The organism is Gordonia spumicola, assembly GCF_009932475.1.
In the GTDB taxonomy this organism is placed as follows: Bacteria; Actinomycetota; Actinomycetes; order Mycobacteriales; family Mycobacteriaceae; genus Gordonia; species Gordonia spumicola.
The window spans coordinates 737,725-853,067 of record NZ_BJOV01000002.1; the positions used below are offsets into that span (position 1 = coordinate 737,725).

At 67.2% G+C, this 115,343-nt stretch carries 107 protein-coding genes and 1 pseudogene (1 of these 108 running past the window's edge); 47 read left to right on the forward strand and 61 right to left on the reverse strand.

Annotation, left to right across the window (positions count from 1 at the left end; genetic code table 11):
- Positions 1-498 carry the 5' portion of an alpha/beta fold hydrolase gene (locus tag GYB83_RS05560; RefSeq protein ID WP_161894523.1) on the reverse strand. The gene continues 366 nt to the left of window position 1, outside the view, so only the first 498 of its 864 coding nucleotides appear in the window; the start codon lies at positions 496-498; its stop codon lies beyond the left edge, outside the window.
- A gap of 65 nt (positions 499-563) precedes the next feature.
- Between GYB83_RS05560 and GYB83_RS05565 the strand changes: the two genes are divergently transcribed.
- Positions 564-1,169: a TetR/AcrR family transcriptional regulator gene (locus GYB83_RS05565; protein ID WP_228461185.1), complete on the forward strand. Its 606-nt coding sequence runs from the start codon at positions 564-566 to the stop codon at positions 1,167-1,169.
- A gap of 28 nt (positions 1,170-1,197) precedes the next feature.
- Here the strand turns inward: GYB83_RS05565 and GYB83_RS05570 are convergent, their stop codons facing one another.
- The 4 genes from GYB83_RS05570 to GYB83_RS05585 all read right to left on the reverse strand — a co-directional run bounded on the left by GYB83_RS05570 (position 1,198) and on the right by GYB83_RS05585 (position 5,355).
- Complete coding sequence (locus GYB83_RS05570; protein ID WP_161894524.1) at positions 1,198-1,875, reverse strand: SDR family oxidoreductase; 678 nt, start codon at positions 1,873-1,875, stop codon at positions 1,198-1,200.
- 29 nt (positions 1,876-1,904) lie between these two features.
- Positions 1,905-3,143: an MFS transporter gene (locus tag GYB83_RS05575; RefSeq protein ID WP_161894525.1), complete on the reverse strand. Its 1,239-nt coding sequence runs from the start codon at positions 3,141-3,143 to the stop codon at positions 1,905-1,907.
- On the reverse strand, positions 3,133-3,579 hold the full coding sequence (locus tag GYB83_RS05580) for a MarR family winged helix-turn-helix transcriptional regulator (protein WP_161894526.1): 447 nt from the start codon (positions 3,577-3,579) through the stop codon (positions 3,133-3,135). The genes GYB83_RS05575 and GYB83_RS05580 overlap by 11 nt, the downstream gene beginning before the upstream one ends.
- Before the next feature lie 78 nt (positions 3,580-3,657).
- The gene (locus GYB83_RS05585; protein WP_161894527.1) at positions 3,658-5,355 is read right to left on the reverse strand and encodes a TPM domain-containing protein; all 1,698 of its coding nucleotides are present in this window, start codon (positions 5,353-5,355) and stop codon (positions 3,658-3,660) included.
- Between the two features lie 66 nt (positions 5,356-5,421).
- Here GYB83_RS05585 and GYB83_RS05590 point away from each other — a divergent pair, with 66 nt between their 5' ends.
- Complete coding sequence (locus GYB83_RS05590; RefSeq protein ID WP_308469443.1) at positions 5,422-6,825, forward strand: phytoene desaturase family protein; 1,404 nt, start codon at positions 5,422-5,424, stop codon at positions 6,823-6,825.
- 3 nt (positions 6,826-6,828) lie between these two features.
- Here the strand turns inward: GYB83_RS05590 and GYB83_RS05595 are convergent, their stop codons facing one another.
- From GYB83_RS05595 to GYB83_RS05620, 6 genes are read right to left on the reverse strand one after another with little or no spacing between them, the layout of a single operon-like run.
- Entirely contained in the window at positions 6,829-7,392 is a 564-nt protein-coding gene (locus tag GYB83_RS05595) for an Asp23/Gls24 family envelope stress response protein (protein WP_161894529.1), read from the reverse strand.
- Entirely contained in the window at positions 7,389-7,970 is a 582-nt protein-coding gene (locus GYB83_RS05600; protein WP_161894530.1) for a DUF6286 domain-containing protein, read from the reverse strand. Before GYB83_RS05600 ends, GYB83_RS05595 begins: the two co-directional genes overlap by 4 nt.
- The gene (locus GYB83_RS05605) at positions 7,967-8,428 is read right to left on the reverse strand and encodes an Asp23/Gls24 family envelope stress response protein (RefSeq protein ID WP_161894531.1); all 462 of its coding nucleotides are present in this window, start codon (positions 8,426-8,428) and stop codon (positions 7,967-7,969) included. The genes GYB83_RS05600 and GYB83_RS05605 overlap by 4 nt, the downstream gene beginning before the upstream one ends.
- Complete coding sequence (locus tag GYB83_RS05610; protein ID WP_161894670.1) at positions 8,421-8,603, reverse strand: DUF2273 domain-containing protein; 183 nt, start codon at positions 8,601-8,603, stop codon at positions 8,421-8,423. Before GYB83_RS05610 ends, GYB83_RS05605 begins: the two co-directional genes overlap by 8 nt.
- Positions 8,600-8,905, reverse strand: a complete 306-nt coding sequence (locus GYB83_RS05615; protein ID WP_161894532.1) for a hypothetical protein — start codon at positions 8,903-8,905, stop codon at positions 8,600-8,602. Before GYB83_RS05615 ends, GYB83_RS05610 begins: the two co-directional genes overlap by 4 nt.
- Positions 8,905-9,405: an Asp23/Gls24 family envelope stress response protein gene (locus GYB83_RS05620; protein ID WP_161894533.1), complete on the reverse strand. Its 501-nt coding sequence runs from the start codon at positions 9,403-9,405 to the stop codon at positions 8,905-8,907. Before GYB83_RS05620 ends, GYB83_RS05615 begins: the two co-directional genes overlap by 1 nt.
- 155 nt (positions 9,406-9,560) lie before the next feature.
- Between GYB83_RS05620 and GYB83_RS05625 the strand changes: the two genes are divergently transcribed.
- Positions 9,561-10,178, forward strand: coding sequence for an RNA polymerase sigma factor (locus GYB83_RS05625; protein ID WP_228461186.1), 618 nt, complete (start codon positions 9,561-9,563; stop codon positions 10,176-10,178).
- A gap of 5 nt (positions 10,179-10,183) precedes the next feature.
- Entirely contained in the window at positions 10,184-10,642 is a 459-nt protein-coding gene (locus GYB83_RS05630; protein ID WP_186349727.1) for a hypothetical protein, read from the forward strand.
- 16 nt (positions 10,643-10,658) lie between these two features.
- On the opposite strand, the gene GYB83_RS05635 is transcribed toward GYB83_RS05630, so the two are convergent.
- A complete protein-coding gene (locus tag GYB83_RS05635) occupies positions 10,659-11,453 on the reverse strand; it encodes an LLM class F420-dependent oxidoreductase (RefSeq protein WP_161894536.1) in 795 nt (264 codons plus the stop codon).
- A gap of 72 nt (positions 11,454-11,525) precedes the next feature.
- On the opposite strand from GYB83_RS05635, the gene GYB83_RS05640 reads away from it, so the two are divergent.
- Complete coding sequence (locus tag GYB83_RS05640; protein ID WP_161894537.1) at positions 11,526-12,155, forward strand: class I SAM-dependent methyltransferase; 630 nt, start codon at positions 11,526-11,528, stop codon at positions 12,153-12,155.
- Positions 12,156-12,275: 120 nt separating this feature from the next.
- Positions 12,276-13,487, forward strand: coding sequence for a DNA polymerase IV (dinB, locus tag GYB83_RS05645; protein ID WP_161894538.1), 1,212 nt, complete (start codon positions 12,276-12,278; stop codon positions 13,485-13,487).
- Between the two features lie 21 nt (positions 13,488-13,508).
- On the opposite strand, the gene GYB83_RS05650 is transcribed toward dinB, so the two are convergent.
- Together GYB83_RS05650 and GYB83_RS05655 are read right to left on the reverse strand one after the other, a co-directional pair.
- Positions 13,509-15,065, reverse strand: a complete 1,557-nt coding sequence (locus tag GYB83_RS05650) for a glycerol-3-phosphate dehydrogenase/oxidase (protein ID WP_161894539.1) — start codon at positions 15,063-15,065, stop codon at positions 13,509-13,511.
- On the reverse strand, positions 15,062-15,718 hold the full coding sequence (locus GYB83_RS05655; RefSeq protein ID WP_161894540.1) for a TetR/AcrR family transcriptional regulator: 657 nt from the start codon (positions 15,716-15,718) through the stop codon (positions 15,062-15,064). Before GYB83_RS05655 ends, GYB83_RS05650 begins: the two co-directional genes overlap by 4 nt.
- Positions 15,719-15,758: 40 nt before the next feature.
- Here GYB83_RS05655 and GYB83_RS05660 point away from each other — a divergent pair, with 40 nt between their 5' ends.
- Complete coding sequence (locus GYB83_RS05660) at positions 15,759-17,354, forward strand: FAD-binding oxidoreductase (RefSeq protein ID WP_161894541.1); 1,596 nt, start codon at positions 15,759-15,761, stop codon at positions 17,352-17,354.
- Positions 17,351-18,235 carry a diacylglycerol/lipid kinase family protein gene (locus GYB83_RS05665; RefSeq protein WP_161894542.1) on the forward strand — a complete coding sequence of 295 codons (885 nt, stop codon included), beginning with the start codon at positions 17,351-17,353 and terminating at the stop codon, positions 18,233-18,235. The genes GYB83_RS05660 and GYB83_RS05665 overlap by 4 nt, the downstream gene beginning before the upstream one ends.
- A 125-nt stretch (positions 18,236-18,360) precedes the next feature.
- Here the strand turns inward: GYB83_RS05665 and GYB83_RS05670 are convergent, their stop codons facing one another.
- Positions 18,361-19,266 (reverse strand): quinone oxidoreductase family protein, encoded by a 906-nt coding sequence (locus tag GYB83_RS05670; protein WP_161894543.1) that lies wholly within the window; start codon positions 19,264-19,266, stop codon positions 18,361-18,363.
- A gap of 37 nt (positions 19,267-19,303) precedes the next feature.
- Here GYB83_RS05670 and GYB83_RS05675 point away from each other — a divergent pair, with 37 nt between their 5' ends.
- The gene (locus GYB83_RS05675; protein ID WP_161894544.1) at positions 19,304-20,605 is read left to right on the forward strand and encodes a TrpB-like pyridoxal phosphate-dependent enzyme; all 1,302 of its coding nucleotides are present in this window, start codon (positions 19,304-19,306) and stop codon (positions 20,603-20,605) included.
- Positions 20,606-20,627: 22 nt separating this feature from the next.
- Here the strand turns inward: GYB83_RS05675 and GYB83_RS05680 are convergent, their stop codons facing one another.
- On the reverse strand, positions 20,628-21,443 hold the full coding sequence (locus tag GYB83_RS05680) for a PDDEXK family nuclease (RefSeq protein ID WP_308469445.1): 816 nt from the start codon (positions 21,441-21,443) through the stop codon (positions 20,628-20,630).
- A 178-nt stretch (positions 21,444-21,621) separates the two neighbouring features.
- Between GYB83_RS05680 and argG the strand changes: the two genes are divergently transcribed.
- A complete protein-coding gene (argG, locus tag GYB83_RS05685) occupies positions 21,622-23,037 on the forward strand; it encodes an argininosuccinate synthase (protein WP_161894546.1) in 1,416 nt (471 codons plus the stop codon).
- Between the two features lie 222 nt (positions 23,038-23,259).
- Here the strand turns inward: argG and GYB83_RS05690 are convergent, their stop codons facing one another.
- The 20 genes from GYB83_RS05690 to GYB83_RS05785 all read right to left on the reverse strand — a co-directional run bounded on the left by GYB83_RS05690 (position 23,260) and on the right by GYB83_RS05785 (position 52,092).
- Positions 23,260-23,832: a GNAT family N-acetyltransferase gene (locus GYB83_RS05690; protein ID WP_161894547.1), complete on the reverse strand. Its 573-nt coding sequence runs from the start codon at positions 23,830-23,832 to the stop codon at positions 23,260-23,262.
- 2 nt (positions 23,833-23,834) lie between these two features.
- A complete protein-coding gene (locus GYB83_RS05695) occupies positions 23,835-24,410 on the reverse strand; it encodes a TerD family protein (protein ID WP_161894548.1) in 576 nt (191 codons plus the stop codon).
- 100 nt (positions 24,411-24,510) lie between these two features.
- Positions 24,511-25,005, reverse strand: a complete 495-nt coding sequence (locus GYB83_RS05700; RefSeq protein ID WP_161894549.1) for a TerD family protein — start codon at positions 25,003-25,005, stop codon at positions 24,511-24,513.
- The gene (locus tag GYB83_RS05705; RefSeq protein ID WP_161894550.1) at positions 25,002-26,183 is read right to left on the reverse strand and encodes a hypothetical protein; all 1,182 of its coding nucleotides are present in this window, start codon (positions 26,181-26,183) and stop codon (positions 25,002-25,004) included. The genes GYB83_RS05700 and GYB83_RS05705 overlap by 4 nt, the downstream gene beginning before the upstream one ends.
- A complete protein-coding gene (locus tag GYB83_RS05710) occupies positions 26,180-27,169 on the reverse strand; it encodes a hypothetical protein (protein WP_161894551.1) in 990 nt (329 codons plus the stop codon). Before GYB83_RS05710 ends, GYB83_RS05705 begins: the two co-directional genes overlap by 4 nt.
- A gap of 14 nt (positions 27,170-27,183) precedes the next feature.
- Entirely contained in the window at positions 27,184-29,772 is a 2,589-nt protein-coding gene (locus tag GYB83_RS05715; protein ID WP_161894552.1) for a GAP1-N2 domain-containing protein, read from the reverse strand.
- A complete protein-coding gene (locus GYB83_RS05720; RefSeq protein WP_161894553.1) occupies positions 29,769-32,174 on the reverse strand; it encodes a SaeA-related protein in 2,406 nt (801 codons plus the stop codon). The genes GYB83_RS05715 and GYB83_RS05720 overlap by 4 nt, the downstream gene beginning before the upstream one ends.
- The gene (locus GYB83_RS05725; RefSeq protein WP_161894554.1) at positions 32,174-34,855 is read right to left on the reverse strand and encodes a hypothetical protein; all 2,682 of its coding nucleotides are present in this window, start codon (positions 34,853-34,855) and stop codon (positions 32,174-32,176) included. The genes GYB83_RS05720 and GYB83_RS05725 overlap by 1 nt, the downstream gene beginning before the upstream one ends.
- The gene (locus GYB83_RS05730; protein ID WP_161894555.1) at positions 34,852-38,457 is read right to left on the reverse strand and encodes a tubulin-like doman-containing protein; all 3,606 of its coding nucleotides are present in this window, start codon (positions 38,455-38,457) and stop codon (positions 34,852-34,854) included. The genes GYB83_RS05725 and GYB83_RS05730 overlap by 4 nt, the downstream gene beginning before the upstream one ends.
- Positions 38,458-38,495: 38 nt before the next feature.
- A complete protein-coding gene (locus tag GYB83_RS05735) occupies positions 38,496-41,159 on the reverse strand; it encodes a VWA domain-containing protein (protein ID WP_161894556.1) in 2,664 nt (887 codons plus the stop codon).
- Positions 41,159-41,680, reverse strand: a complete 522-nt coding sequence (locus GYB83_RS05740) for a hypothetical protein (RefSeq protein WP_161894557.1) — start codon at positions 41,678-41,680, stop codon at positions 41,159-41,161. The genes GYB83_RS05735 and GYB83_RS05740 overlap by 1 nt, the downstream gene beginning before the upstream one ends.
- A 246-nt stretch (positions 41,681-41,926) precedes the next feature.
- A complete protein-coding gene (locus tag GYB83_RS05745; protein WP_161894558.1) occupies positions 41,927-42,484 on the reverse strand; it encodes a permease in 558 nt (185 codons plus the stop codon).
- Between the two features lie 52 nt (positions 42,485-42,536).
- Positions 42,537-43,892 (reverse strand): TerD family protein, encoded by a 1,356-nt coding sequence (locus GYB83_RS05750; RefSeq protein ID WP_161894559.1) that lies wholly within the window; start codon positions 43,890-43,892, stop codon positions 42,537-42,539.
- 8 nt (positions 43,893-43,900) lie between these two features.
- Positions 43,901-44,857 carry an HAD family hydrolase gene (locus GYB83_RS05755; RefSeq protein WP_161894560.1) on the reverse strand — a complete coding sequence of 319 codons (957 nt, stop codon included), beginning with the start codon at positions 44,855-44,857 and terminating at the stop codon, positions 43,901-43,903.
- Complete coding sequence (locus tag GYB83_RS05760; RefSeq protein WP_161894561.1) at positions 44,854-47,223, reverse strand: phosphoribosyltransferase; 2,370 nt, start codon at positions 47,221-47,223, stop codon at positions 44,854-44,856. The genes GYB83_RS05755 and GYB83_RS05760 overlap by 4 nt, the downstream gene beginning before the upstream one ends.
- The gene (locus tag GYB83_RS05765) at positions 47,220-48,410 is read right to left on the reverse strand and encodes an HpcH/HpaI aldolase/citrate lyase family protein (RefSeq protein WP_186349719.1); all 1,191 of its coding nucleotides are present in this window, start codon (positions 48,408-48,410) and stop codon (positions 47,220-47,222) included. Before GYB83_RS05765 ends, GYB83_RS05760 begins: the two co-directional genes overlap by 4 nt.
- A gap of 29 nt (positions 48,411-48,439) precedes the next feature.
- The gene (locus tag GYB83_RS05770) at positions 48,440-49,627 is read right to left on the reverse strand and encodes a hypothetical protein (RefSeq protein ID WP_161894562.1); all 1,188 of its coding nucleotides are present in this window, start codon (positions 49,625-49,627) and stop codon (positions 48,440-48,442) included.
- 64 nt (positions 49,628-49,691) lie between these two features.
- Positions 49,692-50,297 carry a TerD family protein gene (locus GYB83_RS05775; protein ID WP_161894563.1) on the reverse strand — a complete coding sequence of 202 codons (606 nt, stop codon included), beginning with the start codon at positions 50,295-50,297 and terminating at the stop codon, positions 49,692-49,694.
- A 4-nt stretch (positions 50,298-50,301) separates the two neighbouring features.
- Complete coding sequence (locus GYB83_RS05780; protein ID WP_161894564.1) at positions 50,302-51,420, reverse strand: DUF475 domain-containing protein; 1,119 nt, start codon at positions 51,418-51,420, stop codon at positions 50,302-50,304.
- Positions 51,421-51,516: 96 nt separating this feature from the next.
- Positions 51,517-52,092 (reverse strand): TerD family protein, encoded by a 576-nt coding sequence (locus GYB83_RS05785; protein ID WP_161894565.1) that lies wholly within the window; start codon positions 52,090-52,092, stop codon positions 51,517-51,519.
- Positions 52,093-52,457: 365 nt separating this feature from the next.
- Between GYB83_RS05785 and GYB83_RS05790 the strand changes: the two genes are divergently transcribed.
- The 8 genes from GYB83_RS05790 (at position 52,458) to GYB83_RS05825 (ending at position 58,818) form a co-directional block, all read left to right on the forward strand.
- Positions 52,458-52,664, forward strand: a complete 207-nt coding sequence (locus GYB83_RS05790) for a hypothetical protein (RefSeq protein WP_161894566.1) — start codon at positions 52,458-52,460, stop codon at positions 52,662-52,664.
- A 136-nt stretch (positions 52,665-52,800) separates the two neighbouring features.
- Positions 52,801-53,571 carry a hypothetical protein gene (locus tag GYB83_RS05795; protein WP_161894567.1) on the forward strand — a complete coding sequence of 257 codons (771 nt, stop codon included), beginning with the start codon at positions 52,801-52,803 and terminating at the stop codon, positions 53,569-53,571.
- A complete protein-coding gene (locus tag GYB83_RS05800; protein ID WP_161894568.1) occupies positions 53,568-54,161 on the forward strand; it encodes a hypothetical protein in 594 nt (197 codons plus the stop codon). The genes GYB83_RS05795 and GYB83_RS05800 overlap by 4 nt, the downstream gene beginning before the upstream one ends.
- A 9-nt stretch (positions 54,162-54,170) precedes the next feature.
- Positions 54,171-55,103, forward strand: a complete 933-nt coding sequence (locus GYB83_RS05805; RefSeq protein WP_161894569.1) for a BadF/BadG/BcrA/BcrD ATPase family protein — start codon at positions 54,171-54,173, stop codon at positions 55,101-55,103.
- 101 nt (positions 55,104-55,204) lie between these two features.
- A complete protein-coding gene (locus tag GYB83_RS05810) occupies positions 55,205-55,852 on the forward strand; it encodes a DNA-binding response regulator (protein ID WP_161894570.1) in 648 nt (215 codons plus the stop codon).
- A complete protein-coding gene (locus GYB83_RS05815; RefSeq protein WP_161894571.1) occupies positions 55,852-57,033 on the forward strand; it encodes a sensor histidine kinase in 1,182 nt (393 codons plus the stop codon). The genes GYB83_RS05810 and GYB83_RS05815 overlap by 1 nt, the downstream gene beginning before the upstream one ends.
- On the forward strand, positions 57,026-58,051 hold the full coding sequence (locus GYB83_RS05820) for a DUF8320 family protein (protein ID WP_161894572.1): 1,026 nt from the start codon (positions 57,026-57,028) through the stop codon (positions 58,049-58,051). Before GYB83_RS05815 ends, GYB83_RS05820 begins: the two co-directional genes overlap by 8 nt.
- 119 nt (positions 58,052-58,170) lie before the next feature.
- Positions 58,171-58,818, forward strand: coding sequence for a helix-turn-helix transcriptional regulator (locus GYB83_RS05825; protein WP_228461188.1), 648 nt, complete (start codon positions 58,171-58,173; stop codon positions 58,816-58,818).
- A 1-nt stretch (position 58,819) separates the two neighbouring features.
- Here the strand turns inward: GYB83_RS05825 and GYB83_RS23350 are convergent, their stop codons facing one another.
- The 3 genes from GYB83_RS23350 to GYB83_RS05835 form a co-directional block, all read right to left on the reverse strand.
- Positions 58,820-59,407: a virulence RhuM family protein gene (locus GYB83_RS23350; RefSeq protein ID WP_186349720.1), complete on the reverse strand. Its 588-nt coding sequence runs from the start codon at positions 59,405-59,407 to the stop codon at positions 58,820-58,822.
- Between the two features lie 117 nt (positions 59,408-59,524).
- Positions 59,525-60,619 carry an inositol-3-phosphate synthase gene (locus GYB83_RS05830; protein ID WP_161894573.1) on the reverse strand — a complete coding sequence of 365 codons (1,095 nt, stop codon included), beginning with the start codon at positions 60,617-60,619 and terminating at the stop codon, positions 59,525-59,527.
- Positions 60,612-61,259: a PadR family transcriptional regulator gene (locus tag GYB83_RS05835; protein ID WP_161894574.1), complete on the reverse strand. Its 648-nt coding sequence runs from the start codon at positions 61,257-61,259 to the stop codon at positions 60,612-60,614. Before GYB83_RS05835 ends, GYB83_RS05830 begins: the two co-directional genes overlap by 8 nt.
- Before the next feature lie 150 nt (positions 61,260-61,409).
- On the opposite strand from GYB83_RS05835, the gene GYB83_RS05840 reads away from it, so the two are divergent.
- The 3 genes from GYB83_RS05840 to GYB83_RS05850 all read left to right on the forward strand — a co-directional run bounded on the left by GYB83_RS05840 (position 61,410) and on the right by GYB83_RS05850 (position 65,713).
- Positions 61,410-61,799, forward strand: coding sequence for a DUF5318 family protein (locus GYB83_RS05840; RefSeq protein ID WP_161894575.1), 390 nt, complete (start codon positions 61,410-61,412; stop codon positions 61,797-61,799).
- A 116-nt stretch (positions 61,800-61,915) separates the two neighbouring features.
- Positions 61,916-64,186 carry a transglycosylase domain-containing protein gene (locus tag GYB83_RS05845; protein WP_161894576.1) on the forward strand — a complete coding sequence of 757 codons (2,271 nt, stop codon included), beginning with the start codon at positions 61,916-61,918 and terminating at the stop codon, positions 64,184-64,186.
- Positions 64,187-65,713, forward strand: coding sequence for a glycosyltransferase family 87 protein (locus tag GYB83_RS05850; protein ID WP_161894577.1), 1,527 nt, complete (start codon positions 64,187-64,189; stop codon positions 65,711-65,713). It abuts the gene before it with no gap.
- Positions 65,714-65,859: 146 nt separating this feature from the next.
- Here the strand turns inward: GYB83_RS05850 and GYB83_RS05855 are convergent, their stop codons facing one another.
- On the reverse strand, positions 65,860-67,866 hold the full coding sequence (locus GYB83_RS05855) for a GNAT family N-acetyltransferase (RefSeq protein WP_161894578.1): 2,007 nt from the start codon (positions 67,864-67,866) through the stop codon (positions 65,860-65,862).
- 139 nt (positions 67,867-68,005) lie between these two features.
- On the opposite strand from GYB83_RS05855, the gene rpsF reads away from it, so the two are divergent.
- The 5 genes from rpsF to GYB83_RS05880 all read left to right on the forward strand — a co-directional run bounded on the left by rpsF (position 68,006) and on the right by GYB83_RS05880 (position 71,677).
- A complete protein-coding gene (gene rpsF / locus GYB83_RS05860; RefSeq protein ID WP_008379334.1) occupies positions 68,006-68,287 on the forward strand; it encodes a 30S ribosomal protein S6 in 282 nt (93 codons plus the stop codon).
- Positions 68,288-68,421: 134 nt separating this feature from the next.
- A complete protein-coding gene (locus GYB83_RS05865; protein WP_161894579.1) occupies positions 68,422-69,021 on the forward strand; it encodes a single-stranded DNA-binding protein in 600 nt (199 codons plus the stop codon).
- Between the two features lie 42 nt (positions 69,022-69,063).
- Entirely contained in the window at positions 69,064-69,321 is a 258-nt protein-coding gene (rpsR, locus tag GYB83_RS05870) for a 30S ribosomal protein S18 (protein WP_161894580.1), read from the forward strand.
- A gap of 17 nt (positions 69,322-69,338) precedes the next feature.
- Positions 69,339-69,788 (forward strand): 50S ribosomal protein L9, encoded by a 450-nt coding sequence (gene rplI, locus GYB83_RS05875; protein ID WP_161894581.1) that lies wholly within the window; start codon positions 69,339-69,341, stop codon positions 69,786-69,788.
- A gap of 104 nt (positions 69,789-69,892) precedes the next feature.
- Positions 69,893-71,677, forward strand: a complete 1,785-nt coding sequence (locus GYB83_RS05880; protein WP_228461190.1) for an ATP-binding protein — start codon at positions 69,893-69,895, stop codon at positions 71,675-71,677.
- Positions 71,678-71,681: 4 nt separating this feature from the next.
- On the opposite strand, the gene GYB83_RS05885 is transcribed toward GYB83_RS05880, so the two are convergent.
- Positions 71,682-72,866 carry an acyl-CoA dehydrogenase family protein gene (locus GYB83_RS05885; RefSeq protein WP_161894582.1) on the reverse strand — a complete coding sequence of 395 codons (1,185 nt, stop codon included), beginning with the start codon at positions 72,864-72,866 and terminating at the stop codon, positions 71,682-71,684.
- Positions 72,867-72,942: 76 nt separating this feature from the next.
- Here GYB83_RS05885 and GYB83_RS05890 point away from each other — a divergent pair, with 76 nt between their 5' ends.
- A complete protein-coding gene (locus tag GYB83_RS05890; RefSeq protein ID WP_161894583.1) occupies positions 72,943-74,166 on the forward strand; it encodes an acetyl-CoA C-acetyltransferase in 1,224 nt (407 codons plus the stop codon).
- Here GYB83_RS05890 and GYB83_RS05895 read toward each other — a convergent pair.
- From GYB83_RS05895 to GYB83_RS05905, 3 genes are read right to left on the reverse strand one after another with little or no spacing between them, the layout of a single operon-like run.
- On the reverse strand, positions 74,155-75,360 hold the full coding sequence (locus GYB83_RS05895) for a low temperature requirement protein A (RefSeq protein WP_161894584.1): 1,206 nt from the start codon (positions 75,358-75,360) through the stop codon (positions 74,155-74,157). The genes GYB83_RS05890 and GYB83_RS05895 overlap by 12 nt on opposite strands.
- Positions 75,361-75,405: 45 nt before the next feature.
- The gene (locus GYB83_RS05900) at positions 75,406-75,957 is read right to left on the reverse strand and encodes a hypothetical protein (protein ID WP_161894585.1); all 552 of its coding nucleotides are present in this window, start codon (positions 75,955-75,957) and stop codon (positions 75,406-75,408) included.
- A gap of 39 nt (positions 75,958-75,996) precedes the next feature.
- Positions 75,997-76,980, reverse strand: a complete 984-nt coding sequence (locus tag GYB83_RS05905) for an NAD(P)H-dependent flavin oxidoreductase (protein WP_161894586.1) — start codon at positions 76,978-76,980, stop codon at positions 75,997-75,999.
- 46 nt (positions 76,981-77,026) lie between these two features.
- Here GYB83_RS05905 and GYB83_RS05910 point away from each other — a divergent pair, with 46 nt between their 5' ends.
- The 3 genes from GYB83_RS05910 (at position 77,027) to dnaB (ending at position 80,725) form a co-directional block, all read left to right on the forward strand.
- A complete protein-coding gene (locus GYB83_RS05910; protein ID WP_161894587.1) occupies positions 77,027-77,638 on the forward strand; it encodes a TetR/AcrR family transcriptional regulator in 612 nt (203 codons plus the stop codon).
- Entirely contained in the window at positions 77,635-78,111 is a 477-nt protein-coding gene (locus tag GYB83_RS05915; protein ID WP_161894588.1) for a nuclear transport factor 2 family protein, read from the forward strand. The genes GYB83_RS05910 and GYB83_RS05915 overlap by 4 nt, the downstream gene beginning before the upstream one ends.
- A gap of 400 nt (positions 78,112-78,511) precedes the next feature.
- Positions 78,512-80,725, forward strand: a complete 2,214-nt coding sequence (gene dnaB / locus GYB83_RS05920; protein ID WP_161894589.1) for a replicative DNA helicase — start codon at positions 78,512-78,514, stop codon at positions 80,723-80,725.
- Between the two features lie 1,345 nt (positions 80,726-82,070).
- On the opposite strand, the gene GYB83_RS05925 is transcribed toward dnaB, so the two are convergent.
- The 3 genes from GYB83_RS05925 to GYB83_RS05935 form a co-directional block, all read right to left on the reverse strand.
- Positions 82,071-82,745 carry a hypothetical protein gene (locus GYB83_RS05925; protein ID WP_161894590.1) on the reverse strand — a complete coding sequence of 225 codons (675 nt, stop codon included), beginning with the start codon at positions 82,743-82,745 and terminating at the stop codon, positions 82,071-82,073.
- Between the two features lie 1,265 nt (positions 82,746-84,010).
- Positions 84,011-85,354, reverse strand: coding sequence for a flavin monoamine oxidase family protein (locus tag GYB83_RS05930; protein ID WP_161894591.1), 1,344 nt, complete (start codon positions 85,352-85,354; stop codon positions 84,011-84,013).
- 108 nt (positions 85,355-85,462) lie between these two features.
- Positions 85,463-86,719, reverse strand: a complete 1,257-nt coding sequence (locus GYB83_RS05935) for a PucR family transcriptional regulator (protein WP_161894592.1) — start codon at positions 86,717-86,719, stop codon at positions 85,463-85,465.
- A 194-nt stretch (positions 86,720-86,913) separates the two neighbouring features.
- On the opposite strand from GYB83_RS05935, the gene GYB83_RS05940 reads away from it, so the two are divergent.
- The 4 genes from GYB83_RS05940 to GYB83_RS05955 are packed head-to-tail and all read left to right on the forward strand — an operon-like array spanning position 86,914 to position 88,885.
- Positions 86,914-87,708, forward strand: coding sequence for an acetoacetate decarboxylase family protein (locus GYB83_RS05940; RefSeq protein WP_161894593.1), 795 nt, complete (start codon positions 86,914-86,916; stop codon positions 87,706-87,708).
- On the forward strand, positions 87,705-88,172 hold the full coding sequence (locus GYB83_RS23810) for an SDR family oxidoreductase (RefSeq protein WP_161894594.1): 468 nt from the start codon (positions 87,705-87,707) through the stop codon (positions 88,170-88,172). Before GYB83_RS05940 ends, GYB83_RS23810 begins: the two co-directional genes overlap by 4 nt.
- Positions 88,165-88,446, forward strand: a complete 282-nt coding sequence (locus tag GYB83_RS23815) for an SDR family oxidoreductase (RefSeq protein WP_161894595.1) — start codon at positions 88,165-88,167, stop codon at positions 88,444-88,446. The genes GYB83_RS23810 and GYB83_RS23815 overlap by 8 nt, the downstream gene beginning before the upstream one ends.
- Before the next feature lie 40 nt (positions 88,447-88,486).
- On the forward strand, positions 88,487-88,885 hold the full coding sequence (locus GYB83_RS05955) for a cupin domain-containing protein (protein WP_161894596.1): 399 nt from the start codon (positions 88,487-88,489) through the stop codon (positions 88,883-88,885).
- 180 nt (positions 88,886-89,065) lie between these two features.
- Here the strand turns inward: GYB83_RS05955 and GYB83_RS05960 are convergent, their stop codons facing one another.
- Both GYB83_RS05960 and GYB83_RS05965 read right to left on the reverse strand, forming a co-directional pair.
- Complete coding sequence (locus GYB83_RS05960; protein WP_371865004.1) at positions 89,066-89,380, reverse strand: family 1 glycosylhydrolase; 315 nt, start codon at positions 89,378-89,380, stop codon at positions 89,066-89,068.
- A 43-nt stretch (positions 89,381-89,423) separates the two neighbouring features.
- Positions 89,424-90,419 (reverse strand): AraC family transcriptional regulator, encoded by a 996-nt coding sequence (locus GYB83_RS05965; RefSeq protein ID WP_161894597.1) that lies wholly within the window; start codon positions 90,417-90,419, stop codon positions 89,424-89,426.
- A 102-nt stretch (positions 90,420-90,521) separates the two neighbouring features.
- Between GYB83_RS05965 and GYB83_RS05970 the strand changes: the two genes are divergently transcribed.
- Both GYB83_RS05970 and GYB83_RS05975 read left to right on the forward strand, forming a co-directional pair.
- The gene (locus tag GYB83_RS05970) at positions 90,522-91,766 is read left to right on the forward strand and encodes an NADH:flavin oxidoreductase (protein WP_161894598.1); all 1,245 of its coding nucleotides are present in this window, start codon (positions 90,522-90,524) and stop codon (positions 91,764-91,766) included.
- On the forward strand, positions 91,763-93,034 hold the full coding sequence (locus GYB83_RS05975; protein WP_161894599.1) for an NADH:flavin oxidoreductase: 1,272 nt from the start codon (positions 91,763-91,765) through the stop codon (positions 93,032-93,034). The genes GYB83_RS05970 and GYB83_RS05975 overlap by 4 nt, the downstream gene beginning before the upstream one ends.
- Positions 93,035-93,092: 58 nt before the next feature.
- On the opposite strand, the gene GYB83_RS05980 is transcribed toward GYB83_RS05975, so the two are convergent.
- From GYB83_RS05980 to GYB83_RS06005, 6 genes are all read right to left on the reverse strand, one after another.
- Positions 93,093-94,025 carry an alpha/beta hydrolase family protein gene (locus tag GYB83_RS05980; RefSeq protein ID WP_161894600.1) on the reverse strand — a complete coding sequence of 311 codons (933 nt, stop codon included), beginning with the start codon at positions 94,023-94,025 and terminating at the stop codon, positions 93,093-93,095.
- A 680-nt stretch (positions 94,026-94,705) separates the two neighbouring features.
- Entirely contained in the window at positions 94,706-96,010 is a 1,305-nt protein-coding gene (locus tag GYB83_RS05985) for a family 1 glycosylhydrolase (protein ID WP_161894601.1), read from the reverse strand.
- A gap of 107 nt (positions 96,011-96,117) precedes the next feature.
- Positions 96,118-96,588: a MaoC/PaaZ C-terminal domain-containing protein gene (locus tag GYB83_RS05990; protein WP_161894602.1), complete on the reverse strand. Its 471-nt coding sequence runs from the start codon at positions 96,586-96,588 to the stop codon at positions 96,118-96,120.
- A 1-nt stretch (position 96,589) separates the two neighbouring features.
- Positions 96,590-97,621: an amidohydrolase family protein gene (locus GYB83_RS05995; protein ID WP_161894603.1), complete on the reverse strand. Its 1,032-nt coding sequence runs from the start codon at positions 97,619-97,621 to the stop codon at positions 96,590-96,592.
- A gap of 14 nt (positions 97,622-97,635) precedes the next feature.
- Entirely contained in the window at positions 97,636-98,403 is a 768-nt protein-coding gene (locus GYB83_RS06000) for a 1-acyl-sn-glycerol-3-phosphate acyltransferase (protein WP_161894604.1), read from the reverse strand.
- 144 nt (positions 98,404-98,547) lie between these two features.
- Entirely contained in the window at positions 98,548-98,820 is a 273-nt protein-coding gene (locus GYB83_RS06005) for a hypothetical protein (RefSeq protein ID WP_161894605.1), read from the reverse strand.
- A gap of 267 nt (positions 98,821-99,087) precedes the next feature.
- On the opposite strand from GYB83_RS06005, the gene GYB83_RS06010 reads away from it, so the two are divergent.
- The 5 genes from GYB83_RS06010 (at position 99,088) to GYB83_RS06030 (ending at position 103,876) form a co-directional block, all read left to right on the forward strand.
- The gene (locus GYB83_RS06010; protein ID WP_161894606.1) at positions 99,088-99,333 is read left to right on the forward strand and encodes a hypothetical protein; all 246 of its coding nucleotides are present in this window, start codon (positions 99,088-99,090) and stop codon (positions 99,331-99,333) included.
- Positions 99,334-99,347: 14 nt separating this feature from the next.
- Positions 99,348-100,379: an amidohydrolase family protein gene (locus tag GYB83_RS06015; RefSeq protein WP_161894603.1), complete on the forward strand. Its 1,032-nt coding sequence runs from the start codon at positions 99,348-99,350 to the stop codon at positions 100,377-100,379.
- Between the two features lies 1 nt (position 100,380).
- Entirely contained in the window at positions 100,381-100,851 is a 471-nt protein-coding gene (locus tag GYB83_RS06020; RefSeq protein ID WP_161894602.1) for a MaoC/PaaZ C-terminal domain-containing protein, read from the forward strand.
- A gap of 107 nt (positions 100,852-100,958) precedes the next feature.
- Positions 100,959-102,263 (forward strand): family 1 glycosylhydrolase, encoded by a 1,305-nt coding sequence (locus GYB83_RS06025; RefSeq protein ID WP_161894601.1) that lies wholly within the window; start codon positions 100,959-100,961, stop codon positions 102,261-102,263.
- A 680-nt stretch (positions 102,264-102,943) separates the two neighbouring features.
- Positions 102,944-103,876: an alpha/beta hydrolase family protein gene (locus tag GYB83_RS06030; RefSeq protein WP_161894600.1), complete on the forward strand. Its 933-nt coding sequence runs from the start codon at positions 102,944-102,946 to the stop codon at positions 103,874-103,876.
- A gap of 58 nt (positions 103,877-103,934) precedes the next feature.
- Here the strand turns inward: GYB83_RS06030 and GYB83_RS06035 are convergent, their stop codons facing one another.
- A complete protein-coding gene (locus GYB83_RS06035) occupies positions 103,935-105,206 on the reverse strand; it encodes an NADH:flavin oxidoreductase (RefSeq protein ID WP_161894599.1) in 1,272 nt (423 codons plus the stop codon).
- Entirely contained in the window at positions 105,203-106,447 is a 1,245-nt protein-coding gene (locus tag GYB83_RS06040) for an NADH:flavin oxidoreductase (RefSeq protein ID WP_161894598.1), read from the reverse strand. Before GYB83_RS06040 ends, GYB83_RS06035 begins: the two co-directional genes overlap by 4 nt.
- A 102-nt stretch (positions 106,448-106,549) precedes the next feature.
- Between GYB83_RS06040 and GYB83_RS06045 the strand changes: the two genes are divergently transcribed.
- The gene (locus GYB83_RS06045) at positions 106,550-107,545 is read left to right on the forward strand and encodes an AraC family transcriptional regulator (protein ID WP_161894607.1); all 996 of its coding nucleotides are present in this window, start codon (positions 106,550-106,552) and stop codon (positions 107,543-107,545) included.
- Positions 107,546-107,588: 43 nt separating this feature from the next.
- A complete protein-coding gene (locus tag GYB83_RS06050; protein WP_371865004.1) occupies positions 107,589-107,903 on the forward strand; it encodes a family 1 glycosylhydrolase in 315 nt (104 codons plus the stop codon).
- A gap of 179 nt (positions 107,904-108,082) precedes the next feature.
- Here GYB83_RS06050 and GYB83_RS06055 read toward each other — a convergent pair whose 3' ends face one another.
- The 4 genes from GYB83_RS06055 to GYB83_RS06070 are packed head-to-tail and all read right to left on the reverse strand — an operon-like array spanning position 108,083 to position 109,979.
- Complete coding sequence (locus tag GYB83_RS06055) at positions 108,083-108,481, reverse strand: cupin domain-containing protein (RefSeq protein WP_161894596.1); 399 nt, start codon at positions 108,479-108,481, stop codon at positions 108,083-108,085.
- Between the two features lie 40 nt (positions 108,482-108,521).
- Entirely contained in the window at positions 108,522-108,803 is a 282-nt protein-coding gene (locus GYB83_RS23820; protein ID WP_161894595.1) for an SDR family oxidoreductase, read from the reverse strand.
- Positions 108,796-109,263, reverse strand: a complete 468-nt coding sequence (locus GYB83_RS23825) for an SDR family oxidoreductase (RefSeq protein ID WP_161894594.1) — start codon at positions 109,261-109,263, stop codon at positions 108,796-108,798. Before GYB83_RS23825 ends, GYB83_RS23820 begins: the two co-directional genes overlap by 8 nt.
- Positions 109,260-109,979, reverse strand: coding sequence for an acetoacetate decarboxylase family protein (locus GYB83_RS06070; protein ID WP_228461192.1), 720 nt, complete (start codon positions 109,977-109,979; stop codon positions 109,260-109,262). The genes GYB83_RS23825 and GYB83_RS06070 overlap by 4 nt, the downstream gene beginning before the upstream one ends.
- Before the next feature lie 270 nt (positions 109,980-110,249).
- Here GYB83_RS06070 and GYB83_RS06075 point away from each other — a divergent pair, with 270 nt between their 5' ends.
- The 4 genes and pseudogenes from GYB83_RS06075 to GYB83_RS06085 all read left to right on the forward strand — a co-directional run bounded on the left by GYB83_RS06075 (position 110,250) and on the right by GYB83_RS06085 (position 114,899).
- Positions 110,250-111,506, forward strand: coding sequence for a PucR family transcriptional regulator (locus GYB83_RS06075; protein ID WP_161894592.1), 1,257 nt, complete (start codon positions 110,250-110,252; stop codon positions 111,504-111,506).
- A 108-nt stretch (positions 111,507-111,614) separates the two neighbouring features.
- A pseudogene (locus GYB83_RS06080) lies at positions 111,615-112,625 on the forward strand (flavin monoamine oxidase family protein); the annotation flags it as partial.
- A gap of 76 nt (positions 112,626-112,701) precedes the next feature.
- Positions 112,702-112,959 (forward strand): FAD-dependent oxidoreductase, encoded by a 258-nt coding sequence (locus GYB83_RS24060; RefSeq protein WP_371865007.1) that lies wholly within the window; start codon positions 112,702-112,704, stop codon positions 112,957-112,959.
- Positions 112,960-114,224: 1,265 nt separating this feature from the next.
- On the forward strand, positions 114,225-114,899 hold the full coding sequence (locus GYB83_RS06085; protein WP_161894590.1) for a hypothetical protein: 675 nt from the start codon (positions 114,225-114,227) through the stop codon (positions 114,897-114,899).
- Positions 114,900-115,343: the final 444 nt, after the last annotated feature.

Here is a 115,343-nt window from a genome sequence, read left to right on the forward strand (position 1 = left end):
CTTCTCGACGAGGAAGTTGTGTTCGACGATCCTGCGCTGCATCGTCGTGGTCCCCATCGCCGCGCTGAAGAGTCGATTGGGCAGGGCGGTGATCGGCCAGAACGCGGTGTTGGTCAAGACCGCGCCCCGCAACCTGTCGCCGCGACCGGTCGACGCCCCGAGGCCGATCGGTCCGCCCCAGTCGTGCCCGACGATGACGTAGTCGTCGAGGTCGAGATGATCGATCACCTCGCCGAGCACGGCGATGTGCTCACGGACCGTGTAGCCGAAGTCGTCGGGGCGTTCGGACAGGCCGAACCCCAGGTGGTCGACGGCGATGCATCGATAGTCGTCGCGGAGCGATGCGACGACCTTGCGGAACAGGAAGCTCCACGTGGGCGAGCCGTGACAGAACAGCAGTGCCGGTCCGCTCCCCTCGTCGATGTAGTGGATGCGGCCCTCCGGTGCGGCGAACCACCGGGAACGGAACGGGAACAACGTGCGGTCGATCTGGATCATGACGGCCCCTCGATCTCACTACAGGTGTAGCGTTAACATCGACGCTACACCTGTAGTGTTGACCCGTGTCAACCTCACAGATCCCGCGGTCCGATCGACGTCGTCGTCTCGCGGACGCCGCGATCCGCATCGTGGCGCGCAGTGGCGTCAGGTCGCTCACCCACCGTGCGGTCGACCGTGCGGCAGGACTGCCGGACGGCACGACGTCGTACCACGCGAAGACCCGCGCGGCGTTGTTGGAACTCGTCGTCGGTGAACTCGAAGCCCGAACCACTCGGAACGCGGAATCGGTCGCGACACGGCTCGGCGGACTCGCGGGAGTCCGCGACACGATCACCGTCGACGCCCTGGCACAGGAGCTCGACGGGCTGGTCGATGATCTGTCGGCTCGTCGCGACGACATGGCCGCGCGCTACGCACTGATTCTCGAGCTCGACGACCAGCCCGAACTGCGGCAACGCCTGCGAGCCGGTGGAGTCCACGAGGAGTCGTACCGGATCGCCGTCGACGCGTTCTCATCGGCGGGCCTCGCGACCGACGGTGAGAACGTCGACGATCTGATCACACTGATCGACGCACTCGTTCTCGAGCGCACGGTCATCGGGGCCACCGAGAACCGTTCCGGTCGCATCATCCGCGCCTACCTGAACGGGATCACCGAGCGTGAGTGAGACAGCGGAATCAACGTGTCGAGCGCGGTCAGCGACCCGTCGGGCGCAGAACGACGTCCGTGGGGTGTGCATCGGGCGGCGTGGCGATCGCCTGGGCGACGGCGGCGGCGACGGTTTCGGGTTTCAGGAACTTCGACGGGTCGTAGGCTCCACCCTCGATGGCGACGATGTCGCGCTGCATGTCGGTGTCGACACGACCGGGGAAGACCGACGTCACACGCAGCGACGGCTCCTCCAGTCGGAGCCCGTCCGCCAGGGCCTTCAGTCCGAACTTGCTGGCGGCGTACGGCGTCCACCCGGGATTGACGCGGATCCCGGCGCCCGAGTTCAGGAACACGACGTGGCCCGCGGCCGCACGCAGCGCGGGGAGCAGGAGACGCGTCAACTCGGCGGCCGCCACCAGATTGACCTCGAGGATGTACCGCCACTCGTCGGCGGGAGTGTCGGCGACGGCCTCCAGGCTGCTCGCCACACCCGCGCTGTGCACCAGGACGTCGAGCGAACCGATCGCCTCCGTCGCGGCTTCCAACGACTCGTGATCCGTGAGGTCGACGGGGAACGTCGACGCCCCGTCGAGTTCGGTCGCCAGGGCGTCGAGTTCCGCGCTTCCCCTCCCGCCGAGCAGCAGATCGTGAGTGGGGGCCAGCGCCCGCGCGATCTGTGCGCCGACTCCGCGGCTGGCTCCGGTGATCAATGCTGTCGGCATGGCTCGACTGTACTTCCGGTCGGGAGCGGTCAGAACTCCTCGGCGCCGACGAGGACTGCGTCGTCGGGGACGGAGTGCTCGACGGGGCGGGAGGTGTTGGCGGCGAGGAGCGCGGCCACGGCGACGCCGCAGTAGCCCGCCGCGAACCAGAACGGAGCCGCGCCGCCGAACCATTCGGCGAGGTAGGCGACGAGGATCGCCGACACCGCGGCGCCCATCCAGCGGAGGAAGCTGTAACCCGCCGATGCGACCGACCGCGGTGTGCTCGCGTCCGTCGCCGACATCGCGACACCGGTGAACAGCGTGTTCAGGACACCGGACGGGATGCCGGACACGACGACGGCGAAGCCGATCAGCCCCACCTGATGGCTCATCACGCCGATCGCGGCCAGGGCCATGACCATAGCGTATCCGCTGATCGCGCCGATCACGCCCGCGCGGTCGCCGAACCGGCGGGCCAATCCGGGTGCGACGAACACGCCGGAGAGCGCGGTCAACAGGCCCCAGCCGAAGAAGATCATGCCCGCGTAGATCGGGCGAAGGCCCATGGCGATCGGCGCCCATGCGATGACGGTGAACAGCGCGCCCGTGTAGAACGCGGAACCGATCGAGTTGATGAGCAGGACACGGTTGCGCAGTGCGCGGATCGGGTCGAGGACGCTCACCGGTTGACGCTCGGTCGACGGACCGTCGGACGGGAGCAGGACGGCGCAGAGGACTGCTCCGACCAGCATCAGGATCGCGGTGCCCGCGAACGGCGCCCGCCAACTCCACTCCCCGAGGACGGCTCCGAGCAGCGGTCCCACGGCGAGTCCGGCGCCGAGTGCGGCCTCGTACAGCAGGATCGCTCCGTGTTGTCCGCCTCGGGCCTGACCCACGATGAATGCGAGAGCGGTGGCGATGAAGAGGGCGTTGCCGAGACCCCAGATGACGCGGAGCGCGATCAGCTGATCGATGTCGCTCGCCATCGCCGATACGCCCGCGGCGACGACGATGCAGATCAGACCCGCGCTGAGCACCCTCTTCGGGCCGAACTTGTACGCGGCCCAGCCGGTCAGCAGCATCGCGAGCACCTGGACGCCCATGTAGACGCCGAACAACAGGGTCAGTTTCTGCTCGGGTGCGTCGAGGGCTATCCGGATCTCGTTGAGGATCGGATCGACGAGGCCGATGCCCATGAACGCGATCACGGCGGCGAACGCGGTCACCCAGACGGTCCGAGGCTGGCCCGTGAAGGCCTCGGTGAGCGAATGATTCTCAGCTGTCATGATTCTCCAATCGTGCGCGCAGGGCCCGAAGGGCCGGGGCGGCCGCGGACAGGGCGGCCAGGTGTTCGTCGGACAGGTTCTCCAGTGCGGTCGTCACGACATCGTCGCGTCGCCCCCTGACCTCGTCGATCACGGTTCGGCCGTGATCGGTGATCGCGATGACGACGGCGCGCCGATCGTCCGGGTCGGGCGCCCGCGAAGCCAGGTCGGAGCGGATCAGACCGTCGACGAGGCTGGTGGCGGTCGGCATCCGGATCGACTCGCGGTCGGCGAGTGCGCCCATGCGCATCGGACCGTGGTCGTGGAGCGTCGCGAGGGCCGATGATTGGGCCGCACTGAGTTCCTCGATGGGGCTGTTCCGGCGGAGTGCGAGGTAGAGACGCGTCACCGAATGACGCAGATCGCTTGCGAGTTCCGAGGGAAAGTCGTCAGCCACACTTAGGGAGTCTAATACTTCGAGAACCTAACTAAAAGTGGCGCGCGGTGTGACATGGCAGACACACGGGGTGTCGGATCAGATGCGTCCGCCGACGCCGATGCGACCGGAACTCGACGACCCGCCGTACGACGCGGGACTCCGACCGTCGTGGCTGTAGCCGCCCGCGTGGACGTCGTCGTTCCACACGGTGTCGACGAGGATGCCGGTCAGGACGGGCGCGAGATCCCCGTACCCGTCCGCGGGATCCGCGCGTTGCGAAGAGAACCACTCGGCGACGTCGTACTGCGCCTGCGCGAGGGCCTGATCAGCGAGAACGGATGCGCGGGCGGCGGTTTCGGCACTGCCGGGCGTATTGGACTCGAGCAGGTCGGCTGCGGTGTCCGCGAGACGACGCGCCTCCGACAACCGGGTACGCGCGACCGCGCCGACCACTCCCCGGCGAGTCGCGACGTAGTCGGAGACGGCCTGCACTCGATCGATCACCGCGGGCAGCGCGACGTCGTCGGTGCTGCTCGGATCGGCGTCGTCGACGGCGTCGAGGAGCTTCGCCGCCTGTTCCAGAGCGCCCTCCGCGGACCGGATGGCCCCGACGACGGATCCGCGTCCCTGCGCTCCGGCGGCCGCGGCGTCGCGCCCCTGGGCCGTCGCGTCCTCGGCGAACTGGATCTGTTCGGCGGCCAGCGACACGTTGTCGACGATGGACGCGGCGTCGTCGCCGTGCTCGGCGATCAGCTCGTCGAGTCGCGCCCGGGTGCGAGGGACGCGCGCGGTGAGCTCGGTGATCCTGGCGGTGAGCGCGTCGAGACGGGCTCCGGGGTCGGCCAGCAGGTTGCGCAGCCCGTCGAAGCCGGTCACCTGGCCGTCGAGCGAGGTGTCGGCGCGCGAACACGTGGTGATGATCTGTACGAGAAGCCTCCGCTGCTCGTCCGGGTCGGCGACGAGCCCGTCGTCGATCCGCTGGCGTGCGGTGAACGCCTCGGCGAGGGCGGCGCGGGCGTCGAGGACGGCGTCGGTGAACGGCTGGGCGACCGATGCGCCGAGCTCGTCGACGGCCAGCGCCAATTCGTCGGCACTCGTCGCGATCGCGCGATCGGTGCCGGTCAAGACCTCGCGCGACCACGCGTCGAGTTCGTCGAGCGGCTGCCTGCCGAGTTCGTCGAGGGAGAGCGACTCGTCGACCTCGGCGTCGGCGCGACGCTTGCGGATGTACAGCGCGACGCCCGCGAGAGCGAGGACGCCGACGATCACCACCGTCGCGATCAGGCCCGTCCGGGACGACGAGTCGTCGTCGGCCGCGGACTCCAGGGCGGAGCCGACCGAGAGCGCGGCCTGCGCGAACTGTCCCTTCTGGACCGCGGGGGCCAGATCGTCCGCGGTGATCGCGGCGATCTCCGAATCGGTGAGGCCGTCCACCTCGAGCGGAGCCTGCAGGAAGGACGTCTTCTCGTCGGTGGCGATGGCGAGCACCACGTCGCGTGTCCCGAAATCACTCTGCGCGACCGTCTGCGAGGTCCATTCCTGCGGCGAGAGTCCGCCGAAGCTCTTGACGAAGACCACCCAGTACGCGATCTCCTGGTCGGCTTCGAGATCGCTGACCGTCTTAGCCACTTCGATGCGCTGAGCGTCGTCGAGGACGCCTGCCGGGTCGACGACCTGCGTGGGAAGGTGGAACGGGGCCTCCGCATGGGCGGTGCCGGCCGTCAGCGAACCGAGAAGCAGGACGGCCAGCGCCGACACGAATGCCAGCAACCGCCGGGTAGAAGCGGACGTCATGCGTTCAATCTATCGTCTGGTCACGACAGTGTGAGTGGACTGTTGAAGGAGTGAATAGTGCGTGACGTGTTCGATGCAGTGATCGTCGGATCCGGACCGAACGGACTCACCGCCGCCGCGACCCTGGCCGTCGCCGGGCGCAGGGTGCTGGTTCTTGAGGCGGCCGATGCCGTCGGCGGGGGCGCACGCACCGACGACGCGTTCGGGTCGGGCATCGCGCGCGACGTCTGCTCCGCGGTCCACCCGACGGGCTTCGTCTCCCCCGCCTTCGCCGATCTGCGGCTGACCGAGCACGGTCTGCGGTGGCTGACGCCCGACGTGTCGCTCGCGCACGTCGCCGACTCGGACGTGATCGCGCTCCGACGCGGAAATCGCTGTCTCGCAGAAGAACTCGGCGTCGACGCGCGGCGCTGGGAGCGCATCGTGTGCTCACCGGACCCCGCCGGACTCGCCGCGGACGTCCTGGCGATGCCCGGCGTGCCGCGTCGACTCCTGGACATGGCCCGGTTCGGGCCCGCCGCGCTGTCTCCCGTGGACGTGCTCGCTCGCGCGTTCCGGACCGACCGGGCGGCCACCGCCTTCGCCGGCATCGCGGCACATGCGGGACGACCGTTGTCGGCCGCCGGATCGTCGGCGGCCGGACTCCTGCTCGGCATGCTCACCACGTCGGGATGGCCCGTCGCGGAGGGCGGGTCGCAGGCGATCGCCGACGCGCTCGTCTCCGTGATCCGCGGTCACGGAGGCGTCGTCGAGACGGGGGTGGAGGTGACCGATCGCGCGCAGTTGCCGTCCGGCTGCGACGTCTTCCTGGACACGTCGCCGAGCCTCCTGCGACGACTGTTCGGCGATCAGCTCGGCCGCAGGTACGGGCGTGCGCTGCGCCGATTCGACTACGGATCGGGAGTCTGCAAGGTGGACTACCTGCTGTCCGAGCCGATTCCGTGGGCGCACAGGCCCGACGTCCTGGCCGACACCGCGACGTTCCACCTCGCCGAGGGCGTCGAGATGATCCGCGCGACGGAGAACGACGTGGCGGCGGGTCGTGTGCCGCGTCGGCCGTGGATCCTCGGCGGCGAGCCGACGCGCGTCGATCCCGGTCGGGCGCCCGCAGGCGTCCACCTGGCGTGGGCCTACTGCCACGTCCCCGCGGGCTGCGATGTGGACATGTCCGAGGCGATCACCGCGGAGGTGGAGCGGGCGGCTCCGGGCTTCCGCGACACCGTCCGCGGGACGATCGTGACGACCGCGACCGATCTCGCGCGGCACAACGCGAACTACGTCGCGGGCGACATCAACTGTGGAGCCGCCAGCCTCCGCCAACTCCTCGCGCGGCCGATCCTCGCCCGAACACCGCAGGTCACCGGAGTGCCGGGCGTGTACCTGTGCTCGTCGGCGACCGCGCCGGGCGGCGGGGTGCACGGCATGGCCGGTCACCGCGCCGCCCGTGCCGCGCTGTCGGCCCGCCGCTGACCGTCACCGGGCCGAGGTCGGCTTCTCCAGGTGGATGAAGGCCTGCACGTGGACGTCGGCCCCGGCCACGGCCTCGCGGATCTGGTCGGTCGCGCGTCCCACCCGATCGACGATCTCGGCGTAGCTGCGGTCGGGTCGCGCGGTCACCTCGAGTCGAATGATCTTGCGCGACCGGTCGTCGAGTGCGCGGGCGGACACCTTCTGGAACATGGTGTCGCCGGAGAGTTCGTCGGCGACGGCGGTCGCGATCAGTTTGGGCGCGATCACGAGTTCGCCGCTCTGGTCCGACCCGTCGAGTTCCAGGTCGTCGACGGCCCGCGGCCGCAGTGTCGACCCGATGAGGGACAGTCCCCAGATCAGCGAGAGCACGACGACGCCGCCGAGCGCGGCCGCCCACCATCCGCTGTCGGCGAACCGGCCGATCGATGAGGCGTCGAACCGATCGACCCACTCGGAGATCGGGCGCACGCCCAGGCGCGAGGCGAGTGCGGCGCCGCCGAGGGCGAGCAGGACCAGCGCGATCAATGCGGTGGACAGTCGATGCAGTGAGGCGGGCGCACGGTTCATCGCCGACTCCCGTCTCGTCGAACGAATCGGACCCTCACGCGTGGGGACGAGTCGAGTTCCGCCACGACGGCGTCGACTGCCGCGCGGACGGCGGCCTCGTCGACCGTGTCGCGGCCGTAGACGGTGGACGTGACCCGCCTGCGGGTGACGACGGTCGTCGCCCTGTCGACGCCTGCGACGTCGTCGGCCGCGGCGCTGCAGCGGCGTGCGACGTCCACTCGCCTCGTCCACACCACCTCGTGTCCCGCGAGGCGCAGATGAGTGGGTTTGCGCGGCTTCGCGGACAGGCCGAGCAGTGTCGCGCCCACCACGAGCAGCGCGATCACCGCGGGCCACGTCCAGCTGTCCCACGATGCGTTCGACGCGCGGTGTGCGAGGTCGCCGAGCCACGGGTCGCCCCCCGCCCACCCGGCTCGCACCACCAGATCGCGGACGGCGACGCCGCAGAGGACCAGGAGCGCGGCGCCGAGCACGGCGCCGAACACCGCGGCTCCGGGGAGTCCGGACGGCGTGAACACTCGGCGCGGCGAGGTGTCGGCCGTGCTGGACGCCGCGACCGTCGGGTCTGTCGAAGTCATGAGCTCTCCTCCTCCGATCGATGTGTCTCGGCGCGTGAGTCGGCGTCCTCAAGCGGAGGGAGATCGATGTAACCGCTCTTCCGCCTGGACACCTCGCCCCGCGGAACCAATTGGCGCACAGTCACATCCACTCGCACTGGCCGGTCCCCCGTGAACTCGAGCAGATCGTCGGCCACGCGGGCACGGATCTCCTGGGCCACACGGGTCACGGCGCACGGCCACGCGAGCGCGACCGTCAACGACAGTCTGCGCGCCCGGCCGGACGAGTCGACGGCCGCCCGCGGAAGGTCCGAGCCGATGCCGAGCCGATCCCCCGTCGCACCCAGCAGCGACCCGACGGCGCCGGAATGTCGGACCACTCCGGCGACGTCGAGCGCGGCGCGGGCCGCGATCTTCTCGATCACCCGGTCGGCGATGACCAGATCGCCCGCGGGATCGGCGAGCGGCCCGTCAGCCACGGCCCCTGCTCCGCACGATGGCGCCCAGGTCGATGACGCCGTCGCGGTGCAGGCCGACGATCACGCCGATCCCGCCGAGGACGATCGCGACGACGAGACCCCAGAACCCGCCGGTGGTTGCGGCGATCGCGAGCAGCAGTCCCGCGAACAGTCCGATCACGGCGTTGTTCATCAGCCGACCCTCCGATCCGATTCGACGTCTTCGACGACGACCGTGAACGGTCGGCCCGTCGCCTCCTCGGCGATCTCGCGGACCCGCGTCGCCACGCTCTGCAGGTCGTGGGCGAGATCGACGATCAGGTGGATCTCACCGTCGTCGTCGCGGATGGCGACGCCGGGCACTCGGCGTCCGGGCAGGTACGTCGCGACCTCACCGAACAGACCGCTGTGCAGTGCGACGACGCCGGGGACCGCGAGCACGGCGTCGGCGAGTTCCTCCGCGGGCGCCCTCGTCCCCTCACCGGGGTCGCCGGTCATCACTCGACCCTCCGCGACGATCCCGACTGCTCCGCCTCGTCACCGAAGTTCACATCGTGGACGGTCACGTTGACCTCGGTGACCTCCAGGCCCGTCATCTGCTCGATGGCGCTGATCACGTTGCGACGGATGGCCGCGGCGAGCTGGTGGATGGCGACGCCGTACTCGGCGACGATCGACACGTCGACCGCGGCCTGACGCTCGCCGACCTCGACGTTGATGCCCTGCGTCGCGCTGACCGTGGTGCCGGGCAGGACCTCCCGGACCTTGCCGACCACTCGTTCGGTGGTGCCGCCGACGTCGTGCACGCCGTCGATCTCGCGTGCCGCGATGCCCGCGATCTTCGCGACGACGATGTCGGCGATCGACGTCCGGCCGCGGTCGCCGCCGGTGTCGCGCCGCGCCAACTCCCGTCCGGCGGACGGTGTCGAACCCGTCGACGCGGTGGGATCCGCGTCGTTCGTGGCGTCGGGTGCGGTGGTGGTTGCGTTCTCAGACACGCGAACTCCTTCGTCCATGCCGGCCGAGCCGACTTCTCATGTGTGCACGGATCACGACCCCTCGTCCGACGGCGTCGGATCGCGCGATCCGTGTGTAGGGTCAGTCGCAGTGGACCAGGGGAGTTGCACGCATGATGTCACGTGATGCTCGTCACATGGGTGGACTCGAGCTCGTCGACCTCAGCGACGACGAGCTCGCGGCGGCTGCGGCCGTCGGGGACGCCGAGGCGTTCGCCGTGTTGATCCGCCGGATGTCGCCGGTCCTGTTGCGGTACATGAGGCGAATGGTGAGCGACCGTCAGGTGGCCGAGGATCTCGCTCAAGAGACTCTTCTCGACACGTGGAAAGCGTTGCCCGACTTCGGTTTCCGGAGTTCTTTCCGCACCTGGATGTTCGCCGTGGCGCACCGCAAGACCGTCGACCACCACCGCCGTCGCCGTGACCTCCCAGTGTCGGACGAACGTTTCGCCGAGCTGTCGGCGAACGGACCGGAACCGGCGGATTCGGCGGAGCACTCGGCGCTGATGGACGCGCTGCGGGCCGAACTGGAGAACTTGCCCTACACGTCGCGGGCCGCGTGGTGGCTCAAGGAGGTGGAGGGCCTCACCATCGACGAGGTCGCCCAGGTGCTTCGGGTCAGCAACGGTTCGGTCAGGGGGCATCTCCAACGAAGTCGGAAGTTCCTGGTGGTCAGACTCGCCCCGTGGCAGCCTGGTGCACAACCGTCCGACGACGAGAGATCGAGTGACCGTGGGAGAGGAGACCGGTCGTGAACGACATGAACCATGATGATCCGACCGCAGACCTCACCGACAGATGGCTGGTGGAGGCGGTCCGGGACGACGTCGAACCCGACAGCGACGTGGAGCGACTGATCTCGTCGATCTCGTCCGGCCTGGCGGCGGTGCGACGACCGGCCCGCAGGCTCGCCGCCGACGCGCCCGGCGTCTGGGTGAGCGACCGGGTGGTGAAACAACTCATCGCCGTGAGCGTGCGTCGAAGCATCGGGCGTCTCGTCGTCTTCGCGTCCGTCGACGGAGCCGAGGATCATGTCGACGCCGTGCGGATGGGGCTGGTCGCTCGCTACGCCGACGACCTCGTCGACCTGTCCGAGAGGGTGCGGGACGTCGTTGACGAGGTGCTGACCTCGACGATCGGCCCGGACGTGAGCGGCCCGGCGCGATCGGAGATCTCCGTGCGGTGGCAGGACCTGTACACCAGGGAATGGCTCGACTGACGTCGGCCGTGACCGATCAGCCCCCGCGCTGATCCCGCCATGCGACCAGCTGTTCGACGACGGAGAGGTCGTAGTCGGGACCGTTCACGGCCAGTGTCAGCAGGGTGACGCCCTCGGCCGTGATCGCGTCGCCGAACCGTTTCAACTCGTCGATGCCGCCGTCGGCCTTCAGCTCCGCCGACCGCTCGATGCTCGACGGATCTCGTCCCACGGCGGCGCAGTGCTCGGCGAGTATCGCGGACTTGCGACGGTACGTCTCGACGTCGACGAACGAATGCCAGATGTCGGCGTGCGAGGCCACATGCCGCAGGGTCTTGCGTTCGCCTCCGCCGCCGATCAGCACCGGGATCCTCCGCACGGGCTGGGGATTGAGCAGGGCCATCCGGGACTCGATGCGCGGCAGGGCCTCGCCGAGGGCGTCGAGGCGCGAGCCCGCCGTCGCGAAGTCGTAGCCGTACTCGTCGTAGTCGCGCCGGAACCAGCCGCTTCCGATCCCGAGGATCAGGCGGCCGCCCGAGATGCGGTCGACGGTGCGCGCCATGTCGGCGAGGAGTTCCGGATTGCGGTAGCTGTTGCACGAGACCAGCGGGCCGAACTCGATGCGTTCGGTCTGTTCGGCCAATGCGCCGAGCATCGTCCAGCACTCGAAATGCGCGCCGTCGGGATCACCGGAGAGCGGGAAGAAGTGATCCCAGTTGAACACGATGTCGACGCCGGCGTCCTCGGCGCGACGGACGGCGTCGCGGATCAGACCGTAGTCGGGTGAATGCTGAGGCTGCAGCTGGACGCCGATGCGCACGGGGAACGTCATGCGTTCCAGTGTGCACCCACGCTCGTACGCTCGGTCATGACTTTTCGGCGACGACGTGGCACCGTCGATCCCATGAGTCACGAACACGACCACGAGCCGCAGCAGGCGCCCCGCCATCCAGAGTCCGCACAGGAGTGGGACGAGCGTTACCGGATGTCGGATCGCATCTGGACGACGAACGTGAATCCCGCGCTTCTCGTGGAGGCGGACGGTCTCGCCCCGGGGCGAGCACTCGACATCGGCAGCGGAGAAGGCGCCGATGCACGTTGGTTGGCGGGCCGAGGGTGGAGTGTGACCGCGGTCGACATCTCGCAGGTAGCCGTCGACCGTGCCCGCGAGGCCGACCCGGAGGGAATCATCTCCTGGAATCGCGTCGACCTGATGGTCGAGCCGGTGCCGAACGCGCCGTTCGACCTGGTCTCGGCCTTCTACTTCCCCATCCCGGCCGAGCGCGAGGCTCTCGCCGACGTCCTGATCGACGCGGTCGCACCCGGCGGCACCCTCCTGGTGGTGGCGCACGAGGCCGAAGGCATGCGCGCCCACGGCTTCGATCCGGCCGACTTCGTCCAGCCCGCCGACATCGGCGCACGGCTCGGCGACGGCTGGACCGTCGAGGTGTCCGAGACCCGAGGCCGGGGCATCCCAGCGGGCAACGGCGCCCACATCAACGACGAGGTCCTCCGCGCGCGGCGACACGCCTGAGCCCAGTTCGTCGAGCGCGGCGCCGTTCTGAGCGAGCCTGCGAGCCGAAGGCTTGCACTGAGCGAGCTTGCGAGCCGAAGAGTCGAGACGATTGTCGTACCGCGGTGCCATGATCTGAGCATGCGGATCGAACAGTTCGAACGGGGCGAGGCGTCGATCCTGCACGCCGACCTCGATTCGTTCTACGCGTCCGTCGAGCAGCGTGACCATCCGCATCTGCGCGGGCGGCCGGTGCTGGTGGGCGGCGGTGTGGTGCTGGCGGCGAGCTACGAGGCCAAGGCGATGGGTGTCCGGTCTCCCATGCCCGGTCACGAGGCGAGGGCGCTGTGCCCTTCCGCGGTCACCATGCCGCCGCGGTTCGATATGTACATTGAAGCCTCGAGGTCGGTCTTCGAGGTGTTCCGGGACACGTCTCCGCTGGTGGAGGGCATTTCTGTGGATGAGGCGTTCCTCGACGTTTCAGGTCTGCGGAAGATCAGCGGCACACCTGTCGAGATCGCCGCCCGGCTGCGTGAACGGGTCCGGACGGAGGTCGGACTGCCGATCACGGTCGGCGTCGCCCGCAGCAAGTTCCTCGCCAAGGTCGCCAGTGCGGTCGGCAAGCCGGACGGGCTGCTGCACGTGGAGGCCGGTCGCGAGTTGGACTTCCTGCATCCGCTGCCGGTGCGGCGGCTGTGGGGTGTGGGTGCGAAGACCGAAGCCCGACTGCTCGACGCGGGCATCTCCACGGTCGGCGACATCGCGTCGTTCGGCGAGAAGCACTTGTGCGCGTTGCTCGGGCGCGGCACGGGGACCCACCTGTACGCGCTGTCGATGGCGCGCGATCCGCGTCGAGTCGAGACGGGCAAGCGTCGCAGCTCGATCGGTGCGCAGCGCGCGCTCGGCCGCAGGGTGAAGTCGGAGGCGGACGTGGAGGCGACGCTCCTCGCCATCGTCGACAGACTCGGCGTCCGGCTGCGCAAGGCCGACCGCCTGACGCGGACCGTCGTCCTCCGGTTGCGGTTTCACGACTTCGAGAAGGTCACCCGGTCGCGGTCGCTACGGGAGCCGACCGACTCCACCGAAGCCGTGCTGGCCGTCGCCCGTGGACTGCTCGACGACGCGATGCCGCTGATCCGCGAGCGCGGCTGCACCCTGATCGGACTGTCGTTGACCAATCTCGACGACCACGGCGCCGTCCAACTCGCGCTCCCCTTCGACGGAGACGACCACGCGTCCGACCTCGACATCGCGGTCGACTCCCTCCGCGGCCGTTTCGGCCGAGACGCCGTCACCCGCGCGGCGCTCGTCAACCGCCACCACGGCGACGACGCCCCGATGCTTCCGGACTGAGCGAGTGCTGGAGAGTGACGCTCAGGACACGGTCGCCTCCGCCGCCGACCGCGCGGCATCGGCAACCAGCGGGGTCAGGGAGAGGCGAGTGCGTCGTTCGAGGACGTCGTCGGCGGTCACCGCGCCTTCGGCGTGGACGCCGAACGCGAACTCGGCCGCCGTGATCTCGGTGCCCGCGGCGACGACCTCGGCGAGTGACGGATCGGATGCGCCGAGTGCGACGACGGCAGGCGCCTCGGTTCCGTACTTGGCGATGAGGCGGTCGGGGGCGTCCACACGGCCGAGGGCTTCTGCCGATGCGGCGCCGACCAGCGGCAACGTCCGTGTGCGGCACGCGGATGCCGACAGGCCCGATGCGGCGAGTGCCGCGTCCACGGCGTCTTCCGCCATCCGTCGGTACGTGGTGAGCTTGCCGCCGACGACGGTGACGAGACCGTCGCCCCGAGTGAGGACGGCGTGCTTGCGGGAGACGTCCGACGTCTCGCCCGCGCCCGAGTCGAGGAGCGGCCGAAGGCCCGAGTAGGTGCCGAGCACGTCGGAGCGAGTCAGCGGGGTGCCGAGTGCGAGGTTCACGGTGTCGAGCAGGAAGTCGATCTCCGACTCGTCGGGCCGCGGCACGTCGGGGATCTCGCCGTCGGCCTCCTCGTCGGTCAGTCCGACGTAGACCCGCCCGTCGGGTTGCGGCAGCGCGAACACGTACCGCCCGAAGTGTCCGGGCACGGCGACGGTGAGACCGGCGCGCAGACCGTCGAAGCTGTCCTGGCTCATCACCAGGTGAGTGCCGCGGCTGGGGCGCAGCGCGATCGCCGAGTCGACCTGCGCGGCCCACACCCCGGTCGCGTTGACGACGGCCTTCGCGCGCAGCTCGAAGCTGCGGCCGGTGAGCTCGTCGGTCACGTCGACAGACGAGCCGGTCACCTGATCGGCGCGGGCATGAGTCAGGACCGTGGCGCCGAGCGACGCCGCGGTCCGCGCGATCCCGACCACGAGTCGGGCGTCGTCGTTGAGCTGGCCGTCCCAGTTGAGGAGGCCGCCGCGCAGCCCGTCGCGTTTGACCGTCGGAGCCATCGCGATCACCTCGGCCGCCGAGATGCGGCGCGACCGTGCGAGAACCGACGAGGGCGTCCGGGCCGCGACCCGAAGCGCGTCGCCGGCCAGGAATCCGGTGCGGGTGAGGGCGGCGTCGAAGAACGTGACGTCAGACGTCAACGGAACCACCTGCGGCAGGGGCCTGACCAGGTGCGGAGCGATGGTGCAGATCAAGGCGTCCCGTTCGACGGCGCTCTCGTACGCGATGCCGACGGCACCCGATGCGAGGTACCGGAGGCCGCCGTGGACGAGCTTCGACGACCACCGGCTGGTGCCGAACGCGAGGTCGCGGCTCTCGATGAGCACTGTCGACAGTCCGCGCGACACGGCGTCGAGTGCGACACCGGCACCGGTGACGCCTCCGCCGATCACGATGAGATCGACGTCCGGCGCCGTGGCGAGCCGTTCGAGGTCGGCCGAGCGGCGCGACGGGGACAGCAGCGACGACGCATCGATCGCGGGATGGTCGGCGAGGAGTTCGAACGTCATGGGCGGAGATACCTTTCGAGGAGTTCCGAGAGTTCGTCGTCGAGGGCGTCGACGTCGTCGGGGTCGGCGAACACGGGGCCGGTCAGCGTGAACGACCACGCCATCTGCAGGACGGTGGTCGCCATGCGGCGAGGAGACCCGTCGCGGATCACGCCCGTCGCCTGCCCCGCGGTCAGCAGAGTCTCGATCATCTCGAGCTGCGAGCGCGACGTCCGGCCGCTGCGGTGCAGGAGGTACGGCATGAGGAATTCGGGGTCGAGCTCGATGATCCGCTGCAGCAGCGGATGGGTGCGCGCCCCGCGGACGAGATGCACGAGCGAGACGATCATCGATTCCCGGCTGTCCAGCCCGTCGGTGGTCGGCGTCTGCGCGGCGATCCGGGTGAACTCGCGCGTCGTGACCTGTGCGGCAAGGGATTCCACGTTCGGGAAACGTCGGTACAGGGTGGCGCGTGAGACGCCCGCGGTCCGTGCCACGTCGGCCATCGTGGTGCGGCGGATGCCGATCGTCGCCATCAGTCTGGCCGCCGCGTCGAGGATCACGTCTTCGCTGATCGCGTTCGCGGCGGTTCTCCCCTCGACTCCGCTCGGGGGGCGGGAGGAACGCTCATCGGCTCGGGAGGGATGCTCTCCATTGATTCGCTGCGACACCATGTGTATAACTGTATCACCACCGACGAACGGAAGGCCGATCATGACCACGAGCGAGACAACCGTCGACGTCGTCGACTTCACCCCGGGCCGCTGGGGCAATCCGAACGACCCGATGCTCCTCTCCGACTCCGTCGTCGGCGCTCTCACGATGCTCGGCATCAACGAGGCCGCACCCGCGCCCGTCGCCTTGTCGATCCCGGCGACCCGCCTCGACGCCGACGCCCTGACCGCGCTCGCCGACACGGGCGCTCGGGTCAGCACCGACGACGCCGCCCGCGCCGCCCGCCTGCGCGGTTACTCGACGCCCGACCTCCTCAAGTTCCGGGCCGGCGACGCGAGCGACGCACCCGACGCCGTCGTCGTCCCGACCAGCGCGGATCAGGTGGCCGCCGTCCTCGCGACCTGCGACGGTCGAGGCATCGCGCTGAGTCCCTTCGCGGGCGGGACCACGGTCACGGGCGGCCTGCAGCCGACCCGCGAACGCCCCGTGATCAGCCTCGACCTGCGCAGCTTGACCGGCCTCCTCGCGCTCGACGAGGTCTCCCAGATCGCGACCCTCGCGGCGGGCACCCGCCTGCCCGAGGCCGAACGACTCCTCGCCGAACACGGCTACGAGCTCGGCCACTTCCCGCAGTCGTACGAGGGCGCCACGGTCGGCGGCTGCGCCGTCACGCGGTCGGCGGGCCAGTCGTCCATCGGGTACGGCCGGTTCGACGACATGGTGGTCGGGCTGACCCTCGTCACCCCGCGGGGCGTCGCCGAGATCGGCACCGCACCGAAGTCGGCGGCCGGTCCCGACCTGCGTCAACTCGTCCTCGGCAGCGAAGGCGCCTTCGGCGTCGTGACCGCCGTGCGGGTGCGCGTGCACCCGGTGCCCGCCGTTCGTCGCTTCTACGGTTGGCACTTCCCCGACTTCACCGCGGGCTCGGCCGCGATGCGCGCGCTGGCTCAGGCCAACGTGAAGCCGACCGTCCTGCGCCTGTCGGACGAGGCGGAGACCGGCCTCAACCTCGCGAACCCGTCGGCCGCGGGCTCGGCGAGCGGTCCCGTCGGAGGTTGCCTCATGATCGTCGGATTCGAGGGCGACGAGGCCGACGTCGACTGCCGCGACACCTACGTCACCGCGCGCCTGGCCGAGCTCGGCGGCGTCCCGCTCGGCGCCGAGCCCGGTGAGCACTGGCGCGAAGGCCGATTCCGCGGTCCCTACCTGCGCGATCCGCTGCTCGACGCCGGAGCCCTCGTCGAGACGCTCGAGACCGTGACATTCTGGTCGAACATCGACAAGCTCAAGGCCGATGTCACGGCCGCCGTGACCGGAGCCCTCGGCGAGCAGGGCACCCCGGCCGTCGTCATGTGCCACATCTCGCACGTGTACCCGACCGGCGCGTCGCTGTACTTCACCGTCATCGCCAATGCGCTCGCCGACCCGCTCGCGCAGTGGGGCGAGGCGAAGTCCGCAGCGAACGCGGCGATCCGTGCCGCGGGCGCGTCGATCACCCATCACCACGCCGTCGGCACCGATCACCGGGCCACCTACCTGGACGAGATCGGCGACGTTCAGGTGACGGCGCTGCGTGCCGTGAAGTCCGCGCTGGATCCCAACGGGGTCCTCAATCCGGGCATCCTGCTGCCGTGAGACTGGTCGCGATCGTCAATCCGATCTCCGGCGGCGGGGCGGCCAAAGAGCAGTGGCCCGCCGTCGAAGCCGAGCTCGCCCGCCTCGGAGTGTCCGACGTCGAGGTGATCGAGTCGACATCGTCCGCCGACGCCACCGCGCTCGCCGCCGCGGCCGCCCGCGATGGCGCCGTCGCGGTGGCGGTCGGCGGCGACGGACAGGTGCGCGACGTGGCGGCCGGTGTCCTCACCGTCGACGGCGCCCGTATGGGCATCGCCGCGGCCGGACGCGGCAACGATCTCGTCCGTCACCTCGGACTGCCGCTCGATCCCGTCGCCATCGCGCAGATCCTCGCGGGCGACAGGGTCCGCCGGATCGACGTCCTCGACATCGCCACGTCGGACGGCTCGACCGTGACCGCCGTCGGCAACGTGTACGTGGGACTCGACTCCGTCGCGACCGAACTCATCAACCGGCTCCGGTGGATGGGCCGACTGGCCTACCGCGTCGCACCCGTCCTCACGGCGCTGCGCTGGAAGCCGTTCCGCGTCGCGCTGACGATCGACGGGCATCGGTCCCAGGCGAAGGCCCACATGGTCGTCATCGCCAACTCCGGCGACTACGGGCACGGGTTGCGCATGGTTCCGTCCGCATCGGTCGACAGCGGATCGGTCGAGGTGATGCTCCTGCGCGGCGAGCACTCCGTGTTCGGACTCGCCAGCCTCATGAAGCAGGCGAAGACCGGTGCGCATGTGGATCGCCGGGAGGTGGAGTTCCACAACGGAACCACCGTGACGATAGACGCCGACCGACCGCTGCCCGTCCACGCCGACGGCGACCTGGTCGCGGAGTTCCCGGTGACGGTGACGCTTCGCTCCGCGGTGCTGCCGATCCTGGTGTAGCGCGGCACTACGACCCTTACTGTGCTCACTCGCGAGTCCTCCGGTCCTTGAGCGACCGCGAGTCCTCCGGTCCATGAGCGACCGCGAGTCCTCCGGTCCTTGAGCGAGCTTGCGAGTCGAAAGGCCTACCCGCAGACCAGCACCACCTTTCCGCCTGCGAGGCCGGCGGACACGAGGGCGAGGGCGGAGACGGCGTCGTCGAGCGCGAAGGTCCGCGCGATCGGGACGACGAGCTCACCGGCCGCGACCATCGCGATCAGCCCGACGCGGGCCGCGTCCCGGAACGCGGCGCTCTCCGGGTCGAGTCCGGCGACGGCGACCACACCGTGTCGCTGGGCGGCCGCCTTGTTCGCGGCGGTGATGATCCGCGATCGGTCGTCGACGAGGGCGAGAGAGGCCTCCATCGCCTCCGCGGTGCCGGCGAGGTCCAGCACGGCGTCGACCGGGCCGTCGATCCGCTCGAGCAGATCGGGGCCGTACGGCACGGCCGCGCCGCCGAACCGGGTCACCGCGTCGAGCCGATCCGGGGCCGCGGTGCCGATCACCCGGACACCCGCGCGCGCCGCGAGCTGCAGGAGCGTAGCGCCGACGGCCCCCGACGCTCCGTGCATGAGGATCGTCTCCCCGGTCACCGCGCGGGAACGATGCAGCATGTCGGCGGCGGTCGTCCCGGCCAGGAGCAGCCCGGCGGCCTCGACGTCGTCGACGGTCTCGGGCAGGGGCAGTGCGGAGGAGCCGGGCACGGTGATCTCGGTGGCATAGCCGCCGTGGACGCGGAACGCCACCACCCGGTCGCCGATCTCGAACCGAGTGCCGTCGCCGACGGCTGTGACGACTCCCGACACCTCGTAGCCGATCGGTAGCGGAAACGACGCGGCGCGTCGGATATGTTTGAGGTCGGCGGGGTTCACGCCCGCCGCCCGGACCTGGATCCGGATCTCGCCAGGCCCGGGTTCGGGGGCCGTGAACGGCACGAACTCGAAGGCGTCGAGGCCTTCTGGGCCGGTCGCATGCCAACGCTCACCCGTCATGAGGCCCGACCTTAGTCCGGCGGCTACTGTGACGAGCATGACATCCAATGTTGACGCGTCGAATCCCGATCTGGTGACGGTCGGCGTCCCCACCCACTGGTACAACCTGGCCGCCGAGCTCGACGAGCCGATTCCGCCGCACCTGCATCCCGGCACCAAGGAGCCGGTGGGTCCGGACGACCTCGCCGCTCTCTTCCCCGCGGGTCTGATCGCGCAGGAGGTCTCGACCGAGGCCTACATCGAGATCCCCGAGCCGGTCCGCGAGATCTACAAGATGTGGCGCCCGTCGCCGCTGCTGAGGGCCCGCAAGTTCGAAGAGGCGTTGAACACGAAGGCCCGCATCTACGTGAAGTACGAGGGCGTGAGTCCCGTCGGCAGTCACAAGACGAACTCGGCCGTAGCGCAGGCGTACTACAACAGCGTCGACGGCGTGAAGAAGCTGACCACCGAGACCGGTGCAGGTCAGTGGGGCAGTGCGCTGTCGTTCGCCGGCGCCCAGTTCGGCATCGACGTCGAGGTGTGGCAGGTCCGCGCATCGTACGACTCGAAGCCCTACCGCGGTCATCTCATCCGCACGTACGGGGGCACCCTGCACCCGAGCCCGTCCGACCTCACCGAGGCGGGCCGCGCGATGCTCGAGAAGGATCCGAACACCACGGGCAGCCTCGGCATGGCCGTGTCGGAGGCGGTCGAGGTGGCCGCCAAGAACGACGACACCCGCTATGCCCTCGGCAGCGTCCTGAACCATGTGGTCCTGCATCAGAGCGTGATCGGACAGGAGGCCGTCGACCAGCTGTACGCCGTCGAGCCGGGCGGCGCAGATGTCGTGTTCGGTTGCGCCGGTGGCGGTTCGAACCTCGCCGGGCTGTCGTTCCCGTTCCTGCGGGAGAAGCTCCACGGCCGGTCGAACCCGCGCATCGTCGCCGCCGAGCCGTCGGCCTGCCCGTCGATCACGCAGGGCGAGTACCGCTACGACCACGGCGACGTCGCGGGCCTCACTCCCCTGCTGAAGATGCACACGCTCGGCATGGACTTCGTTCCCGACCCCATCCACGCGGGCGGTCTCCGCTACCACGGCATGGCTCCGGCCCTCAGCCACACGGTTGAGCTCGGCCTGGTCGAGGGCACCGCGATCGATCAGCACGACGCGTTCAGCGCGGGCGTGCAGTTCGCCCGTGCGCAGGGCATCGTTCCGGCGCCCGAATCGACGCACGCGATCGCCGCGTGTGCCGCTCACGTCGCGAACAGTGACAAGGAAGAAGTGGTCGTCATCGGCCTTTCCGGCCACGGTCAGCTCGACCTCCCCGCCTACGCGGACTTCCTCAACGGCGGCTTCTGACCGAGCTGCCTCGAGGATCGCCTCAGAAATCGGACCACGAGGGCATATTGCCCTCGTGGTCCGATTCGCGAAGCGATCTTTGCACCATTGCGCGGTCGCGGACGCTCCGCGCACGGTGACGGTCGGCCCGAGTGATCGCGCGGATGTCGGCGAGGGTGCCGGGCCAGTCGTACAGGATGTCGTCGTACGTGAGCCGCATCGTCAGCCATCCATCGAGCAGGGCGCGGCGGTCGCGATGATGATCGCGCTCGTAGTCCTCGCGGCTCGAGTGGTGAAGCACCGAGTCGCATTCAAGAATCAGCTTCCCGATCCGCAGGTCGGACCAGCCGATTCCCGCTATCCGCGGCTGGACGACAACTGTGAAATGGGCCGCGCGGAGCCGAACCCGCGTGATGCTCTCCGTCCCGGATTGTGCGCGCGGATCGGTGCGGTAGGCGAGGTCGCGGACTGTCGGTCCGACCGCTCCCATCTGAGCGAGTAGATCCTCGACCGATTCGCCGGTCGAGTTCAGATACGAGTCGCACACGGCAATCCATTCGTCGGACTCGAGGCAGTGGGCCGCGTACTTGAGAGCGATGGGGATGGAGTCGACCGCGTCGACGGTGGACCGGACTGGCCCCTGAAAGGGTCGGCATGCGGTGTTCTTGCCGGTCATCTTGGGACTGCGTCGCAGGTGCAGTGCGGTGTGCCCGGGCGGCACCCACAGTCCGTGGAACTGCAACGCCGACACGCATCCGAGGACGCCGCCGTCTCGCACGGCGGTCGCCGCACGGAGATCGTGAGCGCCGAGGGCGAACCATCCGGGCCGCAGGCGGGTGAGTGTGCCGTTCTCGACCATCCTGCGGATGTCGGTGTCCGTCAGCCCCTCGGCATGCAGTTGCGCGCGAGTTCGTATCCCAGCATCCCCCATACAAGGTCAGACGCACAGACGCCAGGAGTGGTTCCGCGACGCGCGGTCGTGGGTCGCAATCCGACCGGATTCGGTGGGACGCGGAACCACTGTTTAAGCTGGACGTATGTCGAAAGTGCTGAGCTCTCTGCCCAAGGGTGAGCGTGTCGGAATCGCCTTCTCGGGTGGCCTTGACACCTCCGTCGCCGTCGCGTGGATGCGTGAGAAGGGGGCCATCCCCTGCACGTACACCGCCGATCTCGGCCAGGCGGACGAGCCGGACATCGCCTCGGTGCCCGGTCGCGCCGGTCAGTACGGCGCCGAGATCTCGCGTCTCGTCGACTGCCGTTCGGCGCTCGTCGAGGAGGGCCTCGTCGCCCTGCAGTGCGGTGCGTTCCACATCCGCAGCTCCGGCAAGACGTACTTCAACACCACGCCGCTCGGGCGCGTCGTGACGGGCATGCTGCTGGTCCGTGCCATGAAGGAGGACGGCGTCGACATCTGGGGCGACGGCTCCACCTACAAGGGCAACGACATCGAGCGGTTCTACCGCTACGGCCTGATGGCGAACCCGAACCTGCGGATCTACAAGCCGTGGCTCGACACCCAGTTCGTCGAGGAGCTCGGCGGCCGCCACGAGATGAGCCAGTGGCTGGTCGAGCGGAAGCTCCCCTACCGCGACTCTCAGGAGAAGGCGTACTCGACCGACGCCAACATCTGGGGCGCCACCCACGAGGCCAAGACCCTCGAGCACCTCGATCACGGCCTGGACGTGGTGGAGCCGATCATGGGCGTCGCAGCCTGGCGCGACGACGTCGAGGTCGCCACCGAGGACGTCACGATCCGCTACGAGCAGGGTCGCCCGGTCGCCATCAACGGCGAGGTGTTCGACGACGCCGTCGCCCTCGTCCTCAAGGCCAACGAGATCGGCGGACGCCACGGCCTCGGCGTCTCGGACCAGATCGAGAACCGCATCATCGAAGCCAAGTCGCGCGGCATCTACGAGGCCCCCGGCATGGCGCTGCTGCACATCGGCTACGAGCGTCTCGTCAACGCGATCCACAACGAGGACACCGTCGCCAACTACCACAACGAGGGCCGTCGCCTCGGTCGTCTCATGTACGAGGGCCGCTGGATGGACTCGCAGGCGCTCATGCTGCGCGAAGCCCTCGTCCGTTGGGTCGGCTCGGCGATCACCGGCGAGGTGACCGTCCGTCTGCGCCGTGGCGACGACTACCACTTCCTGAACACGCAGGGCCCGTCGCTGTCGTACCACCCGGACAAGCTGTCGATGGAGCGCGTCGGAGACGCGGCGTTCGGCCCGTCCGACCGCATCGGCCAGCTCACCATGCGCAACCTCGACATCGCCGACTCGCGCGCACGTCTCGAGCAGTACGCGACCCTCGGCATCGTCGGCGGAGCCACGGCGGAGCTCGTCGGCGAACTGTCGCAGGGCGGCGCTCAGGCGATCGCAGGCGGTCAGCCGGAGGACGCGGCCTCCGAGTCGCTCGACCGCGCGGCGATCGACTTCGGCGTCGACTAGGGCGTGTTGCCAAACTCTCTTCGCCTGTCTCGACGGCCCGATGAACGCCTGGCCGCGTTGTCGTCGGTCGAGATACCTACCGGTATCCCTCCCTCCTCCGCCTTGCCAGTCGTCCATCGGATCCGCCGATCCGAGGCGGAAGAGTTTGGCAACACACCCTAGACGGCCCCACGACGACAGCCCGGCCCCGCTTGCGGGTGCCGGGCTGTCGTCGTCTTCGGGTCAGTGCAGGTCGTGGCGCATGATCACTCGCGGGAATCCGCCGGACAGGGACGACGTGGCTCCCGCGTAGGAGAACCCGGCCTTCTCGAACATGGCACGGGAACCGACGAAGGCCATGGTCAGGTCGATCCGGTCGTCGCCGTTGTCGGACGGATAGCCCTCAAGGACCGGAGCTCCGTGCGATCGCGCGAAGTCGACGGCGCCGTCGAGCAATGACGCCGTGATGCCCTTGCCTCGATGACCGGGCCGCACCCGCAGGCACCACACGGACCAGACGGGCAGGTCGTCGAGGTGCGGGATCTTCGTCGACCGAGCGAACGACGTCTCCGAACGCGGGGCGACGCCCGCCCAGCCGACCACCTCGTCACCGTCGAACGCCAGCACTCCGGGGGCGATCTCCGACTCGCACAGGCCGCGGACGTAGTCGCCGCGAGCGGGGCCGACCAACGAGCGGTTCTGCTTGGCCGGGAGCCGATGGCTGAGGCAGAAGCAGACGCTCGCATCGGGCCGCTTGGGCCCGATCATCGTCCGCACGGCCTCGAAGTCGTGGGCCGCGCGGACGACGACCGTCATGGTCAGACGTTGACGCCGTAGTCGCGGGCGATGCCCGCGAGACCGGACGCGTAGCCCTGGCCGATGGCCCGGAACTTCCATTCGCCGTTGTAGCGGTACAGCTCGCCGAAGCTCATCGCCGTCTCCGACGACGCGTCCTCGGTCAGGTCGTATCGGGCGATCTCGGAGCCGTTGGCGCGGTTCACGACGCGGATGAACGCGTTGCGGACCTGACCGAACGACTGCCCGCGGGCGACGGCGTCGTGGATCGACACCGGGAAGACGATGCTCTGGATCTCCGGCGGAACGCCCGCGAGGTCGACGTTGATCGACTCGTCGTCGCCGTCGCCCTCACCGGTCAGGTTGTCGCCGGTGTGCTCGATGGAGCCGTCCGGCGAGCGGAGGTTGTTGTAGAAGATGAAATGCTGGTCCGACAGGACCTTGCCGTTCGACCCGAGGGCCAGCGCACTGCCGTCGAGGTCGAAGTCGGCGCCCGACGTGGTGCGGACATCCCAGCCGAGACCGATGGTCACCGCGGTGAGGCCGGGGGCCTCCTTGGCGAGGGAGACGTTTCCGCCCTTGGCGAGGCTCACGCTCATGAGATTGTTCCCTTTCGATTGGATGTGTCGATTCCAGACCACTTCATCACGGTCCGCTGATCAATGTCTGAGAAGTCATCCGGTCGATGCACGGCGCTCGTCACACATTGACGCCGAAACGTCGTGCGACAGACTGCAGATCAGGTTCGACGGAGGACATGGCGTCGAGGATCCACCGGTCACCGTCGCGCACGATCAGAGCGTAGACGAGAGCCCGCGCCGCGCCGTGCCGCTCCGCGATCTCGTAGAAGGCGATGGGGCCGAGCGCCTCGTCGTCGATTGCGAGCACGGCATCGCACAGGTCGCCGAAGGCGCCGTTCCCGTTGTAGACGGTCGCGAGCACCGCGATCGCCGTCGTCTCCGGAGGCAGGTGATCGAGGTTGATCGTCAGCGTCTCCTCGGTGACGCCGTCGGCGCCGCCGGAATGTTTGACGGCTCCGTTCGTCGACACCGGATTGTTGAAGAAGACGAAGTCGGAGTCGTTCGCCACCCGGCCCGACGTCAACACGAACGCGGCGAGGTCGAGGTCGAAGTCGTTGTTGGAGCCGCGGGAGTCCCAGAATGTCCGCACGGTGACGGTGGTGAGTGTGGTCATCGGGGCGCCCACGCCGGGTCTTCGAGTGCTCCGGTGCCCGCGAGCAGCCAGCGCACCGGGTCGGCGCAGCGGAACGACGAGATGCCGTTGCGGTGCAGCTTCTCCCCCGTCGGCGACTCACCGAGCGCCGACACCACGAAGAACTGGTGCCGGTGCTCCTGCCCGTAGACGTTCCGGATGCGCCGCAGCTGCGGACCGGCCCCGAGCCGGTGCAGCAGGCTCTTGATCTCGGCGTCGACGAGCTGCCCGTCCGCGTGGTCGTACTGCCGGGAGACGAGTCCCGGATCGCGGTTGTACGCCGCGCCCGCATTGCCCATCGCCTGGCTCCACTTGCCGTTCTCGACCTCGGCGAGCTTCTGGAACGCGTCGAACTTCGACAGGATCACCGCGATCGACGGTGTGCCCGCCCCGACGAGGTCGAGCACCGTTCGCAGCACCTCGCGGGGATCGCCGCCCAGCACCGGCGGGATGGGGATCATGTCCTGCAATTCGGCGGCGATCTCCGGGACGCGCAGCGGGTCGAACAGGAAGAACACCGAGTCGGCGCGCGAGAAGAAGTCGTGTACCGGGCCGGTCACGTTCTGCGGGTTCTCCAGGTCCTCGCCTGCGACGTCGCGGATCACCAGATACCGGGTCTGGCCGTTCCAGATGCCGATCGAGAAGATCAGCGGGTGATGCGCGTACGCGGTGGCGCTCGGCGTCGCCGCGATGATCCCCTGTTCCTCGTACAGCGGTTGCTCGTACTGGGTCCGGTATCGCTCTCGCGTCACCTGATCCGCCGGTTCGACGACCTCGTCGTACTGCTCGGCCAGCCGCTGCAACTGTTTGATGAGCACCGCGATGTACACGGTCTTGCCCGTCCACCGTGCCCCGGCCATCGCGATGCACGTCGCGTGTCCGGCCCGCCACTGCGGCAGCAGCACGTAGTGGCACGTCGGGCACACCTGATCGACGGACGACGGCGGCACATCGTCGGGCAGCGGAGACCAGTCCGGGCCCGCATTCGACGGCATGCGCGACGTATGGACCTCGCCCATCGTCACCGTGTGCCCGGTGTAGGCGGTGGCGGGCTCGTCCACGCTCACCGAGTCGGGAGCCTTCAGAGTCCACGCGTACACGTCCGGCGGCAGGACGTGGAAGCAGCGCGGGCACTTCGTCGAGTAGTCGGGCGTCGTCATGCGAGTAGGCCCCTCTCTCTGACCGATCGGAGAAGGTCGGCGACGATCGCGGTGATCGCCGACGCGTCTCCCGCGAGACGTTCCTGAGCATCGTCGCCCCGGAGCAGACAGACGGCGGTAGCCGGAGCCGTGACAGCGCCGGTCGCGACCGTCAAGCCGACGACGTGACTGTTCGGCGTCGGCACGGCGGGGACCGGTCCGTCGGTGATGACGACGGTCAGCGTGGGACCGGAGACGGGCGTCGCCAGGCCGGGCACGAGGTCGGCGGCCAGTCCGAGACCGGTGGCAGGCGGATCGCCAGCCCGCGTGCCGAAGTCGGCGAGTCCGACGCGGACGAAGTCGGTGGCGGCGGGCCCGGTGGCGAGCCAGTCGACGGTTGTCTGTCCGCTGATCACGGCGGTGACGCCCGCGACGATGTCGGCGCAGGCCGCGACCGCGCGCTGCGCGAACGCCGGAGCCATCGACGTCGACAGGTCGACGATGCACCGCACACCCATCTCGCTCGACGCCCGCACGTGGTCGACGCCGAGCACACCGCGCGTCGCGATCCGGGCCGCGTGGGCGACCGGCGGCAGCGGCACGTCCTCCACGTCGAGCAGGGTGGTGATCTGCAAGCTGCCGTCGGGCTGCGGCGCAACCGTCGCCAGGTCGACGAACGCCAGTCCCGACACGTCGCGGGGGGCGAGCGACGCGGTGTCGCCGCCGCGGCCCAGCGCGCCCTCCGGTGTCATCGACAGATGCAGGATGGTGTTGGGCGCGAACCGTTCCAGACCCGCGGCGGGGAGGGCGCCGATCGTCGTCATCTCGGTGATCGACGGCAGGATCACCATGTGGGGGCCGTTCGGCACCGACGGCACCGCGGCTCCGCTCTCCGACCGCGTCGTCACCCGGGCGCGGACCCCGGCGTCCGACGTGGTCAGGGTGACGGCGAGGGGGCCGCGCGGAAGCCGGGCGGTGTTGCTGCTGTCGAGCACGTACGTAGCCACGATTGCTTCTCCTCTCAGGAGCGGTTCATGCGACGCTGATGCACGTCGGCTTCGGGGATGGTGGAACGGAGCCAATCGGTTCCGGCCCGCTTGTAGCCCGCGAAGAACGCCTCGGCGTCGGCGGCGGGCCGACGGACCAGGATCGGCCAGCACGCATCGCGGAGTTCGTCGGTGTTCCGTGGCCCGGGATAGGTGCGTCGCAGCTGGTCGAGCGCGCGGCGAGCGATCTCCGCATCACCGTCGGGCTGGGTGTTGGCGCGTTCGGCGTCGAAGGCGCCGAGGAATGCGCGAGCGGCGGTCCACTCGGGTGAGATGACCTTTCCGTCGACGAGTCGTGTCAGGTGTGCGGCGACGTTGCTCTCCCTGCCGGTGTTCTGGGCGTACAACCGGCGGGTGATCTCGTCGTATGCGCGCGACCACGGCTCGTCCGTGGCCCTCTTCACGAGCAGCACGGCGTCGAGAAACTCCGCGACGTCGGGTGCGAACGGCGAGTTCGACGTCGACGCCAGCGTCAGCGCCGCCGTCACGAGCCGGAACAGTTCGGTGCGGTCGGGCAGCGGAACGTATCCGGCGATCATCAAGCGCAACGCCGCGGCGGCCGCGACGTCCGCGGGGGTCCCGCCTTGCCGGGGATCGGCGAGAGTCTGGAGCAGGCCGATGTCGGCGGGGTCGTAGAACACCGCGCGATGCAGTAGGTCGCCCGCTATGCGGCCGGGGGCCTGCGCCGTCCACCGGGACAGTTCGACGCCGACGGTCGGGACCGCCGCCAGTATGTCGCGGGTCAGGTCTTGGCAGTCGGGGTCGGACAGGTACTCGCGGGGAGCGGCGAGCGCGGCGTCGATCGCATCCCTGGCGACATCCTCTCGAACGGCGACAGGACCCACGAGATTGTTGGCCTGAAGAAAGGTCAATCCCGCGAACGGAAGAACTGCGAGGTCTTCGCGCGTGGGCTCGGGCGGGAGCAGTGGGCGATTCGGGCCTGGCACTGGGACGCTGAAGAGTTCCCAGTACGGGGCCGGCACCGTTCGACGGACGGACGGAGCGGCCGCGAGTCGCGGACGAAGCAGTTCCGCGTAGATTGCGGAGTTGACTTCGTAGACACTCGTGTTCGCCGGCCAGCTCCCACCGCCGAAACCGGAGATCGACAGGCTCGCTGAGATCGGACGGAACAGGTCGAGAAGTGCGGCGAGCTGTCGTTCGAGGATCAGTCGGCGCGCGATCTCGACAAGGATCAGTACGGAAGGGGTCCCACCGGCGGGATCGGCGGTGAGCTCCGGAGCGAGCTTGTCGATCGTGCCCGTGAGACCGTCGCGCACCGAGTCGATGTCCACCGCGTGGATCTTCGGAATCGAGGCGAGCGGTGTTGTGCGCCAGCTCCCGTCGCCGAGCGCGGTGGTGAGGAAGGCATCGGCGAGGTCGGCGGTGGGACGGCCCGCGTCGTGGGCGCGCTGCAGCAGTCCGAGGCAGGCCTGGGCCGTCATCGGATTGCGCCGGAGGGCTTCGGTGATGAGCGGGCCGGTGTGGGGGTCGTCCATCGCCGACGGCGGGAACTCGGAGCCTATGACCTTCTCGGCCTCGCGGGCGAACTCGACCATGTCGGGGTCGTCCATCTCAGTGAGGACGACCGAGAATCCGACCGCGAGCAGCCACGACGCCGACGGCGACTCCGCGTGGAATCGTCCATCGACCTCGTCCTGGCTGCGCAGGACCTCGGATGCGATGCTCGGGTCGAACAGCACGCCTTCGAGCAGGGACGAGACCTGGGTGGCGGGGACGACGCCGCCGGACACCCGGTGCTCGCCGCCGGGCATGGCGAGGCCGCCGGAATCGTCGGGCGAGAGGACAACCGCGCCGGACACGCCGCCGTCGAGGACCTCCGACGCGGGGACCGCGATGAGGTCGACGCCGTTCGCGACGTCGAGGACCGCCCGCTCGAGACGATCGTGCGTCGACCACGACAGCCGGTGCGCGATGGACCGCGGCAGGAAGTGGCTCACCGCGGAGATCCAGTCGACGGCCTGGTCGTGGTCGTCTGCGCGCAGGACGACGGCCGGACCGCCGTCGAGGCGGGCGAGGACGGCGTCCATCAGGACCCGGAACACCGCCTGACGTTCCATCGACGCGATGACAAAACGGATGGCCGACGACGTGTCGATCGCCGGATTCGGTGGCGGGATGTCCGCGGGCAGCGATGACGCCGCGACGACGTCCGGCCCGTACGGGCGGAGCCAGCCGCTCGACCGCCACAACGCGATCGGCCGGTGCTCCCCCGGCTCGGGGGTCCCACGGTCGAGGACCACGTGTGCGAACACGTTGCCGGGCCGACCGGAACCGTCCCGCCCGGCCTCGACGGTGTGCCACATGGCGGACGACCCGTCGGGCAGTCGTTCCCGGGCCAGGCGCGCCGGGCGGGACGCCAGGTCGTCGCCCGATGGGAAGTCGGGCAGGCGCGGTTCGAGGTCGAACGAGGTGACGACTCGATTGACGAGCGTCTCCTGTTCGGCGTGCGTCGGCATGCCCGAGACGTCTTTCACCTGCCAGCCGCCGCGGCCCGAACCGTTGTCGTACGAGGTGTACGTGAGCTGAGCGAAGCGACGACTCATCGAATCCTCGGCATTCCCGGAACATCCGGCGGCAGCAGTTGCAGCTGGTCGATCGGCGGGTCCTGCAGCGCGTAGCGAGCGGGCTCGTCGGCGCGCGAGTAGACGAACACCCGCACGTGGCCGACGAGGTTCGTCAGGTCGAGCGTGTAACCGGTGGGAATCGGGTGCGTCGACGAGCGGATCTGCCCGAACGTCGCATGCGGGATCTGCTGCCGGTTGGGTGCGGTGAACTGCAGGTGCTGGCCGTCCTTCGCGTCCAACGGCAGGCGCTCGGGATTGAACACGGCGACCAGCGGCGGCGGACCGTCGATCACCGTCGGCGCGGCGAGCGACAGGTTCACCACCCGCCGCACCTGCGGCGGCTGCGGAACGCCGGGATCGGGCTGCTGGCCGAACTGCGTAAGCGAATAGCTCATCCGCCGCAGGCCGCGATAGGTCAGCGTGGTGATCTCCCCGCGCAGTTGACGGCCGTCGGAGTACGCGATCGGCACCACGCACACCACGCAGCCCTCGGCTTGCAGCGGGCGGCGGAGGATGATCGAACCGTCGCGGTGATACTCCGTCTGGCTGGCCTCGTCGATCGGCGTGCCCTGGCAGATCTCGTCTGGCGTCATCGGCTCCACACCGACATGCACCTGGACCGACGACGCCCCCTGCGGCCAGCCGAAGACCACCAGCTGGGTGTCGAGGCGTTCCACGATCCGCGGTTCGACCACGGCCGGGATCGGCCTGGTGAACACCTCCGTGCGACCGACCCGCACTCGGCCGTTGAACGACGTGACCGGCGTCAGGTACGCGCGGTCCCAGTCGCTCGGCCAGCGCATTCCGACGATTTGCGCGCGACCGTCCGCCGCCGCCCGGATCGGGTCCTTGACCTGGTTGGCTCCGGTCAGGCCCGCGTACTCGAGCGCGGACGCGTCCAGGTCTTCGAGGTCGAGACCGGCCTGCGGGGCCGCCCTGGTGAGGAACACGTCCACCCTCTGTCCGGTGCTCGGAGCCGTCCACACGACGTCGAACCGGTCGGGCGCCGTCGATTCGGCCCGCAGGTCGTGGACCGGCGTCAGCTTCACCGACACGAGCACGTCGCGCTGCACGAAGGGCGAGAGGCGGCCGTTCTCCTTCACCTCGACCTCGGCGCAGACTCGGTAGAGGAACCGTCGACCGCGGACCGCGGTGTCGTCGACGAAGCCCGTCAGGTTCGAGTCGCCGTCGGCGATCGGCGTCTCCCCGTGATGACCGTCGTCGAGCGACCGGCGGGTGACGCGGACGCATCGAGTGCCCGGACGCGCCGACCACCGGCCGATGATCCGGCCCTCCTCCTCGAACAGCTCGAAGTCGTCGACCGGGCTGATCGCCTCACCGGACGCCAACCGGATCGGCTGGGCGCGGCGGGCCTCGGTCTCGTCTCGGCCCACATGCGCCCACACCTGGTAGTAGCGGACGGCGCTTGTCAGGAAGCGGGTGTCGACGAACGACGTCGTGCCGTCGGCGGCGAGCAGATCGCCAGCCTCCGGCTTGTAGGGATCGACGTCGTCGCCCGAGACGAGCCGGTAGATCACCGTCTGGCCCGGCACGTCGGGCGTGAACGGCTCCCAGCTGAGGTCGGTCGACGTCGCCGTCTGCTCGATGCGGATCGGGTTGTCCCGGTGGGAGTCCAGTCCGAACGCGTATTCGGCGAAGTCGGCATGCGTGAGTGTCGGGCCCGCCGGTGCGGGCGGCGGCACGGGAGCGGTCGTCAGCACCGGAGCCGCGGGTGCGGGCGCCTCGACGGCAGTCGGCCGAGGGGCCACCGGCACGGGCTGGTCGGCGGGCGCCGCATGACGCGGCACACGAACCGGTTCCGGCGCGGGCGTCGTCTCGCTCACCGGCGCGAATTCGGCGATGACGGCGGCGATGGCGCCTGCCAGCTCCGACGCCGGGCCGATGAGGGCGCTCGCGATCTCCGATTCGCTGGTGCGGTTGAACTTCACCAGATTGCGGAGGGTGATGTCGCGGATCGACTCGGCACCCGCCACGCCGAGCGACATCTGCTCGGTGCGCCACGCGATCAATGCCTCCACCGCGAGCGGACGCCAGGCCTCCGGGTCGACAGGCTCGGGGTCGGGGTCGGGGTCCACGATCGGCGTGGGTTCGGGCGATGGGGTCGGGTCCGGTGCGGCCTCCGTCAGCGCCCGGCGGGTGCCCGTCGGTGTCAATGCGACGGCGGCCTCCGGAAGCACACCGCGTTCTACTTGCTCGATGAGCCTGGTCATCTCGGCGAACCACACGACTTCGAACCGGCCGTCGGGAGTCCAGCCGCGCGGGTCGACGCGGAAGTCGTCCACCCGTTCCGGTGCCGGGGCGGGGAGATCGGCGGCCGCCAGCGACCGGATCAGCCTGTCGACGGTGTCGGACGCGGTCATCAGAACGTGAACCCGTCGCCGAGATCGGGGGTGCGGAACTGATCGGGTTGAGCCTGATCGTCGGCGACCGTCGACTGCCAGCCGCTGTCGGGCGCCTGGATCGGCTCCGCCGACCACGACGTCTGCGCGGAGCCACCGGCGTGGCGGATGCGGTCGACGGTGAAGCCGTCCGACAGCTGTGTCGCCACGCAGACGATGCCGATGCCCGTCCGGGTGGGACTGCGGCGGTCGACGAGCACCTCGCCGACACCCGAGGAACGGGCGACGTCGGTGAGCACGTCGCCGGAGAACGAGCCCGCCGCGGGCTCCTGGCGGTCGAGTCCGGCGAGGAATTCGCCGATCGGCTGAACCTGACCACCGATCACCTGCACGTTCGCGACCAGACCCGACACCAGATCGGTGCGGCGCGTGTTGAGCAGATCGAGGGTCTGCGCCCACACTCGATCGGCGCCCGTCGAGGTGACGCGGCCGAGGTAGACGTCGCTCGACCAGCGGTCCAGGCTCGACGCCGAACCCGCACCGCGGTCTCGCCACATGGTGGAGCGACTGGCCGACCGGTCGGCGCCGGGCAGAAGGGTGCCGCTCGCGGAGATGAAGTCCTCCCACGGCTCGGTGATCCAGCTCGGGTGGTACAGGTCGCGACGCAGGTCGGCCGCGGTGCGGGCGATCGACTCGTCGGACGGCTGCGCGACGCCGACGGCCGTCGACATCGGCATGCCCCACGACACGGCGAGCGGTGTGATCGTGGTGTGACGATCGGGTCCGAGCGGCGACTCCAGGAAGCTGCCGACGGCGCGGCTCCACGAGAGGAACTGGCCGTACGCCTGCGACAGACGACGCAGGTCGGCGAACGCGGACTGCAGGTTCTGATCGTCGACGGCCCGATCGCTGAGGACCTTCCGACGCTGGTGCAACAGTGCGAACAGTTGGCGTTGCGACCGGATGAAGGCGAAGCACAGGGACACGAGCAGGATGATCAGGGAGCCGAGGACGACGACAACCGGAACCCACCACTCGACCTTGTCGGTCCAGCCGAGCCAGATGAACACGCCGGTCAGGACCAGCCACAACAGGACGAGCACCTGCGTCCAGCGGGCCAGCGCGAGGCGGCCCTCGCCCGGATCGGGCGGCGTCACCGCACTGCGGACGCGTTCGAGGAGGTGCTGGAACTCGGCCAGTGCCTCGCCGAATGCCGAGGCCAGCGTGGAGCCGACCGCCGAGCCGAAGCTCGGCGCGTTCCGCGACGCCCACGTGTTCAGTTCGTTGAGGGTGGTGCCGGCCTGCAGTCCGAGGTCGGGACTCGACTGCAGTTCGGTGAGGCGGCCGCGCAGGTCGTTGATGCCGAGCGGGTCGGTGGCGTCGACGCTGCCCATTCGGACGGCCGCGGCGACGCCGCCGTTGGAGACCGTGAAGCGCTCGCGGGGCCCGGGGACGATCGAGTTGGAGTCGGTGATGACGCCGCGGGCGGCGCCGATGGGAATCGGGTTGAGGCCCTTGCCCGCGCCGCGACTGCCTGCGTCGGCGAGGGTGAACGCCGCACCCGTGTAGTCCTGCCACAGTTCGCCGAGGTCGTCGCCCGCGTGCTGGATCAGATCGGGGCGTCCGATCAGGCCCGACATCTGCTCGGTCGCGGCACCGATGTCGGCCCAGCCCGCGCGCGTTCCGTCGGCGTGCCTGCCTCGGACGACCACGTCGTAGGCGGACGGCGCATTGGTGAACACGGCGTGTTGGACGCTGATCGCGATGCGGTCGGAGATGCCGTCGACGAGACCGCGGTACCAGGCTGCGGGCGCGTTCTTCAGGCTCGCCCACAGGAAGCTGAAGAACATCTTGATCGCCGCCCACGCGCCGATCTTCTCGGCTGCGTGCGCCTCGTAGGGCATCCGCGAGCCCTTGAGGACGCCGGGATGTGCGCGCCACAGGGCTTGCGACATCGTCGACGACGCGAGCGCCGGATCCTGCACCGGAACCACCTGTACATGCAGGTCCGTGGGGATCGGGAGGTGACCGTCCTGCGCGAGGACCTCCGACCGCAGTCGGGTCTCGACCTCCTCGGTGCGCAGGCGGCGGTAGTACGTGCGGGCCAGGCGGACCACGGCCCCGGGCAGGATGTGTTCGCCGTCCAACCCGGTCTGGTCCACTCCCGTCCACAGCCCGGTCAGACCCGCGACCACGGGGGCCGCGAAGCGCGCCACGTCGGCGACACCGGGCCGCGCGGGCGTCGCGATGCGACCGAAGTGGGGGCCGCGCGAGTCCTCGGGCGCCACCACGATGTTGTGCCAGCCCTCGATGACGAGCGACTCTATGTGCGCGGGAGCCCCGTCGGTGCCGACGAGCAGGCACTGCAACCGGATGACGTCGCGCGCGCCGGTCGCGCTCGCCAGCGCGCCGACGGCGGCGACCTCGGCGAGCAGATCGATCGGCTCGGACTGCGAGGTGGCGGGTGTCAGGAGGCACAGCCGCAGGGTGTCGACGCGCCGGTCGGTGACGAACTGCTGCAGGGTGAGTCCGCGTGAGGTCCCCCCGTGCACGACCGTCACGTCGGTGATCGGCCGACCCGGGGTGTGCCGGGCCCAGACGAATTCGTCGACGAGACCGGCCGCGGTCAGATCGGCGAGACCGGAGACGACACCGTCGGCGATGCCGCCCGGCGACACCAGGACGGTCAGTGTGTCGGTCACAGGAGGCCCTCCAGACCTTCCTCGGGACGCGGCGCCTCCCACGACTGCTGCTGCACATTCGGCACCACCGGCCCGGACGCGTACGTCGGCCGGTGCGCCTGCTCGACGGCGAGGTCGATCAGGTCCGCGATCGCCAGCGTCGCCCACACCACGTCGGGGGCGAGGTCCCGGAAGATCGGCGTGGCCGACGCCTGCGCACGGCTCGCGATCACCGAGAACGTGCCGCCACCGGGGGCGGGAGGCAGGCCGTCCTCGACGCCCTCACCGGTCGCCATGAAGTTGGTCGACGCGAACCCGCGGTATGCGTCGACATACTTTCGGAGCTCGGCGGCCCGGTCCTCGATCGAGACGCCGGGACCGGTGTTCTTCAAGCCGGGGGCGACGCCGGTGGAGCTCTCACCGGTGCGGAGCCAGTCGGCGATGTTCGCCACGGCGGCCAGGTGCGCGCGATTGTTCGACGGCGTCGGTTCGAGAGGTCCGGCGTCGAAGATCTGACGCAGTGCGCGGTACGGCTGCATCGAGCCCATCACCGGAGGCTGATGCGCCTGCGCGATCGCGAGCAGCGACGATTCGAGGACCGCGGGCAGCCAGTCGAACTCGCCGTGGTGCTTCACCTGTGGGGTCAGCAGTGGGTGCGGGAACGGGATCCACCGCGTCTGGCTCTTGTCCCACACCTGCACGGGGCGGTCGAACAGCGGTGCGTCGGGCATCCGGATGAGGCCGAGGGCGCGACCGATGAGCCAGCCGGCGATCATCGCTCGACGCTCGGACGCCGTCATCGGAAGGCTGGCGGCCAACGGACGCGTGCGGCGGTATCGCCAGAACGAGTCGCGTTCCTTCGGTGATGCCGACAGCCACTGGCGGGCCGCGGGCTGACCCACCGACTCATAGACGAGCGGCGAGTAGTTCGGGAAGTTGCCGAAGATGTCGATGCGCTTGATGCCGCTCTCATCGGTCAACGCGTTGGTGAACGCACGTACGGTCTCGTCCCGGACATGTTGGGTGCCGCGCAGTTCGGTGGTCAGCATGTCGGCCACCACCAGGTGTTGGAACGGGACCGCGGAGAACTTGAACGTGTACTCCAAGTCGGCGTTGTTGTGCATGACCTTCAGCGCGTTCAGGTTCACGCTCGCCAGCGGGCGGGCCAGTTGAACGGCCTGCGCGAAGTGTCCGACGAGGTCGCGTTGGCGACGTGCCAGCTCGGTCTCCGGGACACCCTGGTCGACGCTGCCCGACCGGCCGGTCACGTAGTCCTGCAGCGACTGCGAGACGTAGCGGTCGAACGATCGTCCCGGTCGGGCGACGAACTGACGCGACCGGTCGAGCAGCTCGGACGGGCGGACATGCACGTCGAACCGCGCCGGGCTGGCGTTGATGGTCTCGCCGGTGTCCGGGTTCCGCGGGAACGCGCGCGAGGTCCACGGTCCGAGACGTTCGACGGTGGGAACCACCGCGCCGGGCGGCTTGGTGCCGCTCACCGTCTCCCACCAGCCGGTCACGACTTCGCGGATCGCGATGCGGCGGCCCGTCTCGAAGGCCTGCGCGCCGAGCCCCTGGTCGACGGATGTCGGCAGGTCGGCCTGATACTGCCCCTGGAAGTCGTCCGAACTCGTCAGCATCACCTCGTTGTCGGCTTCGGAGAAACGGTCGGCCACGCGGGCGTCCGTGTCTGCGGGCCACGCGGCGTACTCATCGGTGCGCAGGTCGGCCAGCGCGACGTGCGCGCGCTGTCGGTCGGCGGCGTCGCGCAGGACGGTCTGCGCCTCGTCGAGCGCCGAGATGAGCGGATCGAACAGTTCGCTGACCGATGCGCCCGCCGACTCCGCGATGTTGTGCGACAGCGACGCGTAGATGAACTGCGTCAGCGTGACGACGACGCTGTCGATCACCTGCTCGGTGATCGCGGCGGGATTGTTCAGGGCTCCGCGCAGCGAGGCCAGGGTGCGGGCGAGTTCCGGCGTCGGTTCGGCGACGTCCGCGGGCAGGTACGTGCTGAGCTGCTGGGCCTCGGGGAGGATCGTCTGCATCGTCTTCGACGCCCGCTTGACCAGACCCGACGCGTACGGGAGCCCGATGTCGGCGATCGCCTGCGTCGTGACCTGCTCCAGAGACGTCGAGAACCGGTTGGCCCACCCGAACGCCACCGCGTAGGCGGCCTCGGACGCCGCGCGGACCAGCTGTTCCCGCTGTTCGGCGAGCACTCGCGTGACCGACGCGGCCCACTGCTGGCCGTTCACGCCGGGGCTCTGGTCGATCCGTGGACGGACGATGCCGTTGACGATGGCGCGGGCCCTTGCGTTCACCTGGTCCTGCGGCAGCACCGTCGACCACACCCACGTGCCGAGACCTTGCTGGAGGGCCTGATTGTCGGGCAGTCCGATGTGCGAGCAGATGTTGCTCCACTGGATGTCGAGGCGGCCGGACACCTGCTCCTCGGCGGACGCCGGGTCGTTCACGTTGAGGTGACCGGACAGCAGTAGGTCGGCCGAGCTACGGGCGAGGCGCTGCGCGGCGTACTCGGCGTACCGGTCGCGCCCCATGCTGATGCTGGCGAAGCCGAACGCACCCCACGGGACGTTGTCGGAATTGTCGGCGCCCCATGCGAGGAACTCCGGCGCGGCCTCCAGATGACGACCGTTGCCGAGGTCGTACGCGACGAAGTCCTGCATCGCGGTGCCCGACTGGATGAGCGCGGCCAGGCCGCGTCCGAGGCCGCGGTACACGCTGGCCTGCGAACCGTCGCCGAACAGGGTCCGCTCGTTGCCGACGTGGGCGCCGACCGGGAACACCCGCTTGAACGGCGTCACCGCACCCGCACCGTTCTGGTGGCCGAGGGCACGCATGATCGTCACGTCGTGCGCGCGGGCCGCGCCGGTCTGGCTGGCGATGATCTCGCCGAGCATCGCCAGCGCGTTCGGCCGGGTGCCCGAGAACGACGGGTGGTTCTCGTCGCCGAAGATGTCCGGCGTCACCATGAACACGCCCATGAGGTCGGGGTTCACACCGGGGATCAGGGTGAGGATGCGACACACGTCGAGAGCCATCGACGCTCCCGCGCCGCCCGCCATCGACGACACGACGAGCACGATCGGGTCGTCGCCAGGGTCGAAGCCGCCCGCACCAGGCAGCGACAGAGCGCGCATCTCCGGGTTGGTCTGGGAGTCGTAGAGCTGACCCCATGCCCGCTGCAGGTCGCTGAACACCTTGTTGATGCGGCTCAGCGTGATCGCGCGGCCGATCGCGCGGTACTGGCCTGCGCCGACGCTGATCGGCACGGTCACCGACTCCGGGTTGCGCGGAGCCCAGGTAGCCAGCTCGGACAGTGCGCCCGACGCCGCGAGCCCCTGCGACAGGCCGCTGTCGAGGACCGAGTACGAGTCGCCCTGTGGCCCGACGCCGCAGTACATGCCGCCCATCTCGGGGACGGACTTCACGTTCTTGCCCTCGTCCGGTGAGATCGGCACGTCCACGTGCACGAACTGCCACCCCGCCGGGATCTTGTCGATCCCGTGGTCGGCGAGATCGGACAGCAGCTGGTCCATCATGTATGAGAGCGTCGCGCCGCCGGATCCACCGCAGCCGACGATCAGAAGCTTGCGCATCGTTGTCGATTCCTCACATGGGTTCTAGGTAGTCGAGATCAGGCTGGGCCGAACGGATTCCCGCCCGGCGGACGGTTCGAGCCGGGGCCGAACGGGTTGTTTCCCTGCGGCCCGGACGGAGGCGTCCGGCCCGCGGGCGGTCCCGATGCGGGCCCGAACGGTGCCGGACCGTTGCCACCGGTCGGTCCGAACGGGTTCGGCGCGGGTGCGGGTGGGCCGCCGGACGGTCCGCCCGCGGGCGGCGTCGGAGCCGACGCCTGTCGCAGCTTGGTCAGGTTGCGAGGCGCGTAGTCGCGGACCTCGCCGACGATCCGATCGATCTCCGACCGACCGGCGTCTCCGCCGACGAACAGGACCACGGTCGCTGTGTCTTCCGGTCCCGCCGGGTCGTGGAAGATCGCCCAGTTGTTGTGGATCGCCAGCGGGAGCAGCGCGTTCGGCGTCTTCCCCACCGTCGCGCCGTCGCGGCAGGCAGATCCCGCCATCCCGCTGATCGACGCGACCACGCTGCCCGCGCCGAACGGCGACCAGCCGACCCTGGTCCGCAGGGACAGTGCTCCGACGTCGATGCTGCGCGTCGGGTTGCCGGTGCCGGGGACCAGACTCACCAGTTCGGTGTCGGCGACGCCGAACGGCTGGTTGTTGCCGCGGGTCACGGCTCCTCCGACGATGCGGACCGGGATCTGCTCCACCCGCAGCGCACGCGCCGGGATCCGGGCCGTCAGCCATTTCAGGAAGTACAAGAGCAGCAGCGGGATCAGCGGACCGAGGATCAACGCCGCGATCAACGCGCCGATGAACGTTCCGGTGTTCAGCGGCTTGCTCAACTCGCCGGTGAACGGGACCTTGATGGAGACGGGGTCGCCGTCGCCCTTCGGCGCGGCGATCACGACCACGTCGCCGCCGACGATGCCGTTCACCGACTCCGACGACGACAGGGTCACCGACAGCTCGCCGGACTCGCCGTCCGAGAGTCTGAGGCAGTCGCCCTGGTCGGCGTGATCGGAGGTGACGGCGATGTCGGTGCCGTCGGGCGACGCGGTGATCGCGGTGCCGCCCTGCTCGAGCCACACGCAACCGGGGCCGGTGACGGCGATCGTCGCCGTCGTCGCGCCGGAACCCTCGATGGTCCCGAACGAGATGCTGTCGGCGACCGTCGGATATCCGACGGGGGCCTTGATCGAGACGGGGATGTCGGCGCGCACCGGCGACAGCTCGGTCTCCCGGAGCTTTCCGGTGCCCTTCTCCTTGGCCTGCAGGGTGACGTTCAGCGTGAGGCGCAGGGTGGCCTGACCCGGGTCCACGCCCGCCAGGTCGACGGTCTGCGGCTTCGACAGGGTGTTCTTGTCGAGGTTCTTCGCGACCGGGACGGTGCGCTTGCCGTCGCGCGTCACGAGCTCGGCATCGAGGGCGAAGTGGTCGGGCAGCTTCGCGTCGGACAGCGGTTTGCCGTCCTTGCCGTTGATCGTGAAGGCGACGGTCTCATCGGTCGCCCCCGAGTGCAGCGACACCGCGGCGGCGTTCGCGAGTGCGGGCTTGAGACCACCGGTGATGTGGATGCTCGAGCGGGTCTGCGCGTCGGCCTTGCTCTCGGCGATGAAGACGAGGGCCCACACGCCGCTCCACGACGGCGCGGACGCACCGGTCATCGTGATCGACGTCGACTTCTCCGAGGGGAAGCTGTAGTCGACGTCCACGCCGCCGATCTGAACGTTCTTCGCCGTCCGCGGGTCGAGGCGGGTCTGTGCGCCGTCCGGGGACACCAGGACCGGGATCAGTCCGGGGCGTCCGGCGTCGGCGAGCACGCTGACGGTGTCGACGGAGCCGTCGAGGACGAAGTAGTGCTTGCCCTCGTCGCAGACGGTCTTGACGCATGCGGTGCGCTCGGTCGGCTCCCGATTGTCACCGGGGGCGCCGAGACGGTCGAACGCGAAGAGGAGGTCGTCGATGTTCGTCGCCTCGAAGAACTGGCCGTCGGCCGTCCGGTCGCCGGTGCCACAGTCGTCGCCGCCGATCGCGATGCTGCGGAGCAGACCGAAGTCGGGCGACTCGCCGCCCGATGAACTGGACAGGCCGATCGCCACGTTGACGATGCCCGCGGTCGCCAGCTGGTCGGCGATGCCGCCCTGGCGGCAGATCGCGGTGCGGGCCGCCGTGATGCGCGACTCCCGGTCGGACGCGGTGAAATCGAGCTCGCCGTCGGTGAACCAGGCGATCATCTTGCAGCTGTTCGGCTGCGCGCCCAGAGCGCCGCGCGCGCCTTCAAGGGCCGCCTGGTAATCGGTCGCGGTGCCGTCCTGGCGGGCTGTGGTGTCGGTGATCGCGGAGTTCACGGAGTCGAGCGACGCCGCGTTCAGCGTGGTCCAGTCCAGGGACCGGGTGTACGAGTCCGAGAAGCCGGCGACCGAGACCTCGATGGTCGACCCGGTGCTCGACGAGTACGAGACGAGCTGTTTGGCGAGGAGCTTCGCGGCTGTTCCACGGGCGTTCTGCGCGTCGGACTCGGTGAGACTGCGCGATTGGTCGACGAGGAGGAGGACGCGACCGGAGCCGTTCGACGTGACACAGCCGCCGAACGTGTCGAGTCCGGTGCCGTCCGCGTCATCGGCGCGTGCCGCGGGCGCAGGGAGCAGCGACAGGAGGGCGAGGACGACGGAGGCCGCGAGTGCGGCGATGCGGGTCAGGGTCCGGGTGTGCGGCATCAACGGTGTCCGATCCACATGGCGAAGCTGACGGAGCCGACGACGACTCCGGCGGCGATGACGATCATGGTCATGGCATAGGCGAGCGGCAGCCAGTCCGGACGAAGGTAGATCGCGGCCGAGCGCCGGGCGGTGTCGCGCGAGGTGAACAGCGCGAGCACGCCGATCGCGATCGGCCCGGCGAGTGCCCACCCGGCGATCGACAACGGCGACGCCCAGAAGACGGCACCGGCGGCGATGCCGAGGACCGCGAGCACCGCCGCGGCGATCAGCAGCCCGATCGGCGGCCCGACGGGTTCGAGCGAGCCGCTCGGCGACGGGGGTGCGGGAGTCGGCGCGGGCGCAGGTCCGCCGACCGGGACGGAGCTCGTCGGGCCGAAGGGATTGACGCCGCCCGCGGGCGGTCCGTACGACGCGGGTGGCGCCTGCCGAGGTGAGGCTCCGGGGTAGCCGGGACCGTGGTTCGCCGGTCCGCCGGTCGGGCGGCCTGTTCCCGGGCCGAACGGGTTGGAAGGTGACACAACGAGAATCGTGGCACATACCACTGACAGTTTTGCGACGAGCATCGCATCGCTCGTTTATCTGGCGGGCGATCCGTACTTCGGGTAGTGGGGCCGGACGGCCAGGTCAGCGGTTCGACACCAGCGTTCGACCCGGCCACCGCGCCCATTCGCCGAGCCATCGAGAACGGGTGTCCGGTCGGTCGTGTCGGGCCGGAATTCATTCGTTCGTTCGATGAACCGCCCGCTCGACGTGGAACTCGTCGATCACGACCCGGCCTCGGCCTTAGCCTTCGCGCGGCGTCGTCCGAGCAGATAGAAGTCGACGGCCAGGCCGATGATGATGCCGACGATGAGGCCCACCAGCGTCGCGCCGCGGAAGCCGACGGCGTGGCCGTCGAGCGCTTGACGTCCGGCCACGGCACCGCTCCCGTTGCCGATGACCACGCCGAGCGTCATCAGGTTCGGGACAGTCGACGCCAGGGCCAGCACCAGGAGGCTCCACGAGAGGATGTTCCGATAGCGGCCGATGGTGACGTACGCGAAGTACAGCAGGATCAGCGTCACCGCCGAGCCGAGCAGGCCGTAGCCGAGGCCGTACAGGATGCCGCGGGTGATGCTCTCGTTGATCTCGGACGCCACATGCCTGCCCCACGACCTCGGGACGAGAGCCTGCAGGATGAAGTACCCGATCACCACGATCAGGATGCCGCTGACGGCGAGGATCGCTTTCGTCTTCCCGGACATCTCCGGGAGCCTGGACGTCAGCGCGCCCATCCTGGAATGCGTTGCGTCAGACGTGGTGTCGGGCAGCTCATCGGTCATGGGACAACTCTCGCACAGATCCACCCGGCTCGTCTGTGGGCCGAACGCACTGTCATCCCAGGTACGGCATCACGAAGGGGATCGCCTTGTTGGCGGTCTTCGCGTTGAAGCCCTCGCCGACGGCGCGGAGTTGCCACTCGCCCCCCGCGCGGGACACGACGGCCATGCAGACGCCGGTGAACGGCATGCCGCCCGCGAGCGTGTAGCGCGCGAGTTCGGCGTTCGTCGTCTGATCGATGAGGCGGCAGTACGCGTTCTGGACCTCGGCGAACGTCTGCCCGCGATACGACGTGACGATGAAGGCGAGCCGGTCGACGTGTGGCGGGATGGACGTCAGGTCGACGGCGATCACCTCGTCGTCGCCGTCTCCCTCACCGGTCAGGTTGTCGCCGGAGTGGATGATCGAGTTGTTCTTCGACCGCAGATTGCCGAAGTAGACGGTCTCGACGCAGTTGCCCTGCGAGAACATCAGGACCGACGCGTCGAGGTCGATGCTGCTCGCCCCGCCACCGCCGAAGAATCCGCGCTTGCCGGTCTGGACGGGGTCCCAACCGAGACCCATCCAGATGTGCGAGAGGGCGACGCCGCCCTCCTTCTTCAACGAGACCTTCTGCCCCTTCACCAGGGACACGGGTCGATCCTTCGACAGACTGATCGGGGCCTGCTCCTGGGGTGCGCCGTACTGCGGTTGTTGCGGCGCGCCGTACTGCGGCTGCTGTTGAGGGGCCCCGTACTGAGGCTGCTGGGGAGCCCCGTACTGGGGACTTCCGTACTGGGGCTGGCCGTACGCGGGCGGCGGGGGCGGCGGCGCATAGCCCTGCTGAGCGGGCGGGGTGTACGTCGGCTGCGGCGGCGGGTTGTACGCGGGCTGGGCGGGTGGCGGCGTGTACGCCGGCTGAGTGGGCGGAGCGGCCTGCGGCGGGGCGTCGTCGACCGCGACGCCGTGATCGCGGACGAGGTCGGCGAAACCGCCCGAATACCCCTGGCCGACGGCGCGGACCTTCCACTGATCGTTGCGGCGGTACACCTCGGCCGCGATGACGACCGACTCCGCGGTCAGCCCGTCGACGACGTAGTCGAACAGCGGCGTGCCCGCAGCGTCCGACACGCGGGCCACCGGCGGCGCGAACTGGCCGAAGCTGCGGGTCGTGTCGTCGAGGGTGATCACCGCCCGGATCGCCGTGATGTCGGCCGGGATGCCCGCCGTCGAGATGTGCAGGCGGCCGTCGCGAAGCTGCACACCGGGGCCCGCGGGCTGGTTGAAGAACACGAAGTCCGCGTCGCTGCGGACCTTGCCCGCATCGGTGACGAGCAGCGCCGACAGGTCGGCGGCCGTCGCGACCTCCACCGACACCACGACGTCCGGAGTCGGCAACGCGGCGTTCTGACCTTTGGTGAGTGACGACATCGGTACCTCTATTTCTCGGCGAGCGCCGGGTCGGGGTTGTGGAGGGAAGACGAGTGGGAGCGGGCGCGGTCGGCGAACCAGGCGAGGATCTCGGCGCCTGCCTCGATGCCGGACGCCGCGGTGACGGTGAGCCCCGGCGGGGTCCACCCGGAGTCGTGGAGTTCGCCGTGCGCGGGTCGGATCGCGGCGTCGGCGTAGGTGAGGAGGTCGGCGTCGAGCCGCCCGTCGCCCGCGGCGAAGACGGGGGAATCGGCGTCGAGCGTCCCGTCGTCGACGAGCCTGCCGCGGATGTGCGCGACGGCGGCCGACTTGGTGACACCGTCGGGCATCGCGTAGATCTTGCGGCCCTGCTGAGACACCGACCATCCGCGCGGCGTGCACCACGAGCGCCACTCGTCGATGAAGTCGGTCGGCTGACGGTCGAGGTCGACCACCAGGTAGACGAACAGGTCGTCGGCCACCCGCGTGGAGCGCACCCAGGAATCGTCGACGCGGCGTCGCAGGTCGGCGTGCAGCTCTTCGACGGTCGCCGACGTCCCGGCGACCCTCGACTCGAGAGCCGTCCGCCAGGCGTCGTCGTTCTCGCCGTCGCGGAGGATCCGGCCCCCGTTGCTGACGACCGCGTGCCGGAACGGACCGCCGGGCAGGTCGATCCGCTCGAACTGCGCGCGCGTCCGCGTGGTCGTCGGGATCACTGGCGTCGACGCGGCGAGCGCTGTCAACGCCTCCACCGAGCCCCGCGTCATGTACGACAACGGTGCGCCGTCGTACATCTCGACGCAGACCGGCTCCTCGACTGCGCTCGGAGACCCGGGGAGGACGCTCGGAGAACCGAGGAGAACGCTCGGAGAACTGAGCCGTTCTTCGAGCGCATTCTTCCGTTCTTCGAGCGCAGTCGAGAAGCCCGACGCGGCGCGGGAGAAGATCATGGTGCGGTCGAGGTCGGTGGCGATCAGGGCGGTCACACGTTCTCCTTGATCAGGCCGACGCACGAGTAGGCGAGGTCGGGCACCACGTCGACGGGGACTCCCCGCTCGGCGGCCAGGAGTCGGATGTGCCGATGATCGGGCATGTCGGCGTCGCGCACCAGGATCCGCCACGGGACGCGTCGAAGGAGGACGCGGGTGGTCTCGCCGATGCCGGGTTTCACGAAGTTGATCGACGAGAGCCCGTACCGCTCCTGCATGGCGGACACCGACGCCCACCCGTCCCACGTCGGCGTCCTGTCGGCGGTGCGCAAGGCCGCGGCCGAGGCGACGGCCTCGTCGTGGACGACGGCGAACTCGGCCGCGACGGTGTCGAGGAAACGGTTCGACACGTCGTGCGGAACGAGGTCCCGGTAGAACTTCGCTCCGTGGAAGTCGCCCGGACCGATCAGTTCGTCGTTGAGGACGGTCCGTGACACCAGTCCGGACACCGTCGAGTTAAGGCATGCGGAGGCGATCAGGAAGTCGTCGCGCGTGCCGTACAGGCGGGTGCACGAGCCTGGATCGGCGAGGACGGCGAGTTCGTCGTCGAAGTGGGCTCCGCCCGCGGCCTCGTACTCGGCCAGTGCCGCGGTGAGTTCCTTGGCGATGGCGCCCTTGCCGGTCCAGCCGTCGACGAAGACCACCGACGCGGGGTCGTGACGTGCGGCGATGTAGTCGAGGGCGACGGCGTCGATGCCGCGGGCCCGGACGATCGAGACCGCGTAGTGGGCGGGAACGACGCCGCGGGTCGCGCGGATCCATCGCCCGATGAGCACGCCGATCGGGGTGCCGGCACGGGCCAGGGAGACGAGAGTCGGGTTCGCCGACCGTTCGGCGAGGATCAGCTCGGCGACGGTCCCGACGGCGAGCGCGAGCCTGCGCGCCGATGCGGCGAGGGTCGCGTCGAACAGTTCGAGGTACTCGGCTCCGGGTTGGAACTCGACGGGCAACGATTCGGCGTAGTGGGCGACACCGGCCTGGATGCGACGTTCGCGTTCGGCGACGTCTCCCTCCAGCGAGTACTCCGACAGGTCCTTCAGGAGCCAGGCCACCTCGGAAGGCGAATACGACCCGAAGTCGGGCGCGCGCAGCGGGTCGCCGACGGGCTGCGGACGGCCGGTTGCGCCGGCACGGGCGCGGGCCAGACGCTGCGGATCGGTGGCCGACACGGTGAGGACGACGACGCGGTGACCCGCCGCCGACAGCACGTCGAGGAGTCCGCCCCGGCCGCGGAGGGCGTCCGTGTCGGCCGGGTCGTCGATCACCAGCAGCACCGTCGGAGTGTCGCCCGACCCGGGAGCCGCGACGTTGTACAGGTAGCGCCCCGCGTCGTCGACGCCCTCGGGCGCCGGGAACGCGAATCCCCTCCGGAGCGGGTATCCGTCCTGGTCGCGGACGTGAGCGGGCGATCGTGACGTGGTCTGAAAGCGCGCGTCGACGCCGTGGTCGACGAGCCGTTCGGCGAGACACAACGGCAGGTACATGAGCTCTTCGTGGCCGACGACGCTCACCTGCTCCCCCGTCGCGAACTCGTCGGACAGTCCCGCGGCCACGTCGGCGACGGCACGGTGGAACGCCCCGGTGTCGGAGGCGAGGAAGCCGTGGCGTCCGCCGTCGGGAACGTGCGCGGGCCAGCCCGCAACGCGGAACACGACGTCGCCGCGGGTCGGGGCGGTCGGGTTGAGGGCGGGAGCGTCGAGCGCCACCACCCGGTCGGTGAGTCCCTCCGGCAGGTGGACGGCCCCCTCGGCGAGCGACGTGAAGTCGATCGTCACGCCGAGCCGTGCCGCGGCCTCGGCGCATTCGGCGCGGTGCTCGTCGCCGCGCATGTCGACGAGCGACGCGACGAGATACCTCTCGTGCGGGTGCAGTCCGTGCAGCGCCTCGAGGGCTTCGATCGCGGTGCGGCCGGTGCTGATCTCGTCGTCGACCAATACGACGGGCACCGACGGATCGGTGTCGAGGAAGTCGGCGTCGGTCGGCTGCAGGAGGTGGGTGGTCGCATGCGAGTGACCCTCTTCGAACGAGCCGTGGACCTGAGCCCCGCCGACCGCACGACGTGTGGAATGCAGGTAGCGGGCGGCTCCGATCCGTTCGGCCACGCAGTGCCCGAGCCCGGTGGCGGTCTCGGCGAACCCGAGGACGGTCGCCGCCGAGGCCTCGTCGCCGAGGATCGCGATCACCGCGTCGCCCAGATCGTCTGCGGCGCCGCGGACCCGCGACGGCGGTGTCGGGATGTGTTTGCCGAGGACCGTCGACACCAGCAGGTGTGCGCGTTTCGGATTGCGCCGCAGCCCCAACTGCACCAGATCGGCGACGCCGTCGACACGCGCACCGAACTCGTCGGTCACCCAGGAGCTCATTCGGCTGCCCACTCGGTCAACAGGTCGACGAAACTGACGTCGTTCCTGGTCACACCGAACACGTGCGCCCGGTTCATCACGCCGACCGCCCAATTCCGGTGTGGTTTCAGCTCGTTCATCTTGTTGCCGTAGGCCGATGCCTGCGCGCCGCCGCCGTCGCGGCCGAGGATGTCCAGTGCGTCCGAGTACTCCTCGTCGGTCACCGACGACAGCGAGTGGACGGCGCCGACGTGGATCGGGTGGATCACCGTCTTGCCGGTGATGCCGTTCGCGCGGTCGAGGGCGATCTCGCGGAGCAGCCCGTCGAGGTCACGGCTCACGAGCCGCTGCCGGAAGTAGACGGCGTCGTGGTCGCGGAACGGCGTGTGACGCAGGGTCGGCGCGAACATGCGTTCGTGGTTCGCGAAGTACTCCCACACCGGTCCGGTGATGACGAACCCGGAACCGTCGCTGCGGCCGAGCATGTTGACGATGCCCGCGATGGCGTCGGCGGCCACGCGGACGTCGTAGATGGTGACGTCGCGGTCGCGGCGGATCCCGAACAGCCCGCAGATGTCGGTCGCGCCGATCCGTACCGCCAGCACCCGTTCGCGATGTCGGTTCAACAGTTCTCGGATCGCCATCAGCTCGGTGTCGCGGGTCTCGCGGTGGACGATGCGCGGCGTCTCCAGCACCGGCATCGCGTACAGCGGGCGGTCCCAGTCCGCCGACGCGGCCGCGATCGCTTCGAGCGCGTCCAGCCCGGTCGCGGCCTCGAACTTGGGGATCACGAAGCCGGCCAGACAGTGATTGTCGGGCAGACCCGAGACCACCGCGTCGATGTGCGCTACGGTCCGCACCCGCACGAACAGCAGCAGGCGATCCCAGCCGTCGCGGGCGAACTCGGCGAGCGCGGCGATCGTCCGTTCGAGCGCCAGCGCCTCGTCGTCGTCGGCGACGGCGTCCTCGAGGTCGATCACCATCGATGTGACGCCGGACGCGGCGCGGCGCGCGATGACCGCCGTCAAGTCGTCGCGGGTGGCGGGCACGTACAGGGTGGCGCCGAGGGCGATCGCCAACGTGTCGATCGGCGAGTGCACCGTGACCGGTTGGGGGCGGTGCAGGAAGAGGCGGTCGAGTTGGGCGTCGGACAGTTGCGGGAACTGGGTGATGCCGCGGGTCGCGACGGTGTCGGCGGGTACGGACACGAGCGGCCCCTTTCGTTCGTGAGCTGTGGTCAGCGGTGCGCGACGGAGTCGCGGATCCGGCCGATGATGTCGGTGACGCGGGCGTCGACGGCCCGCAGTTCGGAGAGGTAGAACCAGTAGTCGGGGTGGATGCGTTCGAGGGTCGCCGCGGCGCGGTCGATGCGGTCGGACTGCGCGTCGAGCACCGATCCCCATTCGCGCACCTGGCGGTTGTCGAGCGCGAAGTTCTGGGCGTCGCGCACCCGGAACCGGACGCGAGACGCCGCGTCGGTCGGATCGGTGCGGACGGCGCGCAGGTCGGTGAGCCTGTCGAAGACGCGGTCGACCTGGTCGTCGGCGTGCGAGAGGCGGGTGCGGGCCTGTTCCGCGGCGGCCTTGGCCTCGTCGGGTGCGTGCCCGAGAAGGACGCGTGCCCGGTCGAGACGTTCGTCGGCCGCTTGCAGATCGGCCCGGACGTCGCTGGGGACGTCCACCAGGTCGATCGAGCATTCGGAGCTGAACTCGCGCAGAAGCGCGGACATCACCGCGGGCAGACCGTCGAGTTTCGTCTCGACGGCCTCGCGGCGAGTGGCGAGCGACCGCATCGTCTTCTCGGTGTCGGCGGTGAGTCCCGGAGCCTGATCGAGCAGGTCGACGAGCCGCCGCGCGGCCTCGACGACGACGTCCGCCGCCCGCTGCCGGTCGGTGAGACCGACCGCGGCGTCGAACCGCGAGCTCTCGCGAGCCAGTGCATCGGCGGCTTCTTTGACCGACGTGAGGTGGACGTGCTCGACGGGAGCCTGATCGAGGGCGGTGAGGGCACGGCTCGCGGCCGCGCGGGCTTGCTGCTCGGCGTGCGCCGCGCCGTTGATCGCGTCCCGGCCCGCCTGAAGCCCACGTGCCTGCGCGTGGGCGAACTGCGTCAACGCGCCGCTGACCTGCTCGAACGCCCGAATGCACTCGTCGACGGCGTACGGTGTGGCCTCCGTCGAGCCCGCCGCCGTCAGCACGAGGTAGCGGGAGATCACCTGGTCGTAGCGGTCGCGTGCCGCATCCCACCCGGTCGTCGAGATCGACCCGGGTGCGACCGACTCCGCCGCCTGCACGGCACCCGCCATGTCGCCCATCGCGCGTTCACACGCGAAGAACGCCTCGGTGAGTGCCGCGAGCTGCGCCGGAGTGGCACGGTCGTCGTGCGGTCGCCTGCCGAACAGGCCCCGCCGCGGATTGCTTGGCACGATGCAATCGTATCCAGTCAGCGGCGGAAGGCCTGATCGGCGGGCATTCGCATGATCGACGCCGTCACTTGCGTCCGCGGGTCCAGTTCATGCCGAACCCGTAGGCGGCGTCGACGTCCCGCTGCGCTCCGCGGACGTAGCGGACCTCGCGGTTCACGTGCAGTTCGCCGTTGACGTTCGTCAACATCGCGATGGCACACGAGACGGCCTGATCGTCCGCCGAGTCGAGACGGACCTCCACCTGGGGTCCGTTCGTCGGCATCAGCGTGACGACGCCGTCGGCCGCGGACCAGTTGGTTGCGCCCTCGTAGATGTACGCGAAGATCAGGACCCGCCGGAAACGGTTGACGTCCTGCAGATTCACGTACAGGTTCTCGCCGCCGACCGACGATCCGCTGCGGTCGTCTCCGTCGAGGAAGATGAACGGCGGACCGTTCAGGTCTCCGAACGAGTTGCCGAGCGCCTGGACCACGCCCTTCGAGCCGTCGGCGAGCTCGTACATCGCGGCCAGGTCGAGGTCGATGGCCGAGCTGCGCTTGAAGAAACCGCCTGACTTGCCCTGCGTCCAATTCAGGTTGATCCGCATGTTGCCCTGCGACTCACCCCGCTTGGTCAACGACACCGACGGCGTCGCCTTGTCGAGAGTCACCTTGTTCATGTTCACGGACATGGGGTCATTCCTTCGTGTCGACGAGAGCGGTGTCGGCGGTGGCGGGGAGTTCGTCGTCTCCCTCGCGGCGCCTGCGGATGATGCTGGTGATCAGTGCGGCGACGATCAGGACGACGCCGACCATGCCGGTGACGATCTCCGGGACCGGCGTTCCGATCGAGTACATGAGGATGAACGCCAGCGCGCCGATCGCCCAGTGCGCGCCGTGCTCGAGGTAGACGTATTCCGACAGCGTGCCCTGGCGGACCAGGTAGACGGTCAGCGAACGGACGAACAGGGCGCCGATGAGGCCGAGGCCGAGGGCGATCAGGATCGGGTCGGCGGTGATGGCGAATGCGCCGATGACGCCGTCGAACGAGAAGCTGGCGTCGAGGACCTCGAGGTACAGGAACAGGAAGAAGCCTGCCTTGCCCGCGGCCTTCGCGAGGTCGGACGGGCCGGTCGACGGCTCGTCGCCTTCCTCGTCGACGTTGAACAGTTCGCCGAGACCGTTGACCAGGATGTACGAGATCATGCCGAGGACGCCCGCGATCATGACTGTCGACTGTTCACCGTCGTGCGCGATGAACGCCGCGGTGATCACGAGAACGGTCGATGCGATGACGACCGACAGCTGGTCGAGCTTGCCGATGCGGATCAGCGGGCGCTCCAGCCACGACAGCCAGGTGATCTCTTTGTCCTCGAAGATGAAGCCGAGGAACAGCATCAGCAGGAACATGCCGCCGAACGCCGCGATCTGCGGGTGGGCGTCGGTGATGATCGTCTCGTAGCTGGGGTCGCCGTTCGCGAAGTGAGCCGCGCCGTCAGCGGGCGGGTTCAGAGCCAGATCGAGGGCCTGCACCGGGTTGAGGCCGGACGCGATCCACACGACTGCCAGCGGGAACACCAGGCGCATGCCGAAGACGGCGATGACGATGCCGATGGTGAGGAAGATCTTCTGCCAGAACTCGCTCATCCGCCGCAGGACGGTCGCGTTGATGACTGCGTTGTCGAACGACAGTGACACTTCGAGCACGCCGAGGATCAATGTCAGGACGAGCGCTTCGGGCCCGCCGTACAGGAACGCGACGACGAGGGCCACGATCGAGATCAGGAAGGACATTCCGAAAATTCGAAGGATCACGTGCGGTGACGGCCTTTCTCAAGGGAGGTGCGGCGACGCACCGACGAGCGGGCTGCTCGTCGGTGCGTCGGCGGTGTTTCTTGGGTGTGTCGGCGGTCAGACGTTGACGCCGAAGTCGCGGGCGATTCCCGCCAGACCCGATGCGTAGCCCTGGCCGATGGCGCGGAACTTCCAGTCGGCGCCGTTGCGGTACAGCTCGCCGAAGACCATCGCGGTCTCGGTCGATGCGTCTTCCGACAGGTCGTAGCGGGCGATCTCCGAGCCGTTCGCGCGGTTGACGACGCGGATGAACGCGTTGCGGACCTGGCCGAACGACTGGCTGCGCGCGTCCGCGTCGTAGATCGAGACGGGGAAGACGATCGACTCGATGGTCGGGGGCACCGCGGCGAGGTCGACGTTGATGACCTCGTCGTCGCCGTCCCCGTCACCGGTCAGGTTGTCGCCGAGGTGCTCGATCGAGCCGTCCGGCGAGCGCAGGTTGTTGAAGAAGATGAAGTGCTGGTCGGAGACGACCTTCTTCTCGGCGTTCAGCGCGATGGCACTGCCGTCGAGGTCGAAGTCGGTGCCGGTGGTGGTGCGCACGTCCCAGCCGAGGCCGATCGAGACGGCGGTCAGGCCGGGGGCCTCCTTGGTCAGGGAGACGTTGCCGCCCTTGGTCAAGCTCACACCCATGTGCAGTGCCTTTCGTTCTCGACGAGCGCTCGGCTCGCGGTTTCGGTGTCTTCGACACCAGACTATGTGTGTTCGGGCGCGGAAGCGGAGGTCATCGGCTGATCGAACGACGCCGACCCTGTACGCCGCCCCACAGCGCAGAGAGTAACCGGAAATCCGGTTTGCGGCATCGGGGAGTTCCCCGATCCCACGCACAGCGGAACGAACCGTGACTTCTCATCGAACTCACAGACGATCCCATTGTGATAGAACACACTTTCGACTAGACTGGAGATACCAACTAAACACGACATTCCCGCCGAGGAGGTGACACCCGATGACATTCTCGAACGGTCCAACCGTCGCGGGTCGGCGTCGACGCTCGCGTGTTCGCCGAAGTGTCCGAACGCGGTGCCTACCGCGATCTGGGTTCGCAGATGCCCGGCAAGTACCTGGAAGGGCAGTTGCGTCTGTCCGCTCGTGCTCGCCATCAGCGGGAAGAAGCGGCACTGAACCTGAACGCGATGTTCAACTTCTCCGGCGAACAGCTCGATCCGCCGCTGCCTGCTACGTCCGCTCGGTTCACTGAATGACCCGGGAGTCGGATTCGCCCGTTCGATCGGGAAGACCGCTTATGCTGCTGCCAGTCGAACGAACAGGAGTTCACGCATGAACCCCCACAACCCGGGCCCTGGACCGCAGGCGCCGATGGCACCGATGGGACCACCGATGACCGGACCCATGCCGCCACCGGGGCCGCCTCGCCCGCCGATGGACATCACGCGTATGGCGTCGGCGGCGGTCCTCGTCAGTGGACTCGTCGTGCTCTTCTCGTCGCTGTTCGACCTGTACTCGGTCGAGGTGTCGCCCGGTGCCGTCGAAGACTCGGTCAGCGGAAAGGTGAACGTCGGCATCGGCTTCTACACGGTGGTGCCGTTCAACGCGCCCGTCGTCGCGCTCGCACTCCCGATCCTCGGGCTCATCGCCGCGCTCACTGCGCTGCCCGGCGTCCTCGGCCGACGGCAAGCGACCCTAGTATCGGCGGTCAGTGCGATCGCCGCGACACTCCTCGGCTTCGTCCTGATGGTGTCGAACCCGCTGCCCGACGTCGAGCTAACCGGCGACCTCAAGCGTGAGGCCGGTGACGAACTCAAGAAGCTCGGGATCTCATCGGTCGACGAACTCGTCGACCGAGTCGTCGACATCGGACCAGGCACGGGCCTGATCTTGTCGCTCGTATTCAGCGTCCTCGCGGCCGCTGCCGCAGTGGTCGTCTACCTGCGCAGTCCGGCCGGGGATCGACCGCCCGTGATCGTCGGTCCCGGTCCCACACCGCCGCAGGTCCCGATGGGCCCGACGTCGGTGGGCTTCCCGCAGGCGCCGCCCGCGCAGCAGGCCCACTGGGCCGCGATGCCCGCCGTTCCCGCTCCCGGCCCCCTGCCCGACCACGCGCCGGGACCGATGATGCCCGGCCCCGGCGGGCACATGGGGACGCCGTGAAGCCGGACCGCCTCGTCGCGGCGGTGACCGCGGTCGTCGGACTCATCGGGCTCGGCCTCACCTTGCTACCGTTGGTCACCTTCAAAGCTAGCGAGCGGGCGATCAAGTCCGGTGCCATCGACAGTGTGTTGTACGGCACCGACTCGTTCAACGCGGAAAAGTGGGAGGAACGATGCCGCCGGTACAACGAGTTCTGCTCCGGTGGAGGCGGCGCGCGACTCGACGTCAGCATGTTCGATCTCATCGCATCGTCGTACGCGGCCATCGCCATCGTCCCGATCGCGCTCGCACTCTGTGGCGCGGCAGGCGCGATGACCGTGTGGCGCACTCACGATCCGCGCGTGTTCACCGCAGTCACGGCCGTGAGCCTCGGCGCACTCGTTGTACTCCTGTTCACCGCGCTCAACCCGTCGGTCGCCGTCTCGGGGACCGGTGACTTCCGTGACTGGGGATCCGCAGGTTCGACGATCGGCTCCGAGGACTTCTCGGCGAGCGTCGGCGCGGGCCTGTACCTCTCGGCGATCGCTCTCGCCGCGATCCTCGGCGTCAACGCGTGGCGAGCGCTGACCGCACTGCGGGCGGCCCGATAGCGTGGACCGGTGATCGTCGCCCTCGACTCCGGTGGGACAAGCAGCAAGGCGCTCGTCATCGACGGGCCGGTGACCAGGCGATTCGAGAGCTCGGCGACGCTGTCGGGCTATCTGGATCCGTCGCGAATCCAGGCGGTGCTGCGGCAGATTCTCGCACCGATCCACGACGCGCACGAGCCGTCCGGCCCGGTGACCGTTCGGATCGCCGCCGCAGGATTCATAGACGGTCTGCGGCCCGTGTATCGGAAGGCCGCGCTCGACGTCCTGCATCACGGTTTCGGCGGCGCGGTCGTCGAGGTGAGCATCGCCAACGACGCCGTGGCACTGCTCGTCGGGCACGACGCTGACGCGGTCGTCGTCGCCGGCACCGGATCGAACGTCCTCGTCCGCGCTTCCGACGGGCGCGTGGTCCAAGGCGGCGGCCACGACTGGGTCGCGGCGGACGACGGATCGGCGTTCTGGATCGGACTCCACGGGATCCGACAGGTGGCGCGCGACCATGACGACTGCGTCGACACTCCCCTGGTCAGGGCATGCGAGGCCGCGTATTCCCGCACCGACGTCGCACGGACCCTGCGCGATCTCGCCGTCGCGGGTCCGACGATGAAGGCCGACATAGCGGCGTTCGCGCGCAGCGTCGCCGCGACGGCCACGGACGGAGATCCCGCCAGCCGCGCGATCATCGACGGACAGGCGGCCGCTCTCGCGCAGCTCGTCGACCGGACGGTCGCCCGTGCGGAGATCGCCCGTCCCATCCGGGTGGTCGGATGCGGAGGAATGTTCAACGACGCGGCCTATCGGGCCGCGATCCGAGCGCGCGTCGCATCCGACGTGGAGTGGACCATCGTCGACGACGGGCTCAGCGCTCTGACGTCGGCCGACGCCCGGTGGGACGTCGATCTCGGCTCCGCTACTCCCCTGCGTGTGACCCGCGCCGGATGACTGTCATCGAAACGGTTGAATGCTGAACTCCGGCAGGGGATTTCGAGGTGATGAGCGATACGGTCGAGAAAGGTGTGGCACCGGATCTTCAGGGGTGAGTCGTGGTCGTCAGACGGATCGGCGTGGTCGAGGACCACGCGTCAGTGGTGCTCGGCATCGAGGTGATGCTCGCCGACAGTCCGGGCCTCGCGGTCGTCACGTCGGCGACGACGGTCCCCGAACTCCTCGCGGGACGGCCCGACCTCGACCTCGTCCTGCTCGACCTGCGGCTCGCCGACGGATCGTCTCCCTTCACGAACGTCGAAGCCCTGCGGGCCGCAGGCCTGGAAGTGCTCGTCTTCACCGGAGCCGAGAACCCCTACATGGTGCGCCTGGCCGCGAAGGCAGGTGTCCTCGGCATCGTTCGGAAGTCGGCCCCGGTCGACGCCGTCGTCGAGGCGATCGAGGCCGCAGCGGCCGGCCTGCCCGTCGTGACCACCGAATGGGCCGCCGCCATCGACGGCGATCCCGACCTGTCCGAGGTGGGCCTGAGTCCCCGCCAGCAGGAGGTCCTCGCCCTGTACGCCTCGGGTGAGAAGGCCGACCGCGTCGCGCGGTTGACGGGCCTGTCGCGGGAGACGATCAACGACTACGTCGCCCGAATCCGGGCCAAGTACGCGGCCGCCGGGCGTCCCGCCGCGACCAAGGTGGACCTGTACATGCGCGCCGTCGAGGACGGCCTGCTCCCGATGCCCGAGCGTCCGGCCTGATGGTCCTGTCGCTGGACTCGACGACCGGAGAGAACCTGGACCGGATCCTCCGGATGTTCGCCAGGTTCACCACGGTCGGCTACGTGGCGTACGCGCTGATGCTGTCCGGATCGGTCGTCGAGTGGGCCGAACGCACTCCGGTGTGGTGGACGCCGGTCGCGGTCGCGCTGGTGTTCGGGACCGGTCTGGTCCCAGGCCTGCTGTCGTTCCGGGAGAGCGTCCGCGCCATCCGATGGTCGGGGGCGGTGGCGGCGACGTCGTTCCTCGTGGTCGTCGCGTCGTTCCCGTTCGTCTGGAACGGCAACGGCGTTCCCATCGACAACGGGGTGTGGTTCGCGGCGTTCCCCGGACTCGCGTCGATCGCCGCCGTCATCGCGTGGCCGTCGTGGATCGCGTTCTCGCACATGGTGATCGGGTGCGTGTCCGTGCAGGTGATCAACATGTGGGTCCGCGACGGCGCGACGATCGGCGGACTGTTCCCGGAGATCGCGTTCGCGATCATGTTCTGCAGCCTGTTCGTCGGCGGGTCGGTGATGGCGCTGCGCACCGGGCGGATCCTCGACACCACCACCGCGCAGACGCACGCCGCAGCCGAGGCCGCGGCATCGCAGCGCGGCCGCATGGTGGAACGTGAGCGCTTCGACGCGTTGACGCACGACGGCGTCATGGCGACCCTGCTCGTCGCATCGCGTGCGGGGGCGTCCGAGCAGGTCGGCGCGTTGGCGAAGGCGACGATCACCGAACTCGACGACATCAGGTCCGGCGTGCGGACCGACCGCCCCTTCACGTTGGACGAGGCCGTCGTCCACCTGCGGGCGGCCACCGCCGACGCCGACGACAGGGCGGCGTTCACGTGCGTGTCCGACGGCGACGGCAAGGCTCCGTCCGACGCCGTGTGGGCGCTGGGCGCGGCCCTGTCGGAAGCGCTGCGGAACAGTGTCCGTCACGCGGGCGCGACAGCGGTCCGACGCGTGGACGTCGCGACGTCGCCGGGCCGGATATCGGTGCGGGCGTCCGACGACGGCGTCGGCTTCGACCCGTCGGCCGTGGCGCCGCACCGGCTGGGCGTCGCCGTGAGCATCCGCGGTCGGATGGCGTCGTTGCCGGGCGGAACGTCCGACGTGTCGAGCAGTCCGGGCGGTGGGACCGTCGTCTCGCTGGGGTGGACCGAGAATGACTGAGCGAGTCGACGCGGGCGACGTCCGCGAGCTGATGGGCCTGCACTCGGCGGCGGCTCGCATCCTCGTCGGGTGGTTCGTCCTCACCTACGGGGTGCTGGCCGCCACGACGGCGGAACCGGGCGGGCTGCTGTTCGAACTTGCGGGTTGGGCGCTCGTGAGCATCGCCGCGGTCGGGGTGATCACCGCGGTCGGAGACCCGCTTCCGCTCGGGTGGACGGCGTTCATGACCGCGGCCGGGCCGGGTGCGACGCTGCTGGTCTTGTCCACGCTGCCCGCCACACCGGGCGCGTTGCAGTTGTGGCCGCTGTCCGCGTCGACCGCCGTCGCCACGTACATGTGCGTCCGCGGCCGGACGCTGTGCGGCTGGGCCTCGATGATCCTCGCGATCGCCGTCACGATGGTGTGGGCGAGTGTCTCGGGCCAGGGCGCCGGATACGGGTTCACCGTGTCGCTGATCAATCTGGCTCCGCTGGTCATGGCGACGTTCTTCGCGTGGACCATCCGACCCGCGGCACGCGACATCTTCCTCCTCCGACTGCAGGGCACGCAGCGGGCCGCGGCGGAGGCCGCGCACCGGGCGGTCCTCGACGAGCGTGACCGGCAACTCGTCGGACTCGACACGCTGGCGCGGCCGCTGCTGGAACGTCTCACCGATCCGTCCGCGCTGTCCGACGAGGAACGACGCGCATGCGGGCTCCTCGAAGCGCAGCTGCGCGACTCCCTCCGGGCCAGGTCGTTGGCGGTGCCGGTGGTCACGGAGGCGGCGCGTTCGGCGCGCGGCCGCGGAGTCGACGTGATGCTGCTCGACGATCACGGACTCGACAACGCGCCCGCGGACACAGTGGATCGGATCGTCGGGACGGTCGCCGAGTCGCTCGACTCCACGGAGTCGGGGACGTTGACGATCCGGATCCTGCCGCCGGGCCGGGAATGGTTGATGACCGTCGTCCAGAGTGCGGGCGACGTCATCGATCGGCGCGTCTACGACTCCGACGGGCTGCTGGGGCATGTCTCCTAGTCCAGGGACCCTGATCGGGTGTCATCCGATCGGTTCCCCCGAAAAGTCGGGTCTGTCGCCGGCTCGGCGAGCGTCTTACGGTGTCTGCGACACGTGTACGCAATGGGAGGTAGGACGAGATGACGGTGACCGGATCGGACGTCCGTGGACTCGTGGACCGGGCGCATACGATCCCCACGGGCAGGCGGGCCGTCCCGATCAGCGTCGAGCTGCCGCGGACGGACGGGACCGTCGGTCTCCTCGATGTCCGACCGTTCGAGGCCGCGGCCATGCAGTCGTGGTTGGGATCGATCGGGCATCGCGCCCGCGTCATCGTCGCCGCCGACCTGCGGGCGTCGGAGGTCCCGTCGGTCGTCATCGCGCGTGACCCGCAGGCGATCGACCCCCGCGTGGCTCGGCACCTGCGGAACGTCCGGTTCATCGCCGTCACCGATCGCCCGACGGACGGGACGTCGTCGGCGGTCGTGGTGATCGTCGACTCCCCGACCGCGCCCGACGAGGTGCAGGCCGTCGTGGACGGCGTGCTCGGCGGGCGACGACGCGGCGCCAGAATCCGACTGTCCGAACGCGAACTCGACGTCATGACGACGTACGTCATGGGAGCCACGGTCTCCAAGACCGCGGCGAAGCACTTCATCGCCGAGGCCACCGTGCGAACGCACTACCAGCGGGTCACCCGCCGCTACGAGGAGGCGGGGCGGCCCGTCGCCAACAAGTCGCAGCTCCTCGTGCGGATGGTCTCCGACGGCTGGATCGAGCTGGAGTGACTCACGGTTGACCGGACTGTGACCCCTCCGGGGTCTCTGGATCTTCGATGATCCAACCGTCCCGCATCATGCGCTCGAGCAGCCATCTCGTGGTCGTCGGGGTTTCTGGCTCGCGGTACCGGTTGGCGACTCGGTAGTAGTGGGAGCGGAAGGTGGCCTCATCGACGACGTGGAGCCGGGCGGTGTACGCGACTGTGAAGCCTGAGAAGTACGTCGCGAGTAGTGTCCGCTCGCGTCGGGTGGTGGGGACCGCGCCGTCGTTTGGGGTGTCAGCTGGGAGGTACTTCATCGACGACTGCTCGCTTTCGATCGGTTGACCCTCCCACGGTAGGGAACGGCGCAGCGCGGGTGGTGCAGTTCGGGAGCCCGTCATCTGAAACGACGAAGGCCCGTCCCTCCCGTGCGGAGTGCCGGGCGGCACTTGTCGGCCTCCTGGCGAACCATCAACTCCAGAGTTGATGGTTTCCTCGCTCACTTCGCCGTCAGCGAGCACACGCGAGATCACCTGCCCGTAAAGTTGCGCGATCTCCGCTTGAGTCAGCCAGACGGTGCCACCCGCCGCCCGCAACTGGTCAAAGAAGACGGTCACGAGGGGCCAGAATCGGGCGAACTCGTCGCCGCGACTGTAGCGCCCGCCACCGACACAACGCAGACAGCCCGGCACCTCCGATAAGGAGGTGTCGGGCTGTCGTCTGTGCGCGAGCGACTACTCGGCGCCGATGATGAAGGCTTCGAGCTGCTGACGAGCGATGTCGTCGGCGATCTGCTTCGGCGGGCTCTTCATGAGGTACGCCGATGCGGGCAGGATCGGGCCGCCGAGGCCGCGGTCCAGAGCGATCTTCGCGGCGCGGACCGCGTCGATGATGATGCCTGCCGAGTTGGGCGAGTCCCAGACCTCGAGCTTGTACTCCAGGTTCAGCGGCACGTCGCCGAAGGCGCGTCCTTCGAGGCGGACGTACGCCCACTTGCGGTCGTCGAGCCACTGGACGTAGTCCGACGGGCCGATGTGGACGTTCTTGTCGTAGACCTTGCCGGACAGCGGGCCGTCCAGGATCGAGGTGACGGCCTGGGTCTTCGAGACCTTCTTCGACTCCAGACGCTCACGCTCGAGCATGTTCTTGAAGTCCATGTTGCCGCCGACATTCAGCTGGTAGGTGCGGTCCAGCTCGACGCCGCGGTCCTCGAACAGCTTCGCCATCACGCGGTGGGTGATGGTGGCGCCGACCTGGCTCTTGATGTCGTCGCCGACGATCGGGACGCCTGCGTCGACGAACTTCTGCGCCCACTCCGGGTCGGAGGCGATGAAGACGGGCAGGGCGTTGACGAAGGCGACGCCCGCGTCGATCGCGCACTGCGCGTAGAACTTGTCGGCCTGCTCCGAACCGACGGGCAGGTACGAGACGAGGACGTCGACCTTCGCGTCCTTCAGCGCCTGCACCACGTCGACGCCGTCGCCGTCGGCCTCGGTGATGGTCTCGCGGTAGTACTTGCCGAGGCCGTCGAGGGTGTGGCCGCGCTGGACGGTCACGTTCAGCGGCGGGACGTCAGCGATCTTGATGGTGTTGTTCTCGCTGCTGTTGATCGCCTCGGAGAGGTCGAAGCCGACCTTCTTGGCGTCCACGTCGAACGCGGCGACGAACTCGACGTCGCGGACGTGGTACGCACCGAACTTGACGTGCATGAGGCCGGGAACGGTGGCGTTCTCGTCGGCGTCCTTGTAGTAGTGCACACCCTGGACCAAGGATGAGGCGCAGTTGCCCACGCCCACGATGGCCACGCGCACGTTGTTGGTTTCACCCATGGTCGGGATCTCCTTCTTTCTGTGGCGGTACGACGGAATGCGGTACCGCCGATTTCTTTCCTTCTTCGATGCCGTCGCCGGATGTCGGCGCACTGGCATGCAAATCTGTGGACCCCGCGGAGGCCTCGTCGGCGATGAGCCTGTTGAGCCACTGGACTTCGCGTTCGGACGACTCGAGGCTCAGCTCGTGCATCTGACGGGTGTAGTGGTCGCCGGTGCCCATCGCGCGGCCGAGCATCTCGCGGAGCCCTTCGCGCCGCTCCTCCACCTGGCGGCGACGGCCCTCGAGGATGCGCATGCGGGCGACGGCCGGGGTGCGGCTGAAGAACGCGAGGTGCACGCCGAAACCGTCGTCGGTGTAGTTCTGCGGGCCGGTGTCGGCGACCAATTCGCTGAACCGGGCCTCACCGAGTGGCGTCAGTCGGTAGACGCGGCGTCCGCGGCGAACCTTGACGCCGGTGGTGGCGTCGGCATCGTCTTCGGCGATGAGACCGTCGGCGCGCATGCGGCGCAGCGTCGGATACAGGGAGCCGTAGGAGAAGGCGCGGAACGCGCCGAGCAGTCCGGTGAGCCGCTTGCGGAGCTCGTAACCGTGCATGGGCGATTCGAGTAGAAGGCCGAGAACTGCCATCTCAAGCATGCTCGGAACTCCTCTCGGCTCGTTGTGACGGCTGGATGCAACACCCAATGTATCGCATCGATATAACCGGACTCGAACTGATCGGTAGCATCTCGGCTTTGATCTCCATCACAGGCAGCAGTCGGCGTCCGCGCGTCTAGGCTGGACCACGTGCACCGCCAAGAGATCGACTACGCCCTCGCCAGGCGCGCCACGCTCGCGCGCATGCGGGCCGGTGAGATCGCCCTCGCAGACGTGTGTGATGCGGACACCTACCTCCTGCGCGCCGCGAAGTTTCACGGCCAGAGCACCGACCGCCCGTGCCCGGTGTGCCGAAAAGAGCAGGTCACACTGGTGTCCTGGCTGTTCGGGGGGAGCGCGGGCGGACCGTCCGGGACTGCCCGGAGCGAGTCGGAGATCGGGCTGCTGGCGACCAGGTCGCCGGAGTTCACGGTCCACGTCGTCGAGGTGTGCCGCACATGCCGCTGGAACTATCTGATCCAGTCGTACGTTGCCGGGGTGCCGGCGCGCGCAACGAAGCGCCGCCGGGCAGCGAAATAGACGTAGAAGGGCCGACTCGTGGCGTGACGCCTGAGTTGGCAGGGACGCGCGAGTGCGTCAGAGTTGTGAAGACGGTTCCCGTGCGGGACCGGTGAGTTCATAGAAGTGGGTGAGCGATGACCAGCGAAGCTGGCGACAAGGCAGAAGGCCGACGGACCGCCGCGAAGATCGCGGCGTGGGTCCTCGGCCTGATGGCCGCCGCGGTGCCGGTGGTCGCGATCATCGGAGTGGTCGCGTTCGTGTTCACATACGTGACCGTCGTGGTCCCGGCTCCGGGCGACATCAAGCAGAACCAGGTGGCGACGATCGTCGACGCCAAGGGCGGCGTGATCGCCAAGGTGGTCCCGCCCGAGGGCAACCGCATCGATGTGAAGTACGAGAGCATCCCGTCGTCGATGGTCGCCGCGATCAAGGCCGCGGAGGACCGCGACTTCGACTCCAACGCGGGCTTCTCCCTGCGCGGCTTCTCCCGCGCCGCACTCGGCAAGCTCACGAGCGACGCCGGTGCGGGCGGCGGGTCGACGATCACGCAGCAGTACGTGAAGAACGCCATCGTCGGCGACGAGGCGACGGGCGTCGCGGGTTACAAGCGCAAGTTCAAGGAACTCGCGATCGCGACCAAGATGTCGACGCAGTGGTCCAAGGAAGCCATCATGGCGGCCTACCTCAACACCATCTACTTCGGACGCGGGGCCTACGGCATCGCGGCGGCCGCGAAGACGTACTTCAACCGGGACATCACGAAGGTGACGCCGCAGGACTGCGCGAACCCGAACCTGCCGAAGTCCAAGCGCGTCAACTGCATGTCCGACTCGGAGTCGGCCCTGCTGGCCGGCATCGTCCGCGGCCCGTCGATCTACGATCCGGCCGTCAACCCGGAGCTGGCGACCGACCGCTGGAACTACGTGCTCGACGGCATGGTCGACATCGGTTTCATGACGAAGGCCGACCGTGACAGTCAGAAGTTCCCGAAGGTCGCCGCGGTCAAGGAAGCCGACTCGACCGACACCAAGAGCGGTCCCAACGGACTCATCGAACGCAAGGTGCTCGCCGAACTCGAATCGCTCGGCATCTCCGAGCAGCAGGTCCGCACCGGCGGACTGAAGATCACCACGGGGATCAAGCCTCAGGTGCAGAACGCGCTCGTGTCCGGGGCCCGTTCGGTGATGGAGGGCGAGCCGAAGGAGCTGCGCTCGGCGTCCGTGTCCATCGACCCCGCGACGGGAGCCGTCGTCGGCTACTTCGGCGGCAACGACGGCCAAGGCTGGGACTACGCGTCGGCGGGCCTGCAGACCGGATCGGTCTTCAAGGTGTTCGCGCTGGTGGCGGCGCTCGAACAGGACATCCCGCTGTCCAAGCGCTACGACTCGAGTCCGTACGTCGGCCCGGGTGGAATCACGATCAACAACTCCGACGGCGAGAGCTGCGGAACGTGCAACCTGGCGACCGCGACCAAGATGTCGCTCAACACGGTGTTCTACCGGTTGATGATGGACCTCAACGGCGGGCCGCAGGCCGTCGCGGACACCGCGCATCGCCTCGGCATCGCGGAGAGCTTCGGCGACATCGAGCACACCCTCAGCGAGCCGAACGGCAAGCCGGAGAACGGCATCGTCCTCGGCCAGTACCCCACCCGTGTCCTGGACATGGCGTCGGCGTACGCGACGCTGGCGGCGTCGGGCATCTACCGTGAGCCGTACTTCGTGCAGAAGGTCGAGACCTCGACCGGCGACGTGCTGTTCGACCGTGAGCCGAACAAGGGCAAGCGGGTGGTCTCGGCGGCCGTCGCCGACAACGTCTCGGCGGCCCTCGCCCCGATCGCCGCGTACTCCAACGGCAACTCGCTGTACGACAGCACATACGGTGCCCGCCCGTCCGCGGCCAAGACCGGAACCGCCCAGCTCGGCGACACCGGTGAGAACAAGGACGCCTGGATGGTCGGCTACACGCCGCAGCTGTCCACCGCGGTCTGGGTCGGCACCAACAAGGGCACCGCACTGCGCAACTCGTACGGCGGAACCGTCTACGGCAGTGGCCTGCCCGCACAGATCTGGCGCGCGCAGATGAACGGGGCCCTCGAAGGCCAGCCGATCGAGCAGTTCCCGGATCCCGAACCCGTCGGTGGACAGGCGGGTGTCCCGTACGAGCCGCCGCCGACCACGTACACCCCGTCGGAGACGACCCGATCCCGCACGCGTCCGCGTCTGCCCGGCGAAGGCGACGACGGGAACATCACGGTGCTGCCCGGCATCACGATCCCCGGCGGAAGCAACAACGGCAACGGGAACGACAACGGGACCGGAAACGACAACGGCGACAACGGGAACGGAGAAGTGACCGTGCCCGGCGAGGAGAACAGTCCGAGCCCACGATCCCGCGGTCACTGAGTGACAACGCCGCAGCCGACCGAGCCCGATTCGACGCCCGACGCGTCGAATCGGGCCGACGGCGTCTTCGACTCCCCCGCGCCGCTGTCCGACGACCTGCGGCTGGCGACCGATCGGGTGCTCCCGTCACGCAGCGAACCGCTGGTCGCCGAGCTGAGCACGTCGATCGGCGGCCCCGTCGGCCTGCACGCCGCGATCGGCCGCAACCGGACGTGGACGCCGCTGCGGGTCCTGTTCCTGCTGGCCCTGATCGTCTTGTCGTTCAGTTGGTTCGGCAAGGCTGGAGGCTGCCTGCAGCAGGCTCCGGCGACCGACGGCACCTCGACCATGCGGCTCGACTGGGATCACCAGCGACAGTTCTACGGCCTCTGCTACTCGGGCGTGATCACCGGATACACCGAAGATCACCTGACCGCCGCCGACCTGCGTGACGGCGCGGCGCCGTACCGCACCTACTGGACCACCGACGGCGTCAAACAGTACATCGGCGTGCCCGTGGTGACGGCCGCGTTCATGTACGTCAGCGCGCAGGCGGCCCGCGGGTGGGGCGCGTTCACCGAGGCCGTGGGCCTGCCGAGGTCGCTGGACGTCGTCAACTACTTCAACATCGCCGCCCTGCTGATGGCGATCGCCTGGCTCATCGCGGTGTGGGCGACGATGCGGACCCGGCGACGGGATCCGTGGCTCGTCACGCTGATGGTGATCTCGCCCGTCGTCCTGGTGCACGCGTTCACGTCGTTCGAGGTCCTGCCGGTGATGTTCACCGCGCTCGCCATGTTCGCGTGGTCGAAGGAGCGCCCGTGGCTGACCGGCGTGTTCGTCGGACTCGGCGCCGCGACGACGTTCTATCCGCTGCTGTTGATACCGGCGATCGTCATCATCTGCGTCCGCGAACGACGTCTCGCCGACGCCGCGGGAGTGGCGATCGGTTCCGCGCTGGCGTGGGGATTCGCCAACGCGGCCGTCGCCGCGATCTATCCGTCCGGCTGGCGGGCCACGTTCACCCAGTGGCGTGACCGTCCGGCGGGCCCGGACACCGTCTACCGGCTGATCTCGCAGGTCACCGGGTGGGATCCGCAGCCGGCCGTCGTCAACGCGCTGATGTTCGCGCTCATGATCGCCGTCGTGAGCGGTGTCATGTACCTGGGTCTGCGATCGCCGCGCGAACCGCGGCTGCCCGTCTTGATGTTCCTGCTGGTGGCCGGGCTCCTGCTCGTCGGCAAGGAGTGGCGGCCGGAGATGTCGCTGTGGCTGGTGCCGCTCGCCGTGCTCGCCATCCCACAGCCCCGCGTGCTGCTCGCATGGATGACGTTCGACGCCCTGCTGTGGATTCCGCGCATGGCGTTGTTCCTCGCACCCGACCGCAAGTGGGTGCCCGTCGAACTCTTCTACGTCGGCACCGCGATCCGCTGGATCATGGTCGTCGCGCTCGTCGTGTACGTCGTGTGGGACGTCCTGCGGCCGGTCGCCGCGCATCACGCGGACCGGGACGCCCCGCATCTGCACGCGTCACCGGCACCGACGTAGTCATTGGATTGATTCCGGGTGGCGCTGGTTTCGACTCGACTCCTCGGCTGACGCCTCGGTGTCGGCTCAACCACCACGTTGAGGTGCGCCTCTCGCCCGGTGGTTGAGCAGCGTGTCGAAACCCCGGAACCCGGGCTGGACCTCCGTCAGGACGACGCGGCGGAACGGTCGGCGAGGGTGTCGCGGAGGGCGGGCCAGTCGTCGTCGGTCATGGCGAACTGGGCGGTGGTGCGCCAGCCGTCGCCGAATCGGCGGTGCTTGCGCAGGAGCCCCTCGAACTCGGCTCCGAGCTTGCCGATCGCGGCACGGGAGCGGGCGTTCTGCTCGTGCGTGTGCCAGACGACACGGACGGCGGCGCACGTGTCGAAGGCGTGCTCGAGAAGCAGCAGTTTCGACGTCGGATTGACGACGGTCCCCATCGCGGCCGGGCCGTAGAACGTGTAGCCGACGGCGAGGGTCCGGTTGTCGGCGTCGACGTCGTAGAAGCTGGTGGTGCCGACCAGTGCGTCGCCGTGGACGACGGCGAACGCGACGCGCGACGGCGTGGACTGCGCCGTCTCGATCCACGAGACGGCAGCCTCGGTGGTCTGGGGAATGGGCCCGGTCCACCGGTAGAGCTCAGAGTCGGACGGTGAGACGAGTCCGGCGAGAGTCTGCGCGTCCGATGTGCGAATCGGGCGCAGTGTCACGTCGCCGCGAGTCAGTGTCGGCTCGCCGAGCCACACGCGTGCGGCTCGACGGTCGGCGTCGGCGAGCCGAGTGAGCGGTCCGCGCGGCGGAACACGCGTGGTCAGGTACGACGCGAGTGGTTCGCGGACCGGGGCCGACACGAAGACCACGATCATCGCCACCAGGATCAACGCGTGCACCCACACGCCGACCATGACGCCCACCTGGTCTTTCAGCGGGGCGAGCGACGTGTCGTGGGTGAACGCCATGAGCTTGAAGACCGAGACGTCGAGCACCCAGTCGGCGATCAGGTACGCGGCGATCACGAACCAGCGCACGCGGAGCATCGCGAAGAACGGCAGGATCCACAGCGTGTACTGCGGCGAGTGGACCTTGTGGAACACCATGAACGCGCACAGCATCGCGGCCGCCACGCCGATCCACGGGAAGACGCCGTCGCGCTGCCACATGCGCCAGCCGAGGACGACCGCGACGGCGAAACCGGCGGCCACCAGCAGCGGGGACGCGACACCCACGATCGAGTGGTAGGCGTCGGTCTGCCCGCCGACGATCGGCCGCAGGCCCCAGTACCAGATGCTGTTGGTCGTCAGGTCGGCCTCGCGGCGACCTTGGAAGTCGAGCGCCGCCTTCCACCCGCGGAATCCGGCGATCATGAACGGTGCCTGCGTCGCGATCACCACGGCGGCCGCCGTGCCGGTCACCCACGCCGCGCTCACCCAGTCGAGCGCGCGACGCGCCCGGAGCGACTCGCCGCCGGTCAGGACGTACAAGGCCAATGGGACGACGAAGAATCCCGGATACAGCTTCAAGGAGAAGCCGACGCCGAGGAACACCGCGGCGACGACGGCCGACGTCCGCGGGGACAGTCGGCGGCCGCCGGTCCGCGGATCGACGCTGCCGCCGTACGCCATGACGGCGATCGCGGCGACCGCGGTGAAGACGACGGGCAGCTCCCAGTTGTGGAAGGCGTACAGGACCAGCGGCGGCGTCGCGGCCCACAGCAGCACCCACCAGCGGGTCATCTTGCCGAGGAGGACGGTGACGGCGATCGCGAACGGCGCCAGGATCAGCGCGCTGTGCTGCAGGAACTGCAGATCGTTGTGGGCTCCGATGGCTCCGAGCCACAACAGCATGCCCGACAGGACCGGGTACTCGACGACGCCGCCGTACAGGTGGCCGTTGTCGTCGATCCCGCCGTGGATGTACGGGAAGATGTGCAGGTCCACGCCGCGGCCGATCCACAGCCGCATGATGTCCGAGTAGCAGGGGACGAGCGCGTCGCGCGCACCGACAGGGAAGTGTTCGCTGCGTCCGAATGCGTCGAACGGGGCTCCGCCGCAGACGGCTTTCACCCGGTAGGCCCACACGAGCGCGACCACGGTCAACAGCACCGCCGTGATCAGGATGAGGGCGGCCTCGCCGACATGCGGCCGACCGATGCGTGACGACCACGGGGCAGGCATGCGGACAAGCGTAGAGGACTCAGACGATTTCGCTGGTCACGGGCCGCTCGTGTAGCCTGGACGGGTTGCCGACGCAGGCGACCCTCCTGCCGCGGACAGTCCGTGGCCGAACTAAGCCCATAGGAGGTGATGAGGTTTCATGCGTCACTACGAACTGATGGTCATTCTCGATCCGAGCTTGGACGAGCGCACCGTCGCCCCTTCACTGGATACGTTCCTCAATGTCGTCCGTAAGGACGGCGGAAGTGTGGACAACGTCGACATCTGGGGCAAGCGCCGTCTTGCCTACGAGATCGCCAAGCACAACGAAGGCATCTACGCCGTCATCGATCTCAACGCGACCCCGGACACGGTCAACGAGCTCGACCGTCAGCTGAAGCTGAACGAGTCGGTTCTGCGCACCAAGGTCCTGCGCAAGTAAGCGCCGGGCGCGTCCACGAACCACCTGTACAACCTGTGGAATTCGGCCCTGACATTGTCGGAGGTCCGCTCTACTGTGGTGCGTAACCATCACGGGAGCCTTCGGGTATTCCATACAGACGTTAGGGGAGTCTCATGACTGACACGGTCATCACCGTCATCGGCAATCTCACGGCCGAGCCGGAACTGCGTTTCACGCCGTCCGGTGCACCGGTCGCGAATTTCACGGTGGCGTCCACTCCGCGCACGTTCGATCGTCAGACGAACGAGTGGAAGGACGGCGAAGCGCTGTTCCTCCGCTGCAGCATCTGGCGCGACGCCGCGGAGAACGTGACCGAGTCGCTCAAGAAGGGCACCCGCGTCATCGTGCAGGGCAAGCTCAAGCAGCGGTCGTACGAAACCCGTGAGGGTGAGAAGCGAACCGTCGTGGAGCTGGAAGTGGACGAGATCGGTCCCTCGCTGCGCTACGCCACCGCACAGGTCAACAGGACCCAGCGCGGCGGCGGAGGCGGCTACAGCGGAGGGAACTCGGGCGGTGGGAACTTCGGCGGAGGCAACTCCGGCGGAGGCAACTCCGGTGGAGGGAACTACGGAGGAAACTCCGGCGGCGGCTACGGGGGCAACTCCGGAGGCGGCCGTCCCGCTGCATCGAGCCAGCCGGCCGACGACCCGTGGGGCAGCGCACCTGCTGCCGGCGGCGGTTTCGCCGGTGGGGACGACGAACCACCTTTCTGATTCCGGGCCCGCCAGCCCGGAGGCACTCAACTGGAGCATCACATGGCAAAAGCTAAAGGCGGCCGCAAGGTCCGCGTGGAGAAGGTCACCAAGGCCAAGGCCTGCACCTTCTGCAAGGACAAGAAGACAAGCATCGATTACAAGGACACGGCGCTCCTGCGTCGCTTCCTGTCGGACCGCGGCAAGATCCGTTCGCGTCGCGTGACCGGCAACTGCGTTCAGCACCAGCGTGACATCGCGGTGGCCGTCAAGAACTCGCGTGAAGTGGCACTGCTGCCGTTCACCTCGACCGGTCGCTGAGCGGGAAGGACAGAAACATGAAGCTGATCCTTACCGCCGCTGTCGAGAACCTCGGTGAGCCGGGCGACCTCGTCGAGGTCCGTGACGGTTACGCGCGCAACTACCTGCTGCCCCGCAACTTCGCGATCGTCGCCACCCGTGGCGCCGAGAAGCAGGTCGAAGGCATCCGTCGCGCCCAGGACGCTCGCGCCGTGCGCGACCTGGACCACGCGAACGAGATCAAGCAGGCTCTCGAAGGCCTCGACAACGTGTCGCTGACCGTCAAGACCCACGACTCGGGCAAGCTGTTCGGCTCGGTCTCGGCGTCGGACGTCGCAGGCGCCATCCGCACCGCGGGCGGCCCGGCCGTCGAGAAGCGCAACATCTCGCTTCCCAAGGGCCACATCAAGGCCGTGGGTTCGTACCCGGTCGTCGTGAAGCTGCACCCGAAGGTTGAAGCGAAGCTCAGCCTGACGGTCGTCTCCTGACGCCCGATCTGAACTGACGAAGGCCGGTCACCCGTGAGGGTGGCCGGCCTTTGTGCATCCTCAGTGAAGCGTCACTCTATAGAGTGAGGGTATCAGTGTAGAAAGTGACGCTATCACTCTATAGAGTGAGGGTGTCAGTTGTGTGCACTGAGAGTCTGGATTGTGGAGGTGAGCGAATGCAGATCGACGATCTTCACTCCGCAGTCGAGACGATGCGCCGAGCGAACACCGACCTGCCACGCATTGAAGTGAAGGCAGGCGGAGGCGGCGTCGGCAAGAGCCTCCTGCCGACGATCAGTGCGTTCAGCAACTCGCCCGGCGGGGGAGTCGTCATTCTGGGGCTCGATGAGAAGGCTGGGTTCACCCCGACTCCAGGATTTGACGCACAAGCGGCGATGGATGCGCTCGTGGAGATCGTCCGCCCGCGTAAGCATACGGAGACTCCGGGGCCGCTGACTCCACGTCCTTCGATGGTCGTCGATCGCCTGGAGTTCGAAGGCGCGGACCTCGTCGTGGCAGAAGTCGCGGAGATCGCCGCAGCCGCCAAACCTTGCTTCGTCACCGCACAAGGCAAGGAGAACGGTTCCTACACTCGGATAGGTGAGGGTGATCATCGCCTCGACACCTACGAGGTCTTCCAGATGTCGACGCTCACTGTTCCGAGCTCCGCCGATCGCGTGCCGGTATCGGGGGCGCGGATCGACGACCTCAACAAGGAGGCGATCAGCAGGACACTTCATCGTCTACGGACGAACCGGCCCAGGGTGCTCGACGGCGTGGTGTCGGATCGCGAGGCATTGGAGCGGATCGGTGTCGTCGATCGGGATACTGGAATCCCGACCCTCGCGGGACTTCTCGCGCTGGGACGGTTCCCGCAGCAGTTCTTCCCCCAGTTGATGATCAGCTTCGCTGCGTACCCCGGAGCCGACAAGACCGATGTTGTGGGTGTCGACAGAATGACCGATCGCGCCGTTCTGGAGGGTGCGATCCCCGACATGGTCGACGACGCGGTCGCTGTCGTCATCCGAAACCTGCGAGTCCGCCGAGTCAGTGCAGGGGTAGGTGCAGAGGACGTCCCGGAGATTCCGGTCGACGCCATGCGCGAGGCGATCGTCAACGCGGTCATGCACAGGGACTACAGCGAGATGGCTCGGGGTGATCAAGTCCGGTTGGAGCTGTACCCGGACCGACTCGAGGTCCACAGCCCCGGAGTCCTGTGGGGAGGTCGTGGCATCGAGGCGCTCTACGGTGGTGGATCCTGGTCGAGAAATCAGACGCTGGCCCGGTTGCTCACCGACGTTCCGTTCGCCGATCGTGACGAGAGCGTTGGAGAGAATGCCGGATCCGGGATACGGCGAATGTACGGGGAGATGACCCGGAGTGGGCTGCCGGCACCTAGATTCGTCACGACGACGTCGTCCTTCACAACCACTCTCGACAGGTTTGGACTCCTCACCCCGGATGTGCACCGGTGGCTTGATGGGTTGGGAGGCCGCGATCGGACTGCGATCGAAGACATCGCACTCGCGGTCATTCATCATCTAGGTTCGGTGACAGTCGACGAACTCCGGCGGCAGGTGGCGGTGGACAGCTCCGATGCGCGGACCGCATTGGATGACCTGACACGCGACGGACTTCTCGTACACGACCTCGGCGAGTACCGAATGAGTCCCGAGACGGCGACGGCTGATCTGACCGCAGCCGAACGCCGGGTGGTGGACGTGCTCTCATCCGGCGACACGCTGACGATCAGAGAGATTGCGGCCGCGACACAAACGACGGTGTCGTCGTTGCGGCCCGTGCTGCGCAATCTGGTGGGTGATGGTCGGATCCATGCGACAGCGCCGCCCACGAGTCGAAATCGCGCATACAGGTTGGCGAACGGATGACCGATCAGTCCTCCAGCAGCCGTCGCCCGATGATCATGCGTTGGATGTCGGCGGTGCCTTCGCCGATGAGGAGCATCGGCGCTTCGCGGTAGAGCCGTTCGATCTCGTACTCCTTCGCGTATCCGTAGCCGCCGTGGATGCGGAAGCTGTCCTCGACGACGTCGCGGCAGTATTCGGAGGCCAGGTACTTCGCCATGCCCGCTTCGAGGTCGTTGCGGTCGCCCGCGTCCTTCACGCGCGCGGCACGCACCACCATCTGATGTGCGGCTTCGACTTTCGTCCCCATCTCGGCGATCCGGAACAGGACGGCCTGATGCTGGGCGATCGGCTTGCCGAACGTCTCCCGCTGCTGCGCGTACGTCGCACCCAGCTCGAACGCGCGATTCGCGACGCCGACCGCCCGTGCCGCGACGTTCACCCGACCCACTTCGACGCCGTCCATCATCTGATAGAAGCCGCGTCCGGATTCGCCGCCGAGGATCCGATCGGCGCCGATCCGGTAGCCGTCGAAGAGCAGTTCGGTGGTGTCGACGCCCTTGTAGCCCATCTTCTCGATCTTCCCCGGGACGGTGAGGCCGGGCGCCACCTCGCCGAACCCCGGCGTCTTCTCGACGAGGAACGTCGTCAGGTTCCGATGCGGGCGGTCGTGTCCCTCCGGGGTGCGGACGAGGACCGCGACCAGACGCGATGTGCCGCCGTTGGTGAGCCACATCTTCTGGCCGTCGATGCGGTAGTCGCCGTCGCCGGTCGGGGACGCCGTCGTGGTGATCGCGGCGACGTCGGACCCCAGTCCCGGCTCGGACATGGAGAACGCGCCCGTCAGCTCTCCCGTAGCGAGGCGTGGCAGGTACCGCCGCTTCTGCTCGTCGGTGCCGTGCTGTTGCAGCAGGTAGGCGACGATGAAGTGCGTGTTGACGATCCCGCTCACGCTCATCCAGCCGCGGGAGAGCTCCTCCACGACCAGAGCGTAGGTGAGCAGGGACTCGCCGACGCCGCCGTACTCCTCGTCGATCATCAGCCCGAACAGGCCCATCTCCTTCATCTGCTCGACGATCCGCGTCGGGTACTCGTCGTCGTGCTCCAGTCCGGTCGCGACCGGCAGGATCGCGTCGTCGACGAAGCGCCGGACGGTGGCGAGGATGTCGCGCTGGACATCGGTGAGATCGGCTGTGGCGCAGAGCTTCTTCATGGAACCTTCCCGGACGTCGTCCCTGAAACCTATCGTCTGAAGCGGGCCTGACACCGTGAGAAGGGGAATTCCGCCGATGCGCGACGCCGTGATCTGCGAACCGATCCGCACACCCGTCGGCGGCTACGGCGGCGTCTTCGCATCCGTTCCGGCCGCCGACCTGGCGTCGACGGTCATCAGGGAGCTGGTCGCTCGCACCGGGGTCACCGGGGCCGACGTCGACGACGTGATCTTCGGTCAGTGCTACCCGAACGGGGAGGCTCCCGCGATCGGCCGCGTCGCAGCTCTCGATGCGGGGCTCGACGTCACGGTGCCCGGCATCCAGATCGACCGCCGCTGCGGGTCGGGCCTGCAGGCGGTGCTCGACGCCGCGATGCGCGTGCAGACCGGCGTCGCCGACCTCGTGATCGCGGGCGGTGCGGACAGTATGAGCCAGGCCGAGCACTACGCCCTCGGACTGCGGTTCGGACTGCGCGGCGGCGACACGTCGCTCGTCGACCGGGTCGGCCGCGGTCGGGTCACCGCGGGCGGTCGCCTTCACCCGGTGGCCGGCGGCATGCTCGAGACGGCCGAGAACCTGCGAGCCGAGTACCGGATCAGTCGGGAGGCGCAGGACGAGCTGGCGTTGGCGTCGCATCGCCGGGCTGTCGCGGCTCAGACCGACGGTCGGTTCGACGCCGAGATCGTCCCGGTGACGGTCCCGACGAGGAGGGGACAGTCCGTCTGCGACCGCGACGAACATCCGCGACCGGACATCTCCGCTGAGGCGCTCGCCGCACTGCGGCCCGTGCGCCTCCGCGACGACCCGGAATCGACGGTCACGGCCGGCAATGCGAGCGGTCAGAACGACGGCGCCGCGGTGTGCCTCGTCGCCTCACGAGCAGAGGCGGAGCGACTCGGACTGCGCCCGCTGGCCCGACTCGTCTCCTGGGCGGTGGCGGGTGTGGAGCCGTCGCGCATGGGGATCGGACCGGTGCCCGCCACGCTCCTCGCATTGGAACGGGCCGAGTTGCGGCTGTCCGACATGGACCTCATCGAGCTGAACGAGGCGTTCGCGGCACAGGTGATCGCGTGCCAGACGTCCCTGGGGCTCGGTACGGCCGACGCCGACCGGTTCAACGTCAACGGGTCGGGAATCTCGCTGGGGCACCCGGTCGGCGCCACCGGGGTGCGGATCCTCGCCACGATGCTCCGTGAACTGGAGCGTCGAGACGGCCGCTACGCGCTGGAGACGATGTGCATCGGCGGCGGACAGGGATTGGCCGCCGTGGTCGAACGGTGCGGTCGGTCAGACCGCTGACGCCGCGGTGAGTGCGCTCGGTCCGGGCGCCTCGTCGTGGCGGTGATGCCAGGCCGCCGCGACGACACCGGCGACGAGGAGTGCGGTCGTCAGCCCGGCCGTGGCGAACAGTTCCAGACCGATCGCCGTCGCCACGGTTCCGACAAGAGCGAACGACGCGATCATGACCGCCGTGACGACGCACTCGTAGCGGTCGAGGCCGCCGATGGACGCGACGAACAGGGCGAGGCCCGCGAAGTACAGCGCCGGGCCACCGGTGATCAGTAGCGCGTAGACGGCGGTCGCGTCCTCGTGCGGGTGGGCGAGCATCTTCTCGGTGCCGACCGCCGTGACGATGACGCCCGCGACCAGCACCGCGTGCGCGTAGGCGAATCCGCCGCGGGCCAGCGCCGTCGGGTCGTCGGACTGTTCGAGCCGCTGTTCGGTGCGTTCGGAGTGATGGGCGAAGTACAACCACCAGTACGACACCGGCGCCAGGAAGGCGACGCACAGGGCCACGTAGGTCGTCACGCTCGACTCCATGTGAAGGAACTCGCGGCCGATCGACAGGACCGTCTCACCGAGCGCGATGATGAAGATGAGACGATTCCGTTCCGCCAGATGCGCGGGTGTCAGCTTCCATTCGCTCATGGCGATCCCGCCCAGTCCGGGAAGCCACGTCCGGAGCATCGGGGCGGCCACGTCGACGGCGAGGGCGACGGCCCAGACGATCAGTCGGATGTCGGGTTCGCAGAACGCGCCGATCACCCAGATCGCGGCGGCCGCCGCCGACCACGCGAGCAGGTGCGCGTAGTTGCGGCCGATCTGCTGCCCGCGCATTGTCAGCGCGATGAACAGGGGACGGATCACCTGGATGGCCGCGAGTGTGATCGCGAACTGGGGCCCGCGGTCGCCGAACGCCTCGGGTATCGCGGCGGCCATCACCAGGCTCAACAGCATGAGGACGACCAGCAGGATCCGGACGGGAGTCCGTTCGGGGTCGACGAAGTTCGTGGCCCATGCGGTGTAGTTCCACACCCACCACACGCCGCCGAACAACACGAGCATCTCGATCGCTCCACGACCGGTGAGGTGTTCTACGAAGAACGCGGCCAGTTGACTGAACGCGAAGACGTAGACGAGATCGAAGAACAGTTCGATCGTGGCGACGTCGCCGCCCCGGCTGCGCGCACGGCCCAGCGACGGCACTCTCATTGTCGGATTCCCTTCGGCGAACGGCCCGCCCACACGGGGTTCAGATCAGTGCTTCGGGTTGCCGTCGTGGCGTCGGTCGCCACGCGGGTAGTAGAAGCGGTGCGTCGACGGGGTCAGGACGAAGGCGCGGTTGATGGTCGAGCAGGCGATGACGCCCGACTTCGGGACGGCGCACGAGACGTTGGCGACGGTGATCCGCTGCCCGACGTGCAGCACCGGTGCGCGGAAGCCGACGGCCGATCCGAATCGGTAGCTGGTTCCGCGGGGGATCCAGTACGGGCCCTGCATGTCGCCGGTGATCGAGACTCCGACGGTGCGCGGCGGGGCGGTCTTCGTCTTGCCGGAGCACGCGACGTTGCCGGGGGTCGGCCCGATCTGACACTGGCGTCCCGCGGCCGCGAAGAACACTCGGCCGCGGTCCGCGTACGAGTACGACGTGAAGCGCGACGCGTTCACTCCCTGGTATTGGCCGAGGGGGAGCGCGGTGCGCAGAGGGGCTGCCTGGGCGGGCGCGACGGCCACCAGGCCGGACACCGCCGCCACGAGCGCGACGACGATGCAGATCAGGCGGGTCGAGCTCGAGTGGATAGCGCGCATGCACCCATTCCACCACGCTCGACCCGCCGTCGGAAGGTTCTAGACGGTCGCGGTCGCGCCGACCCGGTCGAGGAGGCCGTCGCGGGCCTCGCGGTACTCGGCGGCGAGGCGGTCGACGGTCTGTGCGACGGTGCCGCGCGATGCGACGGAGCCGATGCCCTGGCCGGAGCCCCACACGTCGCGCCAGGCCTTGATGTCGCCGAGTCCGCCTTCGAGCGGATCCGGACCCGACGTGGGCTTCGGCAGGTTGTCCGGGTCGAGGCCGTGGCGGCTGATGCTGCCGCGCAGGTAGTTGCCGTGGACGCCGGTGAAGGTGCTGCTGTAGATCACGTCGTCGGCGCGCGAGCCGACCACCATGTCCTTGTAGTCGTCGATCACATTGGCCTCGTCGGTGGCGAGGAACGCCGATCCGACGTACGCGAAGTCGGCGCCCGCGGCCAGCGCCGCGAGGATCGAGCTGCCGTGGGCGATCGCGCCCGACAGCAGGAGCGGGCCGTCGAACCACTCGCGGATCTCGCGGATCAGCGCGAACGGGGACAGCGTTCCGGCGTGGCCGCCCGCACCGGCGGCGACGGCGATGAGGCCGTCGGCGCCCCTCTCGACGGCCTTGTGCGCGAACAGGTCGTTCACCACGTCGTGCAGCACGATGCCGCCGTACGAGTGGACGGCCTCGTTCACGTCGGGGCGGGCGCCGAGCGAGGTGATCACGATCGGCACCTTGTGCTCGACGATGGTCGCGAGGTCTTCGTCTAGGCGCGCGTTCGACTTGTGGACGATCTGGTTGACGGCGAACGGCGCGACGACGGCGTCGGGGTTCGCGGTGGCGTAGGCCGCGTTCGATTCGACGATCTCGTCGAGCCAGTCGCCGAGCTGCGATGCCGGACGGGCATTGAGTGCGGGGAACGAGCCGATGACGCCCGCCTGGCACTGGGCGGCGACGAGCTTCGGTCCCGATGCGATGAACATGGGGGAGGCGACGACGGGGACGGTGAGCGGAGTCCGCAAGATTTCGGGAAGCGACATGACCGAGACGATACAGTCAGTACTGACTGTTTGGGAAGGGTGGAGAATGATCTCCGTGGAACGAAAGCAGCAGGATCGCGCCGAGCAGACGCGGAACACGATCTTGGAGGCTGCGGCGAAGGTCCTGTTCGAGGAGGGATACTCGGCCGCGACGACGCTGCACATCCAGCAGGTCGCGGGGGTGTCCCGCGGGCGTCTGCTGCATCACTTCCCCTCGCGGGAACTGCTGCTGACCGCGGCCGTCCATCACCTGGCTCAGGTGCGGATCGCCGAACTGACCGCGGGCGTGACGATCCCCGACGCGCTCGAGGAGCGGATCGCGTTCGCGGTGGCCGCGATGTGGGAGATCACCGGACAGTCGTGCTTCTGGGCGACGATGGAGCTGTGGATGGGTGCCCGAACCGCGAATCCCGAACTGCGCGAAGCGCTCTCGGGTGTGGAGCGGACAATGCTCGGGATCCTTCGCGACCGTGCTGATGAACTCTTCGGCCCGGAGGTGACGTCGCTGCCCGACTACCGACGGACCCGCGAGGTGATGCTGACGTCGATGCGCGGCGCCCGTCTGGCATACACGTTCCATCCGCGCGATCCCGACACCGAACCGGCGCTGAGCAACTGGGAGGCGATGTTCGCCGACCTCGCGATGGTTGCGCGATGAACCTCGAGGAGCGTCTGGCCGCGGTGGAGGCGAGGCTGCGGGCGGCCGAGGACCGCCTGGCGATCATGGATCTCGTCTACTCGTACGGTCCGGCCGTCGACACGGGTTCGGCGGAGGGGACCGCCGCGGTCTTCACCGTCGACGGGGTGTACGACGTCGACACCGGGCTCCTCGCCGGAGCCGCCGCGATCTCGGACATGGTGAACGGCGATGCGCACCAGGGCCTCGTCGCGCGCGGCTGCGGTCACCTCATGACAGCCCCGCAGATCACGCTCGACGGCGACGCGGCGACGGTCCGTAGCTATTCGCAGCTCGTCGTCCCACGATCGAGCGACCGGGGCTACGCGGTCGCTCGTCTCACCGCGAACCGGTGGGACCTGGTCAGGACCGACGCGGGGTGGCGGGTGGCGCGTCGGACGGCCCGGTTGGTCGACGGATCGTCGCGGGCGCGCGATCTGCTCGATCCGAGGTGAGCACCGTTCCGCAGCGCATTCGAACGTGTGTACCATAGGAGCCGTCGACTGTCGCGCGAAGGTCTCAACCTCGTGTGGAGCCAGTCCGGGCGTGGCGCAATGCAACACGCCGATGCGGGTGGATCTCGGGCCTGGGGAATTTTGAGAATCCCTCTGACCTGCTCGTTGGCACGATATCGACGGCGAATTCCCCACGGTGTCCACAGGAGGGTGCACACACCGTCCAGAGGTTTCCGTTCTTATGCACATCCCATCAACATGTTTGTCCACAGGGTGCATTTGATGCCTGTGGTACCTGGCCCTAACCTCTGGGAAGGTTTCAGTTCGCCCGGTGGCAACTGACACGACTCCGGAGGCGGCCGCGCCGGGGCGACGATGCGACGAGTGGGGGGATACACGCGTGAGCGAAGCGGAGGAGCAGGGGCCCGAGCAGGAAGAGCCGGGGGCGCCGCCACGCGAGGACTACGGGCGTCAGCCCCCACAGGATCTGCAGGCCGAGCAGTCGGTGCTCGGCGGCATGCTGCTGTCGAAGGACGCCGTGGCCGACGTCCTGGAGCGCATCCGGCCCGGTGACTTCTACAAGCCGGCGCATCAGGCCGTGTACGACGCGGTCCTCGAACTGTACGGCCGCGGGGAGCCGGCCGACGCCGTCACCGTCAGTGCGGAACTCGAGCGGCGCGGCGACCTGCGCAAGGTCGGCGGGGCGCCGTACCTGCACACCCTGATCTCGACGGTGCCGACGGCGGCCAACGCGGGCTACTACGCGGAGATCGTCGCCGAGAAGGCGACGCTGCGCCGTCTCGTCGAGGCCGGAACCCGCATCGTGCAGTACGGGTACGCGGGCGACGGCGGCCAGGACGTCGCCGAGGTGGTCGACCGGGCCCAGGCAGAGGTGTACGAGGTCACCGAACGTCGTACCGCCGAGGACTACGTCGTCCTGGAAGAACTGCTGCAGCCCACGCTCGACGAACTCGATTCGATCGCGTCGCGTGGCGGACTGTCGCTCGGTGTGCCGACCGGGTTCGCCGACCTCGACAAACTGACCAACGGCCTGCACCCGGGCCAGATGATCATCGTCGCCGCACGTCCGGGCGTCGGCAAGGCGCTTGCTCTCGACACGCCGCTCCCCACGCCGGACGGCTGGACGACGATGGGCCGGGTGGCCGTCGGCGACCGCCTGCTCGGGGCGGACGGTCGCCCGACCCGCGTGGTCGCCGCGACCGAGGTGATGACGCAGCGTCCGTGCTTCGAGGTGGAGTTCAACGACGGCGGGTCGCTCGTCGCCGACCAGCAGCACCAGTGGGTGGCCGACGTGGACGGTCGTCGTGACGTGTTCACGACCGACGCCCTGCAGTCGTACGCGGGCCGGGCGACGATCCAGAACGCGAAGCCGCTCGAGCTGCCGCGTCGCCCGTTCGCCTACGGCCCGTACACGGTCGGCGCGCTCGCCGGCATGGCGTACGACGACCCCGAGATCTCGATGCGCATCGAGGACGAGGGGCCGGTGGACGTCATGACGTTGATGGCCGACCTCGGCGGCCGGATCCCGGGGGAGTACCTGCGCGGGTCCATCACCCAGCGACGTGCCCTGCTCGCGGGCATCCTGGACTCCCGCGGACGCGTCGACGACGACGGGTGGATCACCGTCCCGGCCGTCACGAACCACATGTCGGGAGTCGTCGGCGACCTCGCCGCGGGCCTCGGCTACACCTTCCGCCGGGCCAGCAGCGGCTGGGTGCGGATCGCCGCGCCGGACGACGTGTTCACCGTCCACGACAAGATGCAGCGGCACAAGGAGTTGCGCACCCAGGTGCGATCGCGGCTCGTCGTCGCCGTGCGGCCGGTGCCGAGCATCCCCGTGCGCTGCGTCGAAGTGGACAATCGCAGCCACCTGTACCTGGCCGGCGAGGCGATGGTCCCCACCCACAACTCGACGCTCGCGATGGACTGGCTGCGGTCGGCGTCGATCCACCACGGTCTCACCAGCGCGATGTTCTCGTTGGAGATGAGCAAGACCGAGATCGTCATGCGCCTGCTCTCGGCCGAGGCGAAGGTGAAGCTCGGCGACATGCGGTCGGGCAACATGTCCGACGACGACTGGAGTCGCCTCGCCCGCCGCATGGGCGAGATCACCGAGGCGCCCCTGTTCATCGACGACTCGCCGAACCTGACGATGATGGAGATCCGTGCCAAGGCCCGCCGTCTCAAACAGCGGCACGACCTGAAGCTCGTCGTCATCGACTACATGCAGCTGATGACATCGGGCAAGAAGGTCGAGTCCCGCCAGCAGGAGGTCTCCGAGTTCTCCCGCTCGATCAAGCTGCTCGCCAAGGAACTCGAAGTCCCCGTCGTCGCGATCTCGCAGCTGAACCGTGGTCCGGAACAGCGCACCGACAAGCGCCCGCAGGTCTCCGACCTGCGTGAATCGGGCTCACTGGAGCAGGACGCCGACATGGTCATCCTGCTGCACCGCCCCGACTCCATCGAGCGCGACGATCCCCGCGCGGGCGAAGCCGACATCATCGTCGGCAAGCACCGAAACGGCCCGACGGCGACGATCACCGTCGCCCACCAGCTTCATCTCTCGAAGTTCGTGGACATGGCTCGGGGCTGAGGTTCGGGGCGGGTTGTCGTGTAGGTTCCGCTGAGATTTGTCAGTTTCCAGGCTGGCTGTCAGTGGATTTGGCAATAGACGGGGATATTCGAGCCATAGTGTCAGTAGCCCGCGAACGATTCCGGCGGGTGTGTTTGAGATTCCAGACGTATGTCAGTTCGCATAGGAGATATTCCGCTGGGATGTCCAGACGTTCGGCCCCGGTGTCAGTAGTTTGCTTCGCAGAGCTGGACATGGTCGGTGCTGTACCGACGCGTCGGAGGTCTGGCGGGGATGAGTGTTCGTCCGTACGGCGGGCAATTGGTTCGGGAGATCGAGCGGAGAACAGCACATGTACATAGGGAGTGCCCTGCTCGCACAGACGGCGGATCTACGTGCGGTGGGGCCTCTATCGAAGATGGTCGATTTATCGTGACTGCGCGGTGCATACGCTATGTCGACAGCCCTGTATCGTCATAGTGCCGCGCTGCCAGATGTCGGCCGCGTCTCTCGCCAGGACGCTGACACCTCAATGCCCCAACCTGCGGGTAGGGGCTGTTCGATGGATTGGTGCGTTTGACCTGCTGCCGGTCAGGCCTCGATGGCACTGGTGTGCATGACGGTTGGGCGTCGGTTGGGATCCTATATCGCAGTGAAGTAGTTCCTGGGCTTCTTCTCGCTATCGGCTCGCTTGGACTAGCGTTGGACTTGGCTCCGGGCCCTGCTCCTCGGCAGTCAGTCGGCGCGTTTCCTGGACGTTGCAACACTCTCTTCGCAACCACGGTCCTACGCCAACTCCATTCTGCCCAACAGCACGCCGCACGATGCTGATCCTTCGAGCTGGAGGGATGTCGCGGTCTTGCCGTGGCCGCGTTCACCGACCACCTACGTCGCTGGTCGGAGCGCTTACACGCCGACCGGGACACGGAGAGCGCAGAGGTGTGACGCCTCATGTATTGCCAATCGAAACACGCGGGCCACCCGCGCCGATTGACTAGATGCACTAAGCGCTAGCGGGAGGCACGAGTCTCCCGAGGGCTCGCCCGGCAGCCATCGGGCAGATCAGTCGATTGGGCTAGACGAACGCCCGAGAGGTCCGCTCCTGGATACGTCACCAGCAGGGGCGAACTTGCCCGCTGCGTGAAGGTGAAACCTCGCCTGAAGTTGAGGTAGCTACCTGTCCTCGGATGACCCGGGTGCTTACTGGCAGGTCGGCTACGAGTTCCCTGCGCGGCGCATCCGACAATCACTGCGGCACCCACTTCTGCCTGCGTCCTGAGCCCAGTCAACACGAATTCGCCCGGCCCTGAACCAGGGTCGGGCGAAGTATTCTGGGAGTGAACGACCGCAAGTTCGAGGATGGAAACTAGCGACCAATATCGCTCAGGTACGCCCATCCGCCAAGCTTCGGATCATCATTGTGAAATTCTGGACAGTAGACATCAACAACAGCATCGATAACTTCTCCTCCTACCTTGGTAGCGAGTTCCGAAGGAAGTTCCTTGAGCTTGTATGGATTATTGTTCGGGAGTTGGGCGTACGTATGCGCACGGTCCGCTTTCTCCTTCGTAATATTTGCACTCGCAGTTTCTGTTGAATCCTGAGGATTGATCGAGTAGCAAACAGTGACAAGCCCATTTGGTCGAATTTTTCCGTTGGCGGGCGGGTAGTTGTACGCCGCATGCAGGTCGTAGTTGGAGTAAATCGAGTTCAGCCGATCGGCATATTCGCGATCCGCCCCTCCATCAATCTGGGGGCAGTTGTCGTAACAGTTGCGCGATACATCTAACCACTGTTGGTACACAGACTCCTGACCAGGACTGGAACGATCCTTGGAGTCGATCAGTTCTCTGATGCCTTGCTTGTTGCCAATAACGAGCACTGTCGCCAAGGCTAGAACCAAGGCGCAAACAATCCCGATTGTAAATGGAGTCTGACTCCTTCGTTGTCTCGGGTTCGGCTGCTGCGGATAGTGTGGAGGACCATAATTTTGCTGAGTAGAGTACTGCCCGTTGCGCGGGTTGGGAAGTTGCTGACTCATTGAAATCTCGCCAGTTTTCCAGGTATACGATATGGTGGTATCACCTATAGGTGAATACCATATCGGTAGCTCATTCAACAGGGTTCGAACAGTTGAATCTGGGGGAGAGTCTCACGAAGATGCCCGTCGTGGACGACTTTCTCACTTGGTTGTTCACCGAGACGCTTCTGGTGTAGGTTCGCGACAACCTCACCGTCAGGCGTGTTCGGAAGGTTCGACTCATGGCTGCATCGCGACTTACTCAACGCACTAGGCTCATAACGACCTACGTCACCGGCCGCGTCGGGGTCACGTGCGACGAAGCCAAGCCCATAGCCAAGGTCACCTTTCAGACTCAGGCGACCGTTTCCGGAGAAGTCGAGAAGTGGTCGATTGAGGGTTGGTCCTGCGAACGGACGGTTTCAGACACGATAAACAATCCGTTAGGGCCCATAACGTGCTCGCGCGAGGAATCCCGGTTTGTTCTCGCAGGCCAGCCGTCGGGTCCAGCAGGGGGATTACGATTCAAGCCTTGATGAGTCTCTCGAGGAATACTGGTATTGACCGGAATTATGTGGAAGGTTGACAGGCGTAGTGAAAATTTCGAAAGGATCGTACCTCATTGCTGCAGCATGCATCGTCCTCGCTGGCTGCGGATCTGCGGACACCGACGTGGTGTCCAGTGGCGACACAGAGTCAATGCCATCTGTCGCGCCGAAAGTAGTCGAGTACCAAGCCGAGGTGGTCGGTGCTGATTCGGTGACCGTTGAGTTCGCGACTGATAGCGGATCAATGTCCGAGACTCTTCCTCCGACGTCCACCGGCGAAAACCGCGTTAGGATGACCACAAAGTCGGGGGCCGCGATTGACTCGCAACACGGATTTATCGGTTGGACGTCCGCGCAGTACACATTGGATGGGGGCCAGTCCCCGGCGATCACGATCACAGCCAAAGGACGATCCGCTGTCGCTACGTGCCGTATCCGAATCGACGGTGAGTCCTCTGGAGTCGTTGGTAACGCAGCAGCCTACGATGCTGCTCAGGAACCGTACAAGTCGACCGAGGCCAAGCGCGGCGTTGCTGTGGCGACATGTCCCGTGCCCGCGAATTAGCTCCGAAAGATCCGGCGATCTATTCCCTGTAAGCGGCAGAGAGTGCCCGACGCCGAGTACGGGGCCGGGCACCTTTGTCTCCGTCGAGCTAGAGAAGTCCATTCAGAACAACAGCAACATCGGCACGTAGCTGGCGCGCGAGATCGATCTGACCTATACGTGGATGGTCTCGATCAGACGGTGGGGTTGTGTCTCAGCAATGCGCCGACCTCCCGTGCCGCGCGCGACCCTGATCGGACTGCTCCCTCCATGTATCCGGTGAAATGCTCCGACGTTTCCGTTCCTGCGAAATGGAGTCGGCCGATCGGTTCCCGGATCGTCGGCCAGCAGGTGAGCATCGTGCCCGGTCGATTCGCCGTGGTGCAGCCCGAGATCCACTGTTTGTCGGCCCAGATGCTCTCGACGTACCCGATCGGGGGAGGCACGTCTATCCCGAGGGAGGTCGCGATGTACTCCTCGATGAGGGTGCGCCGGGCTTCCTCGGTCGGGGGGAGCATCGACTGGACGTGACGTCTGCTGGCGAGGCCGACGAGGATGCCGACGGGAGATCCGTCTGTCGGCGAGTTGTCCCAGATCCTCGACACCGGAGTGGTCGGTCCCGGCATGATGGTTCCGCTGAGCTCGGAGTCCCGCCAGAAGGGACGCTCGTAGGCGACGGCGAACTTGACGCCTCCGCCGAATGACCAGTTCGAATTCAACTCGTTCCTCTGCGCTGGCAGCTGCGGGGTGAACGTCATCCGGCAGAGCTCATTCGGAGAGCACGCGAGGACCACTCGATCGGCGGTCACCCTCACGCCGCCCGCCGTCAGGGTCACGGAGGACTCGCCCTGCACCACCGCGGTGACCGGGCTGTTCACCAAGACTCGATCGCCGAGGCGTTCCGCGAGGCGGTCGATGATCTGTCCCGCTCCGCCGTCGATCCTGCTGGACAGCGTCTCTTTGGTGGCCTGCTCCCAACCGCCCGCGCCCGCGACGAACGTCGCGAACCAGAGGACCGAGACGTCACCGCTCTGTGCCCCTACGAAGGACTCGACGATGGAGGCGATGTACGCGAGTGCGTCACGGTCGGTCACGCCGAGAGTGTGAGCCCATGCGTCGACCGACGACGTCTCGAGGTGGACTGCATCCGGATGTGCCCACGGTGCGGCGAGATCCAGAGATGCGGCGACCTCGTCGATCGCCGTGACGAAGTACTCGAGTTCCGGGTGATTCGAGCCCGGTACGTGGCGCACGATGTCCTGTCCGTCGGTGTACATCGGGACTTCGGACAGCCCGAGCTGCGCAGCGATGGCGAGGAGCTCGGTCTGTTCCGGTCCGATGAACTGCGCACCGCTGTCGAGGTTCTGGCCGACGATCGACATGGTCCCGACGCGGCCGCCCGGCGAATCGGCGGCTTCGAGCACCACGACGTCTGAGAAGCCTTGCTCGACGAGACGGAGGGCCGCGGTGCAGCCGGCGAGCCCGCCGCCGACCACGGCTACCCGCGCTTGGATGTGATCTGAGTCATTCTCGTTCATACAACGAAGCTAACGATCTGGCGCCGCGTCATTCCGGCCGAGATCGGACGCATTCTTCATCAATTTGCCAGATCTCGGCAGTCGACTCCGTGTCCTCCTGCGGACGGCCTACTCGACGTCGGCCGGTATGGGGACTGGCATCGTGCGCTCGGCACTCCGCTTCTCTCGCCACTCGAGGGCCCGATGAACGCGGAGCGCGATGCTGAGCTGTGCGATGCGTGAAGGAATGGGGACCGTCCGCGACGCTTCGATCGCCTGGAGACGGTGTCGGACCGCCCTCTCGCTCATATGCAGCGCCTTGGCTGTCGCGGCTGCGTTGCATCCGGACGACAAGTACGACTCCAGCGTCGCCCGCAGTCGCTCGGCTTTCGGTCCGGCGTCAGCGAGCACGCCGAGTTCGGCGCCGGCAGTTCTGGCCGCATCCGCCATGTCCCAGGCGAGGAGCGTCTCGACGTCGACTTCGTCGAATGCGGTCACTTGGCGGGGGCGACCGTCGAGCTTCCGGAGTGCCAGCGAGTATGTCGCGGATGCTTCGTGGAAGGCGTCGACCAGTCCTGAAACGCCGTGGTGGACAGAGCTCGCGGCCACCCGCACCGTCGCTTCCAGATCGAGCAGGGCGACGATGTCGGCAGCAGGCGATCTGTCCATCGTTCCGATCACAATCCACAGGGACCCGTCATCGGCCTCGGCGGCGAGGCTGGTGTTCGCGCCGAACCGGCTTCGCAATCTGTCTCCGTCGAGCGCTCCACCCGGCCGCCAGAGGATGAACATCCGGTGCCATCGGTGCAGTGGATATCCGAGCTCGACTTCGGAAACGCTGCGGCCGGCTGCGAGATCGCGGAGTAGCTCGGCTCGTCGTCGGGCCGCGGATCTGCCGAGCTTGGCGCGCTCGGCGAGGAACTCCTCGCGGGCGCGCCGAATCGCGGCGTCGAACCACCGGAACACGATGTGGGTGACCTTGTCGACCACCGCCAGTTGGGTCGACTTCGGGTACGGCAGCTGTTGGACCTCGAGGATGATCCAGTCCCACATGCCGGTCATGCATGCGCGGTACGCGTCCTCGCAGAGTCCCCACGGTATGCCCGCGCGGGCGGCGTACGGCACTTCCTCGAACACGCGGGCTGGTGGAGTGCTCGCGCCTTGGCCTGTCCGGATCACGTCGGACACTGTCTGGGCGATCAGCTCGAGCGCGTCGTGTCCGGTAGAGGTGACGGCTGCCCCGTGGAGGCGATCTCGCCAGCCGCGGGAGAAGTAGCCGGGGACTTCGTCTGTCACCCGTCGATGCATGCACGATCGGACGGCCGCCCGTTCGGCCGACATTCGATCGGCGAAATAGCTGGTGGCGGCGACGAGTCCCTCGGTCATCGCCCGAAGCTATCACTCAGCTGCCGGAAGGCGACGGGATTCGTCATGGATCTGTCCGATCTCGGAAGCCGAATATCGGAACGGCGTTTCAGACTGGTTCCAAGCACAGCACCGACGCAGTGTGCGACGCACATCTCGTCGCCGGGTCTAGACGGGGCGGCGGGAAGAATCAATCGAATACGAACGGAGCGGCTATGAGTTATGTGATGTCCTCGAGGGAGGTGCAGGAGTTCCAATCGAGTTTCCAGAAAGCAGCGTTCACGGTCGAGGGTGTCTCGGTCGAGTTCGAAACGACGCCGGAATTCGTACGCTCGGTGCTTCCGCCGGACCTGGAGCCGGTGGGGTCGAGCGGTATCGCTTCGGTCGCGCAGTGGCAATGCGGGCTTTCAGGTGAGTTCGAGTCGGCGGCGGTGATGCTCAACGTCCGATGGAGAGAGTTCGTCGGTTCGTATTACCTCACCTTGTTCATTTCGGGGGACATGCCTGTGACGATCGGCCGGGACCTCTGGGGCGAACCGAAGAAGACGGGTGAATGCCGCCTCTACCGGGACGCGGACGACATGTACGGGTACGGCGCACGAAACGGCGTTCGGGGCATCCAGATCGAGGCGCGTTTCGGAGAGGAACTCGGCCCCCGCGCTGTTGTGTCCAACTCAATCGAGGTGGGGCTCCCGCTCACTCACAACGCGGGTGCGGCCGGCGATCCGTGGATCTCGATCGACCGAATCGAACGTGAACTGGGTGCATACCGCGAGGGCGAAGGCGAACTCGTACTGACCGGTACGCCGTTCGATCCGCTGGACGAGATTCCGGTGCTGTCGACGGGTCTCGCGAGGCACTACACGGGGAAGTCGACCCTTGAGACCGTTCTCCGCGAGACGATTCCTGGGAAGGGGGACGAGTATCTCCCATTCCACCTCGGGCGTTCGTTCGATAAGATCAATGTCGGTCGTTCACCGATGCGGGAGCGAAGCGCGGACGTGCGATGAACATTCTCGTGATCGGCGGAAGCCGCGGTGTTGGAAAGGCTGTAGTCCTCGGGATGTCGCGTCCGGGGAACGTCATCTTCTTGAACAATCGCGAGGTCGACAGTGCAGTGTCGGAGGTCCGTGCAACGGCGGAGGAACTGGGCGCGACGGTCGTGCTCGTGCCAGGCGACATCGCGTCACCGGAGGGCGCGAACAACGTCGCCGACGCGGTGCGAGAACGTTCCGACCGCATCGACCTCGTGGTCCATTGTGCTGTGGCCGGGTATCCGGTTGATTCCTTGACCTCGACGCCGGATCAGCTTCGGCATGCAGTCGAGGTCAATGCGTTGTCGCTCGTCTACGTTGTCCAGGCCGTCGCCGACCTGCTGGGGCGAGGCAGCTCGATCGTGTACCTCTCCAGTCGCGGAGCCCGAGTTGCACTGCGTGACTACGTCACAGTGGGGGGCGACCAAGGCGATGGCTGAAGCGCTCGTACGCTACCTCGCTGTCGATCTCGCGCCGATCGGAGTTCGCGTGAACGCGCTGTCGCCGACCGCGCTCGACACGGAGGGATTCCGCGAGATATTCGGGCGAGAGGCAGACGCACGACTGGAAGCTGCGAATCGACTCAGTCCCTCTGGACGTGCGGTCGATCTCGACGATGTCGTCGGGGTCGTCGAGTTTCTCGCTTCACCGGAAGCGCAGATGTTCCACGGCCAGACCTTCGTTCTCGACGGCGGAGCCCTCCTCGTCGGTTGACCTGAATCGAAACTTGTAATCAATGAAAGGATCCAGAAACATGTCTAGCCCCGTCATCGTCGGTGAGGTCAGCTTCGCCGAGCTCGAGTCGCGTCCGATTGCATCCGAGGAGGACGGAGACCCTACGGAGCCTCGGATGCAGTTGTTCGTCGAGAATTCCGGAATGCGTAGCGGACTCCTGATGTACGGCCCATGTGATGTCACCGAAGAGGTCCGCAACTATTCCTCGATGCACATTCTCTCGGGAGAACTCAGCCTCACCGTCGACGGTGTCACGACCGACATCGGCGGGGGAGACATCGCTCATTTCGTCCCGGGACAGACTGTGTTGATCTCGGCGAAGACTCAGATCCGTGAAGTGTTCACTACGTGCGGTCCGTTCTCGAAAGTTGCGGACGGGAACCAAACCGGTGCAGATTCGGTCGGTGTCGACGACTGATCGGCAGTGCGCTCATTCACCTCGACTTGACGCAGGGAAATGCATCGAGGTGGGTCTCACTTGAGATCGACGAATGGTGTCGAATCGGGGAGATCTCCGCGAAATCGAGCACAGTGCCGTGGTGCGCCGTGGGGCCCCGGAGCGAACGGACTGCCGCGAAGGCGTGACGTCGATCCGGTGTCAGCGCACCGGGTCGACAGAGCTGCGGGCGCCTTGCACGAGGGAGCACCAGGAAGCCGGTCGGCTTGGTCTGTACCTGGGGCCGACGCCGTTCGCGCGGGCGATGTCGCGGTAGGCCGCGACGGCGGGGGTCGCGTGGCGTGTCAGCGACGGATCGGTCTGCACGTTCACTGTGTAGAGACCGAATCGCGGCGTGTAACTGCCCCATTCGTAGTTGTCGGTGAGGCTCCAGTAGTTGAATCCCATGACGTTGATTCCGTCGTTGCGGGCACGCTGCGCCCGGTAGACGAGGTCTCGCGGAGGTGATCTTCCCACTTGTATCCGTCTGGGCGCGTGTTGCCGTGTCGCCCGTAGGCGCTCAGTACCTGTTGCGCACGGCGGTCGGTGAGGCTCCGAACCACCTCGTGCACGCCCTAGTGAACGCCGACAGCTCAGAGAATCCGAGAGTCTGCGCGAGCTGACTGGCGGGCATCGTCGACTCGATCAGGTATCGGTGCGCGGTGTTTCGCATGACGTCGTCTTTGATTCCTGCGAAGGATGTTCCTTCTCGGCCGAGGTGACGCTGCATGGTTCTGGGGTGTAGTGACAGCGACTTCGCGACAGCACCGTAGTCGGCGTCCTCCGTGCCAAGCGTCCGGAAGACCCGGTGGCGCACGCGCTCGGTAAGGGTCGCGTCGGGAAGTGGAAACCTCGACTCGATGTAGGTGAGCGCATTGGCGCGGATGTCGTCGTCTGCGTCAGGAATGCGTGCATCGAGAAACCATGCCGGGACTACGATCTGAGCCCGCCGACTTTCTGGGTGGACGGTGGCAGCGAAGAACTGGATATACCTGGTCAACGGTGCCGACGGAGTGTGCGGAACCCACACTGACACGGGCCGATAGACTCCGCCGAGCACGATCGCGAACAGTCTGTGACAGGTGGCCAGAACCAGATCGATCGTCTGTCTCACAGGCGGCAGGGGATCGAGCACGAGATCGAAGAGGATCGCGGCGCTGCCGTCGGCCTCCTCGACCGACAAAGTGACGGCAGGACTGTGAATGAACAGCCACTGACTCGCCAGATCCAAAATGCTTCGGACAGTCGGTGCATTGCGCAGTGCGGCGGTGAGCGGGCCGAAGGCATCGATGTCTTGGTAGTGCGAGAGTTGCAGTGCGAAGTCCGGGCACTCGAGGTCTCCGGCTGCGCGCTCAAGGAGATGCATCGCGGCACGTGCTGAGATCAGCGCGTCCTCGTCGACCAAGGCGTCAGGTGGCAGCCCGGCGTCCTCGAGCAGCGCAGACGGTTCGCCGCCCAACTGCGTCACCAGCTCAGTCCAGCCTCGCAGGCTGCCCGGCCGCACGCTTGTCTCCACGGCCTCCGACGCTCCCCAACTTGTCGCCTAATGTCAAGCTTTGCTGGCTTCTCGCTGGTTGTATCGGACCGACAGTCCACAGCCAGTAGTCAGGAAACGAACATGCATGACGCATTGCGCACCCCTTTGCGCATCGGCGGCCTCGAAGTACCGGGACGCCTCTTCAAGTCGGCGACTCACGAGACCCGTGCGACCGTCGACGGTGCCGTTACCGACGAACTGCTCGACTTCTACCGCCCGATGGTCGAAGCGGGGACGCCACTGATCGTCACCGGCAACCTCTTCGTGTCGTGGCAAGGCAAGTCGGCATATCGGCAGGGCGGAATCCATTCCGATGAGATGATCCCAGGACTGCGTGAGTGGGCCGATCTCGCGCATTCCGGCGGGAGCGCATTGTTCGCGCAGCTCAATCACGGCGGCCGTCAGATGACCAAGCCGGCCGAGGGCGTTCCTGAGGCGATTTCGGCTTCTAATCGCCGTGAGAAGGCGCAAGGCACCAAGCCCCGCCCACTGCGCCTGGACGAGGTTCCGGCCCTCCTGGAGACGTACGCTGCTGCGGCCGGCCGCGCGCAGGAGGCCGGACTGGACGGCGTCCAGATCCAGATGGCGCACGGGTATTTCCTCAGCCAGTTCCTCAGCCCCGAATCGAACCGTCGACACGACGCCTACGGCGGCTCCGCACGAGCTCGCATGCAGTTGCCGCTTGAGGTGTACCGCGCCGTCCGTGATCGCGTCGGCCCCGACTTCCCGGTCATCATCAAGATCAACGGAACCGACACCATCCCGTGGGGAGGGGTGAAACTCGCCGATCAGATCGAGTTGGCGTTGCGACTGCAGGATGAAGGGATCGACGCCGTCGAAGTGACACGCGGCCATTTCTCGTCGTTTCCGAGCACCACATCGGGCCACTTCAAAGGGTACGTCAAGGCTCAACTGGACGACGGCGCGATGCGGGAGGCCTCGCCCAAGCGTCGGGCGGTGCTTCGAGCGCTGGGTCCACTCGCCGAGTTCGGCTACGAGCGGGCGTTCCGGCCGGCCGAGGGGTACAACCTGCCGCAGGCCCAGGAGTTCAGCCGTGCCCTCGACATTCCGGTGATCACCGTCGGCGGCTTCCGCGACCCCGTGGCGATGAACGAAGCGATCAGTTCGGGCAAGACGAGTGCGGTGTCGAGTGCACGCGGCCTCATCGCCAACCCCTACCTCTACCGCGAACTGGACGATCCGGCCGCCAACATCACCTGCACGCTGTGCAACAAGTGCATCGGTGTAGCGGGAGGACTGCCAGTCGCGTGTTACGACCCCACCGTCCTCCAGCGACGCGAGGCGGCGGGGCTGGATATTCGATGATCACTCCGGCAACTCCTCTCCAGATCGGCCAGATGGTCGTAGACGGGCGGCTTTACAAGTCCGCGACCAGTGAGACCCGCGCAAGTGACGACGGCTTCGTCACCAACGACCTGCTTGATTTCTACCGCCCGATGATTACCGCAGGCACTCCGCTCATCGTCACCGGTAGTCTCTTCGTCTCTCGGCAGGGGAAGTCAGCGGGGCGGCAGGCCGGAATCGACGACGATGACAAGATCGCGGGTCTCGCACAGTGGGCCGAACTCGCCCACTCGGGCCGAACAAAACTGATCGCCCAGCTCAATCACGGCGGAAGACAGATCGCCAAGGCGCTGCCCGGGGAGCGGATCGTCTCCGCCTCGAACATTCGCGAACCGCTGTACGGCAGCAAACCAGTCCCGCTTCGCCGCGACGAGATCCCAGCGGTGGTGCAGTCGTTCGCTGAGGCGGCGCGGCGAGCGGTCGAAGCCGGCATGGACGGCGTTCAGATCCACGCCGCACACGGTTATCTCCTCAGCCAGTTCCTGACCCCGCACACCAACAGGCGGAATGACGACTACGGCGGGCCCCTGGACAATCGGGCACGCCTGCTTCTCGAGGTGCTCGGCGCGGTGCGGGCCAGCGTGGGCGACTCGTACCCGATTCTGGTGAAGCTCAACGGCACCGACGATCTGCCGCTGCGACGAGCCGCGGACACTGGCGAACTCCTCCAGGTCGCGCGCTGGCTGCAGGACGACGGTGCCGACGCTATCGAGATCTCGCGTGGCCACTACGAGTCCTGGCCCGGCATGGTCCAGGGCAACTACCGCGGGTTCCTGGTCAACTCTGTGACCCGTGGGCCGCTGGCTTCGAGTTCGCGGCTCCGCAAGTCGATGATCTTCGCCGCGTCGCCGGTCGTCGAAAGAGTTGCCGGGCGCCTCCGACCGCCCGTGGAGGGGTTCAATCTGGGCCATGCGGCCGAAGTGGCTGAGGCCCTGACGATTCCGGTGATCTGCGTCGGTGGATTCCACAGCAAGGAGGGCATCGGGCACGCCGTCGGCAGTGGAATGGTCGATGCAGTCTCAGCAGCGAGGGCGTTCATCGCCGACCCGTTCCTATATCGCAACGTGGTGTCGACGCCCAACGAGCACCGGCCGGTCTGTGGCTACTGCAATCTGTGCATCGCGTCGTTCAGCACCACGCGGATCGACTGCGGCAGCCCAGACATCCGAACTCTCCGGGACGTGATGATCCGACAGGACGCGGGCGAGCCGACCGCGACGCCGGACTGACCGAGGGCGCTGGACGTCGCGGGGTAGGCGGCCCGTATCGGGTATCCCCCGGAGACGCTCAGTCGTCGTAGTGAAGAGCCGACACCGGGCCAGGGCCTGCTCGGTGCAGGACAGGGCCTTTGGCGACGTCGTCCTTAAGGTAGCGGTCGAAGAATGCCGACGAGTAGCGCATGTAGACGTTCGCCATCGGCGCGAATGCGGTGTAACCCACGAGGTTCATCGCCGCGGCTGCGGTCGGGTTCGCGGTCAGCATGTCGGTCACCATGAAGTGGTTGGTGTTCGTGATCTCCACAAAGTACTTCGGTCCCGAGGCGCCCTCAAACGTCTGCCACTGCTGCTTCCTCGACGACTCCAGGTACGGGTCCTCTCCGGTGAGGAACATCAGCGGAACATCTATGTCGTGCGCTGCCCTGACGATCTGGCGGTCGTTGATGAAAATCGGGGAGGCAAGTGGGAGGATCGCCTTGATCCGCTTGTCGCGGAACAGATGGGGATCAGTCGAGCGTGACCTGGACGGCATCGCGCACGGATCGATGTCGGTGATGTACCCGTTGAGGTTTCGGTCGGCGGCGGTCATCGGATAGTCGCAATTCATCGCCTGCCCGCCGTACAACAGCGTGTATGCGGCACCGAGCGAGTGGCCGCTCATCCCGATCCGCTCAGGGTCGATCATGCCCTGCAGACGGTCTCCCGAAGCGTGGTTGCGCGCGAGGGTGACGTCGAGCCCACGAGTTATCTCCGCTGGACGGTATGTCATGCCGAACTGCGTCTTCTTGAACCAGTCCCCCATGATGGCGAAGACGGAGTCGCTCGGATTCATGGCCGACAGATCCCCGAGCGCCCGGACTGTAGTCTCGACGGGGTTGTTGCGTTTCCAGAATCCGAGGGTGGTCGTCGGCTTCGAATCAAGATGGTCGATGCCGATGGCCACGTAGCCGTGACTGGCGAGATTCTGGGTGTAGAAGTAGTATCCGTCCCCCGGTGCGCCCAAACTCAGCTGAGAAGACGATCAGAGGATACGGACCGTCGCCACGCTCCGGCGCGGCGTTCTGTACCGCCACACCGCGAACTCCACCTTCGGTCCGGTAGGGTTTCGCGCCCTTCGCGTGCACAGCGGGATACCAGGTTGTCACCTTGATGTCGCCGCCAGCGACTGAGTGTCGTCGGACGTCGACGCCCACTTGATGTGGCCCGGTGGGCAGTGCGGTCGCAAAGCCATCGGCGGGATGTGGGAGGGCGGGCAATGCGTTGGGAGATGGCACTGCCAGCACACTCGTCACCGCAACAATCACGGTCGTCACCAGTATGCGAATCATGTAAGTCATCGCACATCCCCCAACCAATTTCTGGAATGATCGCTACAGTAAAAGTGCCGTACATCACAAGTCAAGAGGCTGGGGCGGCGAGTCGGCGGGGGAAGAGTTGCGCAGCACGCCCTAATCGGCACTCGGGCGGCGGCGGATCACCCAGACCATCGTCATCGAGATGACGACCTCGTCGGATTGATTCCGCGGGAGGACCTCGGTCGTGAGATCTGCACGACCGTCACGGAGCGTCACGTCGGCATTGGGCCATAATTAACTCGGCGTATTAATTATGGTTAGGTCCGTTGAGGCGCTGCGGAGCATAACTAACCTGCTGAGCCAGTGGTGACGTAGCAGTGCGCCGGTGTCAGCGCACCGGGTCGACACAGCTGCGGACGCCTTGGACGAGGGAACACCAGGAAGCCGGCCGGCTGGGCCGGTAGGTCGGGCCGACGCCGTTCGCGCGGGCGATGTCGCGGTAGGCCGAGACGGCGGGGGTCGCGTGTCGTGTCAGCGATGGATCGGTCTTCACATTCACGGTGTACAGGCCGAATCGCGGTGTGTAGCTGCCCCATTCGTAGTTGTCGGTGAGGCTCCAGTAGTTGAAGCCCATGACGTTGATGCCGTCGTTGCGGGCGCGCTGCGTCCAGTAGACGAGGTCACGGAGGTGATCCTCGCGCTTGTAGCCGTCCGGGCGCACCTTCCCGCCCTCGGTCGGCATGCCGGTCTCCACGACGTACAGGGGCTTGCCGGGGAAGCGTTCGGAGTAGTCGCGGAACGCGTAGTAGATGCCGTCCGCGGCGACCGAGGCCTTCCACTTGTCCGAGGTGATGGTCCAGATCGCCGGTTCGGCGGGGGACAGGGAGTAGTACGAGTTGAACGCTATGTAGTCGAGCTTGTCGCGGACGCCGTCCTGGAAGATCACGTCCAGGGCCGTCTGCACCGCCGGGATGTACGCGGAGGTCGACGAGACCATCGCGCCCGGTGAGCGGTGGTGGATGTAGTCGTAGATTCCGCGGTGCACGGCGACCAGTCGGGACGCCATCGTCGGGGCGTCCTTCACGCTGATGCCGCCGAACTTGACCTCGTTCATGATGTAGAGGGTCGGCTCGTTGACGGTGATCCACAGCGGGGACAGGTGCGCATATCGATCGACGACCATGCGCTGATGTCGCAACCACGATCCTGCGGTGCGCGCATCTGCCCAACCACCGCGGTCGGCGATCCAGCCGGGGAGAACCCAATGGTCGAGGGTCAGCATGGGACGCATGCCCGCACCGGTGATCGCGGCGAGCAGATCGTCGTAGTAGGCCAGTTCGCGTGTGTCGATCCGACCGGGAGAGGGCTCGATCCGCGACCATTCGATGCTGACGCGGTACACCTTCATGCCCATCGAGCGGGCTCGCTCGACATCCTCGCGATAGTGGTGGCGGAAGTCGACCGCCGTGCCGATCGGGTCCTCGACCTTGGTCGACGCGGCGTATCGGGACCAGTTGCTGTCGGGTGAGGACCCCTCGGTCTGGAACCCGGACGCCGATACGCCCCACAGGAAGTCGTCGGGCAGCGGCGCATTCACTCGGGCGTCGCTCGGGGGTGTCGCCAACATCGCCAGGCCGCCGAGCAGCATGGCGACGACTGCTGAGGACAGAATGCGTCGTGGAGGGGTGGTCATTGCAGCTTCCTGACTCTGGAGTCTGACGAGAAGTCGTCCGGACGTCTCGCAGGCGTTGTGACGGCTAGGGAGTGTCTCTATCACTGGTTGAATGGACCGCTTGGAACTTACGTCCAGCCCGAGGCCGTCGGACGGCGGCGGATCACCGAGACCATCGTCATCGAGATGACGACGTCGTCGGATTGATTCCGTGCGACGACCTCGGTCGTGAGATCTGCACGACCGTCACGGAGCGTCACGTCGGCGATCGTCAACGTTCCGTGCAGGACGTCGCCTGGGTGTACCGGGCGGCGAAGACTCACGTCGCGGATTGACTTGCCCGCGATCAATGCGACGGTTGAATAGAAGTTGTCCGCCTGCATGCGCTGCACGGCGGACATCGTGTGGATGCCACTCGAGATGAGCCCGCCGAAGGGCCAGTCCAGTGCGCGCACGGGATCGATGTGGAAGGGGAGCGGATCGTATTTCGTGGCGTACTCGATGATCTCCGCCTCGGTGAAGGCGTACGTGCCCAGGTCGTGGGTGCTCCCCACTTGGAGGTCGTCGGCGAAGGCGATCGCAGTGGATGAGATCGACAACTCAGCTCGCCCCGATCAGGCGCGTCACGCTGCGCATGGCGGAGCGCACCACGGTTCCGCGGACTCGGTCGACGAGCGAAGGTCCCGGAATGGGTGCGGCGGTGCCGAATCGGGGGAAGAGCGCGAGGGCGTTGTCCCGGTTGATTCGTCGAATCAGGTCGTCTGACTCGAACGGGTAGGAGTCGAGGCCACCGCAGAAGTACTGCACTGCGGGCTCGGGCGCGAACGGCCAGTCGCTGCCGAACAGCACGTGTCCCGGATCGGCGAAGGCGAGGAGGCTGGGCAGCGCCGCCCGGCTGGCCGACAATGCGGTATCGAAGTAGAAGCCGGAGAAATCGTCGAGCACGTCGAGCGGACTGCGTCCGGACTCGCCCGCGATCGCGACGGCCATTCGGTGCGACGCGTAGGGGACAAAACCGCCCGCATGACTGAGGATGAATCGGATGTGGGGATAGCGCCGACGGATTCCGCTGCTGACCAGCAGATACGCGGCACGAGTCGTGTCGAGGAGGAAGTCGGCCGCGAACGGCGGGATGCCGTCCACGGCCGGAGCCGGCAGATCGGCCGGGTGAATGAAGACGACGGCGGAACGTTCGTCGAGGACCTGGAACAACTCGTCCTGCCCGGGCTCGCCGAGATAGGTGCCGCGCGAGTTCGCCAACAGGACGACACCGTCGGCGTGCAGATGATCGAGAGCGTGTCGCGCCTCCCGTGCGGCCGCCGCGACGTCGGGCAGCGGAAGGGTGGCGAAGTACCCGAAGCGATTCGGATGCTCGGTCGTCAGCCCGGCCGAGAACTCGTTGAGTTCGCGGGCGAGTGCGGCGGCGTCCTGCGCGTCGGCGAGGAACGACGTCCCCGGCGTCGACACCGACAGGATCGCGGCGGCCGTACCGGCACGGTCCATGACACCGAGCGCTGCCTCGGGCGACCAGTCGGGCAACGCCCGGCCACCGGCCTCCGCGATGCCGTGGTCGTCGAGCCGCGCCCGATAGCTGGGCGGGATGAGGTGCTGGTGGACGTCGATACGCTGCATGGAGGTTCCTCGATTCAGCCGATGATGGGACGCCGGCCGCGGGTCTGACGATCCAGTTCGACCTGCATGACGGTGCGGACTCGTTCCGCGTAGTCCTCGGGCCGTTCGTCGGCCTCGGCGCGCATGGCCGGCAGCATCGCCGTGCGGAGTTTCGTCGGCAGCGGCACGTACGGGAGCAGTCCGACCGCCCCGATGTTGACGCCCCACGGAATCGACAGGGTGGTCGGGAGTCGGTTGAGGCGGAAGCGATCGCGGACACCGGTGGCGCGGGCGAGTGCGGCGCCGTCGTCGAGCACGAGGACCGACTCGCCCGCCCCGCTTGTCACGACCGGGACGATCGGCACGCCGTTGTCGATGGCGAGACGCGCGAAGCCGGAGCGGCCGGCGAACACCACGGTGTTCCGATCGCCCCACGATTTGAAGGCGTCGACGTCGCCGCCGGGGAACACGAGCAGATGGCGACCTTCGGCGAAAGCGGTGGTCGCCGCCTCGTGGCTGGCCTTCCGCGCACCGAACGGCTCGATGAGCCCGCCGACTCCGAGCTGCCAGGCGATCTGGTGAGTCAGGACGGTGACGGGACGCTCGTCGCCGCTGGCCCGACGCGCGATGGCGAACGCGATGACGTTGAGGTCGAACACGCCGCCGAACCCGTGGTTGGCGACGAACAAGACCGGTTCGTCCGGGACCGGCGCGGCGATGGTGGTCTCGTGCCGGTTGTACGCCGCGACGGCGGCCTCGACCGCACGCGCGAACGTGTCAGTCCATGAACTCTCCGTCGTCATGTTTCTGATGAAAAATCAATAATTGGCTGACGTCAATGTCGTCCTTGTATCTCTGTGAGGCGAAGGCGCGGCGTCGACGACGGCGCGCTTCGTTCACGAGATACAAGACGCTGGACCGTGCAGCCAATTATTATGATGTTTTCATCAGAAAGAAACATGACGACGGAGAGTTTTCATGACTGAACGTTCGCGCGGCGGTCGAGGCGCCGTCGCGGCGTACAACCGGCACGAGACCACCATCCGCCCGCGCCGGTCCCGGACGAACCGGTCTTGTTCGTCGCCAACCACGGGTTCGGCGGCGTGTTCGACCTCAACGTCATCGCGTTCGCCATCGCGCGTCGGGCCAGCGGCGACGAGCGTCCCGTCACCGTCCTGACTCACCAGATCGCCTGGCAGCTCGGAGTCGGCGGGCTTCATCGAGCCGTTCGTGTGCGCGGAAGGCCAGCCACGAGGCGGCGACCACCGCTTTCGCCGAAGGTCGCCATCTGCTCGTGTTCCCCGGCGGCGACGTCGACGCCTTCAAATCGTGGGGCGATCGGAACACCGTGGTGTTCGCCCGGCCGCTCCGGCCTTCGCGCGTCTCGCCATCGACAACGGCGTGCCGATCGTCCCGGTCGTGACAAGCGGGGCGGGCGAGTCGGTCCTCGTGCTCGACGACGGCGCCGCACTCGCCCGCGCCACCGGTTGTCCGCGATCGCTTCCGCCCTCAACCGACTCCCGACCACCCTGTCGATTCCGTGGGGCGTCAACATCGGGGCGGTCGGACTGCTCCCGTACGTGCCGCTGCCGACGAAACTCCGCACGGCGATGCTGCCGGCCATGCGCGCCGAGGCCGACGAACGGCCCGAGGACTACGCGGAACGAGTCCGCACCGTCATGCAGGTCGAACTGGATCGTCAGACCCGCGGCCGGCGTCCCATCATCGGCTGAATCGAGGAACCTCCATGCAGCGTATCGACGTCCACCAGCACCTCATCCCGCCCAGCTATCGGGCGCGGCTCGACGACCACGGCATCGCGGAGGCCGGTGGCCGGGCGTTGCCCGACTGGTCGCCCGAGGCAGCGCTCGGTGTCATGGACCGTGCCGGTACGGCCGCCGCGATCCTGTCGGTGTCGACGCCGGGGACGTCGTTCCTCGCCGACGCGCAGGACGCCGCCGCACTCGCCCGCGAACTCAACGAGTTCTCGGCCGGGCTGACGACCGAGCATCCGAATCGCTTCGGGTACTTCGCCACCCTTCCGCTGCCCGACGTCGCGGCGGCCGCACGGGAGGCGCGACACGCTCTCGATCATCTGCACGCCGACGGTGTCGTCCTGTTGGCGAACTCGCGCGGCACCTATCTCGGCGAGCCCGGGCAGGACGAGTTGTTCCAGGTCCTCGACGAACGTTCCGCCGTCGTCTTCATTCACCCGGCCGATCTGCCGGCTCCGGCCGTGGACGGCATCCCGCCGTTCGCGGCCGACTTCCTCCTCGACACGACTCGTGCCGCGTATCTGCTGGTCAGCAGCGGAATCCGTCGGCGCTATCCCCACATCCGATTCATCCTCAGTCATGCGGGCGGTTTTGTCCCCTACGCGTCGCACCGAATGGCCGTCGCGATCGCGGGCGAGTCCGGACGCAGTCCGCTCGACGTGCTCGACGATTTCTCCGGCTTCTACTTCGATACCGCATTGTCGGCCAGCCGGGCGGCGCTGCCCAGCCTCCTCGCCTTCGCCGATCCGGGACACGTGCTGTTCGGCAGCGACTGGCCGTTCGCGCCCGAGCCCGCAGTGCAGTACTTCTGCGGTGGCCTCGACTCCTACCCGTTCGAGTCAGACGACCTGATTCGACGAATCAACCGGGACAACGCCCTCGCGCTCTTCCCCCGATTCGGCACCGCCGCACCCATTCCGGGACCTTCGCTCGTCGACCGAGTCCGCGGAACCGTGGTGCGCTCCGCCATGCGCAGCGTGACGCGCCTGATCGGGGCGAGCTGAGTTGTCGATCTCATCCACTGCGATCGCCTTCGCCGACGACCTCCAAGTGGGGAGCACCCACGACCTGGGCACGTACGCCTTCACCGAGGCGGAGATCATCGAGTACGCCACGAAATACGATCCGCTCCCCTTCCACATCGATCCCGTGCGCGCACTGGACTGGCCCTTCGGCGGGCTCATCTCGAGTGGCATCCACACGATGTCCGCCGTGCAGCGCATGCAGGCGGACAACTTCTATTCAACCGTCGCATTGATCGCGGGCAAGTCAATCCGCGACGTGAGTCTTCGCCGCCCGGTACACCCAGGCGACGTCCTGCACGGAACGTTGACGATCGCCGACGTGACGCTCCGTGACGGTCGTGCAGATCTCACGACCGAGGTCGTCGCACGGAATCAATCCGACGACGTCGTCATCTCGATGACGATGGTCTCGGTGATCCGCCGCCGTCCGACGGCCTCGGGCTGGACGTAAGTTCCAAGCGGTCCATTCAACCAGTGATAGAGACACTCCCTAGCCGTCACAACGCCTGCGAGACGTCCGGACGACTTCTCGTCAGACTCCAGAGTCAGGAAGCTGCAATGACCACCCCTCCACGACGCATTCTGTCCTCAGCAGTCGTCGCCATGCTGCTCGGCGGCCTGGCGATGTTGGCGACACCCCCGAGCGACGCCCGAGTGAATGCGCCGCTGCCCGACGACTTCCTGTGGGGCGTATCGGCGTCCGGGTTCCAGACCGAGGGGTCCTCACCCGACAGCAACTGGTCCCGATACGCCGCGTCGACCAAGGTCGAGGACCCGATCGGCACGGCGGTCGACTTCCGCCACCACTATCGCGAGGATGTCGAGCGAGCCCGCTCGATGGGCATGAAGGTGTACCGCGTCAGCATCGAATGGTCGCGGATCGAGCCCTCTCCCGGTCGGATCGACACACGCGAACTGGCCTACTACGACGATCTGCTCGCCGCGATCACCGGTGCGGGCATGCGTCCCATGCTGACCCTCGACCATTGGGTTCTCCCCGGCTGGATCGCCGACCGCGGTGGTTGGGCAGATGCGCGCACCGCAGGATCGTGGTTGCGACATCAGCGCATGGTCGTCGATCGATATGCGCACCTGTCCCCGCTGTGGATCACCGTCAACGAGCCGACCCTCTACATCATGAACGAGGTCAAGTTCGGCGGCATCAGCGTGAAGGACGCCCCGACGATGGCGTCCCGACTGGTCGCCGTGCACCGCGGAATCTACGACTACATCCACCACCGCTCACCGGGCGCGATGGTCTCGTCGACCTCCGCGTACATCCCGGCGGTGCAGACGGCCCTGGACGTGATCTTCCAGGACGGCGTCCGCGACAAGCTCGACTACATAGCGTTCAACTCGTACTACTCCCTGTCCCCCGCCGAACCGGCGATCTGGACCATCACCTCGGACAAGTGGAAGGCCTCGGTCGCCGCGGACGGCATCTACTACGCGTTCCGCGACTACTCCGAACGCTTCCCCGGCAAGCCCCTGTACGTCGTGGAGACCGGCATGCCGACCGAGGGCGGGAAGGTGCGCCCGGACGGCTACAAGCGCGAGGATCACCTCCGTGACCTCGTCTACTGGACGCAGCGCGCCCGCAACGACGGCATCAACGTCATGGGCTTCAACTACTGGAGCCTCACCGACAACTACGAATGGGGCAGCTACACACCGCGATTCGGCCTGTACACCGTGAATGTGAAGACCGATCCATCGCTGACACGACACGCGACCCCCGCCGTCTCGGCCTACCGCGACATCGCCCGCGCGAACGGCGTCGGCCCGACCTACCGGCCCAGCCGGCCGGCTTCCTGGTGTTCCCTCGTCCAAGGCGTCCGCAGCTGTGTCGACCCGGTGCGCTGACACCGGCGCACTGCTACGTCACCACTGGCTCAGCAGGTTAGTTATGCTCCGCAGCGCCTCAACGGACCTAACCATAATTAATACGCCGAGTTAATTATGGCCCAATGCCGACGTGACGCTCCGTGACGGTCGTGCAGATCTCACGACCGAGGTCCTCCCGCGGAATCAATCCGACGAGGTCGTCATCTCGATGACGATGGTCTGGGTGATCCGCCGCCGCCCGAGTGCCGATTAGGGCGTGCTGCGCAACTCTTCCCCCGCCGACTCGCCGCCCCAGCCTCTTGACTTGTGATGTACGGCACTTTTACTGTAGCGATCATTCCAGAAATTGGTTGGGGGATGTGCGATGACTTACATGATTCGCATACTGGTGACGACCGTGATTGTTGCGGTGACGAGTGTGCTGGCAGTGCCATCTCCCAACGCATTGCCCGCCCTCCCACATCCCGCCGATGGCTTTGCGACCGCACTGCCCACCGGGCCACATCAAGTGGGCGTCGACGTCCGACGACACTCAGTCGCTGGCGGCGACATCAAGGTGACAACCTGGTATCCCGCTGTGCACGCGAAGGGCGCGAAACCCTACCGGACCGAAGGTGGAGTTCGCGGTGTGGCGGTACAGAACGCCGCGCCGGAGCGTGGCGACGGTCCGTATCCTCTGATCGTCTTCTCAGCTGAGTTTGGGCGCACCGGGGGACGGATACTACTTCTACACCCAGAATCTCGCCAGTCACGGCTACGTGGCCATCGGCATCGACCATCTTGATTCGAAGCCGACGACCACCCTCGGATTCTGGAAACGCAACAACCCCGTCGAGACTACAGTCCGGGCGCTCGGGGATCTGTCGGCCATGAATCCGAGCGACTCCGTCTTCGCCATCATGGGGGACTGGTTCAAGAAGACGCAGTTCGGCATGACATACCGTCCAGCGGAGATAACTCGTGGGCTCGACGTCACCCTCGCGCGCAACCACGCTTCGGGAGACCGTCTGCAGGGCATGATCGACCCTGAGCGGATCGGGATGAGCGGCCACTCGCTCGGTGCCGCATACACGCTGTTGTACGGCGGGCAGGCGATGAATTGCGACTATCCGATGACCGCCGCCGACCGAAACCTCAACGGGTACATCACCGACATCGATCCGTGCGCGATGCCGTCCAGGTCACGCTCGACTGATCCCCATCTGTTCCGCGACAAGCGGATCAAGGCGATCCTCCCACTTGCCTCCCCGATTTTCATCAACGACCGCCAGATCGTCAGGGCAGCGCACGACATAGATGTTCCGCTGATGTTCCTCACCGGAGAGGACCCGTACCTGGAGTCGTCGAGGAAGCAGCAGTGGCAGACGTTTGAGGGCGCCTCGGGACCGAAGTACTTTGTGGAGATCACGAACACCAACCACTTCATGGTGACCGACATGCTGACCGCGAACCCGACCGCAGCCGCGGCGATGAACCTCGTGGGTTACACCGCATTCGCGCCGATGGCGAACGTCTACATGCGCTACTCGTCGGCATTCTTCGACCGCTACCTTAAGGACGACGTCGCCAAAGGCCCTGTCCTGCACCGAGCAGGCCCTGGCCCGGTGTCGGCTCTTCACTACGACGACTGAGCGTCTCCGGGGGATACCCGATACGGGCCGCCTACCCCGCGACGTCCAGCGCCCTCGGTCAGTCCGGCGTCGCGGTCGGCTCGCCCGCGTCCTGTCGGATCATCACGTCCCGGAGAGTTCGGATGTCTGGGCTGCCGCAGTCGATCCGCGTGGTGCTGAACGACGCGATGCACAGATTGCAGTAGCCACAGACCGGCCGGTGCTCGTTGGGCGTCGACACCACGTTGCGATATAGGAACGGGTCGGCGATGAACGCCCTCGCTGCTGAGACTGCATCGACCATTCCACTGCCGACGGCGTGCCCGATGCCCTCCTTGCTGTGGAATCCACCGACGCAGATCACCGGAATCGTCAGGGCCTCAGCCACTTCGGCCGCATGGCCCAGATTGAACCCCTCCACGGGCGGTCGGAGGCGCCCGGCAACTCTTTCGACGACCGGCGACGCGGCGAAGATCATCGACTTGCGGAGCCGCGAACTCGAAGCCAGCGGCCCACGGGTCACAGAGTTGACCAGGAACCCGCGGTAGTTGCCCTGGACCATGCCGGGCCAGGACTCGTAGTGGCCACGCGAGATCTCGATAGCGTCGGCACCGTCGTCCTGCAGCCAGCGCGCGACCTGGAGGAGTTCGCCAGTGTCCGCGGCTCGTCGCAGCGGCAGATCGTCGGTGCCGTTGAGCTTCACCAGAATCGGGTACGAGTCGCCCACGCTGGCCCGCACCGCGCCGAGCACCTCGAGAAGCAGGCGTGCCCGATTGTCCAGGGGCCCGCCGTAGTCGTCATTCCGCCTGTTGGTGTGCGGGGTCAGGAACTGGCTGAGGAGATAACCGTGTGCGGCGTGGATCTGAACGCCGTCCATGCCGGCTTCGACCGCTCGCCGCGCCGCCTCAGCGAACGACTGCACCACCGCTGGGATCTCGTCGCGGCGAAGCGGGACTGGTTTGCTGCCGTACAGCGGTTCGCGAATGTTCGAGGCGGAGACGATCCGCTCCCCGGGCAGCGCCTTGGCGATCTGTCTTCCGCCGTGATTGAGCTGGGCGATCAGTTTTGTTCGGCCCGAGTGGGCGAGTTCGGCCCACTGTGCGAGACCCGCGATCTTGTCATCGTCGTCGATTCCGGCCTGCCGCCCCGCTGACTTCCCCTGCCGAGAGACGAAGAGACTACCGGTGACGATGAGCGGAGTGCCTGCGGTAATCATCGGGCGGTAGAAATCAAGCAGGTCGTTGGTGACGAAGCCGTCGTCACTTGCGCGGGTCTCACTGGTCGCGGACTTGTAAAGCCGCCCGTCTACGACCATCTGGCCGATCTGGAGAGGAGTTGCCGGAGTGATCATCGAATATCCAGCCCCGCCGCCTCGCGTCGCTGGAGGACGGTGGGGTCGTAACACGCGACTGGCAGTCCTCCCGCTACACCGATGCACTTGTTGCACAGCGTGCAGGTGATGTTGGCGGCCGGATCGTCCAGTTCGCGGTAGAGGTAGGGGTTGGCGATGAGGCCGCGTGCACTCGACACCGCACTCGTCTTGCCCGAACTGATCGCTTCGTTCATCGCCACGGGGTCGCGGAAGCCGCCGACGGTGATCACCGGAATGTCGAGGGCACGGCTGAACTCCTGGGCCTGCGGCAGGTTGTACCCCTCGGCCGGCCGGAACGCCCGCTCGTAGCCGAACTCGGCGAGTGGACCCAGCGCTCGAAGCACCGCCCGACGCTTGGGCGAGGCCTCCCGCATCGCGCCGTCGTCCAGTTGAGCCTTGACGTACCCTTTGAAGTGGCCCGATGTGGTGCTCGGAAACGACGAGAAATGGCCGCGTGTCACTTCGACGGCGTCGATCCCTTCATCCTGCAGTCGCAACGCCAACTCGATCTGATCGGCGAGTTTCACCCCTCCCCACGGGATGGTGTCGGTTCCGTTGATCTTGATGATGACCGGGAAGTCGGGGCCGACGCGATCACGGACGGCGCGGTACACCTCAAGCGGCAACTGCATGCGAGCTCGTGCGGAGCCGCCGTAGGCGTCGTGTCGACGGTTCGATTCGGGGCTGAGGAACTGGCTGAGGAAATACCCGTGCGCCATCTGGATCTGGACGCCGTCCAGTCCGGCCTCCTGCGCGCGGCCGGCCGCAGCAGCGTACGTCTCCAGGAGGGCCGGAACCTCGTCCAGGCGCAGTGGGCGGGGCTTGGTGCCTTGCGCCTTCTCACGGCGATTAGAAGCCGAAATCGCCTCAGGAACGCCCTCGGCCGGCTTGGTCATCTGACGGCCGCCGTGATTGAGCTGCGCGAACAATGCGCTCCCGCCGGAATGCGCGAGATCGGCCCACTCACGCAGTCCTGGGATCATCTCATCGGAATGGATTCCGCCCTGCCGATATGCCGACTTGCCTTGCCACGACACGAAGAGGTTGCCGGTGACGATCAGTGGCGTCCCCGCTTCGACCATCGGGCGGTAGAAGTCGAGCAGTTCGTCGGTAACGGCACCGTCGACGGTCGCACGGGTCTCGTGAGTCGCCGACTTGAAGAGGCGTCCCGGTACTTCGAGGCCGCCGATGCGCAAAGGGGTGCGCAATGCGTCATGCATGTTCGTTTCCTGACTACTGGCTGTGGACTGTCGGTCCGATACAACCAGCGAGAAGCCAGCAAAGCTTGACATTAGGCGACAAGTTGGGGAGCGTCGGAGGCCGTGGAGACAAGCGTGCGGCCGGGCAGCCTGCGAGGCTGGACTGAGCTGGTGACGCAGTTGGGCGGCGAACCGTCTGCGCTGCTCGAGGACGCCGGGCTGCCACCTGACGCCTTGGTCGACGAGGACGCGCTGATCTCAGCACGTGCCGCGATGCATCTCCTTGAGCGCGCAGCCGGAGACCTCGAGTGCCCGGACTTCGCACTGCAACTCTCGCACTACCAAGACATCGATGCCTTCGGCCCGCTCACCGCCGCACTGCGCAATGCACCGACTGTCCGAGCATTTTGGATTCTGGCGAGTCAGTGGCTGTTCATTCACAGTCCTGCCGTCACTTTGTCGGTCGAGGAGGCCGACGGCAGCGCCGCGATCCTCTTCGATCTCGTGCTCGATCCCCTGCCGCCTGTGAGACAGACGATCGATCTGGTTCTGGCCACCTGTCACAGACTGTTCGCGATCGTGCTCGGCGGAGTCTATCGGCCCGTGTCAGTGTGGGTTCCGCACACTCCGTCGGCACCGTTGACCAGGTATATCCAGTTCTTCGCTGCCACCGTCCACCCAGAAAGTCGGCGGGCTCAGATCGTAGTCCCGGCATGGTTTCTCGATGCACGCATTCCTGACGCAGACGACGACATCCGCGCCAATGCGCTCACCTACATCGAGTCGAGGTTTCCACTTCCCGACGCGACCCTTACCGAGCGCGTGCGCCACCGGGTCTTCCGGACGCTTGGCACGGAGGACGCCGACTACGGTGCTGTCGCGAAGTCGCTGTCACTACACCCCAGAACCATGCAGCGTCACCTCGGCCGAGAAGGAACATCCTTCGCAGGAATCAAAGACGACGTCATGCGAAACACCGCGCACCGATACCTGATCGAGTCGACGATGCCCGCCAGTCAGCTCGCGCAGACTCTCGGATTCTCTGAGCTGTCGGCGTTCACTAGGGCGTGCACGAGGTGGTTCGGAGCCTCACCGACCGCCGTGCGCAACAGGTACTGAGCGCCTACGGGCGACACGGCAACACGCGCCCAGACGGATACAAGTGGGAAGATCACCTCCGCGAGACCTCGTCTACCGGGCGCAGCGTGCCCGCAACGACGGAATCAACGTCATGGGATTCAACTACTGGAGCCTCACCGACAACTACGAATGGGGCAGTTACACGCCGCGATTCGGTCTCTACACAGTGAACGTGCAGACCGATCCGTCGCTGACACGCCACGCGACCCCCGCCGTCGCGGCCTACCGCGACATCGCCCGCGCGAACGGCGTCGGCCCCAGGTACAGACCAAGCCGACCGGCTTCCTGGTGCTCCCTCGTGCAAGGCGCCCGCAGCTCTGTCGACCCGGTGCGCTGACACCGGATCGACGTCACGCCTTCGCGGCAGTCCGTTCGCTCCGGGGCCCCACGGCGCACCACGGCACTGTGCTCGATTTCGCGGAGATCTCCCCGATTCGACACCATTCGTCGATCTCAAGTGAGACCCACCTCGATGCATTCCCTGCGTCAAGTCGAGGTGAATGAGCGCACTGCCGATCAGTCGTCGACACCGACCGAATCTGCACCGGTTTGGTTCCCGTCCGCAACTTTCGAGAACGGACCGCACGTAGTGAACACTTCACGGATCTGAGTCTTCGCCGAGATCAACACAGTCTGTCCCGGGACGAAATGAGCGATGTCTCCCCCGCCGATGTCGGTCGTGACACCGTCGACGGTGAGGCTGAGTTCTCCCGAGAGAATGTGCATCGAGGAATAGTTGCGGACCTCTTCGGTGACATCACATGGGCCGTACATCAGGAGTCCGCTACGCATTCCGGAATTCTCGACGAACAACTGCATCCGAGGCTCCGTAGGGTCTCCGTCCTCCTCGGATGCAATCGGACGCGACTCGAGCTCGGCGAAGCTGACCTCACCGACGATGACGGGGCTAGACATGTTTCTGGATCCTTTCATTGATTACAAGTTTCGATTCAGGTCAACCGACGAGGAGGGCTCCGCCGTCGAGAACGAAGGTCTGGCCGTGGAACATCTGCGCTTCCGGTGAAGCGAGAAACTCGACGACCCCGACGACATCGTCGAGATCGACCGCACGTCCAGAGGGACTGAGTCGATTCGCAGCTTCCAGTCGTGCGTCTGCCTCTCGCCCGAATATCTCGCGGAATCCCTCCGTGTCGAGCGCGGTCGGCGACAGCGCGTTCACGCGAACTCCGATCGGCGCGAGATCGACAGCGAGGTAGCGTACGAGCGCTTCAGCCATCGCCTTGGTCGCCCCCCACTGTGACGTAGTCACGCAGTGCAACTCGGGCTCCGCGACTGGAGAGGTACACGATCGAGCTGCCTCGCCCCAGCAGGTCGGCGACGGCCTGGACAACGTAGACGAGCGACAACGCATTGACCTCGACTGCATGCCGAAGCTGATCCGGCGTCGAGGTCAAGGAATCAACCGGATACCCGGCCACAGCACAATGGACCACGAGGTCGATGCGGTCGGAACGTTCTCGCACCGCGTCGGCGACGTTGTTCGCGCCCTCCGGTGACGCGATGTCGCCTGGCACGAGCACGACCGTCGCGCCCAGTTCCTCCGCCGTTGCACGGACCTCCGACACTGCACTGTCGACCTCGCGATTGTTCAAGAAGATGACGTTCCCCGGACGCGACATCCCGAGGACTACAGCCTTTCCAACACCGCGGCTTCCGCCGATCACGAGAATGTTCATCGCACGTCCGCGCTTCGCTCCCGCATCGGTGAACGACCGACATTGATCTTATCGAACGAACGCCCGAGGTGGAATGGGAGATACTCGTCCCCCTTCCCAGGAATCGTCTCGCGGAGAACGGTCTCAAGGGTCGACTTCCCCGTGTAGTGCCTCGCGAGACCCGTCGACAGCACCGGAATCTCGTCCAGCGGATCGAACGGCGTACCGGTCAGTACGAGTTCGCCTTCGCCCTCGCGGTATGCACCCAGTTCACGTTCGATTCGGTCGATCGAGATCCACGGATCGCCGGCCGCACCCGCGTTGTGAGTGAGCGGGAGCCCCACCTCGATTGAGTTGGACACAACAGCGCGGGGGCCGAGTTCCTCTCCGAAACGCGCCTCGATCTGGATGCCCCGAACGCCGTTTCGTGCGCCGTACCCGTACATGTCGTCCGCGTCCCGGTAGAGGCGGCATTCACCCGTCTTCTTCGGTTCGCCCCAGAGGTCCCGGCCGATCGTCACAGGCATGTCCCCCGAAATGAACAAGGTGAGGTAATACGAACCGACGAACTCTCTCCATCGGACGTTGAGCATCACCGCCGCCGACTCGAACTCACCTGAAAGCCCGCATTGCCACTGCGCGACCGAAGCGATACCGCTCGACCCCACCGGCTCCAGGTCCGGCGGAAGCACCGAGCGTACGAATTCCGGCGTCCGTTTCGAACTCGACCGAGACACCCTCGACCGTGAACGCTGCTTTCTGGAAACTCGATTGGAACTCCTGCACCTCCCTCGAGGACATCACATAACTCATAGCCGCTCCGTTCGTATTCGATTGATTCTTCCCGCCGCCCCGTCTAGACCCGGCGACGAGATGTGCGTCGCACACTGCGTCGGTGCTGTGCTTGGAACCAGTCTGAAACGCCGTTCCGATATTCGGCTTCCGAGATCGGACAGATCCATGACGAATCCCGTCGCCTTCCGGCAGCTGAGTGATAGCTTCGGGCGATGACCGAGGGACTCGTCGCCGCCACCAGCTATTTCGCCGATCGAATGTCGGCCGAACGGGCGGCCGTCCGATCGTGCATGCATCGACGGGTGACAGACGAAGTCCCCGGCTACTTCTCCCGCGGCTGGCGAGATCGCCTCCACGGGGCAGCCGTCACCTCTACCGGACACGACGCGCTCGAGCTGATCGCCCAGACAGTGTCCGACGTGATCCGGACAGGCCAAGGCGCGAGCACTCCACCAGCCCGCGTGTTCGAGGAAGTGCCGTACGCCGCCCGCGCGGGCATACCGTGGGGACTCTGCGAGGACGCGTACCGCGCATGCATGACCGGCATGTGGGACTGGATCATCCTCGAGGTCCAACAGCTGCCGTACCCGAAGTCGACCCAACTGGCGGTGGTCGACAAGGTCACCCACATCGTGTTCCGGTGGTTCGACGCCGCGATTCGGCGCGCCCGCGAGGAGTTCCTCGCCGAGCGCGCCAAGCTCGGCAGATCCGCGGCCCGACGACGAGCCGAGCTACTCCGCGATCTCGCAGCCGGCCGCAGCGTTTCCGAAGTCGAGCTCGGATATCCACTGCACCGATGGCACCGGATGTTCATCCTCTGGCGGCCGGGTGGAGCGCTCGACGGAGACAGATTGCGAAGCCGGTTCGGCGCGAACACCAGCCTCGCCGCCGAGGCCGATGACGGGTCCCTGTGGATTGTGATCGGAACGATGGACAGATCGCCTGCTGCCGACATCGTCGCCCTGCTCGATCTGGAAGCGACGGTGCGGGTGGCCGCGAGCTCTGTCCACCACGGCGTTTCAGGACTGGTCGACGCCTTCCACGAAGCATCCGCGACATACTCGCTGGCACTCCGGAAGCTCGACGGTCGCCCCCGCCAAGTGACCGCATTCGACGAAGTCGACGTCGAGACGCTCCTCGCCTGGGACATGGCGGATGCGGCCAGAACTGCCGGCGCCGAACTCGGCGTGCTCGCTGACGCCGGACCGAAAGCCGAGCGACTGCGGGCGACGCTGGAGTCGTACTTGTCGTCCGGATGCAACGCAGCCGCGACAGCCAAGGCGCTGCATATGAGCGAGAGGGCGGTCCGACACCGTCTCCAGGCGATCGAAGCGTCGCGGACGGTCCCCATTCCTTCACGCATCGCACAGCTCAGCATCGCGCTCCGCGTTCATCGGGCCCTCGAGTGGCGAGAGAAGCGGAGTGCCGAGCGCACGATGCCAGTCCCCATACCGGCCGACGTCGAGTAGGCCGTCCGCAGGAGGACACGGAGTCGACTGCCGAGATCTGGCAAATTGATGAAGAATGCGTCCGATCTCGGCCGGAATGACGCGGCGCCAGATCGTTAGCTTCGTTGTATGAACGAGAATGACTCAGATCACATCCAAGCGCGGGTAGCCGTGGTCGGCGGCGGGCTCGCCGGCTGCACCGCGGCCCTCCGTCTCGTCGAGCAAGGCTTCTCAGACGTCGTGGTGCTCGAAGCCGCCGATTCGCCGGGCGGCCGCGTCGGGACCATGTCGATCGTCGGCCAGAACCTCGACAGCGGTGCGCAGTTCATCGGACCGGAACAGACCGAGCTCCTCGCCATCGCTGCGCAGCTCGGGCTGTCCGAAGTCCCGATGTACACCGACGGACAGGACATCGTGCGCCACGTACCGGGCTCGAATCACCCGGAACTCGAGTACTTCGTCACGGCGATCGACGAGGTCGCCGCATCTCTGGATCTCGCCGCACCGTGGGCACATCCGGATGCAGTCCACCTCGAGACGTCGTCGGTCGACGCATGGGCTCACACTCTCGGCGTGACCGACCGTGACGCACTCGCGTACATCGCCTCCATCGTCGAGTCCTTCGTAGGGGCACAGAGCGGTGACGTCTCGGTCCTCTGGTTCGCGACGTTCGTCGCGGGCGCGGGCGGTTGGGAGCAGGCCACCAAAGAGACGCTGTCCAGCAGGATCGACGGCGGAGCGGGACAGATCATCGACCGCCTCGCGGAACGCCTCGGCGATCGAGTCTTGGTGAACAGCCCGGTCACCGCGGTGGTGCAGGGCGAGTCCTCCGTGACCCTGACGGCGGGCGGCGTGAGGGTGACCGCCGATCGAGTGGTCCTCGCGTGCTCTCCGAATGAGCTCTGCCGGATGACGTTCACCCCGCAGCTGCCAGCGCAGAGGAACGAGTTGAATTCGAACTGGTCATTCGGCGGAGGCGTCAAGTTCGCCGTCGCCTACGAGCGTCCCTTCTGGCGGGACTCCGAGCTCAGCGGAACCATCATGCCGGGACCGACCACTCCGGTGTCGAGGATCTGGGACAACTCGCCGACAGACGGATCTCCCGTCGGCATCCTCGTCGGCCTCGCCAGCAGACGTCACGTCCAGTCGATGCTCCCCCCCGACCGAGGAAGCCCGGCGCACCCTCATCGAGGAGTACATCGCGACCTCCCTCGGGATAGACGTGCCTCCCCCGATCGGGTACGTCGAGAGCATCTGGGCCGACAAACAGTGGATCTCGGGCTGCACCACGGCGAATCGACCGGGCACGATGCTCACCTGCTGGCCGACGATCCGGGAACCGATCGGCCGACTCCATTTCGCAGGAACGGAAACGTCGGAGCATTTCACCGGATACATGGAGGGAGCAGTCCGATCAGGGTCGCGCGCGGCACGGGAGGTCGGCGCATTGCTGAGACACAACCCCACCGTCTGATCGAGACCATCCACGTATAGGTCAGATCGATCTCGCGCGCCAGCTACGTGCCGATGTTGCTGTTGTTCTGAATGGACTTCTCTAGCTCGACGGAGACAAAGGTGCCCGGCCCCGTACTCGGCGTCGGGCACTCTCTGCCGCTTACAGGGAATAGATCGCCGGATCTTTCGGAGCTAATTCGCGGGCACGGGACATGTCGCCACAGCAACGCCGCGCTTGGCCTCGGTCGACTTGTACGGTTCCTGAGCAGCATCGTAGGCTGCTGCGTTACCAACGACTCCAGAGGACTCACCGTCGATTCGGATACGGCACGTAGCGACAGCGGATCGTCCTTTGGCTGTGATCGTGATCGCCGGGGACTGGCCCCCATCCAATGTGTACTGCGCGGACGTCCAACCGATAAATCCGTGTTGCGAGTCAATCGCGGCCCCCGACTTTGTGGTCATCCTAACGCGGTTTTCGCCGGTGGACGTCGGAGGAAGAGTCTCGGACATTGATCCGCTATCAGTCGCGAACTCAACGGTCACCGAATCAGCACCGACCACCTCGGCTTGGTACTCGACTACTTTCGGCGCGACAGATGGCATTGACTCTGTGTCGCCACTGGACACCACGTCGGTGTCCGCAGATCCGCAGCCAGCGAGGACGATGCATGCTGCAGCAATGAGGTACGATCCTTTCGAAATTTTCACTACGCCTGTCAACCTTCCACATAATTCCGGTCAATACCAGTATTCCTCGAGAGACTCATCAAGGCTTGAATCGTAATCCCCCTGCTGGACCCGACGGCTGGCCTGCGAGAACAAACCGGGATTCCTCGCGCGAGCACGTTATGGGCCCTAACGGATTGTTTATCGTGTCTGAAACCGTCCGTTCGCAGGACCAACCCTCAATCGACCACTTCTCGACTTCTCCGGAAACGGTCGCCTGAGTCTGAAAGGTGACCTTGGCTATGGGCTTGGCTTCGTCGCACGTGACCCCGACGCGGCCGGTGACGTAGGTCGTTATGAGCCTAGTGCGTTGAGTAAGTCGCGATGCAGCCATGAGTCGAACCTTCCGAACACGCCTGACGGTGAGGTTGTCGCGAACCTACACCAGAAGCGTCTCGGTGAACAACCAAGTGAGAAAGTCGTCCACGACGGGCATCTTCGTGAGACTCTCCCCCAGATTCAACTGTTCGAACCCTGTTGAATGAGCTACCGATATGGTATTCACCTATAGGTGATACCACCATATCGTATACCTGGAAAACTGGCGAGATTTCAATGAGTCAGCAACTTCCCAACCCGCGCAACGGGCAGTACTCTACTCAGCAAAATTATGGTCCTCCACACTATCCGCAGCAGCCGAACCCGAGACAACGAAGGAGTCAGACTCCATTTACAATCGGGATTGTTTGCGCCTTGGTTCTAGCCTTGGCGACAGTGCTCGTTATTGGCAACAAGCAAGGCATCAGAGAACTGATCGACTCCAAGGATCGTTCCAGTCCTGGTCAGGAGTCTGTGTACCAACAGTGGTTAGATGTATCGCGCAACTGTTACGACAACTGCCCCCAGATTGATGGAGGGGCGGATCGCGAATATGCCGATCGGCTGAACTCGATTTACTCCAACTACGACCTGCATGCGGCGTACAACTACCCGCCCGCCAACGGAAAAATTCGACCAAATGGGCTTGTCACTGTTTGCTACTCGATCAATCCTCAGGATTCAACAGAAACTGCGAGTGCAAATATTACGAAGGAGAAAGCGGACCGTGCGCATACGTACGCCCAACTCCCGAACAATAATCCATACAAGCTCAAGGAACTTCCTTCGGAACTCGCTACCAAGGTAGGAGGAGAAGTTATCGATGCTGTTGTTGATGTCTACTGTCCAGAATTTCACAATGATGATCCGAAGCTTGGCGGATGGGCGTACCTGAGCGATATTGGTCGCTAGTTTCCATCCTCGAACTTGCGGTCGTTCACTCCCAGAATACTTCGCCCGACCCTGGTTCAGGGCCGGGCGAATTCGTGTTGACTGGGCTCAGGACGCAGGCAGAAGTGGGTGCCGCAGTGATTGTCGGATGCGCCGCGCAGGGAACTCGTAGCCGACCTGCCAGTAAGCACCCGGGTCATCCGAGGACAGGTAGCTACCTCAACTTCAGGCGAGGTTTCACCTTCACGCAGCGGGCAAGTTCGCCCCTGCTGGTGACGTATCCAGGAGCGGACCTCTCGGGCGTTCGTCTAGCCCAATCGACTGATCTGCCCGATGGCTGCCGGGCGAGCCCTCGGGAGACTCGTGCCTCCCGCTAGCGCTTAGTGCATCTAGTCAATCGGCGCGGGTGGCCCGCGTGTTTCGATTGGCAATACATGAGGCGTCACACCCTCTGCGCTCTCCGTG

Coding starts and splice junctions, on each gene's coding strand:
- GYB83_RS05985 (WP_161894601.1), bottom strand. CDS start 96,010: ATGACCACCCCTCCACGACGCATTCTGTCCTCAGCAGTCGTCGCCATG.
- GYB83_RS05600 (WP_161894530.1), bottom strand. CDS start 7,970: ATGACTTCGACAGACCCGACGGTCGCGGCGTCCAGCACGGCCGACACC.
- GYB83_RS05905 (WP_161894586.1), bottom strand. CDS start 76,980: ATGTCGCTTCCCGAAATCTTGCGGACTCCGCTCACCGTCCCCGTCGTC.
- GYB83_RS05585 (WP_161894527.1), bottom strand. CDS start 5,355: ATGACGTCCGCTTCTACCCGGCGGTTGCTGGCATTCGTGTCGGCGCTG.
- GYB83_RS05670 (WP_161894543.1), bottom strand. CDS start 19,266: ATGACGGGTGAGCGTTGGCATGCGACCGGCCCAGAAGGCCTCGACGCC.
- dinB (WP_161894538.1), top strand. CDS start 12,276: ATGCGGATCGAACAGTTCGAACGGGGCGAGGCGTCGATCCTGCACGCC.
- GYB83_RS06085 (WP_161894590.1), top strand. CDS start 114,225: ATGAGTCAGCAACTTCCCAACCCGCGCAACGGGCAGTACTCTACTCAG.
- GYB83_RS05570 (WP_161894524.1), bottom strand. CDS start 1,875: ATGCCGACAGCATTGATCACCGGAGCCAGCCGCGGAGTCGGCGCACAG.
- rpsR (WP_161894580.1), top strand. CDS start 69,064: ATGGCAAAAGCTAAAGGCGGCCGCAAGGTCCGCGTGGAGAAGGTCACC.
- GYB83_RS05655 (WP_161894540.1), bottom strand. CDS start 15,718: ATGGTGTCGCAGCGAATCAATGGAGAGCATCCCTCCCGAGCCGATGAG.
- GYB83_RS06040 (WP_161894598.1), bottom strand. CDS start 106,447: ATGCATGACGCATTGCGCACCCCTTTGCGCATCGGCGGCCTCGAAGTA.
- GYB83_RS05830 (WP_161894573.1), bottom strand. CDS start 60,619: ATGGGTGAAACCAACAACGTGCGCGTGGCCATCGTGGGCGTGGGCAAC.
- GYB83_RS05615 (WP_161894532.1), bottom strand. CDS start 8,905: ATGACCGGCGACCCCGGTGAGGGGACGAGGGCGCCCGCGGAGGAACTC.
- GYB83_RS05940 (WP_161894593.1), top strand. CDS start 86,914: ATGAGTTATGTGATGTCCTCGAGGGAGGTGCAGGAGTTCCAATCGAGT.
- GYB83_RS05865 (WP_161894579.1), top strand. CDS start 68,422: ATGACTGACACGGTCATCACCGTCATCGGCAATCTCACGGCCGAGCCG.
- GYB83_RS05640 (WP_161894537.1), top strand. CDS start 11,526: ATGAGTCACGAACACGACCACGAGCCGCAGCAGGCGCCCCGCCATCCA.
- GYB83_RS05915 (WP_161894588.1), top strand. CDS start 77,635: ATGAACCTCGAGGAGCGTCTGGCCGCGGTGGAGGCGAGGCTGCGGGCG.
- GYB83_RS05935 (WP_161894592.1), bottom strand. CDS start 86,719: ATGACCGAGGGACTCGTCGCCGCCACCAGCTATTTCGCCGATCGAATG.
- rpsF (WP_008379334.1), top strand. CDS start 68,006: ATGCGTCACTACGAACTGATGGTCATTCTCGATCCGAGCTTGGACGAG.
- GYB83_RS05910 (WP_161894587.1), top strand. CDS start 77,027: ATGATCTCCGTGGAACGAAAGCAGCAGGATCGCGCCGAGCAGACGCGG.
- GYB83_RS05855 (WP_161894578.1), bottom strand. CDS start 67,866: ATGCCTGCCCCGTGGTCGTCACGCATCGGTCGGCCGCATGTCGGCGAG.
- GYB83_RS05975 (WP_161894599.1), top strand. CDS start 91,763: ATGATCACTCCGGCAACTCCTCTCCAGATCGGCCAGATGGTCGTAGAC.
- GYB83_RS05735 (WP_161894556.1), bottom strand. CDS start 41,159: ATGCCGCACACCCGGACCCTGACCCGCATCGCCGCACTCGCGGCCTCC.
- GYB83_RS05745 (WP_161894558.1), bottom strand. CDS start 42,484: ATGACCGATGAGCTGCCCGACACCACGTCTGACGCAACGCATTCCAGG.
- GYB83_RS06075 (WP_161894592.1), top strand. CDS start 110,250: ATGACCGAGGGACTCGTCGCCGCCACCAGCTATTTCGCCGATCGAATG.
- GYB83_RS05625 (WP_228461186.1), top strand. CDS start 9,561: ATGGGTGGACTCGAGCTCGTCGACCTCAGCGACGACGAGCTCGCGGCG.
- GYB83_RS05970 (WP_161894598.1), top strand. CDS start 90,522: ATGCATGACGCATTGCGCACCCCTTTGCGCATCGGCGGCCTCGAAGTA.
- GYB83_RS05815 (WP_161894571.1), top strand. CDS start 55,852: ATGGTCCTGTCGCTGGACTCGACGACCGGAGAGAACCTGGACCGGATC.
- GYB83_RS05630 (WP_186349727.1), top strand. CDS start 10,184: ATGAACCATGATGATCCGACCGCAGACCTCACCGACAGATGGCTGGTG.
- GYB83_RS05635 (WP_161894536.1), bottom strand. CDS start 11,453: ATGACGTTCCCCGTGCGCATCGGCGTCCAGCTGCAGCCTCAGCATTCA.
- GYB83_RS05775 (WP_161894563.1), bottom strand. CDS start 50,297: ATGTCCGTGAACATGAACAAGGTGACTCTCGACAAGGCGACGCCGTCG.
- GYB83_RS05785 (WP_161894565.1), bottom strand. CDS start 52,092: ATGGGTGTGAGCTTGACCAAGGGCGGCAACGTCTCCCTGACCAAGGAG.
- GYB83_RS05925 (WP_161894590.1), bottom strand. CDS start 82,745: ATGAGTCAGCAACTTCCCAACCCGCGCAACGGGCAGTACTCTACTCAG.
- GYB83_RS05700 (WP_161894549.1), bottom strand. CDS start 25,005: ATGACCACACTCACCACCGTCACCGTGCGGACATTCTGGGACTCCCGC.
- GYB83_RS05750 (WP_161894559.1), bottom strand. CDS start 43,892: ATGTCGTCACTCACCAAAGGTCAGAACGCCGCGTTGCCGACTCCGGAC.
- GYB83_RS06055 (WP_161894596.1), bottom strand. CDS start 108,481: ATGTCTAGCCCCGTCATCGTCGGTGAGGTCAGCTTCGCCGAGCTCGAG.
- argG (WP_161894546.1), top strand. CDS start 21,622: ATGTCGAAAGTGCTGAGCTCTCTGCCCAAGGGTGAGCGTGTCGGAATC.
- GYB83_RS23815 (WP_161894595.1), top strand. CDS start 88,165: ATGGCTGAAGCGCTCGTACGCTACCTCGCTGTCGATCTCGCGCCGATC.
- GYB83_RS05835 (WP_161894574.1), bottom strand. CDS start 61,259: ATGCTTGAGATGGCAGTTCTCGGCCTTCTACTCGAATCGCCCATGCAC.
- GYB83_RS05730 (WP_161894555.1), bottom strand. CDS start 38,457: ATGCGCAAGCTTCTGATCGTCGGCTGCGGTGGATCCGGCGGCGCGACG.
- GYB83_RS23810 (WP_161894594.1), top strand. CDS start 87,705: ATGAACATTCTCGTGATCGGCGGAAGCCGCGGTGTTGGAAAGGCTGTA.
- rplI (WP_161894581.1), top strand. CDS start 69,339: ATGAAGCTGATCCTTACCGCCGCTGTCGAGAACCTCGGTGAGCCGGGC.
- GYB83_RS23820 (WP_161894595.1), bottom strand. CDS start 108,803: ATGGCTGAAGCGCTCGTACGCTACCTCGCTGTCGATCTCGCGCCGATC.
- GYB83_RS05955 (WP_161894596.1), top strand. CDS start 88,487: ATGTCTAGCCCCGTCATCGTCGGTGAGGTCAGCTTCGCCGAGCTCGAG.
- GYB83_RS06035 (WP_161894599.1), bottom strand. CDS start 105,206: ATGATCACTCCGGCAACTCCTCTCCAGATCGGCCAGATGGTCGTAGAC.
- GYB83_RS05845 (WP_161894576.1), top strand. CDS start 61,916: ATGACCAGCGAAGCTGGCGACAAGGCAGAAGGCCGACGGACCGCCGCG.
- GYB83_RS05695 (WP_161894548.1), bottom strand. CDS start 24,410: ATGAGCGTGAGCCTCGCCAAGGGCGGAAACGTCTCCCTCGCCAAGGAG.
- GYB83_RS23825 (WP_161894594.1), bottom strand. CDS start 109,263: ATGAACATTCTCGTGATCGGCGGAAGCCGCGGTGTTGGAAAGGCTGTA.
- GYB83_RS05675 (WP_161894544.1), top strand. CDS start 19,304: ATGACATCCAATGTTGACGCGTCGAATCCCGATCTGGTGACGGTCGGC.
- GYB83_RS05660 (WP_161894541.1), top strand. CDS start 15,759: ATGACCACGAGCGAGACAACCGTCGACGTCGTCGACTTCACCCCGGGC.
- GYB83_RS05930 (WP_161894591.1), bottom strand. CDS start 85,354: ATGAACGAGAATGACTCAGATCACATCCAAGCGCGGGTAGCCGTGGTC.
- GYB83_RS05690 (WP_161894547.1), bottom strand. CDS start 23,832: ATGACGGTCGTCGTCCGCGCGGCCCACGACTTCGAGGCCGTGCGGACG.
- GYB83_RS05795 (WP_161894567.1), top strand. CDS start 52,801: ATGACCGGACCCATGCCGCCACCGGGGCCGCCTCGCCCGCCGATGGAC.
- GYB83_RS05995 (WP_161894603.1), bottom strand. CDS start 97,621: ATGCAGCGTATCGACGTCCACCAGCACCTCATCCCGCCCAGCTATCGG.
- GYB83_RS05890 (WP_161894583.1), top strand. CDS start 72,943: ATGCGCGACGCCGTGATCTGCGAACCGATCCGCACACCCGTCGGCGGC.
- GYB83_RS05715 (WP_161894552.1), bottom strand. CDS start 29,772: ATGAGTCGTCGCTTCGCTCAGCTCACGTACACCTCGTACGACAACGGT.
- GYB83_RS06025 (WP_161894601.1), top strand. CDS start 100,959: ATGACCACCCCTCCACGACGCATTCTGTCCTCAGCAGTCGTCGCCATG.
- GYB83_RS05885 (WP_161894582.1), bottom strand. CDS start 72,866: ATGAAGAAGCTCTGCGCCACAGCCGATCTCACCGATGTCCAGCGCGAC.
- GYB83_RS05705 (WP_161894550.1), bottom strand. CDS start 26,183: ATGACGACGCCCGACTACTCGACGAAGTGCCCGCGCTGCTTCCACGTC.
- GYB83_RS05895 (WP_161894584.1), bottom strand. CDS start 75,360: ATGAGAGTGCCGTCGCTGGGCCGTGCGCGCAGCCGGGGCGGCGACGTC.
- GYB83_RS06005 (WP_161894605.1), bottom strand. CDS start 98,820: ATGAAGCCCGCCGACTCCGAGCTGCCAGGCGATCTGGTGAGTCAGGAC.
- GYB83_RS05680 (WP_308469445.1), bottom strand. CDS start 21,443: ATGGTCGAGAACGGCACACTCACCCGCCTGCGGCCCGGATGGTTCGCC.
- GYB83_RS05900 (WP_161894585.1), bottom strand. CDS start 75,957: ATGCGCGCTATCCACTCGAGCTCGACCCGCCTGATCTGCATCGTCGTC.
- GYB83_RS05760 (WP_161894561.1), bottom strand. CDS start 47,223: ATGAGCTCCTGGGTGACCGACGAGTTCGGTGCGCGTGTCGACGGCGTC.
- GYB83_RS05650 (WP_161894539.1), bottom strand. CDS start 15,065: ATGACGTTCGAACTCCTCGCCGACCATCCCGCGATCGATGCGTCGTCG.
- GYB83_RS06015 (WP_161894603.1), top strand. CDS start 99,348: ATGCAGCGTATCGACGTCCACCAGCACCTCATCCCGCCCAGCTATCGG.
- GYB83_RS05820 (WP_161894572.1), top strand. CDS start 57,026: ATGACTGAGCGAGTCGACGCGGGCGACGTCCGCGAGCTGATGGGCCTG.
- GYB83_RS05595 (WP_161894529.1), bottom strand. CDS start 7,392: ATGAACCGTGCGCCCGCCTCACTGCATCGACTGTCCACCGCATTGATC.
- GYB83_RS05575 (WP_161894525.1), bottom strand. CDS start 3,143: ATGACAGCTGAGAATCATTCGCTCACCGAGGCCTTCACGGGCCAGCCT.
- GYB83_RS05720 (WP_161894553.1), bottom strand. CDS start 32,174: ATGACCGCGTCCGACACCGTCGACAGGCTGATCCGGTCGCTGGCGGCC.
- GYB83_RS06000 (WP_161894604.1), bottom strand. CDS start 98,403: ATGACGACGGAGAGTTCATGGACTGACACGTTCGCGCGTGCGGTCGAG.
- GYB83_RS05825 (WP_228461188.1), top strand. CDS start 58,171: ATGACGGTGACCGGATCGGACGTCCGTGGACTCGTGGACCGGGCGCAT.